The sequence below is a fragment of the Rhodococcus sp. UFZ-B548 genome, from assembly GCF_903819475.1.
Classification (GTDB): domain Bacteria; phylum Actinomycetota; class Actinomycetes; order Mycobacteriales; family Mycobacteriaceae; genus Rhodococcus_F; species Rhodococcus_F erythropolis.
Window position 1 is genome coordinate 401,198 of record NZ_CAIJDS010000001.1, and the last position, 115,343, is coordinate 516,540.

Here is a 115,343-nt window from a genome sequence, read left to right on the forward strand (position 1 = left end):
CCACACCGCCCGCACCGTCATGGTCACAGCCCGTCCCGACCGACTCCGCACCCCCGCGGCCTGCGACCAGAAGTTTCGCTGATCTCCCGCGTCGAACGCCCGGTAACAGTACCGATCGGACCGAGACGTTCGCCCCGATCACACCACAATCCACTCCTACGGCAACAGCGCCTTCGGGATTGCCACGTCGCACTCCGGGCACAAGTGGAGTACCGGCAGTCAGCACCTCGACTCCGACCACTGCTGCACCCGCCACCTCGGTGTCGTCCTTCGCTCCTCTGCCCGATCCCGAAGGCACAAGCACATCGACGTCCCTTCCCGTTCGTACTCCGTCGCCGGAATTCACCTCGCCGGCACAGGGTCCCGAGATCCCGGTGGGTCCACAACCGTCGACAACCCCGCCGCCGCGGCACCGGCTCTCAGCCCCGACGCCGACAAATACTGCGGCATTCTTCTCCTCACGCACCCGTGACGGGCTCTCTGCTCGCGCATCGGCGAGGGCTGACGGCGCGGGCGACGGCAACTCGAACGGCGCACCCTCTGCTCCGACCACGATGCCGATTTTCGCCCGGATGGTGTCGGAGTGGCTCGTGGATCCGACGGCGGAGACTTCAGCGGCTTCCACCGGCAGTTCGTGGACCACCGACGCGGATCAAGGCTGGCTGGCCGCTCGGACCTCGTTCGAGATGCCGGTCACCAAGATCGCCGATTCCGGTCTGCCCATTCGAGATCGCGGAGCCCGCCTGGTTCCCGGTGCCGTCGGCGGAGGCGGTACGACACAGCGCCATGCATCCAATCCGGCGGACGTCCAACGTGGTTGGAGCAGTTACCAATCCGGAGTACAACGAGGGCGTCGGCGCGCCGCCGACCATCAGCCCGATGGCGGACAGTCTTTCGAATCGTCCACGATGTTGCACAACGATGAAGGAGAACAGTGAACACTGTCGGAGCCCAAGAGACTCCCCGCGCACTCGACTGGCTGGTTTCGGCTTTTGCCCGAGACGTGCCGGGTGTGAGTCACGCGATCATCGTCTCAGCCGACGGGTTGTTGACCGCCTCGAGCACACACCTTCCGCTCGATCGGGCGGATCAATTGGCCGCTGTCACTTCCGGACTCGCCAGCCTGTCCGCGGGGGCGTCACGCCTCTTCGACGGTGGGGCCGTCATGCAGTCCGTCGTCGAGATGGAGAACGGCTACCTGCTTCTCATGGGCGTCGGTAGCGGCGCTTACCTTGCCGCCCTCGCTGTCGCCGGATGCGACATCGGCCAGATCGGTTACGAAATGGCGACTCTCGTCGATCGCGTCGGGACCACGATGGACATTGCCCCGCGAACGTCGCAGGGTATTTGAGTTCGATGCCTCACCATCAATCCGAGTACGACGACGCCGAACCCAGCTTGGTCCGGCCGTACGCGCTCACCGAAGGTCGGACCCTGCCGTCCATCGACCTCCCGCTCGAAGCGATCATCGCGACGATCGAGGACGTGGTCTCGAACAATCTTGCACCGCAGGATATTCGTGCATCGATCGTCGCACTCTGCGAGCAGCGGATCTCGATTGCCGAGATCGCTGCCCACCTCGGTGTTCCGATCGGAGTCGTGCGGGTACTGGTTGCCGACCTCGTAGTAGCCGGATCACTGGAAATACATGCCACTCTGCGAAGCGACGCATCTCGAGTCGAGCGACGCGAACTGATCGAAAGGACCCTCAGTGGACTTCGGGCACTCTGACTCATCGTCTCGCGTGAAATCGACAAAAATCGTGATCGCCGGGGGTTTCGGTGTTGGCAAGACAACGCTTGTGGGGACCGTCTCCGAAATCGTCCCCCTTCGCACGGAGGCAATGGTCACCGACGCCAGCGACGGTATCGACAATCTCGGTTCCACTCCCGACAAGAGCACCACGACGGTCGCGATGGACTTCGGGCGCATCACTCTCGCCGACGACCTGGTCCTCTATCTGTTCGGAACCCCGGGACAGCGCCGCTTCTGGTTCATGTGGGACGACTTGATCACCGGTGCGATCGGTGCGGTCATTCTGGTCGACACGCGCCGTCTGGAAGACAGCTTCGCTGCAGTCGACTTCTTCGAGGCGCGAGGGCTCCCGTTCATTGTGGCGGTCAACCGTTTCGACGGCGCACCAATCCATTCGGCGAGCGATCTCCGGCAGGCATTGGCGCTACCCAACCGCGTTCCCATGATCGAGATCGACGCCCGAAACCGCGAATCGGCCAAACGCGCGCTGATCGCCGTCACCGAGTACTCCCTCGAACGACTTGCAGCTGAAGCAGTCGTCTAGATGAATCACCAGATGCGAATCGTCGCCGAAAGGAACTGGCATGTCGGATGAAATGCACCATTTCTCGATGGGAATCTGGCTGCTCGGGCTCGCCTACGTCGTGTCCGTGGTCGGGTCGGTAGTCGGCCTGGCGTGCACCAGGCATTCAGCGTCGGCGACGACAACCGCCACACGCATGCGATGGCTCGCCATGGCTGCCCTGTCGATCGGTGGTGTCGCCATCTGGCTGATGCACTTCATCGCCATGCTCGGCTTCGCAGTCCCCGGCAGTCCCATTCGATACAACCTCGGATGGACCGTGATCTCCGCGATCATCTCAGTAGGTGCTGTTTTTGTCGGTCTGCTGATCATCGGGACCGAATTCCGCTGGACGCGGCTTCTGATCGGCGGCGTGGTGACCGGTCTCGCCGTGAACATCATGCATTACACCGGCATGCGCGCCTTGCGCTTTCAGGGTGAGATCCACTACGACCTGCTCTTCGTTGCATTGTCGGTTCTCATCGCAGTCGTCGCCGGAACCGCTGCACTGTGGTTCACCATGGTGCTCGAGTCCACGATTCTGCGTTTTGTCGCCGGAATCATCATGGGCATCGCCGTCGTCGGTATGCACTACACCGGAATGGCCGCAGTCGAGGTTGTTCACGACGCGGCAGCCCCGGCGCCGCAGGGACTCGAAGTGTTCTCATTCCTCTTCCCTGTCTTCGTTCTCGGCCTGCTGGCGTTGGCAGTTCCGATTGTCGCCGTGCTCACAGCGCCCAACCGTGCGACAGCACGGATGGAATCCGCCGCCGACGACCTGGCGTTCGAAGCACGAGAGTTCGCGACCTCGAACTGAGAGGAGTACGGGGCGAGTCGATGTGAATCGACGACGCCCCGTACATTGCGGGGATGGTGGATGCCGGACACAACCCCCCGCCGTCGGCCGACGCGGCACTGGTCGTGATCGGTGGTTTGCCGGCCACCGGCAAATCGACGATCGCGCGGGTGCTTGCTCAGCATCACAAGATCCCCTACGTGCGGATCGATACCATCGAACAGTCGCTGATCCGCAGCGGTATCGCTGATGTATCCGGGACCGCCGGATACATCACCGGGTACGCGCTCGCCGCCGAACAATTGCGACTGGGACTCTCGGTCGTGGTCGAATGCGTCAACCCAGTCGAGGCGACACGAAACGCCTGGTCCGCTACCGCACAACATAATTCGGCGCGCTTGCTCAGTGTCGAAGTCATCTGTTCGGATCCCGACGAGCATCGCAGACGCGCAGAACGGCGAGTCGTCGACATCCCGGATCTTGTACTACCTACGTGGCAGGAAATCCTGGATCGAGACTACGAGCCGTGGACCACGGAACGGCCCGTGCTCGACACCGCAATCATGAACTCCGAGAGCGCAGTACGACGAATAACTGCCAGAATGTTCACCGAATGAGAGCTGCTCACAGGGTGAGAACGAAGAATGCACTGTTCGGATCTTCGCGGTAGTTTCCGAACGGTGGAGACGGGACGAACCCGAATCTCGCATACAGTCGGCGTGCCGGATCGAAGAAGTCCTGTGTGCCGGTCTCCAATTCGAGTTGCCGGTAACCGCGTTGTCTCGACTCGTCCACGACGTGTTGAAGAAGTCGCGTACCCACGCCACGCCCTCGAGCTACCGATGAGGTTCGCATCGACTTGATCTCGCCACCGGTCGACGACCGTTCCTTGAGTGCAACACAACCGAGTAGCTCGTCACCTTCGCTCCACAGCGTCCACATGGTCACGGAGCTATCCGTCAGCCCGGTGATGTCCAGCGCGTGAACGCTGTCCGCGGGCGAGGTCGCATGCATGTCGGCGAGATGTTCGGTCAGTAGAGCACGGACCACATCCCGACTCAGGTCGTCAATTTCGATTCGCACGGATCCTCACTGTCCTCTTCGCTTCCGGCAGCATCGAATGAAAGTATGACTGGCCATCACTTCGGCGAAGGCTTGGCCCGTACGTGGATGCGTTCTCCTTGGGGGCCGAACAGACTCAGTACCTCGACCGGGCCGCCGCCGTCACTACCGAACCAATGCGGGTTTCGGGTGTCGAATTCAGCAGCTTCACCCGTACCCATCACGATGTCGTGATCGGCCAACACCAACCGCAACCTCCCCGACAAGACGTACAGCCATTCGTAGCCGTCGTGCACTTGCGGGTCGGGGTCCGTCTGGCTTGCCGGGATGGTCATCTTGAATGCCTGCAGCCCACCGGGTTGCCGAGTCAGCGGCAATACCGTTCGCCCACTGACGCTTCGAGGCGCACTCTGGATACGTGGATCGGCGACCTGTGGTGCCGCAACCAGTTGGTCCAACGGCACTTGGTGGGCAAGCGCGATCGGAAGCAGCAACTCCAGACTGGGTCGACGCTCCCCCGCTTCGAGCCTCGACAGGGTGCTCTTCGAAATACCGGTGGACTCGGACAGCGCTGTGAGCGTGACGTTCCTCTGTGTACGAATGCGTTTGAGGCGCGCGCCGATCTGCGAGATGGCGGCATCGATGTGCGGACCGTTGACATTCATGGTGCCGAGTCTGACGACGATTCCCAGAAATGGCAACATTAGTTGCTGACGAACCTCCTCCGCGAGCAATCTGTGCTCATGCGAACACACACTGAAACAGAGATCCTCGACGCCGTGATCGTCGGCGGTGGCGCCGCCGGACTCAGTGCAGCCCTGGTGTTGGGTCGTGCTCGGCGCTCGGTCGCCGTCATCGATTCCGGCAAACCGCGCAACACACCGGCAGCACACATGCACGGCTTCCTCTCGCGAGACGGCATGGCGCCAGGTGAGTTGCTCGCCGTCGGACGCAGCGAATTACAGACGTACGGAGTCGAATTCAAACGCGATGACGTAGTCGACATCTCCTGGCGCGGTATCGAACCCGGCTTTGTCGTCGAACTGTCGGGAGGCACGACGCTCGAAACTCGTACTGTGCTGGTTGCCACCGGCCTACTGGATTCACTCCCGAAAAAACCAGGCATCCAGGAGCTTTGGGGGCAAAGCGTGCTCCATTGCCCGTACTGCCATGCGTACGAGATCAGCGACCAACCGATCGGCGTTCTCGGCGGCGACGCTCGCGAGATGTCACTTCACCAGGCGTTTCTACTCCGACAGTGGTCGTCGGATGTGACGTTCTTCCCCGACAAGATCTCGCTCACCCCCGACGAACGCGCGCGACTGGCTGCCCGAGGAGTGACGGTTGCCGACGGATCGGTATCTGGATTGGTCTGCGAGAAAAGCAAACTGAAAGCCGTCGAACTCGACAACGGCCAACTGGTTGCGCGCTCAGCACTGTTCGTTGCGCCGCGTTTCGTTCCGAACGACGCACATCTGACGCGACTCGGCTGCAAAGCCAGCCCCACGGGATTCGTGGCTGTCGATCATTCCGGCGCCACCAGTGTTCCCGGTATCTGGGGCGCCGGCAACGTCGTCGACCCTCGCGCACAGGTAATCAATGCTGCGGCTGCAGGTTCAACCGCGGCGATCGCAATCAACGGATACCTGGTAGAGCAGGACGTCGAATCGGCTCTTCGCTCGACCGACCCTGAAGGTGGTTTCTCGGCGGCCATGGAGCAGGGCGTCTGCGAGATGAACGGCGGCAGCGCCCTTCACGGCATCTGACCGAAGCGTCTAGGTCGCGGGGCCGCCGTGCAACTTCTCGTAGGCGGCCTTCTCGGCGTCGTGGCGCGAGATCTTCTTCGGGTTCTCGAGGTCGGAAGGCAAACCGTGACGCTCGAGGCGACGCGACCTGTTCTGAGCCATGTAGGAGACCGAATAGAACAGCGCCAGAAGCACTCCGAGCAGCACCATCGACGCCCGCAGGGCCCACGGCCCGGGGAAGAGCATGAAGGCCGCGAAGACGGGAATGAACGGCACCATGCTGCGGATCAGGTGACGTGGCACAGCCCAGTCACCGATCAGGTCGTTTCGCACCCAGTCCTGCATCGAATCGGGCAACTTGCGCCCCACTGAATAACCCAACCACTGAAGGGGATTCGGGCTCGTGCGTTGCTTTTTGGAAGTCACGGAAGTCACCTGTTCGGTACGCATCGGTCTTGACGCAGTCGTCACGTTTCTTTCAGATGTGGTCATCACATTTCTCTCATTGGTCCAAAGCGCCGGCGCGGAGCGCGGCCTCGTTGACCCGCGTCAGAACGTTGTGGAGTTCTTCGAGTTCGGCGAGGCTGACGCCGAGCTTCGCGACAACCGCCGGCGGTATCTTCTCCGCCTCGTCACGCAGTGCCACACCGGCTTCGGTGAGGTCGACGTCGAGTTGACGTTCGTCGGCGCGGCTACGGGTTCGCGTGATCAACCCGGACGCCTCGAGTCGCTTGAGGAGCGGCGAGAGTGTCGGCGAATCGAGCTGCAATGCCTGCCCGATTTCCTTGACCGCCATCGGCGACTTCCCCCACAGGGCAAGCATCACCAGATACTGGGGATGTGTGAGGCCCATCGGCTCGAGCAGTGGCCGGTAGACGGACAGGACTGCCCGGTTCGCGACCGCAAGTGCAAAACACACCTGCCGGTCGAGAGCCAGCGGATCGTCCATCTGCGTCTGCGGAGCCTTCGTCGTCATGAATCCGATGTTACCAGATTGATTAGTGCAGTAACTATTATCGCACTAATCAATCTGGCGACGATCGTCACTCTTCTCCAACGTCGACGTGGGTTGCCCGGTGAGGCCCACGTGCGCTTCCGCCCTCATTCGCTCCACCATGTGCGGGTAGTGCAGCTCGAACGCCGGACGCTCGCTACGGATGCGCGGCAACTCGGTGAAGTTGTGACGCGGCGGTGGGCAGGTGGTCGCCCACTCCAGCGAGTTTCCGTAACCCCACGGATCGTCGACGGTGACCACCTCGCCGTAGCGGTAACTCTTGAAAACGTTCCAGATGAACGGCAGTGTCGACGCGCCGAGCACGAAGGCGAAGATCGTGGACACCGAGTTCAGCACCGTGAATCCGTCCGAGGGCAGGTAGTCGGCGTAACGACGGGGCATACCTTCGCCACCGAGCCAGTGCTGGACGAGGAAAGTGCCGTGGAAGCCGACGAACGTGGTCCAGAAGTGCCACTTGCCGAGGCGCTCGTCCATCATGCGACCGGTCATCTTCGGGAACCAGAAGTAGATACCGGCGTACGTGGCGAACACGACCGTACCGAAGACCACGTAGTGGAAGTGGGCGACAACAAAATACGTGTCGGTGACGTGGAAGTCGATCGGCGGACTCGCGAGAATAACGCCCGACAGACCACCGAAGAGGAAGGTGATCAGGAAGCCGACCGAGAACAGCATCGGCGATTCGAAGGTCAACTGCCCCTTCCACATCGTGCCGATCCAGTTGAAGATCTTAACACCTGTCGGCACGGCGATCAGGAACGTCATGAACGAGAAGTAGGGCAGGAGAACAGCACCCGTCGCATACATGTGGTGAGCCCACACCGCGATGGACAGAGCTGAGATCGCCAGTGTCGCGTAAACCAAACCGGTGTATCCGAAGATCGGCTTACGGCTGAAGACCGGGAAGATCTCCGAGACGATGCCGAAGAACGGCAGCGCGATGATATACACCTCGGGGTGCCCGAAGAACCAGAACAGGTGCTGCCACAACAGAACTCCACCTGACGCTGGGTCGAAGATGTGTCCACCGAGATGGCGGTCGACGAACAGTCCCATGAATGCGGCGGTCAGTAGCGGGAACGCCATCAAGATCAGGATGCTGGTGATGAAGATATTCCAGGTGAAGATCGACATCCGGAACATCGTCATGCCTGGTGCGCGCAAACAGATCACCGTGGTGATCATGTTGACCGCACCGAGAATAGTGCCGAGACCGCCTACTGTCAGTCCGAAGACCCACAGGTCGGCTCCGACGCCGGGGCTGTGCACCGCACCCGACAGCGGGGTGTACGCAGTCCAACCGAAGTCGGCAGCGCCGCCCGGCGTGAGGAATCCGCCGAGTACGATCAAACCACCAAAAGTGAAGAGCCAGAAGCCGAATGCGTTCAAGCGCGGGAAGGCCACGTCCGGGGCACCGATTTGCAGCGGAAGTATGTAGTTCGCGAAGCCGAAAACGACGGGCGTCGCGTACAGCAGCAACATGATCGTGCCGTGCATGGTGAACAACTGGTTGAACTGCTCGTTCGAGAGGAACTGCATCCCGGGGACAGCCAGTTCCGCACGCATGAACAGGGCCATCAGGCCGCCGATCAAGAAGAACACGAAAGCCGTGATCATGTACATGATCCCGATCTTCTTGTGATCGGTGGTCTTGATCATGTCGAACATCCACGACCCCTTGGGATCACGACGCTTCGGGTACGGCCGCTCCGGAATCGGCTCCAGCTCTCCGGTCCGCTCGTCCGGCACCGTTGTTGTCATGCTCGCGCGTCCTCTTTCGTGCTCGATACCACCCTCAAGAACTTTCCGCACGACCATATCGCATGTTAATAGTTAATGCACAAACTAAGTTTGGTCGACGTGGACATCAATCGAAAACCGAACGTACGCAACCTTTTGCAGATTTCGGTGAGATAAAGTCAGGCGGCGGAATAGGTCGAGGGTCCGCCGCGTTGAACAAACCCGTGACTCTTCCCGACACATCGACAGCACCCGAGGCCCCCGCGTTGCGCGGCCTCTTCGAGCCTTTCGAGGTCAAATCACTCTCGTTGCGCAACCGTTTTGCGATGGCCCCGATGACTCGCGCCTTCTCTCCTGACGGAATCCCCGGCGCCGACGTGGCCGAGTACTACCGTCGTCGCGCAGCGGGCGGGGTCGGCCTGATCATCACGGAAGGCACCTATATCCCGGACCCGGCAGCCGGCCCGCACACCCGCGTACCGCGCATCTACGGTGATTCGAGCCTGGGCGGCTGGAAGTCGGTAGTCGACGCCGTGCACGCCGAGGGTGGATCGATCATTCCTCAGCTGTGGCACCTCGGAGTCGAGCGCGGCGAAAACTCGCGTCTGAACCCCGAGGTCGAAACCGTCAGCCCCTCCGGCCTGGCGCTGGACGGCACCCGTCTGGGACGAGAATTCACCACCTCGGATCTCGACACCTTGAAGCAGTCGTGGGTCGACGCCGCACTCAACGCGAAGAACACCGGTTTCGACGGTCTCGAGTTGCACGGAGCGCACGGTTACCTGCTCGACGAATTCCTGTGGGCCGGAACCAATGTCCGCACCGATGAATACGGCGGATCACTGGAAGCCCGCACCCGCTTCCCAGCCGAGGTCGTCGCCGCAATCCGAGAGGCTGTCGGAAACGAGTTCGCGATCGTCTACCGATTCTCACAGTGGAAGTCCGGCCACTACGACGCTCGTATCGCCCAGAGCCCTGCTGAACTCGGCCGCATCCTCACTCCCCTGGTCGACGCCGGCGTCGACGTTCTGCATCCGTCGACGAGGCGCCACTGGGAACCGGCGTTCACTGAACTCGACGGTGAAGACGGCAAGCTCGGCCTCGCCGGCTGGACGAAGAAGCTGACCGGGTTGCCGACCATCACCGTCGGCTCGGTCGGACTCGACTCCGTGTTCACGACGGCATTCACCGGCGACGCCGCATCGGCTGTCACGGGGCTGGAGCGTCTCGAAGCTCAGTACGATAGGGGCGAATTCGACATGGTTGCCATCGGACGCGCGCTGCTCGCCGATCCCGAGTGGGTCGAGAAACTCCGCACCGGACGCGCGGACGAGCACATCGCATTCACTGCAGAACATCGCACGCACCTGAACTGACCTCGCACGACAGAACGGCACTCCCGCGATTGCGGGAGTGCCGTTCGTGGGTCTACCGGAAGTTCTAGCTGCCGAGCGTGACCGGGTCGGGGCCGATGCGGCCGGCCGGGTCGTCGAGAGCACCGATCGCGTTGATCTGTTCCGGCGTCAGTTCGAATCCGAAGACATCGAAGTTTGCGGCGATACGTTCGGGGGTCACCGACTTCGGAATCACCACGTTTCCGATCTGCAGGTGCCAGCGAATGATCACCTGAGCCGCGGTGACGCCATGAGCGTCGGCGATAGCGGTGATGACGGGGTCACCGAGAACAGTTCCCTGGCCGAGCGGGCTCCACGCTTCCGTCGCGATTCCCTTGCCGGTGTGGAAGGCGCGCAGTTCGGCTTGGTTGAACTTGGGGTGAAGCTCGATCTGGTTGAGGACCGGCACCTCACCGGTTTCACCGATGACACGCTCGAGGTTCTCGATGGTGAAGTTGGAGACGCCGATGGATCGAACCCGTCCGTCCGCCTTGAGCTTCTGGAATGCCTTGAAGGTCTCGACGTACAAGTCCTTGGACGGAACCGGCCAGTGGATCAGGTACAGATCGAGGTAGTCGAGACCCAACTTGTCGAGGCTGGCGTCGAAGGCGGCAAGCGTCGAGTCGTAGCCCTGATCGTCGTTCCACAGTTTTGTCGTGATGTACAGGTCTTCGCGGGCGATGCCGGATTCGGCGATCGCGCGGCCGACGCCCACCTCGTTGCCGTAGATCTTGGCGGTGTCGATACTGCGGTAACCGGTCTTCAGAGCGGTGGAGACGGCTTCCTGCGTCTCGTCGTCCGGAACCTGGAACACACCGAATCCCAGTGCGGGGATCGTCTTACCGTCGTTCAGAACAATGGTCGGTACAGAGGTCACATCGTTGGTCTCGGTCATATGTGGATCCAACGCGCGGGCGCCAGGAGGCATTCCCCACCGAACCTCCTCTTCGCACCCTTGTCGCACCCGAAATGCCGGTCTACCTTGGAATACAAGTAATCGAATCGCCTCGAGAAAAGAGAGAGCGATGAATCTCGGATATCGCCTCGCCTACAAGGTCGGCGTCACTCCATGGGAGCACACCGGTCACGGCTTCGCCGCTCAACTGTCCGGCCTTCTGGATGCGATTCCCCTCCCGGAAGGTGGCCGCGCACTCGATATCGGTTGCGGCACCGGACGCCATTCCATCGAGCTGGCGCAACGCGGGTGGCACGTCACCGGCGTCGACGCCGAACAGGAACCGCTGGACAAAGCGCGCATTCACGCGCGTGAAGCACACGTCGACGTCCGGTTCCTCCACGAGGACGCGGCAGACCTGCACATTGCTGTCGACGGCGGGCACATGCTGGTGCTCGACATCGGCTGTTTTCACGGGCTCACCGATCATCAACGACGGGACTACGGGAGGTCGGTCAACGCGATCACCGCACCGGGAGCGTCCATGGTGATGTTCGCATTCGGGCCAGGTCACCGTTGGCCGATGCCACATGGCGTCTCCGAGGAGGACGTCATGCGAGTATTCGACGGTTGGTCGATGGCCTCGAGTACGGCCGCCGACGTGAGTGAATCGCCACTTCCGGTCCGTGCGGCACATCCGTGCTGGTACCACCTGGTCCGTGACTGACTGCTGTGCGCCTTTATTAACCGCCCGCGGTTAATAAAGGCGCACAGCACCGATTAACACAGGCGCACAGCGCCGGGGATACTTCTCAGGTGACTGCAACACTGCGCATCAGCGGCCTCTCTGCCTCCCGGGGAGAACGCACTCTGTTCTCCGACCTCGATCTCACCGTCGCGCCCGGCGACGTCATCGGCCTCGTCGGCGCGAACGGCGCCGGCAAGTCGACGCTTCTCACTGCACTGGCGGGAATCGGAACTGCCGACGTCGAAGGTTCGATCATCCTCAGCCCGCCAGACGCTGCGGTGGGCTATCTCGCGCAGGAACCCGACCGCATCGAGGGCGAGACCGTCCTCGAGTTCCTCGGCCGACGCACCGGCGTCGCGCACGCCGAGGCGGTCATGAACGCCGCGGCCGAAACCCTGGCTGAAGCGGAGGAGGATCTGTACTCTCCGGCTCTCGAACGCTGGCTGGCTCTCGGCGGCGCCGATCTGTTCGAGCGCGCTGAGAAGGTGGTCGAAGAACTCGGGCTCGGAGTTCCGCTCGAAGCTCACATGACGGCACTGTCCGGCGGTCAGGCCGCACGCGCCGGGCTCGCGTCGCTGTTGCTCTCGCGCTACGACATTCTCCTGTTGGACGAACCCACCAACGATCTCGACCTGCGGGGTCTCGAGCAGTTGGAGCGATTTGTCGCCGAGACCCGAGCGGCGCTGGTTGTCGTGAGCCACGATCGCGAGTTCCTCTCGCGCACCGTCACGGGGATCGTGGAACTCGATCTGGCACAACAGGACATCGCCGTTTACGACGGCGGCTACGAGTCTTACCTCGCCGAACGCGAGATCGCCCGCCAGCACGCACGCGAGGCGTTCGAGGAATACGCAGGCACCCGCTCCGATCTCGAAGATCGCGCACAGATGCAGCGCAACTGGATGGAACACGGCGTCCGCAATGCGCGTCGTAAGGCCAAGGACAACGACAAGATCGGACGCGGATTGCGGACCGAGTCGACGGAGAAGCAAGCCGCGAAGGCACGCCAGACCCAACGTCGCATCGAGCGACTCGAAGTGGTCGAGGAACCGCGCAAGGAGTGGGAACTTCGCATGGAGATCGCAGCAGCTCCGCGGTCCGGATCCGTTGTCGCAACCACGAATGGTGCCAAGGTAACTCGCGGTCAGTTCACGTTCGGTCCGGTCACGACACAGATCGACTGGGGCGATCGAATCCTCGTCACGGGCGCGAACGGAGCCGGCAAGACCACCCTCCTGAACGTCCTGCTCGCCAAACTCGTCCCGGACGAGGGCATCGCGTCGCTGGGCTCCGGTGTCGCGATCGGTGAGATCGATCAGGCGCGTGGATTGTTCGAAGGTGATCAACCAGTCGTGGAGGCCTTCGGCGCTCAGGTTCCGGACTGGCCCGATGCCGATGTCCGTACTCTGCTCGCCAAGTTCGGCCTGCGCGGACACCACGTACTCCGATCTGCCGCTTCATTGTCCCCCGGCGAAAGAACAAGGGCTGCACTTGCTTTGCTCCAAGCTCGCGGCGTGAACCTACTGGTACTGGACGAGCCGACGAACCATCTCGACCTTCCGGCGATCGAACAGCTCGAGCAGGCGATGGAATCCTTCGAAGGGACCCTCCTCCTGGTCACTCACGATCGACGCATGCTGCAGTCCACCCGAAGTACGCGCCGGTGGCGAATGGAGAACGGACAGCTCTTCGAGGAGTAGCCAACCGACTCTGCTTGCGCAGACAACCCGCGTGTGCAACTATTTATCAGGCGCACGCAATAGTTGCATGCGCGGCATAGGTGGGCACGGGCGACACGATCGCCCGTCGAACCGCCACACCCAGTCTTGAAAGGCGCTCTTCAATGTTGTCGATCCCCGACCGCACACTGACTCACGGAACCACCGGCGAACCGATCACCATCCCGCAACTCGGGTACGGCGTTTTCCAGGTACCGGACGCACAGACCGAAGAGGTCACTGCCACCGCTCTCGAGATCGGCTACCGCCACATCGACACGGCCGCAATCTACGGAAACGAAGCCGGTGTCGGCCGCGCCATCGCTAGTTCGGGTGTTCCGAGGTCAGAGCTGTTTGTCACCACCAAGTTGTGGAATGACGATCAGGGCCACGACAGAGCGCTCGCCGCGTTCGACACGAGCCTCGACAAGCTCGGCCTCGACTTCGTCGACCTGTATCTGATCCACTGGCCGGCACCGGCAAAGGGCCTGTTCGTGGAGACGTGGGCCGCTTTCGAGGAGATCCTCGCCTCCGGCCGCGCCCGTGCGATCGGCGTGTCCAACTTCCTGCCCGAGCACCTCGAACTGCTGGCCGAGCACAGCTCGATCACCCCGGCCGTCAACCAGATCGAATTGCACCCCAGACTGCAACAGCACGCGTCACGGGAATACGCGCGAAGTCGCGGCATCGAAATCGAGGCATGGAGCCCACTGGGACAGGGAACTATCCTCGACGACCCGACCATCGGGAAAATCGCTGCAGCACACGGAAAGAGCCCAGCGCAGATCATTCTGCGCTGGCATCTCGAACAGGGACACACCGTTTTGTCGAAGTCGGTGACACCTGCCCGCATGCGCGACAACGCCGCAATCTTCGACTTCGCACTCGATACCGACGAGTCAGCTGCCATCGCAGCGCTGAACACCGACAGCCGTGTCGGACCCGATCCAGTCGAATTGAACTGAATCGAAACGGCTTCAGGAATTTTCGTGGGGAGTCAACGTCAGCAGCACAGAATCGACGGACTGCTCGGCCAGGAGCGCGTCCAGCGGTAAGTGACGGAACAACGCTCGGTAATAGATCGGCGACGCCAGCGCGTCCAGGACGAAGTCCAGGTCGAAGTCGCTCCGAATGTCGCCGCGTAGCCGCGCCGATTCCAGCACTGCCGCAGTGGAATCGCGTCGTGGCTGAAAGAATGCCGACTGGAAATCCCGCGCCAATTCCGGGTCCGCCGCCAGATCCGCGACCAACGCGGGCAGGATCCGCCCAACTACCGTTTCGCTCAGTCCCACAACCAATGTCGTGATGCCGGCGACCAGGTCTGCCCTGAGATCGCCGGTGTCCGGCGTTGGATCAGTGCCGATGTGCGCCACGACGACGTCGACCACCAGATGCCGCTTCGACGGCCATCTCCGGTAGATGGCGGGTCGGTGCACGCCGGCTCTCGTCGCCACCGAACCGATCGACAGCTCCGCATAACCGTTCTCCCCCAACAACTCCAGGGTTGCCGCCAGTACGGCGTCGTCGATCCGCTCGTCGCGGGCGCGCACCATCTACAGCACCGGTCGCGGCATGAGCACCAGACGCCAGCCGTCGGGATCTTCGAAAGTCATCCCCGCATTCTCCTCCCAATACGGATTCTCGGCGCCAACGGGTTCGTGCCCTGCTTCACCCAACCGCTGAACTACCTCGTACATCGCCGACTCGCCGGCGAAGTAGAGCACCAACAGGTTGTCCTGCGTCGGCGCCGGGCACGGGCTTCCGTCTTCGTGGGTCGTGAATTCGAGGTGGTAGTTCGAATCCGGCAGCCCCAGCATGATTCCGTCGTACCCGGCATGACCGGAGAACCGGTAGAGCTCGGGCAATCCCAGACAGTCGCGATAGAACGCAATCACGTCGTCGAGCCTGTCGGTGGGTCGCGCTATGCGCACTTGCACTACTGCGAGTTCGTTCGGCCAAGTTGCCATTCTTAAACAGTACAGTACGTACCGTAATCTTTCGAGAAGATGGCCGCCAGCCTCCCGACGGCAGCTCGCTGCAACTACAAGCGATCATTCTCCGGAAACGCCGCTTTGGGCATGAACTTCGGCCTGGCGAACAGCACAGAGAGATTGGTGGGCTGCGACTCCACCGGGCGATCGGACCGATACAGCAAGGCCTGCTGCGGGGTACTCACCCATTCGCTGGCGAAAATCTCACCGATACGGCCCACCGGCACGTGCGATCCATCCTCGAGTCGAACGGTGACGTCTGCCCCGGCGTCCGACTGGCCGTACACGACCCACCACGATTCACCCTCAACGTCCCCTGGAGTGTGCTGACCGATACCGATGACGGCACCTTTTTCCATCGCATCGCGCCAGACCACTTCACGCCCTTGCGGTCCCACGCTGTAACTACCGTCCTCGCGCACCTGCACGACGAGACAGGACTTCTCGAGCACCAACTTTTCGACCACCATGCGACGCCCCTTCTGTTGCCCGAACCCTATCCGCCGACACCACCCAGAAACGGCATCTTCGCGGTTCATGTTGACAAACTGTTGGGTTTTTACAACACTTTGATGCATGAGCCCAGTCCGACGGGGAGACGCGCTCCCCATCTTCAATCGCATCGGAGTGCTTCGCGCCGAGCGGAAGATGAGTCGGGCCCAGCTTGCACAACTCGTCGACGTCAACCCGCAGACGGTGGGGGCGCTCGAACGCGGCGATCACTACCCCAGCCTGGATCTCGCGTTCAGGATCTGCTGGGTGTTCGACCTTCCGGTCGAAGCGGTGTTCTCCCGGACGGAGTTCGGGCCGCTGTCGACGGAGGTCTACCGGAATGCACCGTCGACGGAGGTCTACCGATCTGACCGCACTACCGAGGGGAGTGAAAAGCCCAGTGCCTGAATCAAATCTGATCGACCGCTACCAGGCCCACCGCACTCGGCGGTTCCTGCAGAACGAGGAGACGTTCCGACATTGGCTCCCGAATTGGCGAACCCGTCGACGTCGGCGGATGCTCGTCATCGCCCTCGGAGTCCTGTTCGCCACGATGGTTGCCATCGGCATAGCGTGCCTGTTCAACCCACTGTTCGCGGTGGCATGGCCGGTCCTCACCCTGTTGTTCCTACCGACGTGGTCTTCACTTCAAATCGTGTCGGGCAGGCAAGGGGATGCGCCGCGGCATGCTCTGGACGAATGGGAGATCCAGCAACGCAACGACGCCCGTTCCGTCGGGTTGAGCGTGACTCAATCGTTGGTCTTCATTGTCGCCATTTTCCTCATTTTCACCTCGTCGGTGCAGTGGAATGTAGAGAGACTGCCTTACTCGGGAGGTTTATTGGCACTGACTGCAATGCTGATCGGCGCGTGCACGCCCGCGATGATTCTCTCGTGGACCAATCCAGACCCGGATCCGATTGATTCCGAAGAGTTCGACCTCTGACCCGTATTTCCGAAGCGCACCACTCGACCGATGGGAAGGACCCATGTCAGCCACCCTCACGATCGACGGCATCTCGAAACGCTACGGCGACGTCGTTGCACTCGACAACCTGAGTTTCGAAGTGCGACCAGGCGAGATCTTCGGATTCGTCGGCAGCAACGGCGCCGGCAAGACGACCACGATGCGCATTGCGCTGGGTGTGCTCGGAGCAGATTCGGGGGAAGTTCGCCTCGGCGGCAAACCCGTCGACCTCGACGTGCGTCGCACTATCGGATACATGCCGGAGGAACGCGGCCTCTACCCCAAGATGAAGGTGGGCGCGCAACTTTCCTATCTGGCCGAGCTACATGGGCTCTCGAAAGCCGACGCGCACGCGGCGACAGAGCGATGGACCGAACGTCTGGGTATCGCCGAACGCGTCAAGGACACCGTCGACTCCCTGTCCCTCGGTAATCAGCAACGTGTGCAGCTCGCGGCCGCGCTGGTTCACGATCCAGCGGTACTCGTTCTGGACGAACCGTTTTCGGGCCTTGACCCCGTAGCGGTCGATGTCATGAGTGACGTGTTGGTCGAGAAGGCTCGCACCGGTGTTCCCGTAATCTTCTCCAGCCACCAGCTGGATCTGGTGGAGCGCCTGTGCGATCGCGTGAGCATCATCAGCCGCGGCAGCATGCGAGAGATCGGAACCGTCGACGAACTACGAGGCAAGGGCGACGGCCGAATCGAAGTCTTCGCCCCTGACGCGCCGGTCGGCTGGGCACACCATCTGATCGGTGTCACCACACTGAGCCACCTCGACGGTCGAACGCTCCTGAGCGTCGACGGAACCGCCGACGATCAGCAGATCCTGCATGCAGCGTTGAAAACCGGACCGGTGCACGAGTTCACGCTACGACGTCCGTCACTGACCGATCTGTTCCGAGAGGTAGTAGCCGCATGAGCAACCAGTTGAGCGGAGGTCGAGCCATCGGGTTGGTCGCCCGACGCGAATTCATGACGCAGATCTCGAAGAAGAGTTTTGTGATCAGCAACGTCATCATCCTGGTCGCGATCGTCGGCGGCATCATCGCCTTCTCACTCTTCTCCGGCGGCGACGAGGACAAGTCGAAGATCGGCTTGGTCGGCAACCAATCACTCAGTGCCACGATGGTGTCCATCGGCGACACCCTCGGAAATCCGGTGACGGTGACGGAGGTTTCCGACGACGGAACCGCGCGTAACCAGGTCAAGGACGGCGACCTCGACGTGGCCGTGATCGCTGGATCGGGCGGCGGCGTCACTGTCGTGACCAAGAAGGAAGTGCCCACGAATCTGCGCGCCGTCATCGAGAGTTCCGTTGCACAACAGGCACAATCGAATGCGCTCTCCGCCGCGGGGATCGATCCGGCTCAGCTCGCCGAAGCCACGTCCACCGCAGTGGTCACCATCGATGCCATCGATCCCCCGGATCCCGAACAGGGCCAACGCATAGCGATGTCGATCGCTGCTGTGGTGCTCCTGTACATGCAGATCCTGCTGTTCGGAACGTACGTGGCGATGGGCGTCGTCGAGGAGAAGTCCAGTCGCGTGGTCGAGCTGCTGCTCTCCACTCTTCGTCCGCTGCAGTTGTTGTGGGGCAAGGTTCTCGGAATCGGTGCTGTCGGCCTGATGCAGATGGCTGCCTATGCCGTCGCGGGCGTCGCCACCGGACTGGCGACGGGCGTCCTGACCGTGACGGGCACCGCAATCGGCGTTCTGTTCGGCACTCTCGGGTGGTTCATTCTCGGCTTCCTCTTCTTCGCCGTGCTGTACGCCGCCGCCGGGTCCATGGTCTCGCGGCAGGAGGACGTCAACGCCACCGCGATGCCTCTCGCGCTGCTCGTCATGGCGATGGTCAGCGTGGCTTTCGTTTCGGTGAGCAATCCAGAAGGAACCCTGAGCAACGTGTTGAGTTGGATTCCGCCGTTCTCGGCAATCCTCATGCCCCTGCGCATTTCCGCCGGCGTTGCTTCTCCGTTCCAGATCGTGGGAACGATTCTGCTGATGCTGGTCGTGACTGCTGCGCTGTCGATGATCGCGGCAAAGATCTACCAGCGCTCCATCCTTCGTATCGGCAAAGTCGTGTCATGGAAAGAGGCGTTCGGACGCTGATTCTCCGGCGCACAACTGGCGCCACGCGATCCCGGCGGCACCCCGTCCAGGTAGGTTCATCCTGGACGGGGTGCTGCTTACTTGGAGGACGTTGTGCGAATCTCGGCCGAAGAACTACTCACTGCGGTACTCGATCCCGAGAGCTTCGTCTCTTGGGACTCCCCGCCCGTCGACGTCGGACCTGGCCCGAAATACGCAGAAGACCTGGCGAAGGCCCGCGAAAAGAGCGGAGTGGACGAGTCCGTCGTCACCGGTGTCGGTACGGTTCGGGGCCGTCGGGTCGCGGTAATTGCCTGTGAATTCAGCTTTCTCGCCGGTTCCATCGGAGTCGCCGCGGCCGAGCGGATCGTGACCGCCGTCGAACGTGCTACGGCAGAACAACTCCCGCTGCTCGCCTCGCCCACCTCTGGCGGAACGCGGATGCAGGAGGGCACCGTCGCCTTCGTTCAGATGGTGAAGATCGCTGCGGCAGTGGCTGTTCACAAAGCGGCACACCTGCCCTACCTGGTATACCTGCGCAATCCCACCACCGGCGGGGTCTTTGCCTCGTGGGGATCCCTCGGCCACATCACCGTCGCGGAACCCGGTGCTCTGGTGGGATTCCTCGGACCCCGTGTCTACGAATCGCTGTACGGCGAAAAGTTTCCCGACGGTATCCAGACGTCCGAAAACTTGTATCGCAACGGCGTTATCGACGGCGTCGTACCCGTCGACCGCCTCCGTCTGCTGGTCAATCGAGCGTTGTGCGTGCTCACCGATCCCCCGGCCCCGGCGGCCACGGACCCGATTCCCTCACCCGAGATTCCCGATGTTCCCGCCTGGCAGTCGGTGATGCTCTCGCGCCGGGCCGATCGACCCGGCATCCGGCAGTTGCTCCGCCATGCCGCAACTGAACAGGTACCGCTCAGCGGCACCGGGCAGGGTGAAACCGACAAGACGATCTTGCTCTCGCTCGCCCGCTTCCGAGGCTTTCCGTGCATCCTGCTCGGCCAGGACCGCAGTGGCCAATCCGCGCTCACCACGATGGGACCGGCCGCGCTCAGGGAAGCGCGACGGGGCATGAAACTTGCCGAAGAACTACAACTCCCGCTTGTCCTCGTGATCGACACTTTGGGCGCCTCGCTGTCCAAAGAAGCTGAAGAACGTGGACTGGCCCCTGAGATCGCCCGTTGCATCGCCGACCTCGTGACGCTGAAGACCCCGACAGTGTCGGTGTTGCTCGGTCAGGGAACAGGCGGCGGGGCGCTCGCGCTGCTGCCCGCCGATCGGGTACTCGCGGCACAGAACGGGTGGCTCGCTCCCCTGCCGCCGGAAGGCGCAAGCGCGATCGTCCATCGCGACATCAGTCACGCACCGGAGATGGCGGCAGCGCAGGGCATTCGTTCGTTGGATCTGCTTCGAGACGGCGTAATCGACGCGATCATTCCCGAAACGCCTGACGCGGCCGACGAACCCGTGGAATTCTCCAAGAGGGTAGGGGCTGCGATAGCGCACGAACTCTTCATGCTTGCCGAAGAGTCGGACACCGATCGCCAGTCCTCCCGTATCGCGCGCTATCGAAACCTGGGAGTTCCGCAATGACGACGAAGGACCGGAACGCGCTGACGCTGCCGCACAGTTACGACCGCGCGGCACTCGCTCGTTTCGAATTGTTCCTGTTCGCCGGCGTCGCGACCGTGCTGATCACCCGCGCTTATCTGGCGGCAACGGGCTATCCCCAGATCGGGGGCGGCGCCCTCCACATCGCACACGTTCTCTGGGGCGGATTGCTGATGGCCGTCGCCATCGTCGCGACCGCCATCACCGATGGCTCTCGCACGCGTGACCTGGCCACGCTCGTCGGCGGAATCGGATTCGGTCTCTTCATCGACGAGGTCGGAAAATTCGTCACCGCCGACGTTGATTACTTCTACCAACCTGCCATCGCGATCATGTACGTCGTCTTCGTTCTCTTCTATCTTGCCGCGCGCGAGGTGGTGATTCGGCGCGGAATGAATGATCGTCATCGGCTCGCCATCGGGGCGCGAGCGCTCTCGGACCTCGCTCTCGGTCAGCTCGACGAGATCCAGTACAACCACGCCCTCCGCGTACTCGACGGCGTCGAAGACCGCAGCCTCACCGACCTCGTCGATTCGATCAAAGCCGGCCTGCATTCACAGACTCCGCCGACCGGCGGTATCGAATCGAAGATCACTCGTGGCCGCAACGCGTTCTTCCACCGTGCTGAGGAACTGCTCCGGCACCGTGTCGTCCGCCGACTGGTACTGACCCTGTTCGTACTGCAGGCTCTTCTGGCGATTTTCCAGGTGATCTACGCGTTGGTTTCCGAGAACGTCGTCGAAGCCGACGACGTCTCCGATCTGGTGGTCCAGATCTCCACCGTCGCAACCGGAGTTCTTGTGGTTCTGGGAGTGTGGTTCCTCTTCCGCGGTCCGTACCTGCGAGCCCTGAGACTCCTGCGTGCATCCCTCATCGTGAGCCTTCTGGTGACGCAGGTTTATCTGTTCACGCAGGACCAGTTCGGCGCGCTTTTCGGTTTCGCAGTGTCACTGTTCATGCTCGCGACTCTTCGCATCGCGATTCGAAGCGAAGAGGCCGCCGCGGCTCTACCGCAGTAATTCTCTACCGCAGTGAGATCGCAGGCCGACTCGGTAGATCGCGGATCCCGCGGAGCGGGCTGAAGAGCAGGACCAATCCACACGGCGCGATCAGGCAGGCCATGATCCACATCGTCCCGCGCGGTCCCACCGCGTCGCCGAGGTAGCCTGCCGTCAGCGCACCGAGCGGAATGCTGCTGTGCAGCAGGAACATACTCGTTGCCACTACTCGTCCGAGGCGGTCCGGCGGACAGTAACTTTGACGGAAACTGCCGAGCACCACGTTGCACGACACGACACCCGCAACCATCACCATGCCGCCGATGCAGAACCAGAACAGGCCGGCACCGTACGTCGTCAGAGGCGCCAACAGGATGAACGGTCCCGTCACCAACTGACAGATGAGAACGCTTCGGGCAGTGCCGAATCTGCGGCCGAGCGGGCGCGCGATCATCGATCCGACAATTCCGCCCACCCCGGCAATCGCCAAGAGAAGCCCGAGTCCGAACTCCCCCACACCAACCGTCTTTTCCAAGAACACGATCTGAATCGTGGTGTACCCGGTGAGACCGAAATTGAGCAGAGTGCCGTAGACGACGATCGACCGCAGATACGGATCACCGGCAACGAATCGCAGTCCGAGCGCAATCTGCCGTCGCAACGGTTCTCGCTGATTCTGTCCGCGATGGACGGTCTCCTGCACACGAATCAGCCAGATGCATACGAAGCAGAAGGCGAACGTGAACGCGTCGACAACCAGACCGGCCGCGAGCCCGACAGTTGCAACCACCAGCCCACCGACGCTTGGGCCGATCACCCGAGTTGCGGCCTCGGCGCCCTGAATCTTCGAGTTCCCTTCGACAAGATCCGCTTCGGCGAGCACCGTGGGGAGATACGAGTGATAGGCCGCCTGGAAGAAGACCGTGGCTGTACCGGTGAGCAGCGCGACCAGGAGCAGGTGGCCGTATGTCATCGCCTCCAGGAAGCCGGCGATCGCGAGGCTCGCGAAGAGCAGCGCGCACGCAGCGTTCGCGATCATCATGATCGGACGCCGTGGCAGCCGGTCGATCCAGGCACCGGCAGGTAGTCCGACGATCAACCACGGCAACCACACTGCCGATGCCAGCACACCGATCTGGAAGCTACTCGCGTCCAGTTCGCGAAGCGCGACCAGCGGCAGTACGACGGTCGTGACACCGTTTCCGATACCGCTGACTGCGTCGCCGGTCCACAGCAGTCGGAAGTCACGCAGAGCGAGGACTCCCCAGAAGCCTGCGCGTTGCGCTGCACCTGTCACATCGATCCCCCTTTCCGTCCCTGGCTTATCCCACCCCTACGCGCCACTGGCCGACGGGACGGGCCCGCCCGGCGCAAAGGGACGGTACCCGCACCGCTACTGAGGCGCACCGCACTGACGGTGACCTAAGGTGTTTCAGGTCACCGGTAAGCGAAGTTCACGAGAGGACACACGTCGATGAGCTCTTCCGAGCAGGCGTCCCACACCACGTATGCCGACGCATATCGCGAGAGCATGGATCAGCCGGAGAAGTTCTGGCTCGACGCTGCGCGGGCCGTCGACTGGGATGTCGCCCCCACGAAGGCTCTCGACGATTCTGCCGCGCCGATCTATCGCTGGTTCCCGGATGCTTCGCTCAACACCAGCTTCAATGCCCTCGATCGGCACGTCCGCGACGGCCGCGGCGATCAGACCGCGTTGATCTTCGACTCCGCGATGGTCCCAGCCAAGACGACCTACACCTACGCCGAATTGCTCGAGCAGGTCTCACTCTTCGCCGGCGTCTTGAAAGATCAGGGTGTGGTGGCGGGCGACCGCGTGATCATCTACATGCCGATGATCCCCGAGGCCGCGATCGCGATGCTCGCGTGTGCACGTATCGGCGCGGTGCATTCGGTGGTGTTCGGCGGCTTTGCGGCCAAGGAACTCGCAACCCGTATCGACGACGCCGGTCCAGTGGTGCTCGTGACGGCGTCCGGCGGCCTCGAACCCGGACGAACAATCGAGTACCTGCCGATGGTCGAGAAGGCTCTGCAACTGTCCGCCACGCCCGCGCACACCGTGATCGTGAAGAATCGCGAGCAGATTCCCGGCGCAGCTGCCGACTACAAGTCAAGTGCCGCAGCCTGGTTCGACTGGGACGAGCTGATCGCCGATGCAACTCCTGCCGACCCGGTGTCGGTCGCCGCGACGGATCCGCTCTACATTCTCTACACCTCGGGAACGACCGGTAAGCCCAAGGGCGTCGTCCGGGACAACGGTGGCCATGCCGTTGCCCTGACGTGGACGATGAAGAATCTCTACGACATCAGCCCCGGCCAGGTCTGGTGGACCGCCTCAGACGTCGGTTGGGTGGTCGGCCACTCCTACATCGTCTACGGGCCATTGCTCGCCGGAGCTACGACGGTCATGTACGAAGGCAAGCCCGTCGGGACCCCCGATGCAGGTGCATTCTGGCGCATCATTTCCGAATACAAAGTGTCGGCACTCTTCACCGCTCCGACAGCGATCCGCGCGGTCCGCAAGGCCGACCCGGATGCAAAAGAGCTTGCCAAGTACGACATCTCGTCGCTCGACACACTGTTCGCGGCCGGCGAGCGCTTGGATCCCGACACCTACGAGTGGGCTACTCGGATTCTCGATCGCCCGGTGGTCGATCACTGGTGGCAGACCGAAACCGGTTGGGCCATCTGCGCGAACCTGCGCGGCCTCGAACCGATGGAGATCAAAGCAGGCTCACCCACCGTCGCCTGCCCCGGATACCGCGTCGAAATCGTCGACGGCAAGGGCGAACTCGTGGGTCCGGGCACCGAGGGCAACATCGTGATCGGCCTGCCGCTTCCTCCCGGAACACTCGCCGGACTGTGGCGTGACGAGGACCGGTACGTGAAGTCCTACCTGTCGACTTTCGAAGGCTATTACCTCACCGGCGACTCCGGATACATCGACGAGGACAACTACGTCTTCGTGCTCGGACGAAGTGACGACGTGATCAACGTTGCCGGACATCGCCTTTCGACCGGAAGCATGGAGGCCGTCGTCGCCGGCCACCCGGCTGTCGCCGAATGCGCGGTCATCGGCATTCACGACGAACTCAAGGGGCAACGCCCCAGCGGCTACGTCGTGCTCAAGTCCGGCGTCGACATCGATCCCGAAACACTCCGACAGGAACTGGTCGCCCGGGTGCGAGACCAGATCGGTGCCGTCGCCACGTTCCGGGACGTCACCGTCGTCGCTGCACTACCCAAGACTCGTTCCGGCAAGATCCTCCGCAAGACCATGCGGCAGATTGCCGACAACGAGGAGTACACGGTCCCGTCGACCATCGAGGACGCGAGCGTACTGGACGAGTTGTCCAAACTCCTTCGCGGATAAGGATTCAGAGAATTCCCCTGCCTGGCTCGCACCGAACGTAGCAGTATGAACACGTTCCAGTTTTCAACGATTCAGACGGGCAGGGGAAGTTCGATGGGCAATTTGGACGGTCAGGTCGCATTCATCACCGGAGCGGCGCGCGGTCAAGGGCGCGCACATGCCGTCAAGCTCGCGTCCGAGGGCGCGGACATCATCGCGGTGGATCTGTGCGCGCCGGTCGCAACGGCGGGGTACGACATGGCCACCGAAGCCGACCTCGACCAGACCGTCGCCCTGGTCGAAGCTCAGGGCCGGCGCATCGTCGCATCCGTCGCGGACACTCGCGACCTCGATGCCCTGAAATCAGCGGTCGACGCCGGAGTCGAGAAGCTCGGCCGACTGGACATCGTGATCGCCAACGCGGGAATCGCGGCGTCGGCGAAATTGTCCTGGGACCTGAGCGCCGAAGAGTTCCGCGAGCTGATGGACATCAACGTCACCGGCGTTTGGTTGACGACCAAGGTGTCGATTCCGCACATCATGAACGGCAATCGAGGTGGATCCATCGTGTTGATCAGCTCGATGGCCGGGCTTCGAGGCGTGCCGGGTATCGCACACTATTCCGCGTCGAAGCACGCCGTTCGGGGGCTGGCGAAGTCTCTGGCCAACGAACTCGGCTGGGCGGACATTCGGGTCAACTCTGTACACCCGGGCAATGTGCGAACGACGATGATCGACAACGAACCGATGGTTCGTGCGTTCCGTCCAGACTTGGAGAATCCTGTCCTCGCCGATACCGCTCCGATCATGTCGAAGCTGAATCTGCTTCCCCACCCATGGGTCGACCCCGAAGTGATTGCGGATGCGGTGTTCTATCTGGTGGGGCCGGCCGGGCGCGGGATCACCGGCATCGCGTTGCCGATCGATCTCGGCACCTCGGAAAAATTCGCCGGCGGCTGAAGGCCCGAACTGATGCAGAATTGCCTCTGCCGGATGGGTCTCGAGCACCATCCGGCAGAGGCAATTCCGGCTTGATCAAGCCTTCGTAGCAACAGAACAAGTAGTCGACAACCTCATAGGCGCTCCTCGTCTGGCGTGGGAAAAACCGTTGTGGGATGCGCAACAAACCCAAGACCCAGCGTAGAAGCATTTGGCCGCAAACGCGCGTCATTCGGCACTATTTTTTTGGATTCGGGCATACTGGACAACGCTCCCACCACGTATTATGGACCCGAGTTCACACTTACAGGGGGTAGGCACAGTGACGGTCAAATACGCCGTAATGGACCCGATTCACGGAAAAGTCGAGATCTCGTTCGATGTCGACACGGGGGTCGTCGACGTCCGAAACGGCAACTCACACGCTCTGTTGACGCGTCGAGTCGATGCCCCGCGCCGCGAAGGCACACCCATCGGAACGCGCGCCGCCGCCGACTTGTTCTTCACTGTCGGTGGCGACGAAGTCGAACTCACTGTCGGCAAAGGGTTTCTGTCCCGTCGCTCGTACTCTGTCTCGGCACTCGTCGACGGCGTGAGTTTGAACTTCGCCCCAGTCGACGACGCGAACAGTGCATTCACCCGCGACGGATTGCGGATCGGGCACTTCTCCAAGAACGAGGAATTCGATCCCAGACAGACCGACGCAGTCTGGTCGAGCACGCCGAGCACCGACGAACTTGTCATCGGATACGCCCTGGCCGAAGCCTTCGATTGTGGAGCACTCAACGGGGCTTTTGCGTTGATCGAATCACTGGTGCTCGGCGGCGGATAGAGACCACTCAGAGCAGGTGGATTACCAGCAGAACAACGGCAATAGCTGGGAAAAGCATCTGCACGACGGCTGCGCGGGCTTTGTCGGGAGACGAGAGAATCAGCACCAGTCCCGCGGCAACCATCGATCCTGTGCCTGCCAGGACGAGGGCAATTCCGACCGACGCGGAGCCGGTCGCCGCAATCACGATGCCGACCGCCGACACGATCGCCAGGAAAAGGTTGTAAAAGCCCTGGTTGAAGGCGAGCGGCTGCGTGGTGATCGCCTCTTCCTCGGACTTCACGCCGAACGTGGCGCGGGTCTTCGGGGCCGTCCAGAGAATCGATTCGAGGACAAAAATGTACACGTGCACTGCTGCGGCCAGTCCCGCGAAGATGTAGCCGGCGACGTTCATCGGTGAGCTCCTGTTGCTTCGAGTGAATTCTGTATCGTTCGGTCCAATATATACTGGACCGAACGATACAGAAAGAGCGAGGCTTTGATGGGCAGATCACAAGAATTCGACACAACAGCCGTGGTCGCTGCCGCGTTGGACGTTTTCTGGGCACGCGGATACGAAGGCGCCTCGCTCGGCGACCTCGAATCCGCGACGGGGCTGAGTCGGTCAAGTCTCTACAACTCGTTCACCAACAAGCGCGGATTGTTCGACGCCGCCGTGCAGATGTACCTCGAACATGTCATCCGGCCACGTCTGCGCGGCCTCACGACAAATCCCGGGACAGACGCCGTCGACGACTACCTTTACTCGCTTGAGCACGCGATCGGCACCATGACCGCCGACTCGCCTCGGCGCGGTTGCCTACTTCTCAATACGGCTGCCGGACTCGGCGCGCACGACGATGCGGTGGCAGCCGTGATCCGCGCCTATCGGCAAGAACTTGCCGTTGCAATTCGCAGCGGGCTACAAGCCACATTTCCGACCGAGACAGACGCCACGCTCTCAGACCGCACTCGAATCCTTCTCTCCTGCACAGTAAGTGCACTGGTCCTCGCGCGAGTTGACACCGAAGAGGCGATCGCAACTCTGGAATCTGCGCGCCGCCTGAACGAAGAGTGGCAGAGCCGGAACACGTAGGCTGTAACCGCACTGTCCGAGTGGGCATTCCGCGAAGTAGGGTTTCATCGCTTGGAACTCGCACACTCGATCCACAACCCACGATCGTGCCGAGTCGCCACCAAAGCAGGCTTCAGCGAAGAAGGTGTTCGACGAGGCTCCGCCAGGCACGCCGACGGCTGGCACGACATGCACGTCCACGCCCGGCTACGCAGCGATCAGCCTTCGGCACCGACCCGCGCCGCGAGCGCAAGTGTCTGATCCACTAATTCCGCAACTCGCTGCGGCGCGACCGGTTCGAGGTCGAACAGAATTCGGTAGATGATCGGTGCCACCACGTGGTCCACTACCGAATCACCATCCACGTCAGCAGCTTCCGGCCAACGAGCTAGTATCACGTCGATCTGTGTCCGACAGAAAAAGGCGCACTTGAACTTCTTCGTACCGTCCGGTGCGTGCGTCTGGTCGTCGCTCATCAGCACATCTCGCAGCGATGCGCGACCGACGGGTGCAGACATCTCCTCCAGATAGTCCTGCGCCCAGATCGTCAGATCCCCTCGGAGCGAACCCGTTTCACGCGGGTCGGCGTCCGGTCGCAATCTCTCGATCGAGACATCGGCAAAGACTTCGTTGATGTCGCCCCACCGCCGATAGATGGTCGACGGGGTCACACCCGCATCGGTCGCGATCATCGGCACCGTGATCTCTGCCCGATCACGCTGTTCCAACAACTTGCGCGCCGACGCATGCACTGCCTGTTGGATGCGCGCACTGCGGCCACCGGGGCGCGGACCTGCGGACGGACTCATAAATCAATACTAACGCAAAGATGTTGCATTAGGCTACGGCCAGGCGTAGCGTCCCAAACGCAAAGTATTTGCGTTTGAAGTCTTCACCACCCGCACGGGAAGCGCTACGACAATGACAACGACCATTTCACCGCCGACCGAGAGCACTTCACGCCCACGCTTGGGGCGAGGCGCCGCTTTCACACTCATCGCCGTCATCATCGCTACGTTCCTGGGCGCCTCCGCGACCCCGACACCGTTGTACGAGCACTATCAACAGTTGTGGGGATTCTCCTCGCTCGCGTCGACGCTCGTGTTCGGCATCTACGCTCTCGCATTGCTCGCCACGCTCTTGACCGCCGGATCCCTGTCCGATCACATCGGCAGGCGACCGGTCCTGCTCGGAGCGCTCGCCTTGGAGGCGGTCTCGCTCGCCCTGTTCGCCTCGGCCGACGGTTTGACCATTCTGCTGATTGCCCGGGTCGTGCAAGGTGTTGCCACCGGCGCTGCAATCAGCGCTTTGGGTTCGGCGTTGATCGACCTCGAACGCACTCCGGGCCGCGGATCGATCATCAACAGCGTCGCTCCGACAGTGGGGCTTGCCGTCGGAGCCGTGGGTTCGAGTCTCATCAGCGAGCACCTGCCCAGGCCAACCAGCACTGTCTACCTGGTCCTTCTCGTACTCGTCGTCATCGAGATCCTCGGGGTTTGGGCCGCTCCCGAGACTTCGGGCGGACGCCCCGGAGCCTGGCAGTCGCTACGCCCCACCCTTGCTGTTCCTCGCGAGGCCCGAACCATGATTGCGCTCACCGCACCGTGCCTGATCGCGGTCTGGGCGCTGGGCGGTTTCTACCTCTCACTCGGACCGGCGCTGGCGCGCAACGCACTTGACGTTCACAGCTCGCTCATCGGTGCCATCATGGTCGCAACACTGACGGGATTCGGAGCCGCAGCGGTGCTCACCTTCCGCAAACTCGGCGGCCGAACCGTGATGCTGATCGGAACAACCGCCTTGGTGCTCGGGGTGGCCGTCACACTCATCGGTGCTGAAACATCCTCTGCAGTATTGATTCTGGTTGGTACGGCTGTTGCCGGGATCGGCTTCGGAGCAGGATTCCAGGGAACCATCCTCACTGTCATGCCGCTGGCCGAGAACCACGAACGCGCGGGGTTGTTGTCCACCGTCTACGTCATCGCATATCTGGCCAACAGCCTTCCGGCATTGCTGGCCGGCTACCTGGTCGGCAAGGTGGGGTTGGTGGATACGACGCGTGGCTACGGCGCACTCGTCATGGTTCTCGCGGCCGCCGCACTGATCGGACTGCTGGTCACCAGCGAGCGAAAGGTCGAAGCTGTCTCCGTGTCGGAGTAGGTGTCCCCCGATCGGTGGACACACCGTTCCTCCTGCACAGGGTCCCGGAAGTGGACATACGACATCGATCCACTCCGACATAGTTGTCTTCGAGAGAGCCAACCGAACGCTCACCCGGACAAAGGACACCGACGATGACGAACCCACGCTACGTAGTTGCCGCAATCACAGCTCTGGCCGCCGGCGCCGTCACTTTGGGATTGAGCGGAATCGCCAGTGCCGGAACTCTTCCCACGACCGGCAACACCATCACGATGACGATCAGCAACGACACCGAACAGACAATTCATCTCGAAGGCGCCGACAACCCCTACGGACAGTGGATGCAGAGCCCACGCCAGTCGCTCGCGCCCCACGAGACCGAGATCGTCACGGCATACAACCAGGACCCGCGCGGCCTGACGGTCGACGTCGCCTATTCCACTCCCGGCGGCGGACAAGCCGTCTTCATGGCCAACGACTATCCGCAGTTCGACACCGACGGAACTCGCACCACCGACCCTGATCACTACTTCATCTCGAGCTACATCGACGGCTACTACCCGAACCTGAGCGTCGGGTACCACCTCAGTGCGGTGTGACTGCAGCAGTCGTCATAAGTAATCCATCTGCCTCTCAGACGCACTCGTTCTTGGACATTCGTCCGGCGCGCGGGAAGTGTTGAACACGGCCCCGCACGACCAGGCACACGCCCCGCTGCCGGTGGCCCGAACATCAACGGGAGAGGGAAAACCACAGTGCGACTACCCAACCAGTTTCTGATCTACGTCAGCGATGCCGCCTCCGCAGCAGCGTTCTACGGCGAATTGTTCGACGCGAAGCCTGAGGTCCTCAGCCCTCGGTACATGACCTTCGACCTCGGCGGCGGCGTGGTCCTTGCACTGTGGAGCGGCAAGTCCCGCGAACTCGATCCCGCGACTCCGCGCAATTTCGAAGTCGGCATATTGGTCGACGGCAGGAGCAATGAAATTCGGGCGATCTACGACGAGTGGGTGGCCAAGGGAATTGAGGTCGTCGAAGAGCCAAACGAAGATGTCTTCGGCCTGACATTCGTCATTTCAGATCTGGACGGAAACCGCCTCCGCGTAGCGCCCGCAGATCACTGAGCACTCAGCCCTTGATCTCGCCGTACCGGCGCAAGGCTTCCTCACGCTCATGCGCGTGATCGACGATCGGGTCCGGGTAGTCGACCGGGCGCATCGCCTTCAACGAGTGGACGGCCTTCCCGGGAACATCGCGGAGTTCGAGAACCCACCGACGGACGTATGTGCCGTCGGGATCGAACTTCTCCCCCTGCGTGATGGGGTTGAAGACGCGGAAGAAGGGCGAAGCATCTGTGCCCGACCCTGCAGTCCACTGCCACCCGTGCTGATTGGAGGCCAAGTCACCGTCCACCAGATGCGACATGAAGAACCGTGCGCCACGCCACCACGGAATGTGTAGGTCCTTCACCAGAAAAGACGCGACGATCATTCGCACCCGATTATGCATCCAGTTCTCGGCCGCGAGTTGCCGCATGCCGGCATCCACGATCGGGAAGCCGGTCTTGCCCTCACACCAGGCCGTGAAGGCGGCGTCTGCGTCCACTCCACCGTCGTGACGTAAACGGTCGAACTTGTCGTCGTAGTTTTTCCGCGCGCTGTCGGGGCGTTGAAACAGGATGTCTGCGTAGAAGTCTCGCCACGCCAACTGGCGACGGTAAGCCTGAGCGCCGTCGCCCAGTCGCTTGGAGAGATCTGCCAACATCGTTCGCGGATGGATCGTGCCGTACTTGAGCGGAATCGACATCCGGCTCGTGGTGTCGAGGTCAGGCCGATTTCGTTCGTCGTCGTACCGGTCAAGATCGTTCTCACAGTATTCTTTCCACTGTTCGAGGGCGCCGACCTCACCGACGAAATCGCTGACGGAGGCGGATGGCGCGGGGATACTCACCCGGCGCGGGCCACCCTCCTTGTCGCTCGGATCGAACCAACGGACCGTCTGCGCATCGGTCGACGCGGGGCCCCGCCAACCGTGTTCCATCCACTGACGGAAGTACGGCGTGAACACCTTGTACGGATCACCGTCCGCCTTGGTGACGCGTCCGGGCGCCACGGCATACGGAGATCCGGTGGCGATCAACTCCACCTGCTCCGCCACGGCCGCGTCGCGCCGTCGGCCGTAGGGTCCGTAGTCGGCACTGATGTGAACTTCTTCGGCGCCAACGGATTCCGCTACACGGGGCACCACGTCCGCCGGATCACCTCGAACCACCATCAGATTTCCGTCGAGTTGATGATCGAGCGCCGTCAAGTTGGCGAACAGTTGATCCTGACGAGGTGAGCCTGCCGGTCCGAGCAGGTTCTCGTCGAGAACGAACAAACCCAACGTCCGCCCGCCGGCATCCGACGCTGCACTCAGGGTGGGAAGGTCACCTACCCTCAGATCACGTCGAAACCAGACCACAGAGTTACTCACCCAGTCGAGCCTACCGATCAGATCCCAGAACGCATCCCACCGCACGAGCTGCAAGTTGCGCAGCTCGTTCTGCTGTCGGTTCGGAAGCGAGCCCGAGCAGTCGCTGCCGGTGCTCCTCCCCGAGCAGCAACGTGTACAACTGATCCGCGCACAGCGCAGCCTTCTGGCCGTGCTGATCGATCAATATCTTCTCCAGAAAGGCAATCGACTTGGCCGGGCCGGATTCGTAGAACGCGGCGGCCAGTTCCGGGAACTGCACGGCCTCGCCGATCATCATGCGGTGCAGCGCAATCGAGTTGTCGCTGTGCAGGGCGACGACGATGTCCACTGCAGCGGCGAGCAGGTCCGACTGGTCGCCACCGGCGTTCTCGACATACGCGTGCTGACGCGAAACAGCAGCAGCGAAGACCGCGGATTTGTCGCCGAAATAGCTGTACACGGTGCGCTTGGCGACGCCGGCCGCCGTGGCAATGGCGTCGATGGTCGTTCGAGCGAACCCGACTTCTCGAAACGAGTCGACCGCAACGTCGAGAATCTCGTTGCGTCGATCAGCTCGCTCCGCGTCGCTGGTTCTCCCACGTCTTCGCGGTTGCTCCATCAAGTCCCCTACTACCGTGCCACTCAATTAATGCTACGTTGACGTTTCATTATTTCGAACACTACAGGAGCACTGCATGACCGGACAACGACTCGTCCACGTCGCCATCGCCGACGACTGGGAAGCGTGCAAGCGTTTCGGTGAGTACGAGGTCTCGACGCGCGGAATCAGTTACGACGAGGCGGGATTCATTCGCGCAACCACCCCGAACGCGCTCGCTTCGGTGCTCGATCTGGTGTTCGGCGACCTCACGTTGCCACTGATCGTCGCCGTCATCGACCAGGACGCTCTGACCTCCGCAGGCATCGACGTCGAATGGGAGGCGGGAAAGCCCCGAATCCTCCGGCCTCTACCGATGGACGAGGACACCGTGGTCGTCGAACTGGTCGTGGAACGCGTTGACGGGGCCTGGCCGATTCCCGACCTGACCCCGTACGCAAGCCCCGCCGGCTAGACCAGCGCAGCCTCGGGTTCGACCACGGGGGTCGACGCCTTCTTCCGGCCGGCGGCGACGCACAGCGCGATCCCGACGGCAATCCAGCACACCAGCACCAGAAGTGGCGTGGCGGCGCCATGGCCGTCGAAGAACGCCATCGAACGGACGGATGCTCCTGCGGCGCCAGGTGGGAGCAGCTGCCCCAATGCACCCCAGCCTGCGGGCAACCACGCGGCAGTTGTCGCCATCCCCGAGAGTGGGTTTCCGATGAACATCATCGTGACGGCACCCAACGCGAATCCCTTCATCCCGAGCAGGGATTCGAGTCCCAGAATGGGCAGCGAGATGGCCGACATGCCCATGGTGAGTGCGAGCGCGGTGAGCAGGTAGTTTCCGTCAAGACTGTTGGTGCCGAACTGCAGAATGGCAGTCAGTGCAAAACCCGCGACAACCGCGACGCCGGCAGCGCCCAAGACTCGCTTGACAATGCTCCGCGGAAACAGTTGCACGAGAACAACAGCAGGCATGATTCCGCCGAACACCAAGGGCAAGGCCAATGCCGTGAGCCCAGCACCGGTCGGGTCGTCCGCAGTCAGCGGCACAACGTCTTCGACAGGCACCTTCGCCCCCGAGGCCTCCGAGAGGCCGTTGGCCACCCCGGTCAGGGTCTGGGCGATCGGGGTTCCGCCTGCAGTCGCGATCAACACGTGAGGACCGTTGGCATCAACGGCGATTCCGCCGACCACGTCGCGATTCCGAATCGCGTCACGCAGGGCGTCGGCGTCAGCGAATTCTCGAGTATCGAAGGCGCCTTGCTTACTCGCCTCGAGCGAGGTGCTGATCTGTTCGGTTGCCGCAGCTGGACCGGTGATGCCCAACTTCAGTTCGTGCGGGCCACTGTTGACCGAGGGCAGTACGAAGGCAAGCAGCATCAGCCCGATCACGGCGGACAAGCCCAACACCACAGCCACCAACTTCTTGCGGTCCCGTGCTTCAACTTCGGCGTTCATAACTACCTTCCCTAAGTGGAAGTTTTTCCTCCACTATTTGTGGAAGATATTCCTCCGGTTATGATGAACTGTCAATACCGGAGGTGAATGTGCGAGCCGATGCACGTGAACGCAGAAACGCAATAGTCGACGCCGCACGAGCGGTGTTCACCGAGCGCGGGCACGACGCGCCCCTCGACGCAGTCGCAGAACTCGCGAAAGTGGGCATCGCCACGCTGTATCGGAACTTTCCGACGCGCGAGGACCTCGTGACCGCCGTCGCCGTCGCAACACTGACCGATGTTCGCGAGGCTGCCGACATCGCACTCACGGCAATGTCCACCGATCCCACAAACGCGTGGCACACGCTGGTGGACCGCCTCGTGGAACTGCGCCTGGGTGCGCTCATTCCTGCACTGGTGGAACGCAGTTTCACCGAGCTGGCGCCCGAAGTTCTGGCGGTGCGTGAGGTGACGAAATCGAAGATGACCGCGACGATCGGCGCCGCTCAGAGCGCCGGACTGGTTCGCGCCGATCTGCAACCGCTCGAATTCGTCATGGCTCTGGCCAAACTGACGCGCCCGCAAATCGAATTGTCCGACGAGGCCATGCCGAACCTGGTCCCGCGGTTGGTCGCGGTGTTCATGGCCGGTTTGCGTCCGGACGGTACCGACTTGCCGGTCTGATCGGCGAAACCCGACGTACCAGGCAAGGCACAATGGGGCTGTGACCGAGATACCGAAAATCCTCGTAGTCGACGACGACGCAGACGTCCTGACCTCACTCGAACGCGGATTGCGGCTCTCGGGATTCACCGTACTGACGGCAGTGGACGGCGCCGACGCGCTCCGAGTGATCTCCGACAAGCGACCGGACGCGGTAGTCCTCGACATCAACATGCCGGTGCTCGACGGCACCGGTGTGGTGACGGCGCTTCGTGCCGCCGGCAACGAAATCCCGATCTGCGTGCTCAGCGCACGCAATTCTGTCGACGATCGCATCGCCGGGCTCGAATCCGGCGCAGACGACTACATGGTCAAACCGTTTGTCCTCGCCGAACTGGTTGCCCGGATCCGCGCAATGCTCCGTCGCAGCAACACTCCGGCCGGTGATCACTCCGAGGGAACGAACACCCTGCGGGTCGGCAACCTCGACATCGACCTCTCCGGCCGGCGGGTTCGCGTCGACGGCAAGGAAGTACCGCTCACCAAACGCGAATTCGAGCTACTCGAAGTGCTCGCTCACAATTCCGGCATCGTGCTTACTCGCGAACGTCTCCTCGAACTCGTATGGGGCTACGACTTCGTCGCCGACACCAACGTCGTGGACGTCTTCATCGGCTACCTGCGTCGAAAGTTCGAATCCGGCGGTTCACCTCGTCTGCTGCATACCGTTCGCGGCGTCGGGTTCGTGCTTCGGGAGAACCCGTGAAGCGTCGCCGCTTCTCACTACGAACTCGCGTTGCCGCGGCCGCGGCACTGGGGGCGACGTTCATCGTCATCGCACTCGGCGTGGTCGTTGCACTGGCTATCGCACGAAACAATCTGGCGCAGTTGGACCGTCGCTTGGAGACGGCATCGACGGTCATCGTGGCCAATGCGGCAACAGCGGGACCTTTTCTCGGCGCGTTCGGTGACGGCGGAGCGTTCTCCGTGACCATCCGCTCCGATACCGACGGAACCGTCAAATCCAGTACCCCGACGCGACTGCCCGAATTACCGGTCGGCTCGGCGACCGTCGACGTGGACGGTACGAAGTACCGGGCTTACACCGCCGAGGCCGACGGAATCAATGCCCTGGTCTCGCTGGCGGTTCCCTATGCCGAGGCGCGGGACATCACGGTCGACCAACAGCGTCAGGTTGCGTTCTTCGGCGTCGGAGCCGTAGCGGCCGCAGCCGCGTTGGGATGGTTGTTCGGTGGCCCGGCGGTGCGCCCACTCGTGGAATTGACCCGCCGGATCGCCAGGCGAGATCCCGATCTCGCCACCGAGGTTTCCGGCATCCGTGAAGCGGACGAGCTTGCCGCAGCAGCAGAATCGATGCTCAGCGACGTCGCCCGGGCACAGGCCGCGACCAACTCGGCCCTTGCTGCCGCTCGGGACTTTGCTTCCGCCTCGGCTCACGAACTCCGAACTCCGTTGACGGCGATGCGAACCGACATCGAAGTGTTGTCCATTCACGATCTCGACCACGAGCAGCGACGTGAGATCCTCACAGATCTGGCCCGCGCACAGGGCCGCGTCGAATCGACTCTCCGCGACCTGGAGCGACTGGCGAAGGGCGAGTTGTCGACGGCTGAGGACTTCAAGGACACCGATTTGACCGAGGTATGCGACATCGCTGCCGACGATGCACGACGCCACCACCCGAGCGTCGATGTCAGTGTCGTCACGGTGGATTCCCCACTCCCCTATTGCATCCGGGCCCTTCCCGGCGGAATCCGGTTGATCCTCGACAACGCGATCACCAATGCAGTCCGCCACGGCGGCGCGAGCACGGTGCGCATCACCCTCGCGCGCCCGGTCGATTCACCGGACACCGTCACGATCACGATCGATGACAACGGTTGCGGAATACCGGCCGAGGAACGCTCGAGCGTCTTCGAACGCTTCACTCGCGGATCGACGGCAGGCAAGACGGGTTCCGGTTTGGGCCTGGCACTGGTGGCGCAGCAGGCGGCCCTGCACGGCGGACGCACGACCTTTCACGACAGTCCGCTCGGCGGGGCTCGCCTGCTGGTCGAACTCAGGGATCAGCCCGGACCCGAATAGCGCCTTCAGGTCTCGATCAACTCGCCGATCCCTGACGCTGTCACTTCGATGACCCGAGCCGAGCCGATGTCGAAGAACAGTCCGGCGATACGCAGGCGACCATCCACACGGGCCTGACCCACCAGAGGATGCCGTTCGAGAGTCTGCAATTGGACTGCAACATTGACCATTCCGAGCTGATCGACCTCCGAGAAACCTGCCTCGGCTGCAGCACGCGCGACCGGATGGCCACTCGTGTACGCCTGCAGACTCGTCTCCGCATGCCGCAGCCATTCCCCGACAACTCCCGATTCCGACGAACTGTTCGTCAGGAGTGCTTGCATCGCTCCGCAGCCCGAATGTCCGCACACGATCACCGAACTGACACCCAACTCGTCGATCCCGAAGGCCAGTGCCGCTTCCACCGACGTATCGCGGCCGCCGGCAGGAACCAAGTTTCCGACGTTGCGCACAGTGAACAGGTCACCTGGGCCACTGCTCGTGATGATGTTCGGCACCACTCGCGAATCTGCGCAGGTAAGGAAAAGAGAGTCGGGATTCTGGCCGTCGCGCAACTGATCCATGTGCGGCCGTATCGCTTCGGCGCGATGGCGATGATAGTTGGACACCCCGTCGAGAATGGGTCGCAAGGCTGGCGGGCTGCTCAGATTCCTTCCCGAAGCCTGTGGTTGCCAACTACCCCACGGAGCGAGCAATCCGCGCAGGTCGGTGACTGCGGCGCCGCGCTTCGGCGGACCGGTGGTCGCGCTCTCCATACTCACCGAGCCGACTTCGTCGATGATCACCGAACCACCTGCCAACTCGTACTGCCTCGCCCACTCTTCGATGACGTCGAAGACGGCATGGTCGAGGAAGTCGACGGACAACTCGACGGTGACGTCGGACCGCGGCGGGATGCCGGCGAGTACCGAGGTGAGCTTGGGCAGCACCAGGAAGGTGCACGACCCTTCGACCAGCACCCGCCACTTCCCGGAATCCTTGTCACCCAACTCTTCTGCCGTGACCGATGCGCGGATGACCCGCCACACCAGGAGAGCGATCGCCAACGCCAATCCGATCAGCACGCCCTCGAGCAGGTTCAAGAACACGACGCCGACCACTGTGATGCCGTACACCCACAGATCACCGGTCCGTCGCGCCAACCGAATGTGCGCCAGCTTGACCAGTTGAATGCCGATGACGATCAACAGTCCGGCAAGCGCAGACTTCGGAATCTGCTGCACCAACCCGGCGAGCGCAGCCGAGAACAGCAGAATCCACAGGCCGTGCATGATCGACGACGCACGGGACTTCGCCCCGGCTTCGACATTGGTGGCGCTGCGTACGATCACACCCGTGACGGGCAGGCCGCCGATGGCCCCGGACACCATGTTCGCAGTACCTTGGCCGAGCATCTCGCGATCGAAGTTCGAGCGCGGGCCGGAGTGCATCTTGTCCACGGCCACAGCCGAGAGCAGACTCTCGGCGCTGGCGATCAGGGCGATGGTCAGGATGCCGGTTGCGACGCCGAGCCACTGGCCGTCGGGCAGAGCGGGAAGTCCGATCGAGTCCAACAAAGATCCGTCGAGAGCAATACGTTCGACGTCGATCGGCAGCAGGAGCGAAGCGAGAGTTGCCAATACGATGCCGACCAATGCCGCAGGCACCTTCCGGACGCCCGCGGGGAGATAGCGCCACCCGAGAAGAGTGGCGATGACAACGAGTCCGATCATCAAGTCCTCGACGTGCAGGGCACCGATCTGTGCGGGCAACTGCCGTAGATTGTCCAGCGCCGAACTGGCCGAGCTTCCGCCTAGCAACACGTGAACCTGTTGTAGCGCAATGGTGATGCCGATACCGGCGAGCATCGCATGCACCACCACCGGCGCAATAGCCAGTGCCGCACGGGCAATTCGGCTGAGCCCGAACACGATCTGCAGAATTCCGGCGCCGACGGTGATCAGGCAGGTGACTTTCCACCCGAACTTGCCGATCAGTTCGGCGACCACCACGGTCAGACCGGCTGCGGGACCACTGACTTGCAGTGGTGAACCTCCCACCGCGCCGGCCACTACTCCGCCGACGATGGCGGCGATCAGACCTGCCATGATCGGCGCCCCGGAGGCGATAGCAATTCCCAAGGACAAGGGAAGCGCCACCAGGAAGACGACCAGCGACGCCGGCACGTCGTATCTGATCAGTTGCTCGAGATAACGCCGGCTTCCACCACCCGGCGGAGACGAATCCCCCACGACGGCTTCGTCTGCGGATGATTGTGCGTGCACTACGGACTGCGTCGACATAGATCTCCTCGCCGGACCCCGGATCCGGCTGCTGGGCAACATGTTCGAAGCGAATCGGCGATCGGTATCGCCGATCGACTGTGACCATGGTAACCGCGATTCCTTACCGTTCCCTTAGATGCGAACCCAGACGTGGTCGACGTCACCGCCGCCCGGCACTGTGACTCGAACCTGAACGTCGGTCCAGAAGAGCAATCGAATTGCTTTAACCCGCAAGCATTTTCGCACGGGCCGCCCGAGTGTTCAGCACACCTGAATGCCGTCGGCGATAATGGTCGGGAGTAAATGCTCAACCACAACGATGTGAAGGCAGGCACCATGTCCGATCAGTACGTCGCCGCGCAGGACCGCTACGAAGCCATGCCCTACCGCCGAACCGGTCGGAGCGGTCTCAAACTCCCGGCGATCTCGCTCGGGCTCTGGCACAACTTCGGCGACGACGTACCGATCGAGAACCAGCGCGCAGTCCTGCGGCGGGCATTCGATCTAGGAATCACGCACTTCGATCTGGCCAACAACTACGGGCCGCCGTACGGAAGCGCCGAGACGAACTTCGGCAGGATCCTGCGTGAGGATTTCTCTTCGTACCGCGAGGAATTGGTCATCTCGTCGAAGGCCGGGTGGGACATGTGGCCCGGTCCTTACGGGTTCGGCGGTTCCCGCAAGTACTTGCTGTCATCCCTCGACCAGTCGCTCGGCCGACTCGGAGTCGATTACGTCGACATCTTCTACAGCCATCGCCCCGACGGCGAGACTCCGATCGACGAGACCGCAGGCGCGCTGATCAGTGCCGTCCAGCAGGGCAAGGCGCTGTACGCGGGTATCAGTTCGTATTCGCCGGAGCGCACCCGTGAAATCGCCGCACTGCTCGCCGCTGCGGGGGTCCCCTTGTTGATCCACCAGCCGAGCTATTCGATGCTGAATCGGTGGATCGAACAGGACCTGCTTTCGGCTGTCGACGATCTCGGAGTGGGCGTCATCGCGTTCTCGCCGCTCGCGCAAGGCATGCTCACCGACCGGTATCTGAACGGCGTCCCCGAGAATTCTCGCGCCGCCCAAGGTAAGTCACTCGATCCGTCGTGGTTGACCGACGACGCTCTCACCCACATCCGCGCGCTCAACGACATCGCGGCAGACCGCGGCCAGTCGCTGGCTCAGCTGGCACTGAGCTGGGCACTCCACGATTCGCGGGTCACCTCGGTATTGATCGGTGCATCCAGCGTCGCCCAACTCGAAGCCAACGTCGGCGCGCTCGACAATCTCGAATTCAGCACAGCCGAACTGGCCTCCATAGATCAGCACGCCAAGGACAGCGGCATCAATCTGTGGGCAGAGGCCAGTTCGATCTGAGCGATCACACGCGCTAGAGCTGAGGCAACTCCACGTTCACGTGCTCGCCCTCTTCGAATACGGCCGAAGCAGGCCCGACGATCAAGGGATCCGGAGTACCGACTGCCCGGTGATCCTTGTTGGGATAGTCGAAGCTGGCGAGCACGTGACGCATCGCTTCGAGGCGGGCGCGCTTCTTGTCGTTGCTCTTGATCACCGTCCAGGGCGCATCCCCGGTATCGGTGTAGAAGAACATCGCTTCCTTGGCCTGCGTGTAGTCGTCCCACTTGTCGAGCGAAGCCAGATCAGTCGGTGAGAGCTTCCACTGACGCACCGGGTCTGTTCGACGGGCCGCGAATCGCGCCAACTGCTCTTCCCGGCTGACCGAGAACCACAGCTTGTGCAGATGGATCCCGGAGTTGACGAGCATCCGCTCGAAGTCCGGGGTCTCTCTCATGAACTCGAGGTACTGAGTCGGCGTGCAGTAACCCATCACTCGTTCGACACCGGCGCGGTTGTACCAGGACCGGTCCATCATCACGATCTCGCCGCCGCTGGGTAGGTGTGCGACATACCGCTGGAAATACCACTGCGTTCGCTCGATGTCTGTGGGCTTCTCGAGCGCGACGACCCGGGCACCACGAGGATTGAGATGCTCGGTGAACCTCTTGATCGACCCACCCTTACCGGCAGCATCGCGACCTTCGAAGATGATGAGCACTTTCTGCCCGGTTTCCTTGACCCACAGCTGCAGCTTGAGCAACTCGATCTGCAGACGCCGCTTCTTCCGCTCGTACTCGCGGCGCGACATCTTCTTCTCGTACGGATAGCCCTGCTTCCAGGCATCCGCGAACTCTGAGGGCTCGAGTCCGCCGAGCTTGTGCTTGAGACTCGAGAGCTCGTCGATCTCGGCCGCATAGTCCTCGGTGACGGAAATTCTGGTCGACGGGGTCGGCAGGTCAGGAACCCGACCGTCCACACCGCTGGCGTCGGGGCTCATGAATACGCACTCCCTGTCGTCGAAATGAACGAACGTCCGGAAAGTGAATTTTACGCGCCGAAGCCCTCCGCCGCGGGGCCGAAGCGAATGTTGCTTGGCATCGAGGAGGTAACGACAGGTCCGGCTTCCCAGGCGCAGAACCCCCACGCGGTACCTTGATCGAGGTAACTGAGACGGTCGGTAACCCCCGAGAGAAGAGAGTTCTGGCGAGATGCGAGTAGACGGACGGGAGATCCCGGTAACGGGAAGCCTCCTGCCACCACTGCACCGCCGTACGAGCGACATCATGCGGGTCGCGATCGCTGCCGTGCTGCTCGGCGGCGTCATCGCGGGCTCTCTGATCACCCGAAGTCAGTGGGACGCCCTCGAAACGTCGGTGTCCAACATCGTCGGAGTGCTGTCGCCGAGCCTGTCCGACACTGTGTACCTCCTCTACGGCATCGCAATCCTGGCGCTACCGTTTGCCATTCTGATCGGGCTCATCGTGGGGCGCCGATGGAAGTTGCTGGCCGGATACGCCGCTGCCGGCCTGTGCGCCGGACTCGCGCTGTCGTTCACCGGCACAGGACTCGCCGCACCCAAGTGGCACCTCGACGTCCCCGACCGACTCGACGCCACGTTCCTGTCCCAATTTCTCGACGATCCGCGGTGGATTGCGATGCTCGCGGCGGTGCTCACCGTCTCGGGTCCGTGGCTACCGAAAAAGTGGCGACGAGCCTGGTGGACGCTGCTTCTGCTGTTTGCGCCCATTCACCTGATCGTCAGCTCGATCGTTCCCGCCCGATCGATGCTGGGTCTCGCCGTCGGCTATCTGATCGGCGCGGTGATCGTTCTTGCCGTCGGCACACCTGCCCTCGAAGTGCCGTTGGACTCTGCAGTACGCGTGCTCGCGCGGCGTGGTTACCGCGTCACCGCTTTCCGCGTCGTGAGTCCCTCGGGAATCGGCCCGCTGGTCATGTCCGCCGACATCGACAAGGCTCCGGACGACGAACCGTTCGACGAACTGATTGTCGAGTTGTACGGACAGAACCAGCGAAGCAGCGGAGCAATTCGACAGACGTTCCGCTGGATCTCGTTCCGGAACCGTGAAACTCCTCCCCCTTACGGATCGCTTCGGCGCGCCGTCGAACATCGCGCGCTGATGGGTATCGCGTTCGCCGACATCGGTCTGGCCAGTTCCAAAGCCGTCGCCATCTCGGTGCTCGATCGCGGATGGGAGATGTACGCCCGCCCGAGCCCCCGCGGTATCCCACTTGCCGTCGCCGTCGAAAACCAGGCGGACGAGGAAGAATCCTCCAAACTGATCGACGCGTTGTGGCAAACACTGCACACCATTCACGTACATCAGATGGCGCACGGTGACCTGCGCGCTTCCGAGATTCGCGTCGAGGGCGGAACGATCCTCTTCGGCGGCTACGCGTACTCCGAATTCGGCGCCACCGAAGTTCAGATGCAGTCCGACAACGCCCAACTTCTTTTTGCCACCGCATCACTGTTCGGCGTCGACGCAGCGGTGGACGCCGCGATTCGTGCGCAAGGCGCAGACACGATTCTCGCTGCCTCCGGCCGATTGACCACCTCGGCGTTGCCCAACCGAATTCGGCGGACCGCCGAGGATTCCGCAAAATTGATGACCGAGATCCGAGACGAGGTCGGCGCGAAGAACGGGATCGAAAAGGTCGCTCCCGCACAGGTCACCCGATTCAGTCGCAATCAACTGATCCAGCTCGTTCTGCTCATCGGACTGGTCTACGTCGCCTATCCCTTCATCAGCCAGGTACCCGCATTCATCACGGAGTTGAAGACAGCCAACTGGTGGTGGGCACTGCTCGGCCTCGGCGTCTCCGCACTGACGTACGTCGGCGCGGCAGCGGCCCTGTGGGCCTGTGCGTCGTCGATGGTCAGTTACCGCAACCTCCTGATCATGCAGGTGGCCAACACCTTTGCCGCGACGACTACTCCGGCCGGAGTCGGCGGGCTCGCCCTGAGTGTGCGGTTCCTGCAGAAGGGCGGGCTCGGTACCGTCCGTGCAACGGCCGCAGTCGCGCTTCAACAGACGGTTCAGGTGGTCACCCACGTCGGCTTGCTGATCTTCTTCTCGATCGTCGCCGGACGCGATACGAACCTCTCGCACTTCATCCCGGGATCCACTGTTCTGTATCTGGCGGGTGGCGTCGCGCTCGGAGTTCTCGGTGCATTCATGTTCATTCCGAAACTTCGTGGGTGGCTGCGCGACGATCTGCGTCCTCAGATCACCGAGGTGTTGGGTGAACTGAGCCAACTTGCACGAAACCCGACCCGATTCCTCATCATCGTGGGCGGCAGCGCTGCAACAACTCTCGGTGCCGCCCTGGCTCTGTGGGCAAGCGTCGAGGCATTCGGCGGCGGAACCACGTTCATCACCGTCACCATCGTGACGATGATCGGTGGAACCCTCGCCTCGGCAGCTCCGACACCGGGTGGCGTCGGAGCCGTCGAGGCCGCCCTCATCGGTGGCCTGTCCGCGTTCGGATTGCCGGCAAGCATCGCAGTGCCGTCGGTTCTGCTCTACCGAGTCCTGACCTGCTGGCTCCCGGTGTTCTGCGGCTGGCCGACGCTGCGATGGCTGCAGAAGAACGACATGGTCTGAGCGTTCCCGCTACTGCCGGCGAACGATGTGGGCCTGCAACGCTTCACCGTCGTCGTCGACCCAGCCCTTGCTTTGGGCGTAGTCGACCATCGCCGCCACTCCGTCGACGTCAGTGGCGCTCTCGCGAACACGGGCTACCGAGATGAATGCACTACCACCGCTGACGTATCCGTAATTCCGAAGGCGCAAGAGCTCGTCCAGTTCGGAATCGGCGATGTCGCCGGTCACCTCGACGTGAAAGGCCTTCAGGTTGTCCACTTCGCGGACGCTGACGCGGCCGTTGTCCACCAGTACATACATGGCAATCCTTTCCTGGATCACTCACGACGGTGAGTGCGTACCGAATACACGCCGGTGATAGGTCAGTGGATTCGCCTCGCAGTGCCAGGCGTCGTCCACCGATCCTGTCACGATCTTGTGATCACCACCGTCCACGACGGCGTCCACGGTGCACACGATCCAGATGGGAGCGTCCGGCAGTCTCGGTGAGCACACGTGCGCCATGGCTTCTCGAAAACACAACGCCCTGTTGCCCTGTGGATCGTTCACGACGTTAGCCCTTGTCTGCCAACTCTTGTGCGTACTTCTTCGTCATGTGGTCGACGGCGTCGAGTTGCGCCTTCGCATGCCCCTCCCTGACGCCGCGCGCGTGAGCGCGGACAGCATAAGCACAACTTCAAAAAAACGGACAACTTCGCTGCCTACCAGCACTGTTGATGCCGATAACCGATACTGAGCTTTATGTCGGAACTCGGAAATGAACCAGACTCGAAGCAGAAGGCGGTGCTCGAGCGACACGCGTCATGGATCGAATTGTTCTTCGACCTGGTCGTAGTTGCCGGTATCGGTCAGCTGGCTCACCTGCTCCACGGTTCGCCGTCGTGGTCGGATGTCGCGCTCTACGCCTTGCTCTATCTCGCGTTCTGGACCGCGTGGGCGACGTTCACGATGTACGGCAACATTGCCGGTGACCGTGTCCGAATCCCGAGCATGCTGATCGCCATGTTCGGACTGGCCGTCATGATGGCGGCCGTGGCCGGCATCCACGACAACCATGCGCTGGCCTTCGCTGTCGCCTACGTGGCCGTACGCCTGCTGGCGAGTCGGGTGTGGCACAACGGCCAGATAGTAGTGGACTGGCCGATCGCCCAGATGTCTCTCGGTGTGATCCCGTGGATCGTCTCGTTCTGGTTCGAGGGCGAAACTCGGTTCTGGCTCTGGACCGCCGGTGTGACCATCGATCTGCTGATCATGTTCGTCGTCTCCGGCAGCGCGATCATGGAAGACGCGCAGGAAAAGCTCGACCGAATCATCAAGGTTCGCGGGTTCAAGGACGACCGGATGCCCGAACTCGAAGCCCTGCACTCCGATCGGGCTCATCTTGCCGAGCGACTGGGCCTGTACGTCATCATCGTGCTGGGTGAGGGTGTGATCCTCGTGATCTCTGCAGCCTCGAAGCTCACCTGGGACTCCACGGTGGTCAGCCTCGCCGTCGGATCGTTTGTCCTGCTCTCGGGCATGTGGGCACTCTCGCTTCTCTACGGCCACGCCGGTGTTCCGCACCTGCAGCCCGAGAAGTTTCCCGCTCGCATCGACATGGCACTGCACTGTTTCACCACCGGCGCTATCGCGGTTCTGGTCGCGGGCCTCGGAGCTGCCACCGAACACGGCGCGGAACACACACCCGCGAACCTGCGGTGGTTGTTGTGCGGAAGCATCGCAGTCTATTTCGGAATCAGCACCGTGGCGGGGCTGTTTGCGCGATCGGACCGACGGTGGCTGCTCGGCTGGGCGCTCCCCTGCACCGCCATCCCTATCGTCATGGGCATTGTCGGCACGCACATGAGCGCCACGTGGATCATCTGGGTGCTGGTGGCCACCGTGACCTGGCAGAACGGCTACGAGTACGCGCAGGTGCGGCGTTCGCGCCGCTCTGCTGTGCGCCTTTATTAACCCCCCGCGGTTAATAAAGGCGCACAGCAGGGACGGTTTTTACCCTCACCGCCGGGTCGAAGCGATAGGGCTGAGCCAACAGGATTCCAGCCAATCGCTTACGCAACCTCGACATCTCGGCCCGGACGGTCACCGTCTTGCGCGGATCGCCGAACAACTCTGAGGCGAGCTGCGAGGCCGTGAGACCCTCGGGCGCCTGTGTCAGAGCCAGGAGGATCTGCGAATGACGCGGGCTGAGGTCGATACTCCAACCTCCCAAGTCCGAGGAGTACCGCAGTTCCATCGCATTCGGATCTCGCAGGTCCAATTCGACTTCGGCACAAACATTTCCAGACGCCGGGTTCACCTGAGGACGGATGAGCCAGCCGCCCGGCAGTGGCTCGCACATACACAATCCGAGTGACGGGAGCCAATGCTCGCCGCTGGTCATCACTTTCGGCAGTGCGATGCGGTAGATCGGCGCCATCGAGTCCACCGCAGCAACCCAGCCACTACGGTCCACAACCATTGTCGGCTGACTCGCGCGAGCCAGCGTCGACGCCGAGATCATCCGAAGCCGATCCAATCCGATTCGATGCTTCTCCCGCAGTGCGGATTCCGCCAGCCTGGCCACGCTGTCCACCAAAGCGAGAGTCGACGGGTGGACAGTGCCTGCGGCGCCGGCGACGTTGACGACGGCGAGCGCCCGGCGACTACGCGGATCCCGAACCGTCGCCCCGGAGCAAGTCCACGGATGCTGCGAGCGCGAGTAGTGCTCGGCCGAGAACACCTGCACTGCCGAACCTGATGCCAACGAAGTACCGATCCCATTGGTACCGACAGCTTCCTCGGTCCACGACGCACCCTCGATCATCCCGAGGCGTTCGGCCCGATCCAGCATTCGACCGGGCCCGTGGCGCCAGAGGATGCGACCCTGTCGGTCCGCCACCACTATCAAATTCGCGTCGTCCGGGCCGACGAGCGGTGCCAGACCGCGTACCGCCTCGTCGAAGATCTCAGTCATTCCGGTCGCACCCCGACTCTCTTCGATCTCCGAGGCACGAGTGGTCTTCGTGATCGAACACCGCTCCGGATCGAGACCGAGGGCGCGCAGACGCGACCACGAATCGGCGATCACGGAGCGCGGGCGCGCGGGCGGTTTGCGCCCGGACATCGTTGCTTCGTACACGGATTCGAGAACACGTGCGTACTGCGCCGGGTCTTCACCACTACCCAGGGCCGGTTCGAGTCGATTCGTTGCGCCGATCACACTCCAGTCCTATGTGATGGGGTCATCGAAAGCGAGCGTTGCACCCGGTTGCAGAGTTGTCCGCGTGCGTGAACGTAGGACGGCGTTCACGCACGCGGACTGTGCTCATGCGTTGAGGGGTCTCCCCAGCGCCGAGAGCACAGACTCGTGCATTGCCTCCGAGAGCGTCGGATGAGCAAACACGACCTCGGCGAGATCATCGCCGGTGGCTTCGAGGGATCGGGCGATACCGAAACCCTGGATCTGCTCGGTCACATCCGGACCGACCATGTGCGCGCCGAGCAGTTCCCCGGTATCGGCGTCGAAGATCGTCTTGACGAAGCCTTCGGCCTCGCCGATCGCCAATGCCTTGCCGTTCGCCTGCAGGTCGAAGTGTCCGACCCGCAGCGTGCGACCAGTACCGGCGCACTGCTTCTCCGTCAGACCCAGACTCGCCACCTGCGGGCGGGCATACGTGCATCCCGGAACGTAGTCGCGATCGAGCGGATGAACATCGGGCACGCCTGCCAGCTTTTCGACGCACAGGACAGCTTCGTGACTTGCCTTGTGCGCCAGACATGGAGCGCCCGCGACGTCACCGATTGCGTAGATCCCGAAGGCACTGGTACGGCACCACTGGTCGGTGACGATCGCACCGCGCTCGATCTCGATGCCCAGAGCCTCCAACCCCAGATCCTCGACGTTGCCGGTTATCCCGGCCGCCACCAACACCCGGTCCACGGTCAACGCCTGGACACCGTCGCTCGTCTGCACGTTCACTTCGACGGCGTCGGCGCCGACGGTCACCGCCGACACCGAGGCTCCGGTGTGAATCGTGATGCCACGCTTCTCGAACTGCTTGCGAACGAACGCCGAAATCTCTTCGTCCTCGACCGGCATGATGTGTGGTGCCATCTCGACGATGGTCACCTCGGTGCCGAGATCGCGGTACAGGCTGGCGAATTCGACTCCGATCGCGCCGGACCCGATCACGAGCAGCGACTTCGGTAGTTCCTTCGGGACGAGTGCGTCGAAGTAGGTCCACACCCGATCACCGTCGGGGGCAACCCCGGGAATCGAACGCGGCCGGGCGCCGGTTGCAATGATCACGTGGTCGGCTCGATACGTCTGACCTTCCACGGACACGACGCCCTTGTCCACCAACTTCGCGGTGCCTGAGATGACGTCTACGCCGTTCTTCTTCATCAGGTAGGCAACACCGCCGGACAATTTCTCCGAAACCCCTCGGCTGAACGACACCAACTTCGAGATGTCGAACTGGACAGACGCCGAACTGAATCCGTATTTGTCGAGTTCACTCAAGGTATGCGCGACGTCCGCGCCGTGAAGCATCGCTTTGGTGGGGATACAACCCCAGTTGAGGCAGATCCCGCCGAGGCGATCACGTTCTACCAGCGCAACGTTCAACCCCAACTGGGCGGCCCGGATCGCCGCCACGTAACCACCGGGGCCACCACCGATGACAAGAACGTCGTACTTCTTCGACGTATTGCTTTCCACCACAGCCCCTTACACCAGCATCAGCGCGGGAGAAGCGACAAAGCGCTGGAGCTCCCGAAGGAAGGTCGCGCCCAAGGCTCCGTCGATCACCCGGTGATCGCACGAGAGGGTCACGGTCATCACGGTCCGGACGGAAACACTGTCGCCGACCACCACGGCCCGCTTCTCCCCCGCACCTACGGCGAGGATCGCTCCCTGGGGCGGGTTGATGATCGCGTCGAATGCCTTGATCCCGAACATGCCGAGGTTGGACACCGTGAACGTTCCGCCTTGGAATTCTTCGGGACGGAGTTTGCCGGTCTTCGCCTTGGTGGCCAACGAGAGCACCTCACCGGAGATGTCCGCCAACGACTTTGTGTTCGCGCCACGCACGATGGGCGTGATCAGCCCGGTCGGAAGTGCAACTGCCACCGAGACATCCGCCGACGCGAATCGAAGAACCGATTCGTTCGCGGCATCGAATTGGACGTTCACGTCCGGCACCTTCATCAGCGCAGCCGCGCAGGCCTTCACGATGAAGTCGTTGACCGACAGCTTGACAGCCGGGACAGTCGAATTGATCTCCTTGCGCAGAGCGAGGAGCGCATCGAGCTCGAGATCCGCCGTGAGCCGGAAATGGGGAGCCTGCTGCTTGGACGCCTGCAACCTGCCCGCGATTGCCGATCGCATGGGCGTGAACGGAATTGTGTCGTACTCGGGTTCGACGGCAATGGTTCCCGTCTGAGCCGCCGCTTCTGGCAGGAGCTGCGCGGAACGAGCGGCGTCGTGCACGTCGGCGACGCAGACGCGTCCCCGCGAGCCTGTCGGACGACAGTCGTGCAGGTTGACGCCCAGCGATCGGGCAGTTCTGCGTGCGACCGGGGTGGCAGGCACGGCACTGTCGTCGGCGGTTGATCGCAGCGGGAGGCCGGATCTCGTGGCCGGCGCTGCTGTCGCAACAGTGCCACCGGCGTCACGAATCGCGTCGTCGATGTCTCGGACACTGATCCGTCCGAGTGGGCCGGTACCCACTACGGCGGCGAGATCGATTCCGAGCGCTTCGGCACGTCGGAGTGCTCGAGGACTCGCAAACACGTCGCTCTGCGTCGTGCCCTGCAGAACACTCGGTACGACGGTGGAACCGGTTGGTGCAGGTTTCGCTGCAACAACCACCTTCGCAGCGGGTGTAGCCGTAGGTGTCGCGGGAGCCTCCGGTTCGGCAGCTGGTGACGGTGCCGGCTCTTCCGCCGGCGCGGTTGCGCCGCGAGCGGCGAGGAACTGCTCGATCTCCGCATCCGTCGTGGACGCATCGGCGGACACACCGATCACGGCACCGACGGGCAGAGTCTGCCCCGGTATGCCGACGATCTTGCGGAGAACACCGTCGAACGGCGCCTCCAGCTCGTTGGTGATCTTGCTGGTCTCGATCTCACAGATCAACTGGCCCTTGGTGAACGAGTCACCTTCCTCGATGAGCCACGCGTTGACCAACCCCTCCTCCATGGAGAGCCCCCATTTGGGGATGTCGATAGCTTTGATGTCAGCCATGATCAGGCTCTCACCAGCTTGCGAACCGACTCTTCGATGCGCGCCGCGTCAGGCAGCCAGGCAGTTTCGAGGGTCGGTGAGAACGGAACCGGAGTATGTGGCGGCGTGATCAGTTCGATCGGCGCTTTCAGGTAGTTGAATCCCTTGGTGGCGATCAGCGCGGCCACGTCGTGCCCGAAACCGCAGCGGGCGGCGGATTCGTCGACGATCACGACGCGTCCGGTCGATGCGACGGATTCGAGGATGCCGTCCTCGTCCAATGGTGAGACGGTACGAGGATCGACGACCTCGACCGAAATACCCTCGGCGGCCAGCTTGTCCGCTACGTCATTGGCGCGGTTCACCATTGCGGACAAAGCGATGATCGTGACGTCGTCGCCCTGCCTGGTGTAGTTGGCGACGCCGAACGGAATCGCGTACGGCTCGTCCGGCACCTCGCCCTTGAGGTCGTAGAGCACCTTGTGCTCGCAGAACACAACAGGATCGTCGTCCCGAATAGCCTGGATGAGAAGGCCTTTGGCGTCGTAGGCGTTGGACGGAGCGACCACTTTCAGGCCAGGCACCGCAGCAAACACGTTGTACGGAGACTGAGAGTGCTGCGCAGCGGCGGAGAAGCCGGCGCCGATCATTCCTCGCACCACCAGCGGAGTTCTGGCTTTGCCACCGAACATGTAGCGGAACTTGGCAGCCTGGTTGTAGAGCGCGTCGTAGGAGACTCCGAAGAAGTCCATGAACATCAGCTCGGCGACCGGCCTCAGCCCGGTCAGTGCGGCTCCGGCAGCCATTCCGATGATCGCGGATTCGGTGATCGGGGTATCGATTACACGCTCCGATCCGAACTCCGTCCACAATCCCTTGGTGACACCCAGGACACCGCCGAATGCCTCGATCTTCTTCGTCTCCAGATCGGGATTGGTACCGGCATGCCCACCGCGTACGTCCTCACCGATCAGGACGACGCTCGGATCTCGTTGCATTTCTTGAGCGATGGCCTCTTTGACGGCCTCGCGGTAGGTCTTCTTCGACACGTTTGTGGCTTCCACGCTTGTCATCTCGGGCTCCTCAGTACGACACGTAGACATCGGTCAGCAGATTTTCGACTGGTGGGTACGCTGCGGCGCGCGCCTTCGCTACCGCCTCGTCCACCAGCACTCGCGACTGCTCGTCCACCGCGTCCAGATCAGCGGTGCTGACCTTCTTCGCATCCACACTGCTACGGAAATTCTTGAGCGGATCCTTGGTTTCCCGTAGTTGCGCAACCTGTTCCGCCGTGCGATACAGCTGCGCGTCACCCTCGAAGTGGCCGTGCCAACGGAATGCGGCCGCCTCGATCGTGGTGGGGCCACCGCCGGTCCTGGCTCGCTCGGATGCTTCCGCCATTGCGTCGTAGACCGCGAAGAAGTCGGTGCCGTCCACCTTGACGGCAGGCATTCCGAAGGATGCAGCGCGGGCGGCGATGTCGGGTGCGCCCACCGCGTAGTCGGTTCCTGTTGCTTCACCGAATCCGTTGTTCTCGATCACGAAGACGATCGGAAGATCCAGCACCACAGCCATGTTCATCGCCTCGAAGACGGTTCCCTGGTTGGATCCACCGTCTCCCGTGAACGACGCTGCGATGACGCCGTTTCGAAGTGTCTTGCCACTCAGTGCAGCGCCGATCGCCAACGACGGTGCTCCGCCGACAATCGCATTGGCACCCAGCATTCCCACGGACAGGTCGGCGATGTGCATCGACCCACCCTTACCGCGGCACAAGCCGTCGTCCTTGCCGAAGATCTCGGCCATCATGCCGTTCAGATCGCAGCCCTTGGCGATGCAGTGCCCGTGACCGCGGTGAGTGGATCCGATGTAGTCGGCGTCGCTCAGGTTCTCGCACACTCCCACCGCGATGGCTTCCTGGCCCGAGTAGAGGTGAATGAAGCCGGGGATGTCACCGGTTGCATTCTCTTCGTGCAATCGATCCTCGAACGCGCGGATGCGCGACATCTTCTCGTACGCCTTCAGCAATGCATCCCGGTCCAGCCCTGAATGAGGCTTGGCCCCGGTCTTTTTCGATCCTGACGTTGCCGGCTTCTGCGCCGTCCGTTGAACCACCGTCACACTCCTCGTTCTCGATCACTCGTCGCCATGCAGTGTCGTGTAGGTCACGGGCGAAGAGAAAGAGTTGCGTGAGGTTGCCGGGAGTTGCGAAGGGTTGCAGCTGTTGACTTTCGAGCGTTGACTCAGGCGCCGCTGAGGCTGCCGCGTCTGATCTTGGACAGCGCGCGGTGTTGTACGAGTTCGACGGCGCTCGTTGTTGTTCTCAGTGACAGCGCCGTCTCGCGCACGTCAAAACCGACAACGATGCGAGCTACCAAGACATTGCGTTCGACGGCCGACAGATCGCCGAACGGCAGAGTGAGTCGACTGGATGCGGGTAGCGAATCGATTTCGCGACTGATCGCGTCGTACAGATGCGCGAGGAACGCTTCTCCGGCGCGTCGTCGTCGCTGGATATCGGCCAGGACGGAACCGCAAATGCCGACGGCAATACGGTCAGCGTCGACCGGTCGCAATTCGGCACGACAGCGCCGCGTCACCAGAGGCACGATGCGTTGAAGGAGTTCCGCAATCGCGTCACGATCCCCTCGGGACGCATCGTCGGCAACACCGTCGATCGAACGTCCACCTGCCCTGCTTGTCATTCCGATCTCCCCCTGGTTCCACCCTTGGTCGAATTCCCGACTACTGCTCAGGTTTCGAGCTCGCTAGGGGCGTATCGGCTCGGGGCAGATCCCGGTTTGTTCCCCGATGATGTTGATCTCGGCGTTGGAACGAGGGTCAGCGCCGTAGTTGATCTGGTCAGTGCACTTCTCGGGGGGTTCGACGGCACCGGATGGGAGCGGGGCCGGGCATGAACCCATCTGCTCTCCGATGCTGTTGATCTCTGCATTCGAACGAGGATCGCCCGCATAGTTGATCTGATCGGTGCACTTGGTCGACCCGGTAGCCGGACCAGGGGCCGCAGGGGCAACTGTGCTGGCGGAGACCGGCGTCCAGGCCGGTGCTGCTCCACCCGCCGGGACTCCCGGGGTGGATTCGTCCGCGCTGCCGGCCGAATTCGAATTTTCGACTGTCTCCGACGTAGGTGCCACCGTGGTCAGCGGGGGTGTGGTCGCGGACGCCGCGACCACTGACGTAGCCGTCGAACCGTTTTCAGGTGCAGTGGTGTCTTCACTCGAACACGCGGTCATGGCGCACGCGCTTCCGATCGTCAGTACGGCAAGCAACACTCGCAGGCGCCGAGACTTGTTGGTCAGCAAAACATCAGGCATGTGGTCTCACGCTCCTCGATACAGAAATTCGGGTCCGTTCACCTCAAATGGCGAACATCGACGTGACTCACTCTAAAAGCCTGATTCCATCGGTTTCGTAACAGAATTCCGGCGGTCGCGTACCAACTCTCAACGGTCCCGACATTCATACGATTACGTAACGGTGGGTGGCGAAACGCCGATATCGAGATCACGTGTGATCCTATGAAAAGTGCGCATGCCGATGAGACAGTTCGCACCGGCCGGGGAGGGGAAAGTGTTGTATCGGAATGAGATCTGCGAGGGCCGAACAGGCCGCACTCGCAGGCTGTTCGGTACGGCACTCGCGACAGCGGCCGTCGGAGCGTCCGTGATCACCGGATGCGGGTCCACTCAGGGTGTTGTGATCGAAGGCGATGTCGCTTCCACCGGATTGTCCGTCACACAGCCCGCCGACCTGGCCAGACGGGTTGCCGAGAATTCGAGGTTGGGCCGTGCGCTTCTCGACGACCCAGGGGTGTCGGAGGGCGTGAAGACAGAACTCCGATCGTGCCCGGACTGGTATCCGATCTCTGTCGGATCCATCCTTCTCGATCCAGGCGCACCTCGTATCGTGCCGGAGACCGAACTGGTCGTCATGAATGTGTATCCGTGCCAACCGGCCCACCAACCCGGGACCGGAGTATCGATTTCGGTCAACCTCGCCGGCTACGTCTACCGCAGCGGCAAGGCCGGTTCGAGTGAAGACAATCCCGAACTGGGTGAGCGCCTGTTCTCCGTCGAAGAGCGCGGAAAATTCATCGTCAGCGGTCAGCGCGCCGCGAGTTTGTCTGTCCTGGAAACGGATCCGCGGCCACCGGAGTTCGAATGTTGCCCGCGTCCGCCGCTGCGAACCGAGTTCCACTGGGATGGAACGGAGTTCATCCGTGATTGATCGCCGTCGCCGCGCGATGCTCGCCGGTCTTTGCCTGCCGGTCGCGTTTGCTCTCGCCTCCTGTTCCACCGAGCCTGAATCAGAACCCACTCCGAATATCGCAGCATCACTCGACCCCTCGGATCTCTCACAGGGCTTGAGCATCGATCCTGTTGCCCTCCTCAGAGCAGACCCGGAAGTGTCCGATGCGGTCAAGGACAGTCTCCGACTGTGCGGGGATGCGAACTTCCCCTTCGAAATCCGGTACTCCCACGTGACGGACGCCGTTTGGCAAGATGCCGTCGTCAATGTCTTCACCTGCGAGTCTGTCGGCATCTGGGGACGACCGGCCCCACCGGTCAGCTTCATGGTCGCCGGATTCGTCTACCAGATCGACGAATCGGGCGCTCACAAAGTCTTCGGAGTGCAAGACCCAGGACGCTACGTCGTCGGCTCAACCGGAGGATTGTCGGTCATGGTCGACCTGTGCAAAGACCCCGGCATTCCGGAGTTCTGTCAATCGTCGACTGCATACAAGTGGACCGGTGAAGGGTTTGAGAGTGTTCCGTTCCCATGAAAGCGAAGGCCGATGACCGATCCGTTGATTTTGCTGGTCGAAGACGACGCTGTCATCCGCGAAGCAACGCAATTGAATCTCGAACGCAACGGGTTTCGGGTGATCACCGCATCGGGTGGGTTGACCGGAATGGATTTGGCGGTCGACGCCAAGCCGGATATCGCCGTCCTCGACGTGATGCTTCCCGACCTGAACGGAATCAGCCTGTGCCGACGCATTCGTGAGGAACTGTCGGTGCCGGTCATCATGCTGTCCGCGCGCGACGACCCGGTCGACATCGTTCTCGGATTGGAAGCCGGTGCCGACGACTACGTCACCAAGCCCTTCGACAGCGGTGTCCTGGTGGCCCGTATCCGAAGTGTGCTCCGGCGGGTCGAATCCCATTCCGGTACGGAGAAAGACATCGTGACTCTCGGCGATCTGGAGATCGATCGCGAGTTGGTGACCGTCACGCGTTCGGGCGCCGAAGTGGCACTCACCCCCACTGAAATGAAGCTGCTCCTGATCATGGTGAGTGTGCCGCGCAAAGTCTGGTCTCGCTCCGAACTGCTCTCAGACGTCTGGGATTACGACTGGGGCGGCGATACGCGCATCGTCGACGTTCACATTCAGCGATTGCGCACGAAGATCGGCTCCGAACAGATCCGAACCGTCCGGGGGTTCGGCTACACGATGGACAACCATCGGTGAGATCGCGGGATCTCGCCGCCAAGCTCCCGTCCACCGGGAGGCGGTTGTCGTTTCAGTGGAAGATCGCGGCGGCCATCACGTTCGTGATTGCCGTCGCCTCGATCACGCTCAGTACCGTGATGCATCAAACCTTTTCACACAACCAAGAGGATGCAGCGCGGGCGGCAGCTGATCGCAATCTCCAACTGGTGCTGCAGGACGAAACGGGCAGCATGCGTGCGCTGTTCCGCGCCACCACAGATGGTCTCGACGTTCCGGAAGAGTTGCGTCAGGCCGTGGCGGGCGGCAAACGTGCCACCTACCTTGTCAACAGCGGGGACCAGCCATTTGTCTGGGCTGCTGCCGACGTCAACACTCAGGTGGTGGCGATTCGCGTCCCGTACACCGCGCAGCGGGAATCGATCGCCAGCGTCGATCGGACACTTCGCAACGCCACCATCGCAGTGATCGCAGCGGGTGCCGTCCTGGGTGTGCTGCTTGGACTCGCGATGTCGTATCGATTGCGCTCGGCCGCCCGTGCGGCTCGCAAAGTGTCCACCGGAGCGAACATCCGCGTCCGCTCGGTCACCTGGTCGCTTTTCGACGACGAGATCACCGAGCTGGCGGATGCGGTCGACGCAATGTCGGATGCGCTGCGGGGACAATTGGACGCCGAGAAGCGCGTGACAGCCAACATCGCGCATGATCTCAGAACACCCATCTCCGGACTGGTCGGCGCCGCAGAGCTTCTGCCGCCAGGTAGGCCTACCGAATTGGTGCGCGACGGCGTCCATAAACTCAGAAGGCTTGCCGAGGACGTCATCGAAGTGGCCCGCCTCGACACCACGTCCGAGCAGGCTGACATCCAATCGGTGGAACTGGCACCGGTGGTTCACCACGCGATTTCCACCACCGGGGTGGAGTGCGAAGTGAGAGTTCACGGGACCCCTGTGTCGCACACCGACGCACGTCGGCTCGAGCGGATCATCGCCAACCTGATCTTGAATGCTCGAAATCACGGAAAGCCGCCGATCAATGTCGACGTCGACCACTCCCGCATCACGGTGCGGGATCGGGGCAGCGGCTTCACTGAAGAGTGGCTTCGTCAGGGGCCGAAGAGATTTCAGACCGATTGCGTCGAACGCGGCCCGAACTCGGGCCTGGGCCTCGGCTTGACGATCGTAGTCGGGCAAGCGGCGGTCATCGGCGCTCGTATCAACTTCTCGAACCATCCGAACGGCGGCGCTGTGGTGACGATCGACCTCCCCGAATGCCCGCCAGACGAGTTCGCTTGACACCGAGCCAGTTCGGCCGATCGGCCGGGACGCAGTGCCCCGGCCGATCAGTGGTGTCTCAGGTTCAAACCTGTCCGACAGCGACTCCGGTGCGAACGTCCGGTGCACCAAGGCGCGCCGCATCAGCGGTCAGGTCATCGGGCTGCTCCTGCGATTCCCGCTCGGCTGCAACACGCAACCGGTAGTGTTCGATCTCCTCGGCAATGTGCTCGGGAGTCCAACCCAGCACCGGCGCAACCAGTTCGGCTACTTCCGCGGCTGCCGCGTCGCCGCGGTCGGTCACCTCGATGGAGATGCGGGTACGACGGGTGAGGATGTCGTCGAGATGCTGCGCACCCTCGTGACTCGCGGCGTAGTGAATCTCCGCCTTGAGGTACTCAGGGGCGGAGTCCAACGGCTGCCCCAGTTCAGGCCTCGCCTCGATGAGTTCGAACAACTCGTCAGCCAAAGTGCCGTACCGCCCGAGTAGGTGCTCGATGGTCGAAACGTGGAGCCCGGTGCGCTCAGCGGTGAGATGCCGATTGTTGTGTGCGGCAAAATAACCGTCGGCACCCACCAGCTGGATACGCTCGGTGCAGGACTTCGGCACCTTCTGTTCGAGTCCGTGTACCGCGGAATCGACTGCGTCCTTGGCCATCACGCGGTAGGTCGTGTACTTGCCACCGGCGACCACCGTCAACCCTCGAACCGGACTCGACACCGCGTGCTCACGCGAGAGAGTGCTGGTCGAGTCCGATTCGCCGAACAACAACGGACGCAGTCCCGCGTACACACCGACAACGTCCTCGTGCGTCAACTCGTCCTGGAGCAGCTTGTTGACATGTCCGAGGATGTAGTCGATATCGCTTCGGCTCGCTGCCGGATGCGCGAGGTCGAGGTTCCAGTCGGTGTCCGTCGTACCGATGATCCAGTGGCTTCCCCACGGGATCACGAACAGCAGACTCTTCTCGGTCCGCGTGATGATTCCCGTAGAGGAGTTGATGCGGTTTCGCGGGACGACCAGGTGCACACCTTTCGAAGCGCGAACCTGGAATTGCCCTCGCCCACCGACCATTTCCTGGATCTCGTCGGTCCAGACCCCGGCGGCGTTGATGACCTGACGAGCACGGATCTCGAACGCGCGACCCGTTTCCAGATCCACTGCCTTCACTCCGACAACGCGGTCCTCCTCACGGAGAAAACCGATTACGCGGGTGCTGTTCACGCACAGTGCGCCGTATTCGGCTGCTGTGCGCGCCAGCATCATCGTGTGGCGGGCGTCATCTACCTGGCCCTCGTAGAACTTGACCGAACCCCTGATAGCAGAGCGCTTTCCGGAAGGGAACGACTCGAGAGTCTTCTTCTTTCCCACATGCTTGTGGTGTGAGGGAACCCCGCGGCCTGCGCCCATCACGTCGTAGACGCCGATGCCCAGACCGACGTACGGCCGGTCGATCAACTTCTCGAGCGGGTAGATGAACGGCACCGGTTTCGCGAGATGCGGGCACAGCGAGTTCAGAACGAGCGACCGCTCACGCAGTGCCTCGAACACGAGCGCAAAATTGAACTGCTCCAGGTAACGCAGTCCGCCGTGGAACAACTTGCTGGACCTGCTCGAGGTTCCGGACGCGAAGTCACGAGCCTCCACCAAGCCCACCTTCAGACCACGAGTTGCGGCATCGAGCGCGCTACCCGCGCCGACCACGCCACCGCCGATGACCAGGACGTCGAGTTCGGTTTCTTCCAACTTCTTCAGCGACTCCGCCCGCGAGGACGGACTCAATGCTTGTGCTGTGCTCATGAAAAGGGTTCCTTCACTTGAAAATAGGTAGAAATTCGGGCGCCGCTATCAGTCTGCGTCGACCCAGTCGAGTGTCCGAGTGACGGCTTTCTGCCAGCCTGCGTACAGCCGCTCACGCTCGGCCGAATCCATCGACGGCGTCCAGCTCTTGTCCTTCGCCCAGTTGCTGCGAATGTCGTCCTCGCTCTCCCAGTACCCGACCGCGAGACCAGCGGCGTACGCAGCGCCCAATGCCGTGGTCTCCGCAACGACAGGGCGGATCACCTCGACGTCGAGCAGATCGGCCTGGAATTGCATGAGGAGTTCGTTCGCGACCATTCCGCCGTCGACCTTGAGTACCTTCAAGTCGACGCCCGAGTCGAGGTTCATCGCCTCGATCACCTCACGGCTCTGGTACGCAGTCGCTTCGAGTACCGCCCGGGCAAGGTGCCCCTTGTTCACGAACCGGGTCAGACCGACGATGGCACCGCGGGCATCCGCGCGCCAGTGCGGTGCGAACAGACCCGAGAACGCAGGCACGAAGTACGCGCCACCGTTGTCGTCCACAGAGCGCGCATTGACCTCGATGTCGGCCGCGTTGTCGATCATGCCGAGGTTGTCCCGAAGCCACTGGACCAGCGAACCGGTCACGGCGATCGATCCTTCCAGCGCGTAAACCGTTGGCTGCTCACCGATCTTGTAGCAGACCGTAGTCAACAAACCGTTCTTGCTCATCACCTTTTCGGTGCCGGTGTTGAGGAGCACGAAGTTGCCGGTTCCGTAGGTGTTCTTCGCTTCTCCGGGTGAGAGGCAGGCCTGACCGAAAGTCGCTGCTTGCTGATCGCCGAGGATTCCGGCGATCGGCACGCCGGACAACGTTCCGCGTTCGCGCACGAATCCGAAAGTTTCGGACGAGCTGCGAATCTCGGGGAGCATCGATTCGGGGATGCCCATGTCGGCGCAGATCGCCGAATCCCAAGCGAGAGTGTCGAGATCCATCAACAGGGTGCGCGACGCATTGGTGGGGTCGGTTGCGTGCACTCCGCCGTCGACGCCGCCGGTCATGTTCCACAGCACCCAGGTGTCCATCGTGCCGAAGCACAACTCTCCTGCTTCGGCCTTCTCACGCGCCCCCTCGACGTTGTCGAGAATCCACTTGACCTTGGGACCCGAGAAGTACGTGGCCAAAGGCAATCCGGTGACTTCGGTGTACTTCTTCGGCCCGTCCTCGCCGGCGAGTGCAGTACAGATTCGATCGGTGCGTGTGTCCTGCCAGACGATTGCGTTGTAGACGGGTTTTCCGGTGGCGCGTTCCCACACCACCGCTGTCTCACGCTGATTGGTGATGCCGACGGACGCGATATCGGCCGCGGTCAGGTCTGCGTTTGCCAAAGCGCCCGCGGTGACGTTGCGGACGTTGTCCCAAATTTCGATCGGATCGTGTTCGACCCAGCCTGCCTGCGGAAAGATCTGTGTGTGCTCGTGCTGTTCGACAGCGACTACGTGCCCACTGTGATCGAAGATCATGCAACGTGTGGAGGTGGTTCCCTGGTCTATCGCGGCTACGAACTGCGTCATCGTGCTACCCCTTTGGTATCGAAAGAAAGTACGAGAGATTGACTGTCAGAGATAATGTTTCGCGGTCACGCCGGTATCGACGCCAGCTCTTCGGTCGCTTCCTCCGCCGACTCGTCGTCAGGCAGGAATCTTCCAACCAGCTTGTCGTAGAGGAACACTCCGATCGGAGCGCCGATCAGGGGTCCCACGATGGGCACCCAGAAATACAAGCTCCCGTACTGATCTCGCCAGGCGCTGCCGTAGCCGGTGATGAAGGACGCCAGTCGTGGCCCGAAGTCGCGCGCCGGGTTGATGGCGTACCCCGCGTTGGTCGCCCAGGCGAATCCGATTCCCACCACGATCAATCCGACGACAAACGGCGCGAGATTCGCGAGCGGCGGAGTTCCACGAGAATCGGTGACTGCAACGATGAGGAACAACAGGATGGCGGTGCCGATGATCTGATCGATCAGAGCCGAGCCGAGACTGACCGGAAGCGTTCCGTTTCCGGGCATCGTCGAGAAGATCGTCTGGGTGGCGGTTGTGTGTCCGGGATCGATCGCATTGAGCATGTCGTTGTAATTCCACCGGACTATCAACGCGGCGACAAAGGCTCCAGCGGTCTGCGCCAGGGTGTACGGCAGCACCTTGCGCCAGGAGAATCCCCGGAAGATCGCGAAGGCGAAGGTCACTGCGGGGTTCAGATGAGCACCCGTCACCCGGCCTGCGACATAGATGCCGAACATGACGCCGAGTCCCCAGGCCCACGCAATACTGTCGTGTCCGCCGAGACCCCCACCGCTCCCGCCGGACACAACCTGCGCCACAACTCCGACGCCGAACAAGATCAAGATCATCGTTCCGGCGAACTCGGCTGCCAACTCGCCTGGAAGCCCCAATCGCTTGGCTTTCTCCATCCCCACCCTCAGTTCGTTGTGATGCATGTCATAGTTTGGATTGCTGCACCCGTAGCGTAAAGCCCATTGCACATTCACGCATAGCTCGTGCACATATGTGCAAATGCGTCATTTGCGCACCGTAACGCGGGTAACAGACACACTTCTGGGACTTTGCGTGATCGAGCGGCTCAACCTGGTTCTACTCGGATAAGATTCGGTTCAGTGCTCTTGCACGTACGTGCAGACAGGACGAACCCATGGAAACTCCCACTTCCGACTCCGCTACCTCCGATCCGGCGGACCCTCGCATCGCCGACGCCGTTCAGGCCGCACGCCTCTATTACTTCCAGGACCAGACCATGGCTGCCATCGGCCGCGACATGGGGGTGTCCCGATCCACCGTCTCCCGATTGATCACCTACGCGCGCACCTCAGGCCTCGTCGAGATCAAGATCAGCACCCCGCACGGCCAGGCTCCTCGCATCGAACGCGAGTTCTCGGAACGGTACGGAGTGCGTGCCCACGTGGTGACGGTGCCGGAACTGGTGGGCGATCTCGAGCGACTCGAGAAGGTCGCAACCTTTGCCGGACGCCTGCTCGCGTCGTTCTTCGACAGCGATATGGTGATGGGGATCGCCTGGGGAACCACTCTCAGTGAAGTCAGCAAGCACCTTGCCCCCAAACGCACGTACAACTCGTACGTCGTGCAACTCAACGGCGCAGCGAACACTCGCACCACCGGAATCTCGTACGCCAGCGACATCATCCGAACCATCGCCGACGCCTACGGCGCTCTCCCCCAAGGATTTCCGGTCCCCGCATTCTTCGACTACCCGGAGACCCGGGAGCAGTTGTGGCGCGAACGAAGTATCAAACGCGTACTGGACATGCAAAAGCGAATGGACCTGGCAGTCTTCAGCATCGGCGTACCGGGCGGCAACGTCCCGAGTCACGTCTACACCGCCGGATACCTCGAACCCGATGAAGCAGAAGCACTTCGACGCGACGGAGTAGTCGGCGACATCGCAACCGTGTTCTTCCGGTCAGACGGGAGCTACCGCGGAATCGAACTCAACGAGCGCGCGAGCGGCCCACGACTGGACCTTTTCGAGAAGGTCGCCAGGCGCGTGTGCATCGTCGCCGGAACAGCAAAACTGCCCGCGCTGGAGGGCGCACTACGGGGCGGGCTGATCACCGACCTGATCATCGACGACGTCAGTGCCACCGCGCTGGTGTCCTGACCGCTGCACCAGCTTCTCGATTCCGTCGAGCAGTAAGCCAAGCGAGAAACTGAAATCGAAGGCATCGTCGCCGGCGGCCTCACCCTCCGGGCTGCCGTCCTCGAAGCCACCCTCCTCGATTGCGGCACTCAGGTGGGGGAATTCCTCCCGATTGATGACACGGGCAATGAGAGCACCGTATGCGACGTCGTCATCTGCCGACTGCGCTGAACGAGTAGCCAGGTCAGCCGAGAATCGGGCGCGGCCGATGACGAACAACGACACGTTGGTCACCACCTGAAACTTCGACGCGGCACTCAGGTCGACACCGTCGAGGGCGCTCAGACCCGCGTCGAGCCACGCCATGTTGTTGGGCCCGGTCGGTGGAGCCGTGATGGGCAGCTTGAGCCACCACGGTCGACTCAGCATCGTGGCGTACTCCTGATTCGCCCACGCCTCGAGCTTGACGCGCCAGGTCACGCCGTCGGGAATCACCGGCGGTGGCCCGATCACCCGATCCGAAATCAGTTCGATCAGTTCGTCTTTGCTTGCCACGTAGCGGTAGAGCGACATGGTCGTGAACCCGAGCGCTTTGGCCACGCGGCCCATCGACAGAGCCGTGACACCTTCCGCGTCGGCCAACTCGATCGCGGTGTCGAGAATTTGCTCGAGACTGAGCCCCTTCCTGGGACCCCGCGTTCCCGGCTGGTCCAGTCCCCAGGCCAGTTCAACTGCTCTCGGTAGCGCTCCGCGATCCATAAGCTCCCACTCTTCACTCTTGCCATCATCCTAGAACTGTGTACGCTATAAACACGAGTTTATGACATACACAGTTCTTACTTGGAGGTCTCGATGTCAGGAACGATCCCCGCAATCTCGGTCCGCGGACTCCGTAAGCGCTACGGCGATCAACAGGTACTGGGTGGACTCGACCTGTCGGTCCCGGCCGGATCGGTGTACGCACTCCTCGGCGCGAACGGCGCCGGAAAGACCACGGCCGTAAGAATTCTCACCACCCTCATCCCCTTCGACGGAGGCGAGGTCACGGTCGCGGGGCATTCACTGCCCGGAGATCCACAGAACGTTCGGCGGCGCATCAGCGTGACCGGGCAGTACGCGGCCGTCGACACCTTGCTGACCGGATTCGAGAACCTGATCCTACTGGGCGAACTGAATCACCTGGGCCGGAAGAACTCCCGTCGCCGTGCCGAGGAATTGCTCGACCAGTTCGATTTGACGGACTTCGGCGACAAACGCGCCGGCGACTACTCGGGCGGCATGCTCAGACGACTCGACATCGCAATGAGCCTCGTCGCCCGACCGGACGTCGTCTTTCTCGACGAACCCACCACCGGCCTGGACCCGCGGAGCCGCCACGAAATGTGGTCGATCGTTCGAGGACTTACAGCGTCAGGCGTCACCATCTTCCTCACCACCCAATACCTCGACGAGGCAGACGAATTGGCCGATACAGTCGGCGTGCTGAGCGGCGGTCGCCTCGTCGCCGAGGGAACACCGGACGAACTCAAACGCCTTGTTCCCGGCGGCCATGTCGCTCTGCAATTCGAGAACCTGGCTCAACTCGAACTCGCCGCGGCATCACTGCCGCAGGCGCATTCGAATGCCGAGACCTTGACTCTGCACATCCCTTCCGACGGGGCGGTTCCTTCGATCAAAGCCATCCTCGACTCGATCGACGATCCGTCGATCACCGTCGAGAAGTTCTCCGTTCACACTCCGGATCTGGACGACGTGTTCTTCGCGCTCACCGGATCAGGTCAACCCGAGATTGCGAGCGTTCGATGACCTCCACCATTGCAATCGATTCCGCGGTGATGCTCCGCCGGAATCTCAAACACGTTCTGCGCAGTCCGGATTCGATGATCACCGCGATAGCCCTTCCGGTCATGCTCATGCTGCTGTTCGTCTACGTCTTCGGCGGCGCCATCAACACCGGTAGCGAGTACATCGACTACGTCGTACCAGGAATCATCCTTCTGTGCGCCGGTTTCGGTGCCTCGACCACCGCGGTCAGCGTCTCGAGCGACATGAAGGACGGGGTCATCGACCGTTTCCGGACCCTGGCGATCTCTCCGTCGTCGGTCCTGACCGGTCATGTACTGGCCAGCGTCGTCCGCAACGTCCTTACTACGGCGATCGTGGTCGTCGTTGCGCTGATCATGGGGTTTCGCCCGACCAGCGATCCGTTGCGCTGGCTCGGCGTCGCCGCTGTGATCGTCGCCTTCGTCTTTGCCATGTCGTACCTCTCGACAGCTTTGGGGCTCTTGGCCAAGAACCCGGAGGCTGCAAGCGGATTCACCTTCGCCATCATGTTCCTGCCCTACGTCAGCACTGCTTTCGTACCGGCTGAGACAATGCCGTCATGGCTGCAGGGATTTGCCCGGCACCAACCGGTAACCCCGATCATCGAGACGGTGCGCGGACTCCTGATGGGCACGCCGATCGGGAACAGCGCGGCCATCGCCCTCGCGTGGTGCCTGGGCATCGCCGCCGCGGGATTCGTGTGGTCGAACTGGCTCTACCGACGAAAGACCGCGAGCTGACCACACAAGAAAGCCCCACACCTGACGGTGCGGGGCTGCTTGTGCTGTGCGCCTTTATTAACCGCGGGGGGTTAATAAAGGCGCACAGTGAATTACTTGGCTTCCAGCAGATCGATCACGAAGACCAAGGTCTTGCCGGAAAGCTGGTGCCCTGCACCGGCGGGGCCGTATGCCAGCTCCGGCGGAATGGTGAGCTGGCGACGTCCGCCGACCTTCATGCCCGGGATGCCGTCCTGCCAACCCTTGATCAGGCCACGAAGCGGGAACTGAATGGACTCGCCACGGCTCCAGGAAGAGTCGAACTCTTCACCGGACTCGAACTCGACACCGACGTAGTGAACGTCGACGGTGCCACCGGGAACGGCTTCGGCGCCTTCTCCGACAACCAGATCCTTGATGACCAGATCGGTCGGCGCGGGGCCTTCCTGGAACTCGATTACGGGCTTGCTACTCATGGGTCCTCCTCGTTGAGGCGAATATAGGGGCAGAAAGCTAGCGGGTTGTAATATCGCTAGGTCCGCGTCAGCGGGACGTGATGTCGCTAGGTCACGCGTCAGCGGGACGTGATGTCTCTGTAGTCACGCTCGGTGTAGCCGGTGTAGATCTGGCGCGGGCGGCCGATCTTCGTAGCCGGATCCTCGTGCATTTCACGCCAGTGCGCAATCCAGCCGGGCAGACGGCCCATGGCGAACAGCACCGTGAACATGCGCGGCGGGAAGCTCATCGCGCGGTAGATGAGGCCGGTGTAGAAGTCGACGTTCGGGTAGAGCTTGCGCTCGATGAAGTAGTCGTCCGTGAGGGCGGCCTCTTCGAGTTGCATTGCGATGTTGAGCAGTTCGTCGTCGCCGCCGAGCTTGGCGAGGATGGTGTGCGCGGTTTCGCGGACCAGCGCAGCGCGCGGATCGTAGTTGCGGTAGACGCGGTGCCCGAAGCCCATGAGCTTCACGCCGTCTTCCTTGTTCTTGACCTTGCGGACGAACTCGGCTGCGGTGCTGCCGCTGGCCTTGATCTCGTCGAGCATCTCGAGCACTGCCTGGTTCGCGCCGCCGTGCAGCGGGCCCCACAGTGCGTTGATGCCGGCAGAGACGGAGGTGAACAGGTTGGCGTCCGACGAGCCGACCATGCGCACGGTCGACGTGGAGCAGTTCTGCTCGTGGTCTGCGTGCAGGATCAGCAGCATGTCGAGCGCCTTGGCGACCTCGGGATCACCCTGGTACGGCTCGGCCGGGAAGCCGAACGTCATACGCATGAAGTTCTCGACCAGGTTCAACGAGTTGTCCGGGTACAGGAACGGCTGTCCGACGGACTTCTTGTACGCGTACGCAGCGATGGTCGGCAGCTTCGCAAGAAGACGGATGGTGGACAGTTCCACCTGCTCCGGATCCTCGGGATCGAGCGAATCCTGGTAGTACGCCGACAGTGCGTTCACTGCGGAAGAGAGAACCGGCATCGGGTGAGCGTTGCGCGGGAATCCGTCGAAGAACCGCTTGAGGTCCTCGTGGAGCAGGGTGTGTCGACGAATGCGGTCCGTGAAGGACTCGAGCTGGGCGTCGGTCGGCAGTTCGCCGTAGATCAGCAGGTAGCTGACCTCGATGAACGTCGACTTACCTGCCAACTGCTCGATGGGATATCCGCGGTAACGCAGGATTCCCTTCTCACCGTCGATGTAGGTGATTGCAGAACTGGTGGATGCAGTGTTCACAAAACCGGGGTCAAGGGTGGTGTACCCCGTTGTGGCCAGCAGCTTTCCCAGCTCGATGCCGTCATTGCCCTCTGTTGCCCTGGCAATGGACATCGTGTACTCACCACCGGGGTAAGTAAGCGTGGGCTTTGTGTCATTGTCAGCGGGCACGAAGGATCCCTCTCAAGCTCGAACCAACGAGTAACTACATGCGATCAACTAGAAACTAGTCGCACGGGAGAGATCGTGCCGAAGGAGGGTCGCTCCACGGCTATTTTTCGGGTACTCACGAACCCGACATACCCACCGAAACTGAAACACGTTCCAGGCTGGGTTTTCCCACTCGCGTGACCGGTACTCCAGTCTACGGAATCGCGCATTTACCCACACTGATCTGCAAATCTCGGCAGCAATCCGAGAATGGGACCAATGTCGGACCGTCCGGAGCACTGACACGAGGTACCGAAAACCGATTGTTATCGGCCGATGCCTACTCGGCGTTACACGATCCCACGGTATGAGAGCCGGATCACAGAGCCTTGATGCCCCAGCTACCCGTCCACGTCTGCCCCGGGTGAAGCACCAGGAGGTCGATGCCCGAATTGAAGGCGTCAGGCGGGCAGGTCATCGGTTCCAAAGCCAATGCGCGGCCGCGATCGGGATACCCCTTGTCGTTGGCGGGATCTGCGATGAAGGCCTGAATCCACGGGAACTCGCGGTTGGTCCACAGGGCAGTGCCCGTTCCATCCGGAGCCAGCAGCTCGTGTTGCGTCCGACCACTGCCGTCGACGACGTCCAATGCGCTGTACGGCGTGTCCAACTGAACCCCGTCGAGCAGTCTCGGTGTCCGGAAGTCGTAATCCGTACCGGCGACTGCCTGCGAATACGCGTTCGGCAGCATCCTCGCCGGATCGATCGGCAACCGCGTGCCTGCGGCCAGATGCAGCGCACATTCGTCGAGCGGAAAGTCGCCGGCGCGAATGAAAGTGTGCATTCCGAGCCCGAACGGAGACGAGGTCGCACCCTTGTTCGTGGCCGTATGCGTGACGGTCAACCCGTCGGCACCGACCTCATAGGCGATCGTCAGCTGCAACGGATACGGCCAACCCTTGTGCAGTCCGACGTCCACCGACAGTTCGACGCGCTCGTAGGTGTGGTCCACGAGGCTCCAATTGCGACGACGGACGAACCCGTGGCTCGCGTTCCCCAGCGCAGGTTCGGTGATCTCGAGTTGATGCTCGATGCCGTCGAACATGAAGTGCCCGTCGCGAATTCGGTTGGGCCACGGCGCGAGAACCAATCCGGCCGACAGCGGTGGCTTCGATCCGAGCGCCCAGGTCTCGGTCAGCGCGCGCTGACCGTTCGGACCTTCGTGGTCGAGAAGCCGCAACCCGGCACCGGCCGCGGCGATCTCGGCTCGATAGCCGCCACCACGGATCTCGAACCCTCCCCTACCCGTGCTGTGCGGCGCAGTCATACGTACCAGTTTCCACCACGAGCGACCGGTTAACCAGGACGTCAGACGGCGCGTCCCACCTTGTAGCGAACGAACGCCGGAAATGCGAGGGCAGAAAGGACAACACCGACAATCACCAGGAAGCCGCCGCCCGCTGCCGCGACACCGGTCCCGAACAGGAAGGCCGCACCGCCGTGCAGGACGTCACCGATGCGCGGACCACCTGCCACGACCACGATGAATACGCCCTGCAGTCGTCCGCGCATGTCGTCGGTTGCCACTTGCTGAAGCATCGTGCTGCGGAATGCGGCCGAGACCATGTCGACGGCGCCGCCGAATGCCAGGAATGCAACCGCCACCCAGAGCAGAATCACACTGGAACCGGGACTCGCGAAGTACACCGCTACGCCGAAGCCGACCATGGACAGCCCCCACAGCGCGATGCAGACCAGCACGGCCCGCCCCTGGTACTGAACCCGTGGCAACCAACCCGAGAACACTCCGCCCAGAACGGCTCCCACCGACATCGCTGCGAACAGCAGTCCGAGCGCAAAACCGCCGCTGGCGGGGTCACCGAAGGATTCGTGTGCGATTTCCGGGAACAGCGCTCGCGACATCCCGAACACCATCGCGATGATGTCCACCACGAACGACGCGAGCAGAACCTTCTGCGTCGCGAGATACGTGAAACCGCCGAGGACCTCGCTCAGCCCGGCCCGCCGAGACGTGCCGGTCGGCGGAATCGCCGGGAGCTTCCATACTGCCCACAACGTGGCGATCAGAAAGATCGAGTCGAGCAGGTACAGCAGTTGCAGACCGGCCGACGGTATGAGGACACCCGCCAGTAGCGGGCCGGCTATTGCACCGAACTGCACGACAGTCATGTTCAGCGAGTTCGCGGCAGGTAACTGCCTGCCCGGAATCAACCGAGGGATGATCGCCGCTCGCGTCGGTTGGTTCACCGCGAAGAACGCCTGTTGAACCGAGAACAATCCGAGCACCAACCACACGTTGTTCACGTTCAGAGCAGCCTGGATCCAGAACAGCACCGACGTGACACCGAGTCCGATCGAGGTGATCATCAACAGCAGTCGTCGATCCATGACGTCGGCCAGTGCGCCGCCCCACAGACCGAAAACGACCAGCGGGACCAGACCGAAGATTCCCGTCAGACCGACGTAGGCCGAGCTTCGGGTGATCTCGTACACCTGTTGCGGTACGGCGACCACACTGAGCTGAGCGCCGATGACGGTGACGATGCCGGCCGTCCACAGCCGTCGATAGTCGCGATTCTCGAGCGGAGTCGTGTCCGCGAGTAACCGGCTCACGGCTGGAGACGGACGGCGGACCACTGTCCGTCGACCAGGCTCGTGCGAACTCGATTGTGCATGCGGTTGGCGCGTCCTTGCCAGAACTCGACGGACTCGGGCCGAATCAGAATCCCGCCCCAGTTCGGTGGCACCGGAATTTCACCGTCCACGCCGAATCGGGCGGCGACCTCACGCAGTTGCTCGTCGAGATCGGCACGCGAGTCGATCGGACGAGACTGCGACGACGCCCACGCGCCGAGCTGCGATCCACGAGGCCTGGTTCGCCAATACTCCTGCGTCAGTTGAGCACTCACGCGCTCGGTGGTGCCGCGGACGATCACCTGCCTGGCAAGGGTCAGCCACGTGAAGTTGGCCGACGCGTACGGGTGCGCGTCGAGGTGACGAGCCTTGTCGGATCCGTAGTTGGTGAAGAAGAGGACACCGTCTTCGCTGAGCCCTTTGCAGAGCACGGTCCGCGACGCCGGACGGCCACCGTCGTCCACCGTCGACAGAGTCATGGCGTTGGGCTCCGGCGCGTCAGCTTCGACGGCGTCCACAAGCCATTGACGCATGAGGGGCAGCCAACCGGTCTCGACGACCGAGGTATCCAATTCCGCACTCATGCGGTCCTCGACGGACTCCGATTCGCTGCCTGCTTGCGGATAGCCCACACGCATGGCCGCGAGTTCGTTGTCCACCGCCTGCGGGTCCTGACGTTCATTCGACACAGCCGAGAACGCTACTCCCGGGTACTCACTGGCCAACGGCTACGCGGCACGCGCTAAAGTTTGCCGTGGCTAGACCCGACCCGGACCGCGAGCCGCACCAGCGACAGCAACCGAATCGGGACGAGACGATTGCGCAGTACAAAACACGGTGCGTGCTCATCCCTGCGAGCACCGAGGCGCAGTCACTGAAGCTGAGGCAGTGCGACTGTAGACCTGGCGCACTCGAACGAGGAGAGTCCACGAGAATGGCAGCGAGCGCAGCAATACCGGACGATTTTGTGAGCGGACTCGAAGGCGTCGTCGCCTTCACCAGCGATATCGCAGAACCCGACAAGGACGGCGGCGCACTGCGCTACCGCGGAGTCGACATCGAAGACCTGGTCGGCCAGAGGGTCACCTTCGGCAACGTATGGGCCCTTCTCGTCGACGGCCGCTTCGGCCCCGGCCTCCCGCCGGCCGAGCCCTTCCCCCTCCCCATTCACACCGGCGACGTCCGTGTCGACGTCCAGGCCGGACTGGCGATGCTGGCTCCAATCTGGGGATACCAGCCGCTCCTCGACATCGATGACGAGACCGCCCGCGACCAGCTCGCCCGCGCATCCGTCATGGCACTGTCGTACGTCGCGCAGTCCGCTCGCGGCATCTACCAGCCTGCAGTCCCACAGAGCCGCATCGACGAGGCCAAGACGGTCACCGAGCGCTTCATGGTTCGCTGGAAGGGTGAGCCCGATCCGGCACACGTCGAGGCAATCGACGCGTACTGGGTCTCGGCAGCCGAGCACGGCATGAACGCCTCCACCTTCACGGCCCGCGTCATCGCCTCCACCGGCGCCGACGTCGCTGCCTCGCTTTCCGGCGCCATCGGCGCGATGTCCGGCCCGCTGCACGGCGGCGCACCGGCCCGCGTTCTTCCGATGATCGAAGAGACCGAGAAGACCGGCGACGCCCGCGCACTGGTCAAGGGAATCCTCGACCGCAAGGAAAAGCTCATGGGCTTCGGACACCGCGTCTACCGCGCCGAAGATCCCCGTGCTCGCGTGCTCCGCGCTACCGCGAAGCGCCTCAACGCTCCCCGCTACGAAGCTGCCGCAGCTCTCGAGCAGGCTGCACTGGCAGAACTGCGTGAGCGTCGTCCCGATCGCGCGATCGAGACCAACGTCGAGTTCTGGGCCGCCGTCATCCTCGACTTCGCCGAGGTTCCCGCGCACATGATGCCTGCCATGTTCACCTGTGGCCGCACCGCCGGCTGGTGTGCACACATCCTCGAGCAGAAGCGTCTCGGTAAGCTGGTACGCCCGGCCGCCATCTACACCGGCCCGGCGCCCCGTACTCCGGAGTCGGTCGAGGGCTGGGACCAGATCAGCCACGCGTAGTACCCCGCTCGAATTCGCCAATCACGGTAGTACAGAACACAAGTGAAGGAACAGAAAGAAGCGATGACCTCCACACCGATCATCCCCGCCGACCTCAAGCCCGCCGACGGACGCTTCGGCTGCGGTCCTTCCAAGGTTCGCCCCGAGCAGCTGCAGTCCCTGGTCGAGGTGGGCGCTTCGGTGTTCGGCACCAGCCATCGCCAGAAGCCGGTCAAGAACGTTGTGGCCAGCATTCGTTCCGGCCTCGCCGATCTGTTCTCACTGCCCGAGGGCTACGAGGTCGTCCTCGGCAACGGCGGAACCACTGCGTTCTGGGATGCGGCCGCATTCGGCCTCATCCGCGAGAAGTCGCTGCACCTGACCAACGGCGAATTCAGCTCCAAGTTCGCTTCGGTCGCCAAGGCCAACCCGTTCATCGGTGACCCGATCGTCGTTTCCGCCGATCCGGGCAGCGCACCGGTGCCGGTCTCCGACCCGTCCGTCGATCTCATCGGCTGGGCGCACAACGAGACCTCCACCGGTGTGTCGATCCCCGTCTCGCGCCCCGCGGGTTCGGAGAACGCACTGATCGCCATCGACGCCACCTCGGGCGCCGGTGGACTTCCGGTCAACGTCGCCGATTCCGACGTCTACTACTTCGCTCCGCAGAAGTGCTTCGCCGCAGACGGCGGACTGTGGATCGCGCTGATGAGCCCGGCCGCCCTCGAGCGCGTCGCGGAGATCAAGGATTCGGGCCGCTGGACGCCTGACTTCCTCTCACTGCCCATCGCCGTGGACAACAGCTCCAAGGATCAGACGTACAACACCCCGGCCCTGGCCACCCTCCTGCTCTTCGCCAACCAGATCGAGTGGATGAACAGCAACGGCGGCCTCGACTGGACCACCGCTCGCACCGCGGATTCGTCCTCGCGCCTGTACAACTGGGCCGAGGCCAGCGAGTTCGCAACGCCGTTCGTCGCTGATCCGGCACACCGCTCGCAGGTTGTCGGCACCATCGACTTCAACGACGACGTCGACGCTGCCGAGGTGGCAAAGATCCTGCGCGCCAACGGAATCGTCGATACCGAGCCGTACCGCAAGCTCGGCCGCAACCAGCTGCGCGTCGGCATGTTCCCGGCCATCGACCCCGATGACGTCACCGCTCTCACCAAGAGCATCGACTGGGTCGTTTCTCAGCTCGGCTGATTTTCATAATGCTTCACCGCTCGGCCCCCGACATGATGTCGGGGGCCGAGCGTCGTTTGCGCCAGGCCTTGTGAGCTACCACACCGGTGGTCGGATCCGAGGTCATCTCGCCCTGCGTGTCCTGCCGAGTCCATGGTCACGAATGAATTACAGTTGAGCGCGGCGCAAAGTCGCGAGCCGGCGCGATAAGGAGGTCAATGTGCGAGAGCTTCGAGTGATCGGACTTGAACCCGATGGATCGCATGTGGTGTGCGCAGATGCTGAAACCGGCCAGAAATTCCGGCTTCCCGCCGATGACAAACTTCGTGCAGCTTCCCGCGGAGACGTGGCTCGACTCGGCCAGATTGAGATCGAAATGGAAAGCCAACTCCGTCCCCGCGAAATTCAGGCGCGCATTCGTTCCGGTGCTTCCGTAGAGCAGGTCGCCGAAGAAGCGAAGATCCCCATCAGCAAGGTCGAGCGCTTTGCGTACCCCGTTCTGCTCGAGCGTTCCCGCGCCGCGGAAATGGCGCAGGGCGGACACCCGGTGCGCGACAACGGTCCGACAGTTCCCACCCTCTCCGAAATCGTGACCCACGCATTCCGCGCCCGCGGCCACAGCATCGACGAGGCCACCTGGGATGCCTGGCGCGACGAGGACAATCAGTGGGTCGCGCAGTTGCAGTGGCAGGCCGGCCGCACCACCAACGCCGCACACTGGCGCTACCAGCCCGACGCGCACGGCGGAACGATCGTCGCACTCGACGACGCGGCATTCGACTTGATCGATCCCGACTTCGGTCGCCCGCTCCGCGGCCTGGTACCGGTGGTTTCGAACGAGCCGCAGCAGCTTGAACTGTCCCGATTCGACGTCGAACCGGTGGCGGAGATCGAGCCGGAGCCCGCAGCAGTTTCCGAGCGGACAGCAGTTTCCGAGCGGACAGCAGCTTCCGAGCGGACAGCAGCTTCCGAGCGAACGGTGGTGGCGGAACGAATCGTGACGCCCGAGCCGATTGCTGTCGAGCCGGAGACAGTCGTCGCCGAAGAGGTTCCCGAGCCTGCACCGGACGTGACCCCGAAAACCGCTCCGCAGCAGACGCAGACCAAGGACAAGCGCGGACGGCCTGCTCTTCCCTCGTGGGACGACGTACTCCTCGGGGTCCGCAGCAGCGGTCGCTGACCCGAAGGAAAGTATTCTTCTTTCGAGCGAGGCTGAGGAGAGAGGGCTGCCGGTGGCTGCACGGGTATCGACGATCTGGTTTCTGGGCGGCGCAGACGCTCGCACCGAATTGAGCAAGTACCCACAGCCGGATCAGACCGAGGCGCTGAAAATCGCCATGTCGCTGTACCCGGACAAGGAGTTCGAGTCTCTCGGTCCTCAGCCGCTGTCGATGGCCGCGACGGTGAGCCCCGGCTACGTCTTCGTCGGCGCGTACGGCCGAGTGAGCGTCGTCTGCAGCTCCGAACTCAGCACATTTGTCCCCTCGAAACTGCCTGAGTCCTGGCACCTTTCGGCCGAGGGCGGCTCGACGCTGTTGATCAGCTCCGTCCCCGAAACCGCGCAGGGTTCGTTTGCACTGTGGGAGGACGGCGAGCTACGACGCTCGTTCAGTGCCATCCCGATCGACATCGTCGAAAATCTGGGGATCCCGCAGACGTGGGAACTGGAATTCTGGGCCGGCAACCATCCCCTGCGTTACCCGCCCGGGATCCTGCCCGATCCGCAGTCACTTCCGTTCCACCCGCAACAGTTCGCGGAGTCCGCCAACCTCGAGTGGCTGGGATTCCGATACACCGGCGCGCCGCGAGAACACGAACTCGATACAACGCAGATTCTCCTGTGGGGCTTCAAGATTCACCGCCCCGGCGAGGCACCCAAACCTGCGCCCCCAGCTCCCGTACCGGTACCCGAGCAGGCGCCGACAGAGATACCCATGCCCGAAAACATGCCGCCGATCCACGACGCACCCGCGGCCAAGCCGCGCGGTCGCCTCGCCCGGTACTTCGGGTTCAAGTAGCGCGAACAAGCATCACACAGTCACGCGGCTATCGCTGCGATCCACCCGAGCGGAACGCCGACTACCGCGCCGTAGACCACCCATCGCCACACGGGGACGGCTCGCCAGCGCCACACGGTCGGCGCAAGTCCACCTACCGCAATGATATTGACGACAACCGCCAGGAGCACGTTCACGTTGCCGAGCGCGATGCAGAACGCCGCGACGGCGCTGGTCGAGAGCATCGCGGCGAATACCGACACCGCGATTCCGGTGAACCAGGGCGTGCGGTCCAGAGTCACCGGCCGGTCCTGACACGTTCGTAGAAGGCCATCGCCGCTGCGGTTGCGACATTGAGCGAGTCGGTGCCGGGAGCCATCGGTATCTTGGCACGAATGTCGGTGGCCCGCATCGCATGTTCGGTCAGACCTGGCCCCTCGGCGCCCAGCAGTAGTGCCACCTTCTCCCCGGTCATCGCTTCGGCCAAAGTGACCGCTTCCGGATTCGGAGTCAAGGATATGAGCTGAAAACCGTTGCCACGCAGCTCATCCAAGTCATGTGGCCACTTTGCCACATGCGCGAAGGGCACTCGCAGCACGTGCCCCATCGACACACGGACCGACCGCCGGTAGAGCGGGTCAGCACAACCCTTCCCGAACAGAACGGCGTCGACGCCGAGCCCTGCAGCGTTGCGGAACATCGAGCCGAGGTTCTCGTGATCGTTGACGCCTTCGAGGACCACGACGGTCTTTGCGTCCTTCAGCACGTCCGAGACCGCGAGTGGTGCCGGGCGCGCTGCTGCAGCGAGGACGCCACGGTTCAGGTGGAATCCGACGACCTCGGCCATCACTTCGGCGCTCGTACGGTAGAACGGCACGTCCACACCGTCGAGATCGTCAGCGAGCTCCAGGAGCCGTCGTTCAACGCCGAGAAGACTGATCGGCTCGAACCGCGACGTCAGCAGCCGCTGAGTGACGAATACTCCTTCGGCGATGACCAGTCCCTTGCCCTCCGGCAGGTCGGGGCGCCGATCCGAGGAGTTGAGATCGCGAAAGTCATCCAACCGGGGGTCGGCGGGATCTGAGATGTCGATGACGTGAACCACGGGTCTATCGTGCCGTACGCACCGCGGGCCCCCGTCACTACTCCCGACCTAGCGCAGCAGCGTAGCGAAATGCGCGTCGAGCACCTGGCTGATCACCTGCGGATTGGTTCGCTCGGGATTGTCGACGCCGTGCGACGCGAGCCCGTCGGCGAGCGCATGCAACCTCATCGCCTCGATGTCGACCGAGGCGTCCGGCTGCAGGAATCCTGCATCATGTACGGCCTCGACAAATGTTCGATAGTGCTCGAACAGCGTCCGGTCCGTCTCGTCACGCACTGCCGTCAACGTCGAATCGGTCTGGGCGGCAGCAGCAAACGCCTCCCAGACCTGCATTTCTTCACGCCGATCTTCGTCGAGGGGAACGAACTGATCGGTGAACTGGCGGATCGCGCGGCGGATGTCGGGATCGAAGTCGATGCCGGCGATTCTCTTCTCCACTCGGACGGTCACGAGCGTCATCGCGAACAGCAAGAGTTCGGACTGCGTCGCGAAGAAGTGCCTTAGCGACCCCGTCGACATCTTCGCCTCGTCCGCGACGGCCCGGACGCTCGCGCTCGCCACACCATCACGACGGATCACACGCCAGACAGCCTCGGCGATCTCTTCCCGTCGCTCATCGGGGCTGCTTCGTTTCACCACTTCACAAAGCTAACACAGTTGTGCTAGTTTTCGATCACTAACACAGTCGTACTAGAAATGAGCTGATGTCATGATCGTCCATCTGATCATCGCGTGCGAAATCATGTTCTGGGTGTTCATCGCCGCCGGTCTCGCCGCCCGCTATCTGCTGCGCCGCAAGACGCTGGGTGCCGCACTGCTCATCTGCGCACCCCTGGTCGACGTCGTCCTGCTCGTCGCCACAGCCCTCGATCTTCGGGACGGCGGCGAGGCGAACTTCACCCACGGGCTGGCTGCGGCCTACATCGGCTTCTCCGTTGCGTTCGGGCACAGTCTCATCTCCTGGGCCGACGCCAGGTTCGCCTACCGATTCGCCGGCGGCCCGGCTCCCGTCGCGCCACCCAAGTACGGGAGTGCGCGAGCACTGCGCGAATGGCGCGAGTTCGGCAAAGCCGCGATCGCCTGGGCCATCGCGTGCGGACTTCTCGGCGCGGCCATCTTCCTCGTCGACGACCCCGCACGTACGGGTGCCCTCGACGGATGGATCAGCAAGCTGACAGTGGTGCTGGGAATCTGGGGAGCAATCGCCCTGAGCTACACGGTGTTTCCCAAGCGCGAGAAGGTCACGGCGCGCGGCTAGCCTCGACTGCCTGTTCGGTCGCGTCGCACACGATCACCGGACGCAGGACGAACACCGGCAACCTTCCACCGTCTTCCGGCCTCGCAAGACGAAGTTTCAGCCCTTCGCTACGTAGCAGGTACACCCCGGCCACTGTGCCTGAGACGAGCGAGATCACTCCGCCCACGATCAGGGGCGCACGGGGATCCACGGAGTCGGCGAGCCAACCAAGCAGCGGGCTTCCCAGCGGTGTGCCACCGAGGAAGCTGAGCATGTAGATGCCCATCACCCGCCCGCGCATCTCGGAGGGGACCGACATCTGCAGGATGTTCATCGCGGACGTCGTGAACGTCAACGTCAGTGCGCCCGTGGGAATCAACATCAGCGCCACCAACGCGTAGGTAGGCATCAATCCCACCGCGACCTCGAACACGCCGAAAGCCACGGCGGCACCGAGGAACGTCCGCAACCGCGGCGCTTCCTTGCGCCTTGCGGCATACGCAGCGCCTGCAAGGGTTCCCACGGCAAGCGTCGTGGACAGCAGTCCGTAACCGTCGGCTTCGAGACCGAACGTGTTGCGCGCCATCACCGCCAGGCTGATCGCGAAGTTCAGGCCGAACGTCGAGACCATGAAGACGGACACCATGATCACCCGAAGGTCCTTGCGACCCCACACATATCGGAACCCGTCGCGCACCTGCCCCTTGGTACGCGGCGCCGGTTCGGACGGGATCAGCTCCTTCTTGTTCATCAGGTACAGCGCGATGAGGACCCCACCGAACGTCGCGACGTTGAGCAGGAACACCCATCCAGTTCCGATCAGGTTGATCAAAACACCCGAGATGGCCGGACCGACGATGCGGGCCGTGTTGAACGTCATCGAGTTGAGCGCGATGGCATTGGACAGGTGTTCCTTGCCCACCATCTCGATAGTGAACGACTGACGCACCGGTGCGTCGAGCGCCGAGACACAGCCGAGGGCAAAGGCGATCAGGAAGACGTGCCACAACGCAACGAGCCCACCGACGTCCAACAGACCCAACACCAGTGCGCATACCGCACTCGCCCACTGCGTGAAGATCAGGATCCGACGCTTGTCGTACCGATCGGCCAGCACCCCACCCCACACCGACAGAAACAGCGTCGGACCGAACTGCAAGGCCATGACGATGCCCACCGCCAACGCGTTGCCGTCCGAGAGCGTCAGTACCAGCCAGTCCTGGGCAATACGTTGCATCCACGTGCCGACCAGAGAAACAATCTGTCCGGAAGCCCAAAGGCGGTAGTTGCGGTTGTGGAGCGCGGCAAACATGCCGGAATCGGGGTCTCGGGGCACTCCACCATCTTGCCCCTCGAGTAATTCGTTTGGGCAACGACCTCTATGTAGCGGAGCTACGCGACCGCATAACTCGCGGAACTACTCCGTCTTGTTGACCATCTCCGTGATGATCCCGACGGCACCGCGCAGCGTCGCGAGTTCTTCGCCACCCAGCCCGGCCAGCTGCTCGTTCATCCACGCCTCACGCGCATGGGTCTCGTCCGCGAGCAACGCCTGCCCAGCGTCGGAGAGATTCACGATGATCTGACGACCGTCCGTGGGATGCGGCGAGCGCTCGACCAGACCGAGCTCGGCGAGAGAAGCAACAACGCGCGTCATCGACGGCGGCTGAACTTTCTCACGTGCTGCGAGTACGCCAGGGGTCATCGGGCCGTACTGATCCAGGCTCGCCAAAGCGGACAGTTGCGTCAGCGATACCTGAGCGTCGACTCTGCGGCCGCGCAGATGCCTGGTGAGACGCACTACAGCCAGGGAAAGATCGCTGGCCAGCGCACGAGTTTCGGTGGTCACGCGTCAGACAATACGTCAAGAGCTGGCCGGTAGCTCACGTAATCGAATACCGGTCAACCCTGATTTCACGTAAGGGCGTCGGTAATGGGTCCGACAGTGAAGTAGGCCACAAAAAGTGCCGCCACGATCCAGAGCAACGGGTGGATCTTCTTGATACCACCGCTGGCAGCGTGCAGGACCACCCATGAAATGAAGCCGACACCGATGCCGTTGGCGATCGAGTAGGTGAACGGCATGACGATCATGGTCAGGAACGCCGGGAGTGCCACCGAGAACTTGGTGAAATCGATGTCTCGGACCTGTCCGATCATCAGCGCACCGACGACGACAAGGGCAGGCGCAGCTGCCTCGATCGGCACGACGGAGTAGAGCGGCGTCAGGAACATCGCGACGAGGAAGAGCAGTCCGGTCACGACATTTGCCAGGCCCGTGCGGGCGCCTTCGGCGATACCCGACGCGGATTCCACGAACACGGTGTTCGACGACGCCGAAGCGCCACCGCCGACGATGGCACCGGCGCCTTCGACGACAAGCGCGCGACCGACGTTGGGGAGGTTTCCATCCTTGTCGGTCAGGCCGGCTTCCTTACCGAGACCCGTCATCGTGCCCATGGCGTCGAAGAAATTCGCGAGTACGAGGGTGAAGACAAGCAGGCTGGCGGCCAGAACACCGATGCGGGTGAACGCGCCGAAGATGCTGACGTCGCCGACCAGGCTCAGATCAGGCATACCACCGAGCATCTCCGGGATCGCGGGGATGCTGAGGTTCCAGCCCTTGGGGTTGGTTCCGAGCGAGGGTCCGACGTCGGCAACTGCCTCGATGATCGCAGCGAGGATCGTCGTGACGACGATGCCGATCAGCAGTCCACCACGAACCTTGCGCACGACCAGAACACCCATGAGCAGGACACCGAAGATGAACACCACGGTCGGCCACGAAGCGATCGAGCCGTTGATTCCGAGTCCGACGGGAACCGTCGTACCGGCGGCATCGGGGATGCGGCGGACGAATCCGGCGTCGACCAGTCCGATGAAGGCGATGAACATGCCGATACCGGCCGCGATTGCGGACTTCAATGCCGAGGGAATCGCGTTGAACACCGCAGTTCGGAAACCGGTGAGTGCCAACAGAACGATGATCACACCGTCGATGACCACCAGGCCCATCGCCTCGGGCCAGGTGACCTGAGGTGCGATGGTGACGGCGAGCAGGCTGTTGATGCCGAGACCCGCGGCGATGGCAAACGGATAGTTGGCAACGAGACCGAAGACGATGCTCATCAGGCCGGCAACCAGAGCGGTGACCGCAGCCACCTGGTTGACCGGAAGGATGTTGCCGAGAACGTCGGTCTTCGCTGCAGCGTCGTCAGCCGAGAAACTGCCGAGGATCAGGGGGTTGAGGACCACGATGTAGGCCATCGCCACGAAGGTGACGACACCGCCGCGAACCTCGGTCGAGATCGTCGACCCTCGTTCGCTGATCTTGAAATAGGTGTCGAGGATCTTGCCGGGTGCCGCCATGTTTGTTCTTTCCCCATCGCTGTAGGTCGCCGTGTGCCGGCGCACATGAAGCCGGTCGCACTAGGGAGAGTAGGCCACCGGGGTACGGGTAGCGTTAATTTTGTGACGGAGACTCGCAACACAACAGGCGTGATCGGCAAATTGTCCGCACCCGCGCCGGCACTGATCGTCGGCACCGCATTGTGGGTGGTCGCCACGATCGTGGTCGCGGTGAGCGGCGATCGTTGGTCGGATGCACTCCCGATCTGTTACGCGGGTATCGGAGTCGGCTTCCTCGGCCTCGCTCTGTTCTCCATTCAACGACGCGCAGCTGTGCGCGGTGACAAGAGCGCACAACAGGGCGCCGGTCTGGTCGACTGAGCAGGTCGATTCACCCTTTCAGTATGGTAAGCCTACCCTGCACTCTAGTGTCGGTCTTAGCTTGTCAATGCTGAAAGGAACCACGTAACCGTGAAGATCTCCCACCGAAATCGTTGGAAAAGCCGAGGACGTTGGACGAGACTGACATCCGTTGCTCTGGTCGCCCTGGTCGGCACAGCACTCGTCTCCTGCAGTTCGGACGACGACGCAGCAAGTAGTTCGTCGAGTTCCGGTGGCGGCGCCTTCCCCGTCACGATCGATCACGCTTTCGGCAGCACCACGATCGATTCCGAACCACAACGGATCGTCACCGTCGGTTACAACGACGAGCAGGCTCTGCTGGCCTTGGGCATCAAGCCCGTCGGAATGGTCAATCAGTACCCGGGCGAGCCGGACGTCAACCGCACGTGGCCGTGGGTCACCGGCCCTTGGGGCGGAACCGAACCGACCGTCGTCGGCAGCAATCCCGAAACCACGATCAGCGTCGAAAAGATCGCTGCGCTCGAGCCCGACTTGATCCTCGCGCTCTACTCGAGCATCGACAAAGACCTGTACAGCACACTTTCCGCGATCGCCCCGACCGTCGCGAAGGATCCGGCCTACGGCGACTACGCAACTCCGTGGCAGATCACGACGAAGACCGCAGCGAAGGCAGTGGGTCGCGAGACCGACGGCGCGAAGTTGGTCGCCGATATCGACAAGCAGTTCTCCGACGCCAGAAGCGCTCACCCGGAATTTGCAGACCAGACCGCGGTGATCATCAGCGTCGACACGACCCCGGAGTTCTACGCCTTCTCCTCCGAGGACGCCCGCGGACGGGTCCTCGGCAGTCTCGGATTCAAACCTGCTCCCGCGGTCGAGGCATTGATGAACGGTGAGTTCTACGCGCCCATCTCCACCGAGCGACTAGATCTCCTCGACGTGGACCGTCTCGTTGTCATCGGCAATCCCGATGCCGCCCAGGCGGTCCGAAACAATCCGGGCTTCCAGCAACTCGACGTGGTCAAGAACGATCGCGTCGTCTACGTCAACGACGATCAGGCCCCGCAGGTCGGTGCGGCCCTGACCGCGAGTTCAGCACTGAGCTTGCCGTGGGCGACAAGCCAACTACTCGCCGAACTCAGGAAGTAACCAGCGCCCGGCGCTTCCTGATCTGCGCAGTTCCCCAGATCCACACTCCGGCCCACACCATCCCGAACGCCCACCCTGCCAGCACATCGGTCATCCAATGGGCAGCCAGGTAGACGCGGGAGAATCCGACAGCGATCGTGTACAGGCCGAGGCTCGCGAGCATTGCCATCTTCGCGAGCCTCGGCAAAGCAAGCCGAAGAATCACTGCGGCAACCGAAGTCGCGAGTATCGCGCTCATCATCGCGTGGCCCGACGGGAACGAATACGAATCGATTTCGATCAAACGCTCCGGCAGGGGTGGACGGGTTCGCGTGAAGATGCGCTTCAATCCGCTCATCACGAGCAGACCGGTCAACATCGATCCGGCGATCAGCAGAGCTTCCGTTCGGAGCCCCCGAACCAGAAGCACGATCGTGAGCAGCGTCGCGATCAGCCACGACGCGAGGGTTCCGCCGCTGTCGGTGATGACGTCGACCACGTCCACGAGCCACGCCGTCCGCTGGCTCACTGCACTGTCGAGTACCCACTGATCAAAAGACATCTGCCCTCACATCCCTTGCGGCAGAGTCCACGTGCGCATCACGTGATGAACGCCGTCCGAGTCCACCCACCACGGCACGGTCACTGTCGCCTCCACCGCTCCCGTCAGTTCCACCGACAGTTCGTGATGGATCACTACCTCGCCGCCGGGAACCTCACGGCCGAGGGCTGCGAAGCCGAGAACTGCCTGTGGTTCGTTCGCCCACGTCGTCACAACGCCGGTGCTGCTCACTCGTCCGTGAACGGATGTGGACGCCGTAGCGACGTCGAGCAGATCTGCCAGTGCGTCAGCTGTCTCGAAACTGCCGAGCACCACTCGTTGTGCAGGCAGTGCCGCTCCCAGCCACGGTCGGTCGAGAACAAGGGCGTCGCCGGGATCGACCAGATCGCCGGAAAGGCCTCGCACGAACGGCGGCAGGTGCAGTTCCTCCAGGTCGAGAACCCGTCGCTGCGCTGCCTCACCCAGCAGTCGGTGCGTCCGCGCGACGACGGCGGAGGCCGGCATCCGTAGTGGGTCGGCAAGCCGATCGAGCAGCAGCTGAGCCAGTTCCGGATCGTCGACGGTATCGGATGCCAGTAATCCGGCGAAGAATCCGGCGTCGGGGTGTTCGGCAGCATCGAGTAATCCCTCGAAGGTGCGATCGCCTGGAGCGCGCAGCAAGCCAAGCACCTCACCGCCGAGTTCGGCATTCGAACGCAACCACCACGCCGTGTATCCACGACGGTCGGTGAGCAGCGCCCGCGTCGCCGGCGACTCGACCAGCAGCGACAGCGCCTGCGGCCAGCGGTCTTCGTCCACGAGATCGAGATCGCGCACGGCTTCGATGTATTCGGGGTCCTCGTCGAGGGTGTCCCACCATGCGTCTTCGGCGTCGAGATCGTGATCGGGGCCGGACGGCAATTCCTCACGGACCACCGTGAAACCCCACCCGACACCGACTACCCGTAGCGCCTGCTCCCCCACCCGCTGAACAAAATCAGCGTCGACGATGCCGAAGGGAGAATCCTCGACCAGGACGCTTGCAAGGGGGGCTCCCGGAAGCAGAAGTTGGTCGGCGGACCGCAATTCGCCCTCCGAATCAGGAAGCAGCACTTCACCGATCCACGACGGCAGCGCCCCTGGCGCCACGTGGGCCGCCAATCCGAGCACCACTTGCGCCAACTCCGTCGCTACCGAATCATCCTGATCCGCAGCATCTTCGATCAAGGCTCGCAGTGCCGGATCGGACAGCAGGTCGGTGGCACTCGCGGTCTGTGCTCCCAATCGAGACAGCAACGGGTGCGCCGCGACAGGATGAACCAACCTCGTCCACTGCACAGACGGTGCGTCTTCGCCCAATTCGACGCCGACGACGACGGTCCGCGGTCCGGTCACCGTTCGTCCATCGGAGAGCGGAACCGGCAGTGTTCCAAGCTCTTCCACCGCAAGAGTGTCGATCACCAAGGGCTCGAGAGCCGAATAGAGTCGATTCCACCACTTCGGTTCACGTTCCAAGCCGCTGAGCAGTTCCGCGATACGCGCGAGCCCGATGCGGTGCGTCGACACCGCCGCGAGCGCTCGCTCGTGCTTGGGGCCGGAGAGCTCGGGGACGACCAGGCCGCCGATGATGTCGGTGAGCAACTCGGCAAGATCGTCACTGAGCCCGGGCACCACGGATGCTCGCTGCGGCGCGCGGTCGGGTTCACCGACCACCGGAAGCCACTCGTTTTCCTGCAGCTCCTTCAGAAGTGCTTCGCGCAGAAGCGAATCGGTTTCGCTGCGGGCAAAGGCAGGAATCGGGACGAGTGCCGTTCGCTGCCGAGGAGGTAGTGCAGCAAGGAACTTCGCGTACCCCTCGGCAAGCGGAGCGATCGGTGCAGCGGGCATGAGGCGTCGCCGATCGGGTTGCATTGCAATGTCGGCAATGATGATCGCCGGGATCGACAGTTCCTCGTCGGATCGGGTCGGCGCCCGCAGCACGTCGTCTGCGACCGGCTCGACGACCCCGTCGCGGACCGGCACCAACCACCGTGCATTCGGCGCCGAGTACTGCCACCACGTGCGATCTCCGATGACCACCTCGACGAGACCGGAATCCAGCACTCGTTCCGATCGCCGAAAAGTCTTCTCACCCAAACGAATTGATCCGAGAGCCGGGAGTTCGAGCAGCAGATCGACTGCCTCACGTGTCATCTGCGAAAGCAGCGCCGCGGCATCGACGTCCGGCCGAAGCGTCAGCACCACTTCCGAATCGGCACCGTCGCTCGGCAATTCGCCAGACGGCCACACCAAACGAAGTACGGGGACACCGGTTTCCGGCACGGGGAGTTCGCGAGACTCGATCTCGCGCAGAGTTTGCGAGGCAGAGAATCGAATCGATCCCGTCGACGAGCGCAGTTCCACCTCGTCACCGACCGAGAGAACTGCCGAGAATCCGACTCCGAACCGTCCCGTCACGCCTTCGTCGGCGTCGACCTTGTTCGACGCACGCAGCGCCGTGAGTGCGTGAACGCCGGATTCGTCCAGCGGACGGCCGGTGTTCGCGACGGTCAGCGTCCGACCGTCCACGTCCACCCACAAAGAGCCCTCGACGCCCTCGCGTGCAGCTGCATCGGCAGCGTTCTGCGCCAGTTCGGTGAGCAGACGGTCGCGGTACCCGGCCTTCGCGAGGTCGGATTCCGCAGCCGCGTCTTCACGCAATCGCGTCGGAGATTCCGACCACGCGCGCAGCGTCGCCTCGCGGAGTGCGTCCGTGCCGAACGGATCTTCTACTCGGTGGATACCGAATCCTCAACTGCAACAACGCTCGACGGGCGAGCGGGCACCGCAATCAGCTCGACTGCTCCGTCGTCGAACGCGTCGAACTGCGGCGAGCCCGCACCGAGCGGCAAGCTGGTGTCCGAATGCGCGCCACAGCCGTAGGACACGCTGACCACCCGGCCGTCTGCGGAGAGTTCGTTGCCGCACACGCCGAACGCTGCGTGCAGCGAACCTGCGAGTGGAAGGAAGAATCCACACAGCCCACACGTCGACGGGGCAGCCTTGGCCATCTCCGACTCCGGGCCGAAGTCACCGTCGAACCAACGCTGCGCGGCATCGAGTCGGCCCTCGAGGCTCATGACTTGTTTGCGGCCGAGCCCGATTTCGAGAGCTACCTCGTCGACTTCCGGGTCACCGGTGGCGACGTAGCCGGGAACGAGCCGAGGATCCTCGGCCGGCGGGGCGAGTAGGTCACCGACGGAGAGATCGCCGGGACGAATCCGCTGATCCCATGGCAGCCATTCCGGCGCAACCAACGCGTCGGGACCCGGCAGCAGCGCCAACTCACTGACAGTTGCGCGGGTGTCCTCCGGTCCGGCAGCGACGACAACCCCCCACTGCCAACCGCGGTATCCGGGAATGTCTGCTGCAAATCGATGGGTGGCGGCAAATTCGTCCTCCGACGTCACGCCGAGGTATGCCCCCACACCGCCTTCATGCAGGTCGACGACTGCCGTTCGGGCAAGCTCGACCGCATCGGCCAGTACTGGGCGCGGCACTGCACGCTCTGGAGAAGTAGCAACACTCACTCCTCCAGTTTGCCGCACCACCGCAAGTCCGCAACGCACTGGGCTGCCATGCTGGGCAGATGAGTAGGTCACACGCCAATTCCGTGCGCACTTTTGCAGTGGTCGCCGTGATCGCGTCGGCCCTGGCGGGGTGCTCCGATTCCCCCGGTGCTCCCGACAACCTCACGTCCGAAACCGGCTCCGTCGAGATCGTTCGAGTGTCCGCGCACGATCCCGACGCGTTCACGCAGGGCCTCGAGATCGACGGAAACCGGTTGTACGAAAGCACCGGACGCGTCGGGCAGTCCTGGGTGCGCTCGAGCGAGATCTCCGACGAGCAGTCCCCCGCTTCGGGACCGGAAGTTGCGCGTGCAGATCTCGACCCGCCGTTGTTCGGTGAGGGCATCACGGTCGCCGGAGACACACTGTGGCAACTCACCTGGAAAGACGGCGTCGCCATCGCCCGTGACAAGGACACCTTGACCGAACGTGGGCGGTTCCCACTCGACACCGAGGGATGGGGAATCTGTTCGCTCGGGGATCGGCTGGTCTCCAGCGACGGTTCGGCCACGTTGACCTTTCGCGATCCCGAAACCTTTGCGCCGATCTCGACAGTCGACGTCACCAGATCTTCGGAGTCCGTCGGCAAGCTGAACGAATTGGAATGCGCCGAAGACGGCTCCGTCTACGCCAATGTCTGGACCACCGACACCGTCGTCCGAATCGACCCGTCGGACGGCGCCGTCACGAACGTGTACGACGCATCGGCTCTACGCGAAGAGCTCGTCACGGATGGATCGACCAGCACCGTCGACGTTCTCAACGGCATCGCGCAGATTCCCGGTACCGATCGATTCCTGCTCACCGGCAAGTATTGGCCGCAGATGTTCGAAGTCCGTTTTGTTAACTGAGTCCGACATGACACAGGACTCGCAGGGGTGTGCGTGGTAGCCGCGCCGACACTAGGACAGAATTGAGTGGTGACCGGACCGCGCGAACCCTACGACCCCGAAACTCGGCGAATCCACGACGAGCCGGAGGGGCAACGGGTGCACCCCGGTTACGACAATTACCCACCCGCGGCCCGCCCGGACAACCCGCCTTCGGCTCGCCCCGCTGCGCGTCGCACGCCTTTGCCGCCGCTGCACCCGATCCCCGAATCACGGGGAGACTCGGATTCTGCGTCCGGTTCAAAGGCACCGGGTGCGGACGCCCCCAAGGCTCCCCCGATGCCCCGCAAACTCACCGTCACCCGCGTCGCAGCGATGCGCAGCCGCGAACTGACGAACAAGGGCATCGCGACCTTCCAGCGCGCAGCGAAGGCCGACGGCGCGGACAAGTCCGGTCTGACCGCTCTCACCTACGCGGTGATGACGAACAACGCCACCGACGCCGCGATCTCCGTCGCTCTGGCCAACACGCTGTTCTTCTCGGCGGCGACGGGTGAGGACAAGACCAAGGTCGCGCTCTATCTCCTGATCACGATCGCACCGTTCGCGGTCATCGCACCGCTCATCGGTCCGATGCTCGACCGGTTGCAGCGCGGCCGCCGCATCGCACTCGCGTCGTCGTTCGGAATCCGGACGCTCCTCGCAGTGATCCTGGTCTTCAACTTCGACAGTTGGATCCTCTATCCGGCCGCGCTCGGCATGATGGTGCTCAGTAAATCGTTCTCGGTACTCAAGAGTGCGGTGACACCACGCGTCCTACCACCGGAAATAGACCTGGTGCGCGTCAATTCGCGTCTGACGGTCTTCGGGTTGATCGGCGGAACGATCGGCGCCGGCGCCGTCGCGGGTGCGCTCGCGCTCGCTTTCGGTTCCACCGGAGCCTTATGGTTCGCCGTCGCCGTCACCGTCTTCGGCGCATATCTGAGCATGCGAATCCCGTCGTGGGTCGAAGTCACCGAGGGTGAGGTTCCCGCGACCATCACCTACCACCCGGACGAGGCGCACCACGCCGGCAGCGCCCCACCACAGCCGAACGCGAAACCGGCCAAGGTCCGACAGCCTCTCGGACGCGCCGTGATCATCGGACTCTGGGGCAACGGCACCATTCGCGTGCTCACCGGCTTCCTGACGCTCTACATCGCGTTCGTCGCCAAATCACGCACCGATCACGAGCCGCTCCAGCAAGCCATGATGCTCGGCCTGGTCGGCGCAGCGGCCGGTCTGGGAAACTTCGCCGGAAATGCCACGGGTGCGCGCCTCAAGCTCGGCCGGCCCGCACTGATCGTGCTCCGGTGCACTGCGTCGGTCTGGATCATCGCGGTGATCGCAGCGCTGACGGACAACCTGATGACCGCTGCGCTGGCCACACTCGTAGCCTCCGCAGCCAGCGCACTCGCCAAGGTCTCACTCGACGCGTCACTCCAGCACGACCTGCCCGAGGAATCGATCGCGTCCGGATTCGGCAGATCCGAGACGGTTCTGCAGTTGAGCTGGGTACTCGGCGGCGCATTGGGGGTTCTGCTTCCGACCGAATACTGGATCGGGTTCACTGTTGTATCGGTGTTCCTGACGATCGGGCTTCTGCAGACCTTCCTGAGCTACCGAGGAAGCAGCCTCCTGCCCGGCCTCGGCGGGAAGCGACCCGATCTGGCCGAACAAGAAGTGACCGAAGTGATTTACACCGGTAAATCCAACCGAGGACAAGGAAGTACTCCGCAGTGATGATGCGCTCGAGAACAAAGAAGATCGTGGCAGCGATCAGTGTCCTGATGGTGGTGGCACTAGTTGCTTACGTCTCCGTTCTTTTCGTGATCATCAAGAACATCAACGACGACCCCGAAAAGCTGCCGGTCATCACTGCATACGCACACGGCAAGACGATCGAGACGAACCCTGCCGGGTTCTGCACCATCGATCTGTCCCAGTGCGCCCAGGTGGGCGACATCTATGCCCTCGACGTTCCCGCGGGCTACCCGCTGCAGCTGTCGTTGTCGACGGACGTCTCCGATGCGCAGTGGGCCATGCTGGCGGTCTACGAGGATGCCGACGGCAACCAGACCGGCGAACCCCGAGTCTTCGAGCCCGGCGAGGCCCTGGCAGTGACGGTCGAATCTTCGAGCGATCCCGTCAAGCAACTCGTCGGCGTCGAAATCCACCTCGCCGTCGGTGAGGGAAGCGAACAGGGACTACTGATCTGGTCGATCAAGACCGCCTGATCCCCGGAAGAACGAAAATGCCCTGCACACCGATTGGTGTGCAGGGCATTTTGTTTCGAAGCCGTGTACGGCAGCTCGAATCGAGCGATCAGGTATCGAGCTCGCGAGCGACGGCTCGGACGACCTCGGAGATCCGCTGAGCGGTCTTGCGGTCCGGGTACTTGCCGTTGCGCAGATCCGGCTGGACCTTCGCCTCGAGCAACGTGATCATGTCCTCGACCATGCCGTGCAGCTGGTCAGGGGTGTGCTTACGCTCGACGGGCTCACGACGCGTCGCCGTAGCGCCCCGCAACGACGGCGCCGGCTCCAGCACCTTCAGGCTCAGCGCCTGCGGACCGCGGCGGCCCGCAGCCATGCCGAACTCGACGCGCTGGCCGGCCTTCAAGCCTTCGACGCCCTCGGGGAGAGCGGAAGCACGGACGTAGACGTCCTCGCCCTCTTCCTGCGACAGAAAGCCGAAACCCTTTTCGACGTCGTACCACTTCACCTTGCCGGTCGGCACCGCGTTCACCTGCTCATCACTCGACTGGGGCATCTGCCCCAATGTGCTCGGGAGGCTCTCGGAAGAGCCTCATGGCCTTGCTCGCATCGCTTCCGGTGGAAGAATGCAAAAGAACGCGCCCCACACTTGCTTCAGCGGGGCGCGCAGTCTGTTAACAGTCTACCTGTGACGAACCCGGGTCGGCACCCAGGTTTACAGGCACTATCCTCGTAGGTGTGGACCCTCAACCGAACCCGCGCACTTCCGGCACCGGAAACGGTCTGTTCCGTACGGCGATGGCACTGTTCATCGTCGGATTCCTGGCGATCGTGGCCATCTTCGCAGTCCACATCTTCAGCGACACCCCGCCCGGCCTGGCGTTGTACCTGGTGGCACTCGCGTGCCCGATCGGCTTCCTTCTGGCCATCGTCTACACGCTCAGATCCGGTCGACGCGTGCGCTGATCACCCCCGCCTCCAACCGAAAGGTCACTGACCATGAGAATCCTCCTGAACGTGATCTGGCTGGTGTTCGGCGGCTTCTGGCTGGCGTTGGGTTACTTCGCCGCAGGCATCATCTGCTGCATCCTCATCATCACGATTCCCTTCGGAATCGCGGCATTCCGCATCGGCATCTACGCACTGTGGCCGTTCGGTAAGACCGTCGTCGACAAGCCGACCGCTGGCGTCGGTTCGATGATCGGCAATGTCATCTGGGTGATCATCGCCGGTATCTGGTTGGCGATCGGACACATCGTCACCGCCGTCGCGATGGCGATCACGATCATCGGAATTCCGCTCGCGGTCGCGAACCTGAAGATGATTCCGATCTCGCTGATGCCGCTCGGCAAGGAGATCGTCGACGTGGACCGCGTCAATTACGCATAGCCGTGGACCGCGTCAATTACGCATAGCCGTGGACCGCGTCAATTACGCGTAAGCGGGCCCGGAGACAGAAGAACCCGACCACAGCAGGTGCTGTGGTCGGGTTCTCTCGTATCAGGTCGGATCAGCGGCCGAGGCTACCGAGTCCGGGGAGGTTACCGAGCGAACCGGTACCCGTTCCCGGGTTGCCCGGATCAACGGGGCCGACCGGACCCTCGGAGACCACGATGGTCACACTCGAAGCGCGCGAAAGCACGCTCTTCGCAGTGATCTCGACGGTGACGCTGCCGACGGCCGTGGGGGTTCCCGAGATGGTGCCGTCCTGTGCGAGGGTCAGTCCGCCGGGCAGAGCACCGTTGGTGAGTGCAAAGGTTGCTCGGGTATCAGCGGCAGTGAGCTTCTGCGAATACGCCTTACCGACCTGAGCGGCAGGCAGTTCGACGGTCGCGGGTAGCGGGTACGCAGCAACGACGGTCACCTTGCCCCCGTTGGTCGTCGACGCGATGGCGCCGGTCGAGGTGTCGAGCGCGAGGTTTTTGACCTTCTCCAGTGCCGGAACCTTGGTATCGGTCAGAGCGGTGGCGGCGCGGGTCGTCAGATCGACCGACCACAGGTGTCCGTTCATGACGTCCGCGACATATGCAATGCCTGCAGCAGCGTCGACGACCACGCCGTTGGGAATCGCGGTCGGAGACAGCGTGGTCTTCGACAGAACCGCGCCGACCGGGGTGATCGCCCACAGGTTGGTTGCCCGGGTGTCGGTCATGTAGATGTTGCCGGTGTTCGTGTCGACATCGACGTCGACCGGGTAGAGGTTGTCGGCACGCACGATCGACTTGAGTGCTCCGCCCTTGCGTACGTCCGCCTGCCACAGCGTGCGGCCGTAATTCTCGTCGAAGAAGTTGGTGTCCGCGATGTAGAGGAAGCCGCGGACACTGTCGAAGGCGAGCTTGGTCGGCGTTGCCGACTTGTCGACCAGAATGCTCGACACGGCGTCGGCGGCGTTGGGGTCGACGACTCGGATGTTGCCGGACTTGTAGTCCGAGAAGTACGCGCGGTGCGTTGTGGGGTCGACGACGACATCGTTGATCTGCGGCCGCGAGCCGTCGGGGTTCTTCTCGCTCAGCGTGACCGTCTTTTCGACCTTGCCGGTCTTCGTGTCGACAATCGAGATCGCGCCGCCGTAGGAGGAGGACACGTATGCGCGTCCGAGGTCCGAGTCCACGGCAAGTGCCGACGGGTAACCGACGACACCGTCGATGGTGCCGACGGGCTTGCCGGTGTTCGTGTCGACGACGGACAACGAGCTGGTCGGTCCGCCGTACTGCGTGATGTATCCGCGGTGGGTTGCCGAGTCGACGACGATGTCGCCGGGCTGGGTTGCGGAATAGCTTCCGACAACACCGTGTGTCGGATCCTCGGGTGAGGCGTGTGCAGCGGGAGCAGTGACGGCCAGGCCGACAGCAGCAGCGGCGACGGCGAGTGACGCGGTGACCGCACGCCGACGGTATTGCAGTTTCATGAGGGGTGCCCTACTTCTTTGGAAGACTCTGCGAACCCTGCCCATTCGGGGCAAGTCAGGCCAACCTAACCTAAGTTTTAATCTCGATGTTGAGACACAGGACACATCTTCGACCTGGATCGGCACACCTCTCACTCGGCCGGAATTCCATTTCCACATAACGTGTGACCTTGCTCACATTACGGATGGATAACGGAACGGACACAACCGGACATTCACTCAGGCACCCCCACCTACCTGGGAAGAGTCTCCTGCGCTTTGTGTGACGCGTTGTACGTCCTTCGCCACGCCGCGTTATCAAATGGTGACACGAGAGACTCGAGCCGTTACCGTCGTTTTCGGCCGGGAAACTCGGCCACCTCCGGCCCGCCGCGCCAAGCCTTGTCCCGCGGGTACCGGACTTCCGACAGAGCATTCCAGGGACGAGGACGGGGGACCCAAAGTCCTCTGTGAGAACAGAAAAGTTCTCCAGTGGACACCGGTTCGATCGCAAGACCGAATCTTGGGGTGAAGCCAGACCCTTTCCAGCCAGGAAAGGCGAGGCCGGGCGACCTCTCAGCCCGAACCCGACAGCTGACCTCGCAGGCGCGTGTGGAGAGGATTTCGACCATCATGAGCGGACGCCATCGCAAGCCCACCACCACCGGTCGCACTGTCGCCAAGGTCGCCGTCACCGGCGCCATCATGGGCGTAGCAGGAATTGCAGCCACCGGAACCGCAAGCGCTGCCCCCGACTCCGACTGGGATCGTCTCGCCCAGTGTGAGGCCGGCGGAAACTGGGCCATCAACACCGGCAACGGTTACCAGGGCGGACTGCAGTTCTCCCCCAGCACGTGGAACGCACACGGCGGCGGACAGTACGCAGCCACCGCAAACCAGGCCACTCGCGAGCAGCAGATCGTTGTTGCCGAGCGTGTTCTCGCAAACCAGGGTTGGGGCGCATGGCCGTCCTGCTCCTCCAGCCTCGGACTGAGCAGCGGCGCCACCGAGCGTTCCGCTCCGGCCACCACGGCTCCTCAGGCAGCTCCGGCTCCGGCACAGCAGGTCGCTCAGACCGTTGCACACCCGGTCGCTGACGCCATCGATCAGGCAATCGCGTTCGCCAAGGCCAACGGCATCCCGGTCGACCCGCAGATCCTCGCAGTCGCCGACACCGCGAAGACGTTCCTCAAGTAACACCGGTAAGACTGTCCGCTCGGACGCTCGAACATCAAGAAGGCCCGCACCGAATCGGTGCGGGCCTTCTTCGTGTCGAGTTGTTATCGGTTGATGACGGTGTGCGGGTGTACGTAAGGAAGTGACTCCACCGGAACCGGAAAGGTGGTGTCCTCGCCGAAGGGTGAAAGTCCACCTGCGCGGGTCGATGACAATTCGGTCACTGCGTGATCTCCGTCTGCAGTTTCCGGCCATCCTGGATCTACATAGTGTTGCTTCGAATTGTTGGCCACGAAGTCATTTTGACAGGACGCCGTTACGCCGTACAGACCAGGTCTCTAATCTGATACCTGATGACCGAAACACGTGGCACCCCGGCGGGCAGTTCCGCAGCCGAAAGTCTGACCGATTGGCTCTCGGCGCGCAGTGACGCCGAGTTGACGGAGTTGCTGCGTCTGCGCCCCGATCTGGCCGTACCGCCGCCGAGCACGATGGTGGTTCTCAGTGGTCGGGCGCAGCAACGCGCGTCGGTCAGCCGAGCGGCGGACGAACTCGACACCCTGGATTTCGGTCTTCTCGAATTGTTGGCACTGGCCGGCGCCGAGGAAACTCCGATGACGCGGGCGGAGCTCAACAGTGCAATCGCCGAACGCGCCCTGACCGGCAAGGGCAAGGTCACCAAGAAGGCCGTCGACAAGTCACTGTCGAAGATGCGTGAGTCCGCCCTCGTCTGGGGTGTCGATCCCATCAGCGTCGTCCCGGCAGTCATCGGGATGATTCCGTGGCGTGTGGGGCGAGCCCTCGAACCTGCCGAGGCGATGACCGAGACCGAGATCTCGGCAGCCCTCGACGCTCTGGACACCCGTGAGCGGGATCTCCTCGAGACTCTCGCCAACTCCAGCCCGATCGGTCGCACCCGCGACGCCGCCCCCGGAACACCGCCTGAGCGCCCGGTTCAGCGACTGCTGGCGGCCGGCCTGCTGCGGTGGCTCGACGAGCAGACCGTCGAGCTTCCGGCGACGGTTCGTCAGGTCATCCGCGGCGAGCCGGTTTTCGATCCGACGACGCTGACCGCACCCGTCATCGGGGGCGACAAACTCAAACCCGCGGACGTGAACGCCGCAGCGGCCGGCGAGGCACTCGAGTTGGTACGCCAATGCGAGAGCGTGATCGCTGTTCTGGGCGCAGCACCGGCCCCAGCACTGCGAGCCGGTGGACTCGGTGTTCGAGAACTACGACGAGTGGCCAAGACGGCCGATCTCGACGAAGCGCGAGTGAGCCTGCTCGTCGAATTGCTCTCGGCAGCCGGACTCATCGCCAGTGGAACGCCCGATCCGGCGCCGGTCTCGGACAACGCGGACGAATACTGGACGCCCACACTCGCCGTCGACGGCTGGCTCAACGCGTCCACAGCGCGTCGGTGGGAGGTGCTGGCGTCCGCCTGGGTCGACGTACCGCGAGTTCCGTGGATGATCGGGCTGAGGGATTCCACCGACAAGCCCATCGCGGCGCTGTCCGAGGAAGGCCGGGCCCCGGCGGCTCCGCGCGATCGCCAGGCCATTCTGGGGCTGCTCTCCGAACTCGACAGTGGCCAGACTGCATCGGCCGTCGAGGTAAGTCGACTACTGGCGTGGCGACGCCCGCGATGGAGCGGGCGCCTACGGACGTTCGCAATCGAGCGGACTCTGGACGAGGCCGCCGCGCTCGGGCTGGTGGCCCGCGGCGCGTTGTCGTCACCTGGACGAGCTTTGCTGCACGGCGGGGACGCCGAAGCCGAAATGCAGTCCGCCCTACCCGAGCCCATCGACTACATCCTGGTCCAGGCAGATCTGACTCTGGTTGCGCCCGGCCCGCTCGTACCGGACCTGCTCGAGCAGGTGAGCCTGGTCGCGGACATCGAGTCGGCAGGATCGGCGTCCATGTACCGCATCAGCGAGGACAGCGTGCGTCGTGCGCTCGACGCCGGTCTGACGGCCACCGAACTGCATGCGATGTTCGCCTCGAAATCGAAGACGCCTGTTCCCCAATCACTTTCGTATCTGATCGACGATGTCGCCCGTCGACACGGGCGACTGCGTGCCGGAGTGGCGGCGTCGTTCATTCGATGTGAGGACGCGTCACTGCTGGCGGAGGTCCTCGCTTCGGCGGTGGCGGAGCCCCTGGCATTGCGCGCCTTGGCTCCCACAGTCGCGATTTCGCAGGCCCCACTGCGCGAGGTCCTGGCCGAGCTGCGCGCAGCCGGATTCGCGCCGGCAGGTGAGGACTCCTCGGGCACGTTGGTCGATCTCCGCCCACGCGGGGCGCGTGTACCGAACCGTCGCAGCCGACCGGCGTCGCGAATGCCCGCAAGCCCGTCGGCGGATCAATTGGCGTCGTTGGTACGCACGATGCGAGCAGGTGACCGCGCTTCCGCCCCGGGCCGTGGTGGTGTCCGGACGGACGGTTCGAGGGAGAACAATGCCGCCACCATCGCGTTACTGGCCACAGCGGCCCGGGACAATTCGAGCGTCAACATCGGCTATGTCGACGCTCAGGGGGTAGCGACTCATCGCATCGTCGACCCCGTCAGCGTGGGCGGCGGACAGCTGGACGCCTTCGACCCGGCAAGTGGTGCCGTACGCCGTTTCACGTTGCACCGCATTACTTCCGTCAGCCCCGTCGACTCCGGAAAAAAGTAGCAGAAAAGAAGCAACTGGCTTTTTTCTGTAAATGAAGTATGGTCGAGGTCAGTTTGTGATTGCCACTTCGAAAAATGAGGAGCGACAATGGCTGACAAGGCGCCGGGAAAGAACATGAAGAAACCCGCTCAGTCGATCAAGGAACGCCGCGCAGAAAAGCGGGCGAAAACTACGGAGTCTTCCGAGTTCATTCGTAAGCGGAAGCGGAGCTGACAGCACAGTCCAGAGGAAGACGAGCTGACTGCGAAGCTGACCAATGCCTGCCTCCACCGACACCCTCGTGCACCTGCACGAAACATTCAACCTGTTCAAGTCACGTAGTCGAGGAACTGATGCACGCTCGCGCGGCTACGCAGCGGGCATGACCCTGGCATCACTGTGTGTCCTCGACGAACACGCTCGGCAATCCGGAATACTTCTTTCGGATTTACCGCAGAAAGAGAATCAACCATCGTGAAAAGAACAATCCACACCCTGGACCGTATTCAGACGAGACTCGAATCGGAGCTTGATTCCACTCCGGGTGATTCCGAAAAGAATATCGGTTATAGATCCGGAATTTCCGAAGCTATTACTCATGTAATGGAAATGCGGAAGTCAGTGGTCGCGCAGAAATAGGAGGCGCATCAGTTAGGCGCTAATCCCAATAACTGTCGCACTCCACCCACCAGAAAGACGACCTGGTCCTCGTAGAAGTCGGCAAGTCGCTCCGGCGCGAGCGGCTTGCTGCTTCCGCTCCAATCGTCCGCCCGGCTCAACGCCTGGAGGAAGCCCATCAAGGCAACCGCCCAGCGAGTCTCGAGCCTTTCGGGATCGGTAGCAGGAAAGCTACGACGGACCTGGTCGAGAAGATGATCGCGAAGGTGCAGCTCGGTCGCCTCGAGGGCTGGATGGCCCGGTCGTGACATCTGCGGCTGCGAAATCTGCGTGACGATTCTGATCCATCGCATTCCCCGCGTGCGATGGCGAAGAAGCAGTGTCTTGTATGGCGCCGTGACGGCCCGCACCAACGCTTCGACCGTCGGCGGCTCCTTGTCGGCGGCTAGGGCGTCCACGTTCGCGCTGATCTGATCTCGCACCGACGTTCCCATGTCCAACAGCACCGCGGCGACCAGATCCTCCTTGGTGCCGAAATGGTAGTGGACGGACGACGGTCCGAGACCGGCCGCCGCGTTGACCGCGCGCAGCGAAACTGCATCCAATCCCTCTGTCGCGAAAAGCCGTTCAGCAGTTTTGAGCAAACGCAGACGTGTCACGTCGCCTTGACGGTTCTGCCGGGAGTCGGTCATACGAACGAGCTTCGCACGGGCTCGCCGAACTTCTCCGAAGCGCTGACCGCGGAGTCAGAGTGATTCACGGTGTGCTCGCACCCTGTTGTCGCGATCGACCCAGCCGTGGGCGCGTGCGTAGTCCACCATCGCGGAGAACTTCTGCCTCCACTGCGCGTTTCCGACCTGGGCCGCGACGGCTTGTTCCAGGTGAGCAATGTCGAGCCAGACATGATCGTCCTCGAGTTCCCCCCACGGTTCCAATGCCCGACTCAAAGTCTCGGATTGATCGTCGCCGCCTACGACGACCGAGAGACTGGTGAAGTCGTCGACCCCGTTCAGTTCGACGGTCGAGGAGGTGGGGGTGATTGTGACGTCCAGTTGCATGACCTCTTTCAACGCTCCTTCTCAAAATACCTGGTTCAGTTGATCGACTTGGAACAACCTTAGACGACATGATTACGCCAGATAGCGTTGAGCTACAAGTGATTACCAACCTCCCACTGTGCGGGAGATTCAACTTATTGGATCAGTTGATCCATGTTAGACATCTCCATCAGAGCGAGTGATCCAAATCACTCCCCTGTCGACAGGAGATGTCATCGTGTGGTCCGCATCGTCCATCCGCTTCGGAGCCTTCCTCGCCCCGTACCATCCGCTCGACGCCGATCCCGCCCTGCAACTCAGACGCGACATCGACCTCATGACACACCTGGACCACCTCGGATTCGAAGAAGCGTGGATGGGTGAGCATCATTCGACCGGCGCCGAGATCGTGCCTGCACCGGACATGTTCATCGCGGCCGCCGCAGAGCGAACCGAGCGCATCCAGTTCGGCACAGGCGTGACGTCCCTGCCCTATCACCACCCGCTGATCACGGCCGACCGCATCACTCAGCTCGATCTGCAGACGCGCGGACGGCTCATCTTCGGCACCGGCCCCGGCAAGATTCCCCTCGATGCACACATGATGGGCATCAACCCGTCGGACCAGCGTCGCCGCCAGGGCGAAGCGCTCGAGGCCATTCTCGCGTTGCTTCGCGGCGAGGTCGTCAACATGGAAACCGACTGGTTCACGTTGCGTGACGCACGCGCACAGCTGCCCACATACCGTGCGGACGGCATCGAGACCGTGACAGCGTCGACGATTTCCCCCAACGGTTCGGTGCTCGCCGGCAAGAACGGGCTCTCCCTGCTCTCACTCGCGGCGAGTTCACCCAGCGGATTCGACGCACTGGATCGCAACTGGGATGTGTACGAGAAGGTCTCGGCCGAGCACGGCCACCACGCCGACCGGGCGACGTGGCGTGTGGTCAATCCGATGTTCATCGCCGAGACCCGAGCCGAGGCCGAGCGCGCCGTGAGCCGGCGGATCGGATCGATGGCCTCCTACGTGAATCGACAGACCGGCCAGAACCCGGCCTGGGCAGATACACCTGCCGGAATCATCGACCAGTGGCGTAACGACACGCTCGGCGAGTTCGGTCAGGCGATCATCGGTACGCCCGAAGATGCGATCGCTCAGATCGAGCGTCTGATCGAGAAGACAGGAGGGTTCGGCACGTTCCTGATCCTTCACGTGGACATGGCGAGCTGGGAGGACACCAAACGCAGCTACGAATTGTTCGCCTCCGAGGTGGTCCCGCACTTCCGGAAGCGGAATGTCGGACGTCAGGCGAGCATGCAGTTCGCCGAGGACAACCGCGAATACCTGATCGGCGGGCTGGTCGGAGCGATCACCAAAGCCCATACCGACTACTACGGCCAACCGGCCGAGACGGGAGCTGTGCGCGCATGAGGGCTGTCCGATTCCAACAGGGAGAATTCGCCGTCGCCGAGATGGCCGACGCGCCGCCGTTGGCACCCCATCAGATCCGCATCGACGTCGTCGCCTGCGGAATCTGCGGCAGCGACCTGAGCATGTCGAAGGACCCGTGCCGATTCGTCGAGGTCGCACACAACGGTGGCTACCCGCTCGCCACCTTCGATCCAGACGCACCCGTGGTGCTGGGCCACGAATACGCGGGTATCGTCGCCGAGACCGGTTCGGCAGTAGACGATTTCATGATCGGTGATCGGGTGGCCGGCATCGGCTTGGCCACCGACACGGCTACCGGGATCCCGACGATCATCGGTTACTCGAACGAATACCACGGTGCGTTCGGCGATCACATCGTTGTCGACGCATTCTGGGTCCGCAAGGTTCCCGACCATCTGTCACTCGAGCACGCCACACTGGCCGAACCTCTACACGTCGGCGAGATGCATCTCCAGCAGTCCGGCCTCACCTCGGCCGATTCAGCGCTCGTCGTCGGTTGCGGGACGATCGGACTGGGTGCCATCGTCGCGGCGAAAGCGAGAGGGGCACAGATCGTCATCGCGTCCGAACCCTCCCCCAAACGCCGCGAGCTCGCCAAGAAGATGGGCGCGGACATCGTCGTCGACCCCTTCACACAGGATCCGATCGAACTGTGGAATCAGATGGTCGCCGAAGGCAACCCGCTCGTGGGCCAGGCCGCGAACGGCATCCTGATCGCCTACGAATGCAGCGGCCGGGCGGGGGTCATCGGCGAACTGATGCGCACCCTGCCGTTCAACTCGCGGATTCAGGTCCTGGCTGCGCCGTTCGGCGACGAGACCATCGTTCCCGTCATCGGGCAGTTCCGAAGGATCTCGATCAACTTCGGTCATGGCCCCTACGAGAACGCGTACGACATCACCCTTGCTCGGTTGGCCGCCGGCGAGATCGACGCCGAAGCGATCATTACCGGCCGTGTCGGGCTCGACGGAGTTTCGGACGCTTTTGCGGCTCTTCGCGCACCCGACGAGCACGTGAAGATCCTCGTCCTGCCCGCTGCAGGTCGTCCGGAATAGCGGTTGGTCCTGCTCTGTTGACGTAGGGGTGCCCGAACTCGGGCACCTCTACTTCTGGCTGTGCGAGCGTCGCCTGTTGGCGTATGCGCTCCGATACCAGGACAATGGCAGGGTTGGCGTCAGCCGACAACGCGGTGCAACGCTCTGTGGCTGCTGCGTTTGTTTCACTAGGAGGCTTCCGTGACCGACGGACCGTTGATCGTCCAATCCGACAAGACGCTGCTGTTGGAGGTCGACCACGAGCGCGCCGGCGATGCCAGGCAGGCAATCGCCCCCTTCGCGGAACTCGAACGCGCCCCCGAGCACGTCCACACGTATCGCATCACTCCCCTGGCCTTGTGGAATGCCCGCGCCGCCGGACACGACGCCGAGCAGGTTGTCGACGCTCTGGTTTCGTTCTCACGATTCGCAGTTCCGCAACCGCTGCTGGTCGACATCGTCGACACGATGGCCAGGTACGGACGCTTGCAGCTGGTCAAGAGCCCGGTGCACGGCCTCATCCTGGTCAGCCTCGACCGGGCAGTCCTCACCGAGGTGATGCGACACAAGAAGATCTCACCGATGCTCGGTGAGAAGGTCGACGACGACACCGTGATTGTCCACCCGAGCGAACGCGGCCGCCTCAAGCAGATGTTGCTCAAGGTGGGCTGGCCGGCCGAGGACCTCGCCGGCTATGTGGACGGCGAAGCGCACCCGATCGATCTCGCTTTCGAAGAGGGCCACTGGGAACTGCGCGACTACCAGCAGATGGCAGCGGATTCGTTCTGGGCCGGCGGCTCGGGCGTCGTCGTGCTGCCATGTGGCGCCGGCAAGACGATGGTGGGCGCAGCAGCCATGGCAAAGGCCAAAGCCACCACACTCATCCTCGTCACCAATACCGTCGCCGGTCGTCAGTGGAAGCGTGAGCTCATCGCCCGCACGTCGTTGACCGAGGAAGAAATCGGCGAATACTCCGGCGAGCGCAAGGAGATTCGGCCGGTCACGATCGCGACCTACCAGGTGATCACGCGTCGTACGAAGGGCGAGTACAAGCACCTCGAACTGTTCGACTCCCGGGACTGGGGACTGGTGATCTACGACGAGGTCCACTTGCTGCCCGCGCCCGTCTTCCGGATGACGGCAGACCTGCAGTCGCGCCGCCGTCTCGGCCTGACCGCAACGCTGGTTCGTGAGGACGGCCGCGAAGGCGACGTCTTCTCGCTCATCGGCCCCAAGCGCTACGACGCTCCGTGGAAGGACATCGAAGCGCAGGGCTGGATCGCGCCGGCTGACTGCGTCGAGGTGCGAGTGACGATGACGGACGCCGAGCGCATGTCCTATGCCGTCGCCGAACCGGAGGAGCGCTACAAACTGTGCTCGACGGCGCACACCAAAATTGCTGTCGTGAAGTCGATTCTGGCGAAGCACCCGGATTCACCGACCTTGGTGATCGGTGCGTATCTCGATCAGCTCGACGAACTCGGCGAAGCCCTGAACGCCCCGGTGATCAAGGGATCCACCAAGAACAAGGAACGTGAGATCCTGTTCGATCAGTTCCGCAACGGTGAGATCCAGACGCTGGTGGTGAGTAAGGTCGCGAACTTCTCGATCGACCTTCCGGAGGCGTCTGTCGCCGTGCAGGTTTCGGGAACCTTCGGATCGAGGCAGGAAGAAGCTCAGCGACTCGGGCGACTGTTGCGCCCCAAGCACGACGGCGGTCAGGCCCACTTCTATTCGGTGGTTTCCCGCGACACTCTCGATGCGGAATATGCGGCACATCGTCAGCGATTCCTCGCCGAACAGGGCTACGCCTACCGGATCACCGACGCCGATGACCTGCTCGGACCTGCAATCGGCTGAGCATTTCTGCAACACGTTGCAGAATCAAATGGACATACGTCCAGTTATCTGTAGAGTGTCCCCTGTCACAGTCGTGTCCATCGGCCGGGGGTCACCAGCACCATGCGCTCAGTTCCACGTCTACGGGGTCGGCTCGCCGGAACCATCTCGCTGCTGACTGCCGCCGTCGTCGTCGCCACGACCGGCGTCAGCGCCGCGGCACCGAGTCCTGCTCCTACCGCGCAGAACTCGGTGTACGCACTTGCGAACGGTTGCTTCGCGCTGCGCACCGAGTCTGGTGATTTCGTCCGTCGTGACGGGTCGGCGTACCTCACCGACGTAACGAAAGCCTCAGACGCCGAACCGTTCCGACTACATGCGGCCCAGTTGGGTCGTTTCATGCTGTACGGCCCGGACGGGTCGATGCTCTCGCACGACGGCGCGGACTCGGTACTCGCCACTTCCGAAGCAACTCCCTCCACCGACTGGACCGCGATGTCCACCGGTGAATCGTTCGTTCTGACCGCGACCTCGAACGGCCGCCAACTGATCTCGCGCGACTTGACGCTCACGATGTCCGATCCCGGTGACGTCCCCGAATCTGCGTTCACACTCGTCTCGCGCGGTGGCTGCGCCGATTTCCCCGAAGCGGAGGTGGGCGCAAACGGCGTTCCAGGAGAAATCGGACCGAACGGTGAAGTCACCGGATTCATCGACACACACGTGCACATGAATGCTTCCGAGTTCATGGGCGGAAACCTGCACTGCGGCCGACCTTTCGATCCTCAGGGCGTCACCGCAGCGCTCGTCGACTGCCCGGACCATCAACCCGACGGGATACCGGCGCTCCTCGAAAACGTTCTGTCGTACGGCAATCCCTTCGAAACTCACGACACCACCGGCTGGCCGAGTTTCGCCGACTGGCCGGCGCACGATTCACTGACACACGAGCAGACGTACTACAAGTGGGTCGAGCGGGCCTGGCGTGGCGGTCTGCGAATCTTCACCAACCTCTTTGTCGCCAACCGTATCCTGTGCGAGCTGTATCCGAGTAAACGAAATCCCTGTGACGAGATGGAGACCGTCCGGATCCAGGCGCAGCAGACGCGCGAACTCCAGGACTACATCGACGCCCAGTACGGCGGTCCCGGCCGGGGTTGGTTCCGCATCGTGAGCTCCCCTGAACAGGCCAGGCAGGTGGCCGCCGACGGAAAGCTGGCCGTCACCCTCGGGGTGGAGGTGTCCGAACCCTTCGGTTGCTCTGTGCGCAACGGTATTCCGCAGTGCACCGAGGACGACATCGACCGCGGCCTGGACGAGTTGTACGACCTCGGTGTTCGGCAGATGATCGTCACGCACAAGTTCGACAACGCCCTCGGCGGTGCCCGTTTCGACGGCGGCGTCACCGGAGTGGCCGTCAATATCGGCAACTACCTGGGCACCGGGGAGTTCTGGCAGTCGGAACCATGCACCGGCGTTGCCGAGGACAATGTGCTGCCCACCAAGGTCGACGGCGCACAGAATCTTCTCGCGGTACTCCCACCCGGAGTGACGCTTCCGGTGTACCCCTCTGGTCCGCAATGCAATTCGCACGGCCTGACCGACCTCGGCGCATACACGATCCGAGGTTTGATGGACCGAGGGATGATCGTGGACATCGATCACATGAGCGTCAAGACCGCCGAAGCAGCCCTCGACATTCTCGAAGCAGCGAACTATTCCGGTGTTGTTTCCAGTCACAGCTGGAGCGACCCGAGCCTCTACAAGCGGATCTACGCGCTCGGCGGATTTGTCGCCCTGTACGCCGGGCAACTGGACGCATCGGACGACAAGCCCGAGGAGCGTGGGTTCATCGACCAGTGGCGCGACGCACGGGCAATGCGAAGCGAGAACTACTACTTCGGTTTCGGCTACGGCGCAGACACCAACGGCTTCGGGCCGCAGGCCGCACCGCGCGGTGACGCCGCCGAAAATCCGCTCCAATATCCGTACACCGCCTTCGACGGCACCGTCATGGACCAGCAGCGCGCCGGCACCAGGGTTTTCGACGTGAACACCGACGGCGTTGCCCAGTACGGGATGATTCCCGACTGGATCGCGGACATGCGTATTGCTGCGGGCGCCGACGGCGACACGATCATCGAGGACATGAGCCGTGGCGCCGAGGCTTACCTGCAGATGTGGGAGCGCGCGCGAAACTAGCTACGCTGGTGGACGGCTCCCGGGAGATCGGGGGCCGGTCCTAGATCGTCCGGCACCACCCGAAGGATTTTTTCGTGGCTGACTTCCAGTTCACCGTCGACAAGGCCCACGCCAAGTCGGTCAACGACACACTGGCCGACGTACGCCGCCTGCAGATTTCTGCGGTGATCTTCGCGATCGTCCTCGCCGCGGTCGGAGCCTGGCTGATCAGCATGGGTGAGGTGTGGTCCATCATCATCGGCGCGGTCCTCGCCATCGGTGCGGCCAGTTCACTGTGGGTCGCCTTGTGGGCACCTCGCAAGGTGGGAAGCGTCGAATCTCTGTATGCGGACAACCCACTGGTTCCCGCGATCGTCACCGAGGTTCACCCTCGAGCGGCGACCCTGACGGCACTGATCGACATCGCGAAGCCGGCGGCCGGAGCACCGAAGTACGCGCTCGTCAGCCGCAATGTTCGACTCAATCCGAAGTGGCGAGTCGGCGACCGCATTCCGTCGGTGGCACTGCGTTCGGATCGTTCCACCCGCAGCAAGGCTGACACGTGGCAGATGGTCAGCCCCATGCCGATCGAGTGGGGAACCAAGGACTCGGCAGTGCTGGCACGCGCGATCGCAGCTGTCAGTGCGAGCGAGTGGAACTTCCTGCAGAGCCGGATCCCCGACTCCGAAGAAGTTCGCACCCACCCCGATCGCCGGGTTCTGATCAACCCGGCCGATCTTCCTGACTCGCTGCGCTAGCCCAAACGGTTACGCGAGCGCGGGCAGCACTTCCTTCTCGAACATCTCGATTCCCGACGTGTCGTACGCGGCCTCGGGGAAGTAGAAGATTGCGTACTCGAGTCCCTGCGCCTTGAGCGCCGACAGGTTCTCGATTATCTGCTCGGGTGTACCGACGGCAGGCATTCCGCGGAACGCATCGAGCGACGCATCGGCGGCAGCTTCGCCGACCAACGGCGTCAGTCTGTCCTTCAGTGTCTCCAACCGCTGAGCCACCTCGGATTCCGTCGCGCCGATGGCCACGTTGTAGTTGGCCGAACGGACGATGGCGTCGAAATCGGTACCGACGGTGTCGCAGTGCTTCTTCAGGATCTCGGACTTGTGCGCGAAGCCGGCCGGGGTGCCGTCGAAGTTTGTGTACTGCGCGTACTTGGCCGCGATCTTGAGTGTGACCTTCTCGCCGCCACCGGCAACCCAGATGGGAATTCCGCCCTCTTGCAACGGAAGTGGACGGCACAGCGCTCCGTCGACCTGGTAGTACTTGCCGTCGAGCGTCGAGCTGCCGGTCGACCACGCCTGCTGCATGATCTGGATTCCTTCGTCGAGGCGGCCCAGACGCTCACCGGCAGAGGGGAAACCGTAGCCGTACGCGCGCCACTCCTGCTCGTACCAACCGCCGCCGATGCCCATCTCGACGCGTCCACCCGTGATCAGGTCGGTGGTCGCGGCGACCTTGGCAAGGTACGCCGGGTTTCGGTAGCTCATGGCGGTACACATCTGGCCGAGTCGGATACGCGAGGTCGACGCACCGAGTGCGGCCATCAACGTCCACGCCTCGTGAGTCGCTTCTTCCGTCGGCTGGGGAACGGTGTGGAAGTGGTCGTAGACCCACACCGACTCCCACGGCCCTGCCTCCGCGCGCAGCGTGAAGTCTCGCATCACCTCCCACTGCTTCGCGGGGTCGATGCCGACCAGGTCCAGACGCCAGCCTTGAGGTACGAACAGTCCGAATCGCATGTAGCGAGCCTACCTACAGTTTCCCGGCGCGCGACCGGGGTGACACCCGCGGAGAATAGACCGGAATGAAGCGGAACATCATCGCCGCGCCGGCGAACGAAGTCGCGCCCAGTGCGGCAAATGCCCACCCGAGCGGGAACACCGCGGCGAGAAGACCGATCGCGAGCGGCCCACCGAACATGCCCGTGTCGTGCGTCAATCGCCATGCAGCGAGGAACTCGGCGCGCTCTTCGGGTGGGGCGATATCAGCACCGAGAGTCATGATCACGCCGTTGCCCAGTCCGTTGCCGATCCCCATCACGACAGCGACCACGGTCAATCCCACTGCACCCGTCGAAAACGGCAACATCAGGTACGACACACCGATCACCGTCAGCGAAGGCACCGCGACCAACCTACGGCCGTATCGGTCCATGATGTGTCCGGCCGGATACGAGCACAGCAGGTCCACGGCCGCACCGATACCGAAGATCACACTCACCTGGGCTGCATCCAACCCGAGGTGCAATGCCCACAATGGAAGAACGGCCTCACGCGAAGCGCGGGCGGCGCCCATCAGAAGGGAGCCTGTCCCGAGCGTCGACAGAGCGGCACGATGACGGCGAAGGATCTCCGGGAGGGTGACGTGCCCGTGATCGCTGTTGCCCGCCTGCACCTTTCGTGGCGGGTCGGGAACGCGGGCCATCAGCGCCCCGGCGAGCACGACGCCCACCAACTGGACGAGGAATCCTCCGCGCGCTCCCACCAGGAGAATCACGCCGGCACCGATGAGCGGTCCCAGGAAGAAACCCAACCGCCACATCGCGGCGAACGACGACATTGCTCGGGCCCGAAGACCGAGTGGCACGGTCTCGGCGAGGTAGCTCTGCCGCGCAAGGCCCCACACCGCATTCGCCAGTCCGGTCAACAGTGCGCCGATACCGAGCATCCACGGAGTCTGCGCAAGCAGACAGATCACCACTCCTGTTGCACCCAAGGAACTTCCGCCGATGATCGATCTACGCTCACCGAAACGCGACACTATCCGGCCGGCAGGGAGGTCACCGAGTACGGCACCCAAGCCACCGAGCGCAACGATCAGGCCGGCGACGGCGACCGATGCGCCCAGGTCGCGCGCAGTGACGGCCATGATGGGGGCAGCCGCACCCTGACCGATCCCGAAGATAGCCGCCGGCACGAAAACCGTTGTGACCAGTGGCTTGAGTCCGGCAATCGCCGGCTGTTCCTTGGGCAGTGTTTCCGTCACGCGCTCACTTCTGCCGCGCCAGCGGCCCGCGAGAACCGGTTCGCCGGACGATCGAGGCCGTAGTGGCCCCGCAGGGTCGATTCGGTGTACTCGGTTCGGAAGAGCCCACGCGCCTGCAGAATCGGCACGACCCGGTCGACGAACACCTCGAGCCCTCCGGGCAGATAGGGCGGCATGATGTTGAAGCCGTCCGCGGCGCCCTTGTCGAACCATTCGGTCAACTCGTCCGCGACCTGCTCCGGTGTCCCGGCGAACGTCCGATGTCCTCGGCCACCACCGAGTTTGACGATCAATTCACGGACGGTGAGGTTTTCGCTCTCTGCAAGGCCTTTGACGAGTTGGTATCGACTCTTGTTCCCTTGGATGCGATCGATGTCCGGCAACGGTGGCAGCGGGGCATCCAGAGAATGCTCGGTGAGATCGACACCCACCATGTTCGAGAGTTGGCGCAGCGAATACTCCGGAGAGATGAGGTCCGTGAACGACTGCTCCAGAGCCTTCGCTTCTTCTTTCGTATCCGCGATGAAGGGCACGATGCCCGGCAGCACCTTGATCTCGTCGGGACTACGCCCGTACTTGATCAGCCGCGCTTTGAGGTCGGTGTAGAAATCCTGCCCCTGCTCGAGTGTTCGTTGAGCGGTGAACACGGCTTCGGCATACCTCGCCGCGAAATCCTTACCGCTCTCGGAGGAACCGGCCTGTACAAGCAGCGGACGTCCCTGTGGAGACCTCGGCGAATTGAGCGGGCCAGCCACCGTGAATCGTTGACCGTCATGGTCGATGCGATGGACACGATCAGGATCGGCGAAGATTCCGGTCTCTTCGTCCAGGACAACTGCCCCCTCTTCCCAGCTGTCCCAGAGTCCGAGCGTCACGTCGAGAAACTCCTCGGCGCGCTCGTAACGACCGCTGTGCGTCGGTACCGCATCGAGGCCGAAGTTCGCGGCCTCGTCGGCGCCGGCCGACGTCACGATGTTCCACCCGCCTCGTCCGCCACTGATGTGATCGAGGGAAGCGAACTTCCTTGCAAGAGTGTACGGATCGCTGTAACTGGTCGACGCGGTTGCAATCAACCCCACCTTCTCGGTGGCCGCAGCGATCGCCGACAGCAAGGTGACGGGTTCGAAGATCGCCTGAGTGTTGTATTTGACCCGCGGACCGACTGCAAGACCGTCGGCGAAGAACACCGAGTCCAGCTTGCCACGCTCGGCGATTCTCCCCAGTTCCTGGAAGTGCTTGACGTCCAGAAGGTTGGCCGCATTTGTGCGTGGGTGACGCCACGCCGCCTCATGATGGCCGACGCCCATCAGGAAGGCGTTCAGATGAAATTGTCGTTCGGACATGAGTTCGCAGAATCTTTCCGTGAAAGTGTGGTCAGGTGGTGACGCGCCAGCGCGAGAGCCGACGTTCGATCAGGACCAGAATCGCGTTGATTGTCAGACCCAACAACGAGATCGCGACGATGCCCGCATACATGTTCGGGATCTGGAAGTTGAGTTGGGAAGCGGTGATCAGATACCCGAGACCGGCTTTGGCCCCGACCATTTCGGCGGCGATCAGCACGAGAATCGACGACGCGGCGGCCATGCGGATACCCGTGAAGATCGTGGGAACTGCGGCGGGCAGAACCACCTTCTGGAACAGCCGAATCGAGGAGAACCCCAGCGAGGCAGCGGACTTGATCAGCAGGGGGTCCACTGTTCGCACACCGGAGATCGTGTTGAGCAGAATCGGGAAGGTGCAGGCGTAGATCACCAGGGCGATCTTCGATTCCTCACCGATTCCGAGAATCAGCACGAAGACGGGAAGCAGAGCCAAGGCTGCTGTGTTGCGGAACAATTCGAGAATCGGGTTGAGGAAGTCGGAGACCGGGCGGTACCAGGCGATCGCGATTCCCAACGGAATCGCGATCGCGATGGCCACGAAGAATCCGGTCAGCGCACGCGTCAGACTGGCCGAAACATGCTCTTGCAATTGTCCGTTCTCGGCGAGAGTGAAGAATGCGGACACAACTTCGGTGAAGGGCGGCAGGAAGACCTTGTCCACCAGCCCGAGCCGAGGTGCCGCTTCCCAGATCCCGAGGAAGATCGCGATCGCAATCGACGGCTTGGCAATCCGCCAGGCGGTGGAACCAATGTAGCGCGCCGCCTTGCCGCCGGCCTGGCTCCGCTGCGCAATGTCAGGTGTTTTGTCGGCCAACGGTTTCGGGGTGGCGACCACCTCCGGCGTCGCCAATGCGCTAGACATGTGCAACCTCCTTGGCAGGATCGAGTTCGCCGGCCCGAGCGCGCTCGACTTCACCGTGCAGCAGCGTCCAGATCCGGTGCCTGAACACTCGGAACTCCTCACCTGATCGCACGTCGTCGCCGGACCGGTCGATGTCGATGTCGACGATCGTCTTGACGCGCCCCGGCCGCGAAGTCAGTACTGCAACACGTTGCCCGAGGTAGATGGCCTCGTCGATTCCGTGGGTGATGAACAGGATGGTCTTGCCGGTGGCCTTCCAGATGCGCAGAAGCTCGTCCTGCAGCGACTCTCGCGTCTGTGCGTCCAGCGCAGCAAATGGTTCGTCCATCAGCAACACTTCGGGATCGAACGCCAAGCTGCGGGCGATCGCGACTCGCTGCTTCATTCCACCGGACAACTCGTGCGGATAGCGATCCGCGAAACCTTGCAGACCGACCAGTTCGAGGTAATGCTCGGCGAGTTCGCGTCGCTCGCTCTTCTTCACGCCCTTCGCTTCGAGTCCGAACTCGATATTGTGACGTGCAGTTCGCCATGGAAGTAGCGCGTATTGCTGGAAGACGATTCCCCGATCCAAGCCTGGGCCCGTGATCTGCTTGCCGTCCAGAAGGATTCGACCGGAAGTGGGCGAACTGAGTCCTCCGAGGAGGTCCAGCAGAGTCGACTTGCCGCAACCACTCGGCCCGACGAGGACCAGGAACTCCCCCGGCGCCACGTCGATGTTGATGTCCTCGACCGCGGTGAAAACTTCGTCGGTCCCACGAATGTCGAACTGTTTGGTGACGTGCTCGAGCCGTAGTTTCGGTTCTGTGCTCATTTTGCTGCCTCCAGTGCCTGTCCGTCAGCGCCGCTGTCGGGTGAATACGTTCCGTTGGCGTACGGGTTGAATTCGTTGGTGTAGATGTCCGACGGCTTCAACTTTCCTTCTTCGAGTTCACCGTTACGGGTGAGCCAGTCGATCCACGTGCTGATCTCGGTATCGGTGATCGTTCCGCCGGGACCGGCGACTCCTGGGCTCTTCCAGTAGCTGATGAGCTTGGTGTCCTCGTTGCGTCCGCGGCTGTTGATGATCGACGTCAGCTTCGCGATCACTTCTTCTCGTGGGTGCGTCTGGGTCCAGCGAATGGCCCGCGCTGTTCCCTGTACGAAATCGGCGACCGCCTCCTTGTTCTGCGCGATGTAGTCGTCACGGAACACCAACGTGCCGTAGGTGAACGAGCCGAACAGCGATTCGTCGGTGAACAGCTCGCGAAGACCACCGCGTTCGAGCGCTGAGTCACGGAAGACCGAGCCGAGGGTGGCGACATCGATCTGTCCCTGCCGCAGCGCCTGTTCCGTGTTGACCGGCGGAACGACGATCAATTCAACCTGCTTGATCTCGTCAGGCGTAAGTCCCTGCCGCGCAAGCCATTCACGGACGACGAACTCGTGGTGCGCACCGAGGGTGTTCATCCCGACCTTCTTGCCGATCAAGTCCTTCGCCGACTTGATCGGACTGTCGTCGAGTACGTAGTACCCGTTGAAGCTCTCCTTGTCGGAGCCGTAGTACCCGATGACCGAGGTGATCGGCGAACCCGCGGAAGCCAACTTCACCACCGCACCGTTGAACGCTCCGCCGAACTCGGTTTGACCAGTCGCTGCGTTCTGAATGCTCTGAGGGCCGCTGGTCGTATCGCCGATCCAGTTGAGCTCCACGTCGTTGAAGTAACCGAGGTCAGCGGCCAGTTCGGGGTAGATGACCTGTCCGGTGCTGCCCTCGTACCGCAGGACGGTCTTGCCGTCGGCGGTCTTGACGACTTCGTCGGAGGAGCCCGAGCAGGCAACGGCAAGGCTGGACAGAGTGACAAAGGCGACGGCCGCGGCTACCGAGCGCGCGAAACGAGGGCGAATCATGAAGTTGCTTCCTGTAGAAGATGATTGGTTCAGTTCTCGGCTACACCTGTCCGGAGCGCCGTGTGCGGCGCTCGGCACAGGCAGGTGTGGGGAATGTCAGTTCAACGACAACAGTTGAGCGACATGAGCGGGAAAGACCGAAACACGTGAGACTCCAATGAATGTGAAGACAGAATCGAGCCGTTAGCAGTGCCGAAACCATACGTCGGCACCCACTACCTGGGTCAACGGTTACATTCATGCCGGATTTAATGTGTGAGGTCCGTATCATGAGGGCATGCTTTCGCCGACGACTGCGCAGGACTTCGAGCAACACCGTGGCCACCTGACGTCGGTGGCCTACCGTCTCACCGGAAGTTTCAGCGACGCTCAGGATGCGGTGCAGGAGGCATGGATACGCTTGCAAGTCGCACAATCGAGACAAGGAAGCGACCTCGAGATCCGGGAGCTGCGCGGATGGCTCACCACTGTTGTCGGTCGGATCTGCCTCGATCATCTCAAATCGGCCGCAGTCAGAAGAGAAAGCTATGTCGGACAGTGGCTTCCGGAGCCGATCGTCACGCCCGTCGACGCCACCGCGGGCACACCCTCAGCGACACCCGATCCGCTGGAGTACGTCGTGAGGCAGGAACAGAATCGTTTTGCTGCCCTCGTCGTCCTGGACACCCTTACTCCCGCTCAACGCGTTGCTTTCGTCCTGCATGACGGCTTCGACGTGCCCTTCGCCGAGGTTGCGCGCATCCTCGACATCGAAGTAGCCACTGCCCGTCAGTTGGCCTCGCGGGCCCGTAAAGCCGCAGCGTCGGCGCCGGTCCCGGTCAGTATCGAGGAGCATGCTGCCGCCGTCGAGCGATTGGTGACGGCTATCGCGAGTGGAGATCTGAACGCCGTGATCGATGCACTCGATCCCAATGCCGTCCTGATCGGTGACGCAGGCGGAACGACCCGCACGGCTGTCAACATTGTGCGCGGCAGCGATCGTGTGGCGCGGTTCTACCTGGGATTGGCCCGCAAGTACGGACCGGCAGCGGTGTTCTCGATGTCACCGGTTCTCGTCAACGGACGGCTCGGCGGTGTATTCGCCGGCTCACCAGGGGATGACCAGTACCCGCAGTTCGCCGCTCGCGTTGCCGGCTTCACTGTCCGCGACGGAGTTGTGTGCGCAGCCTACGATATTGCGAATCCAGCCAAGTTCAGCGCTGTGCCGATGCTCGATCACACCGAACCCGAACGCAAGTAACGAGACTCCCATTCCTCGAGGTGTGATCTGGACACCTGCGTTCCGAACCACAGTCGGTGCAGTACATCCGATCCCAGATGATGCAATTCGGTGTGCGTCCTCCACTGCTGCGACGCCCACTCTGGTTCGTTGTGGGCGGCGTCGATCCCGGCCATCGCGCTACCTCGCAGTTCGAAGTCCAGGTCCCGTCGAAGCTCCGAAAGCTCCGACCAATTCGCCTGTGGTGCATAGTGCCTCGCGCGAATTTCGGTCAGCAGCTTGAACAGGACGCTACTCGCCCGTTCGTCGACCCAGATCAGAGTGCGTCGATGCGCACCGCGCCCCACCGTCCACAGGACCACCAACGCCACGACGACGCCGATTGCCGTCTCGAGCATGCGGCTGAGGATCAGATGTTGGACGGTCCCGTGCGCACCACCGGCCGCGCCGAGGAGAATCGCGAGGGCGGTGATGAAAATGACGGCTATCCCGTAATTCCGCACCAGGAACAGCTCGATCCCGGCCATCAGGACGGCAAGTACCGCCACCAACCACAGACCGGTCGGACTCCAGGCGTAGATGGCACCCAACAGAATCAACCCGAGGACGGTTCCGCCGATGCGGTGAATTCCGCGATAGGTGCCCAGTATTCGATCCGGTCCTTGATGAAGGACCATCGCCGCGGCGATCACCGCCCAGTCCGGGCGATCGATGCCGAGCAGGACGGTGAGGGTTCCCGCGGCCATGCAGGCAATGGACAGCCGAAGTGCCGTGACCGACGCTCGGCTGGACGGATTGCAGGCGCGGAGGAACCGATATCGGATCGTCGGATCGGGCAGAGGCGGGTGAGCCCCGACCTCGTCGACGTCGAACGCGGGGTCCGCCATGAGCTCCGGATCGTGGTCGTCGGAGATCGCTCTGGCCATCGAGATCTGCGCTCGTTCGAGTTCACGGGTCAACGGGTGGCCTTTCCCGACGATTGCGCCGCGGTAAAGGCACTGCCACGCGTCGTGCAGCCGAAGTGCTGCAGCGTGGCGTTTGTCTCGCGTGAGTTCGGGTGGGGCGTACGCCGCCTGAGCGTCCGTGTACTCCGCAACGGCCGATACGGCTGCCTGTACAGCGCTGCGTTCGACAGCTCTCGGTGCCCACACGATTCCCGTCATCGAGACGACCACCGCGCTGATCCCACCGATTGCCGTCCACATCGCGACCTCGACCGGCGGCTGGCCGGGAGTGGCGATCACGGAGCTGATCTCGGTGGTGAGCAACAGAAAGAACGCGCCCGGTGGACCCAATCGAAGCGCGTCGACGGTGAAGGCGCAGGTCGACACCACGACGGCCATGATCAGCACGACAAAGACGAGCAGCACCGTCGGCGCTCCCTCGGCGATGGCTCGGTGGACGGGCTCACCCACTGATGCCCCGATGAAGGACAGGATCGTCAGCGCCGTCGCGGCGATACCGACTGCCTTCCACCTGCTCCGGTACGGACGACCCTCACCGTAGATCGATGCAAATGCACCGAGGCCGACCAGGAGCGACGCAGACCCGAATCCGAGCAGTGTGGCGATGGCCGCCGGAATCGCCAGGGCGAGGGCGACGCGAACCGCTCCGGGGTACCTGTTTCCCACCGGCGGCAATCCGAACAGGACGCTGCGCGCCGGCCGCGGAGCCGGGAGGTTGGACTCGTGACCCGCTGATGTTTCTTCGGGGTCCACTGCCCATCCTTCGCGCCGGCCTGTTCGTGTCTGTGTCCTCCCATTCTTGCGGGCGGCCGACGTGGAATTCGAGGCGGGTCCGGAGGTCGATTCGACCACCCCGTTATTGACACTCTGTCAACAGTGTGGATGATAGGTGGAGTCGGATCCGCTCGCGGGTCGCACTTCATCGATCGGGAGAATCACGATGACGCAAGGATCTACCGCAACCCGAACCACCGAACGCCGGTCCCCGTGGATGGACGACGAATTGGAGGCCGTGGCCGACCTGGCAAGGAACTTCTTCGCCAAACACGTCACACCGCATCAGAAACGCTTCGCGTCCCAGGGTTTTCCCGACAAATCCGCATATCGGGAACTCGGGACGCTCGGGCTCGCCGGCATGTCGATCCCCACCGAGTACGGCGGCGGAGGAGGAACGTTTGCGCACGACGCCGTGCTGTTCCACGAGCAGGTCATGGCGGGTGATCATTCACTCCAACTCGGCGTGCACTCGGGAATCGTGCCGCACTACCTCAATGCCTACGCCGATCACGAGCACAAACTGCGCTGGCTACCGAAGCTGGTGAGTGGCGAGTGGGTGGGCGCAATCGCCATGACCGAGCCCGGCACCGGATCCGACTTGCAGAACATCACCACCCGCGCCGTCCGCGACGGTGACGACTACCTGATCAGCGGCGCAAAGACATTCATCTCCAACGGTCGCAATTGTGATCTGGTGATCATTGCCGCCAAGACCGATCCCGGCCTCGGAGCGCGTGGAGTGTCGCTCATCGTGGCCGAGGTCGATGACAACACACCGGGTTTCGAGCGCGGGCGAATACTCGAGAAGGTCGGACAGAAGGGCCAGGACACC

117 protein-coding genes and 1 riboswitch (2 of these 118 running past the window's edge) are annotated in these 115,343 nt (G+C 62.7%); of the genes, 61 read left to right on the top strand and 56 right to left on the bottom strand.

Going from position 1 to position 115,343, the window contains the following annotated elements:
• The 6 genes in view from H7C86_RS01910 to H7C86_RS01935 are tightly spaced (at most 53 nt apart) and all read left to right on the top strand, a layout consistent with a single transcriptional unit that may run on beyond the window.
• Positions 1-938, top strand: the end of a protein-coding gene (locus H7C86_RS01910; RefSeq protein WP_259349021.1) for an ATP-binding protein. It extends 1,909 nt beyond the left edge of the window; the window shows 938 of its 2,847 coding nt (coding positions 1,910-2,847); the start codon falls outside the window, past its left edge; it ends in the stop codon at positions 936-938.
• A complete protein-coding gene (locus H7C86_RS01915; protein ID WP_003940329.1) occupies positions 935-1,351 on the top strand; it encodes a roadblock/LC7 domain-containing protein in 417 nt (138 codons plus the stop codon). The genes H7C86_RS01910 and H7C86_RS01915 overlap by 4 nt, the downstream gene beginning before the upstream one ends.
• Positions 1,352-1,356: 5 nt before the next feature.
• A complete protein-coding gene (locus tag H7C86_RS01920; RefSeq protein WP_019744850.1) occupies positions 1,357-1,731 on the top strand; it encodes a DUF742 domain-containing protein in 375 nt (124 codons plus the stop codon).
• Positions 1,712-2,299, top strand: coding sequence for an ATP/GTP-binding protein (locus H7C86_RS01925; protein ID WP_003940118.1), 588 nt, complete (start codon positions 1,712-1,714; stop codon positions 2,297-2,299). Before H7C86_RS01920 ends, H7C86_RS01925 begins: the two co-directional genes overlap by 20 nt.
• A 40-nt stretch (positions 2,300-2,339) precedes the next feature.
• A complete protein-coding gene (locus tag H7C86_RS01930; RefSeq protein WP_019744851.1) occupies positions 2,340-3,134 on the top strand; it encodes an MHYT domain-containing protein in 795 nt (264 codons plus the stop codon).
• A 53-nt stretch (positions 3,135-3,187) separates the two neighbouring features.
• Entirely contained in the window at positions 3,188-3,730 is a 543-nt protein-coding gene (locus tag H7C86_RS01935) for an AAA family ATPase (protein ID WP_182261006.1), read from the top strand.
• A 7-nt stretch (positions 3,731-3,737) separates the two neighbouring features.
• Here the strand turns inward: H7C86_RS01935 and H7C86_RS01940 are convergent, their stop codons facing one another.
• A complete protein-coding gene (locus tag H7C86_RS01940; protein WP_060938180.1) occupies positions 3,738-4,196 on the bottom strand; it encodes a GNAT family N-acetyltransferase in 459 nt (152 codons plus the stop codon).
• Between the two features lie 56 nt (positions 4,197-4,252).
• Entirely contained in the window at positions 4,253-4,879 is a 627-nt protein-coding gene (locus H7C86_RS01945; protein ID WP_019744854.1) for a helix-turn-helix domain-containing protein, read from the bottom strand.
• 33 nt (positions 4,880-4,912) lie between these two features.
• On the opposite strand from H7C86_RS01945, the gene H7C86_RS01950 reads away from it, so the two are divergent.
• A complete protein-coding gene (locus H7C86_RS01950; protein ID WP_182261007.1) occupies positions 4,913-5,941 on the top strand; it encodes an NAD(P)/FAD-dependent oxidoreductase in 1,029 nt (342 codons plus the stop codon).
• Positions 5,942-5,950: 9 nt separating this feature from the next.
• On the opposite strand, the gene H7C86_RS01955 is transcribed toward H7C86_RS01950, so the two are convergent.
• From H7C86_RS01955 to ctaD, 3 genes are read right to left on the bottom strand one after another with little or no spacing between them, the layout of a single operon-like run.
• A complete protein-coding gene (locus H7C86_RS01955) occupies positions 5,951-6,370 on the bottom strand; it encodes a DUF5313 family protein (protein ID WP_042451127.1) in 420 nt (139 codons plus the stop codon).
• Between the two features lie 52 nt (positions 6,371-6,422).
• Complete coding sequence (locus H7C86_RS01960; protein WP_019744857.1) at positions 6,423-6,896, bottom strand: MarR family winged helix-turn-helix transcriptional regulator; 474 nt, start codon at positions 6,894-6,896, stop codon at positions 6,423-6,425.
• A gap of 45 nt (positions 6,897-6,941) precedes the next feature.
• A complete protein-coding gene (gene ctaD, locus H7C86_RS01965; RefSeq protein WP_046379038.1) occupies positions 6,942-8,696 on the bottom strand; it encodes a cytochrome c oxidase subunit I in 1,755 nt (584 codons plus the stop codon).
• Between the two features lie 203 nt (positions 8,697-8,899).
• Between ctaD and H7C86_RS01970 the strand changes: the two genes are divergently transcribed.
• Complete coding sequence (locus H7C86_RS01970; RefSeq protein WP_113683265.1) at positions 8,900-10,051, top strand: NADH:flavin oxidoreductase; 1,152 nt, start codon at positions 8,900-8,902, stop codon at positions 10,049-10,051.
• 64 nt (positions 10,052-10,115) lie between these two features.
• Here the strand turns inward: H7C86_RS01970 and H7C86_RS01975 are convergent, their stop codons facing one another.
• Positions 10,116-10,964: an aldo/keto reductase gene (locus H7C86_RS01975; protein ID WP_019744860.1), complete on the bottom strand. Its 849-nt coding sequence runs from the start codon at positions 10,962-10,964 to the stop codon at positions 10,116-10,118.
• Positions 10,965-11,094: 130 nt separating this feature from the next.
• Here H7C86_RS01975 and H7C86_RS01980 point away from each other — a divergent pair, with 130 nt between their 5' ends.
• The 3 genes from H7C86_RS01980 to H7C86_RS01990 all read left to right on the top strand — a co-directional run bounded on the left by H7C86_RS01980 (position 11,095) and on the right by H7C86_RS01990 (position 14,395).
• Positions 11,095-11,691 (top strand): class I SAM-dependent methyltransferase, encoded by a 597-nt coding sequence (locus tag H7C86_RS01980; RefSeq protein WP_182261008.1) that lies wholly within the window; start codon positions 11,095-11,097, stop codon positions 11,689-11,691.
• An 89-nt stretch (positions 11,692-11,780) separates the two neighbouring features.
• Positions 11,781-13,412: an ABC-F family ATP-binding cassette domain-containing protein gene (locus H7C86_RS01985; protein WP_182261009.1), complete on the top strand. Its 1,632-nt coding sequence runs from the start codon at positions 11,781-11,783 to the stop codon at positions 13,410-13,412.
• A 143-nt stretch (positions 13,413-13,555) separates the two neighbouring features.
• Entirely contained in the window at positions 13,556-14,395 is an 840-nt protein-coding gene (locus H7C86_RS01990; RefSeq protein ID WP_020908738.1) for an aldo/keto reductase, read from the top strand.
• A 12-nt stretch (positions 14,396-14,407) separates the two neighbouring features.
• Here H7C86_RS01990 and H7C86_RS01995 read toward each other — a convergent pair whose 3' ends face one another.
• The 3 genes from H7C86_RS01995 to H7C86_RS02005 form a co-directional block, all read right to left on the bottom strand.
• Positions 14,408-14,983, bottom strand: a complete 576-nt coding sequence (locus H7C86_RS01995) for a TetR/AcrR family transcriptional regulator (protein WP_007733408.1) — start codon at positions 14,981-14,983, stop codon at positions 14,408-14,410.
• A complete protein-coding gene (locus H7C86_RS02000; protein ID WP_080909125.1) occupies positions 14,984-15,397 on the bottom strand; it encodes a VOC family protein in 414 nt (137 codons plus the stop codon). It lies immediately after the preceding gene.
• A gap of 74 nt (positions 15,398-15,471) precedes the next feature.
• Positions 15,472-15,891, bottom strand: coding sequence for a hypothetical protein (locus H7C86_RS02005; RefSeq protein ID WP_029255992.1), 420 nt, complete (start codon positions 15,889-15,891; stop codon positions 15,472-15,474).
• 106 nt (positions 15,892-15,997) lie between these two features.
• On the opposite strand from H7C86_RS02005, the gene H7C86_RS02010 reads away from it, so the two are divergent.
• The 6 genes from H7C86_RS02010 (at position 15,998) to H7C86_RS02035 (ending at position 21,607) form a co-directional block, all read left to right on the top strand.
• Positions 15,998-16,321, top strand: coding sequence for a helix-turn-helix transcriptional regulator (locus H7C86_RS02010; RefSeq protein ID WP_003940147.1), 324 nt, complete (start codon positions 15,998-16,000; stop codon positions 16,319-16,321).
• Positions 16,314-16,859 (top strand): hypothetical protein, encoded by a 546-nt coding sequence (locus tag H7C86_RS02015; RefSeq protein ID WP_020970450.1) that lies wholly within the window; start codon positions 16,314-16,316, stop codon positions 16,857-16,859. The genes H7C86_RS02010 and H7C86_RS02015 overlap by 8 nt, the downstream gene beginning before the upstream one ends.
• Before the next feature lie 43 nt (positions 16,860-16,902).
• Entirely contained in the window at positions 16,903-17,799 is an 897-nt protein-coding gene (locus H7C86_RS02020; RefSeq protein WP_182261010.1) for an ABC transporter ATP-binding protein, read from the top strand.
• Entirely contained in the window at positions 17,796-18,989 is a 1,194-nt protein-coding gene (locus H7C86_RS02025) for an ABC transporter permease (RefSeq protein WP_019744870.1), read from the top strand. Before H7C86_RS02020 ends, H7C86_RS02025 begins: the two co-directional genes overlap by 4 nt.
• A 93-nt stretch (positions 18,990-19,082) precedes the next feature.
• Positions 19,083-20,570, top strand: coding sequence for a carboxyl transferase domain-containing protein (locus H7C86_RS02030; protein ID WP_019744871.1), 1,488 nt, complete (start codon positions 19,083-19,085; stop codon positions 20,568-20,570).
• Positions 20,567-21,607 carry a hypothetical protein gene (locus tag H7C86_RS02035; protein WP_182261011.1) on the top strand — a complete coding sequence of 347 codons (1,041 nt, stop codon included), beginning with the start codon at positions 20,567-20,569 and terminating at the stop codon, positions 21,605-21,607. The genes H7C86_RS02030 and H7C86_RS02035 overlap by 4 nt, the downstream gene beginning before the upstream one ends.
• A gap of 4 nt (positions 21,608-21,611) precedes the next feature.
• Here H7C86_RS02035 and H7C86_RS02040 read toward each other — a convergent pair whose 3' ends face one another.
• Positions 21,612-22,883: an MFS transporter gene (locus tag H7C86_RS02040; RefSeq protein WP_021332237.1), complete on the bottom strand. Its 1,272-nt coding sequence runs from the start codon at positions 22,881-22,883 to the stop codon at positions 21,612-21,614.
• A gap of 177 nt (positions 22,884-23,060) precedes the next feature.
• Between H7C86_RS02040 and H7C86_RS02045 the strand changes: the two genes are divergently transcribed.
• From H7C86_RS02045 to H7C86_RS02055, 3 genes are all read left to right on the top strand, one after another.
• On the top strand, positions 23,061-24,977 hold the full coding sequence (locus tag H7C86_RS02045; protein ID WP_019744874.1) for a propionyl-CoA synthetase: 1,917 nt from the start codon (positions 23,061-23,063) through the stop codon (positions 24,975-24,977).
• Positions 24,978-25,070: 93 nt separating this feature from the next.
• The gene (locus tag H7C86_RS02050) at positions 25,071-25,916 is read left to right on the top strand and encodes a mycofactocin-coupled SDR family oxidoreductase (protein ID WP_020908748.1); all 846 of its coding nucleotides are present in this window, start codon (positions 25,071-25,073) and stop codon (positions 25,914-25,916) included.
• Between the two features lie 301 nt (positions 25,917-26,217).
• The gene (locus H7C86_RS02055; protein WP_259349023.1) at positions 26,218-26,727 is read left to right on the top strand and encodes a hypothetical protein; all 510 of its coding nucleotides are present in this window, start codon (positions 26,218-26,220) and stop codon (positions 26,725-26,727) included.
• Between the two features lie 7 nt (positions 26,728-26,734).
• On the opposite strand, the gene H7C86_RS02060 is transcribed toward H7C86_RS02055, so the two are convergent.
• Complete coding sequence (locus H7C86_RS02060) at positions 26,735-27,121, bottom strand: DUF1304 domain-containing protein (RefSeq protein ID WP_003939752.1); 387 nt, start codon at positions 27,119-27,121, stop codon at positions 26,735-26,737.
• An 87-nt stretch (positions 27,122-27,208) separates the two neighbouring features.
• Here H7C86_RS02060 and H7C86_RS02065 point away from each other — a divergent pair, with 87 nt between their 5' ends.
• Together H7C86_RS02065 and H7C86_RS37850 are read left to right on the top strand one after the other, a co-directional pair.
• Complete coding sequence (locus H7C86_RS02065; protein ID WP_070795829.1) at positions 27,209-27,802, top strand: TetR/AcrR family transcriptional regulator; 594 nt, start codon at positions 27,209-27,211, stop codon at positions 27,800-27,802.
• Between the two features lie 12 nt (positions 27,803-27,814).
• A complete protein-coding gene (locus H7C86_RS37850; protein WP_290283637.1) occupies positions 27,815-28,042 on the top strand; it encodes a GNAT family N-acetyltransferase in 228 nt (75 codons plus the stop codon).
• On the opposite strand, the gene H7C86_RS02070 is transcribed toward H7C86_RS37850, so the two are convergent.
• Complete coding sequence (locus tag H7C86_RS02070; RefSeq protein WP_020970457.1) at positions 28,000-28,590, bottom strand: TetR/AcrR family transcriptional regulator; 591 nt, start codon at positions 28,588-28,590, stop codon at positions 28,000-28,002. The genes H7C86_RS37850 and H7C86_RS02070 overlap by 43 nt on opposite strands.
• Before the next feature lie 112 nt (positions 28,591-28,702).
• Here H7C86_RS02070 and H7C86_RS02075 point away from each other — a divergent pair, with 112 nt between their 5' ends.
• From H7C86_RS02075 to H7C86_RS02085, 3 genes are all read left to right on the top strand, one after another.
• Entirely contained in the window at positions 28,703-29,941 is a 1,239-nt protein-coding gene (locus H7C86_RS02075; protein WP_141488543.1) for an MFS transporter, read from the top strand.
• A gap of 134 nt (positions 29,942-30,075) precedes the next feature.
• Entirely contained in the window at positions 30,076-30,522 is a 447-nt protein-coding gene (locus H7C86_RS02080; protein ID WP_182261012.1) for a hypothetical protein, read from the top strand.
• 156 nt (positions 30,523-30,678) lie between these two features.
• Positions 30,679-31,047 (top strand): VOC family protein, encoded by a 369-nt coding sequence (locus tag H7C86_RS02085; RefSeq protein WP_182261013.1) that lies wholly within the window; start codon positions 30,679-30,681, stop codon positions 31,045-31,047.
• Between the two features lie 4 nt (positions 31,048-31,051).
• Here the strand turns inward: H7C86_RS02085 and H7C86_RS02090 are convergent, their stop codons facing one another.
• A complete protein-coding gene (locus H7C86_RS02090) occupies positions 31,052-32,398 on the bottom strand; it encodes a deoxyribodipyrimidine photo-lyase (protein WP_182261014.1) in 1,347 nt (448 codons plus the stop codon).
• Positions 32,399-32,408: 10 nt separating this feature from the next.
• Positions 32,409-32,996 carry a TetR/AcrR family transcriptional regulator gene (locus H7C86_RS02095; protein ID WP_020908757.1) on the bottom strand — a complete coding sequence of 196 codons (588 nt, stop codon included), beginning with the start codon at positions 32,994-32,996 and terminating at the stop codon, positions 32,409-32,411.
• Between the two features lie 76 nt (positions 32,997-33,072).
• Between H7C86_RS02095 and H7C86_RS02100 the strand changes: the two genes are divergently transcribed.
• Positions 33,073-33,450, top strand: coding sequence for a DUF952 domain-containing protein (locus H7C86_RS02100; RefSeq protein ID WP_020908758.1), 378 nt, complete (start codon positions 33,073-33,075; stop codon positions 33,448-33,450).
• Here H7C86_RS02100 and H7C86_RS02105 read toward each other — a convergent pair.
• Positions 33,447-34,442: a hypothetical protein gene (locus tag H7C86_RS02105; protein WP_020908759.1), complete on the bottom strand. Its 996-nt coding sequence runs from the start codon at positions 34,440-34,442 to the stop codon at positions 33,447-33,449. The genes H7C86_RS02100 and H7C86_RS02105 overlap by 4 nt on opposite strands.
• Before the next feature lie 89 nt (positions 34,443-34,531).
• Here H7C86_RS02105 and H7C86_RS02110 point away from each other — a divergent pair, with 89 nt between their 5' ends.
• From H7C86_RS02110 to H7C86_RS02120, 3 genes are read left to right on the top strand one after another with little or no spacing between them, the layout of a single operon-like run.
• Positions 34,532-35,107, top strand: coding sequence for a TetR/AcrR family transcriptional regulator (locus H7C86_RS02110; RefSeq protein ID WP_020970464.1), 576 nt, complete (start codon positions 34,532-34,534; stop codon positions 35,105-35,107).
• A 40-nt stretch (positions 35,108-35,147) separates the two neighbouring features.
• Positions 35,148-35,852, top strand: a complete 705-nt coding sequence (locus tag H7C86_RS02115) for a response regulator transcription factor (protein WP_003939853.1) — start codon at positions 35,148-35,150, stop codon at positions 35,850-35,852.
• Positions 35,849-37,192 (top strand): sensor histidine kinase KdpD, encoded by a 1,344-nt coding sequence (locus H7C86_RS02120; protein WP_020908761.1) that lies wholly within the window; start codon positions 35,849-35,851, stop codon positions 37,190-37,192. Before H7C86_RS02115 ends, H7C86_RS02120 begins: the two co-directional genes overlap by 4 nt.
• A 5-nt stretch (positions 37,193-37,197) precedes the next feature.
• Here the strand turns inward: H7C86_RS02120 and H7C86_RS02125 are convergent, their stop codons facing one another.
• Complete coding sequence (locus H7C86_RS02125) at positions 37,198-39,474, bottom strand: bifunctional SulP family inorganic anion transporter/carbonic anhydrase (protein WP_182261015.1); 2,277 nt, start codon at positions 39,472-39,474, stop codon at positions 37,198-37,200.
• A 318-nt stretch (positions 39,475-39,792) separates the two neighbouring features.
• On the opposite strand from H7C86_RS02125, the gene mgrA reads away from it, so the two are divergent.
• On the top strand, positions 39,793-40,824 hold the full coding sequence (mgrA, locus tag H7C86_RS02130) for an L-glyceraldehyde 3-phosphate reductase (RefSeq protein ID WP_182261060.1): 1,032 nt from the start codon (positions 39,793-39,795) through the stop codon (positions 40,822-40,824).
• 13 nt (positions 40,825-40,837) lie between these two features.
• Here mgrA and ppk2 read toward each other — a convergent pair whose 3' ends face one another.
• Entirely contained in the window at positions 40,838-41,803 is a 966-nt protein-coding gene (ppk2, locus tag H7C86_RS02135) for a polyphosphate kinase 2 (RefSeq protein ID WP_047889565.1), read from the bottom strand.
• A 211-nt stretch (positions 41,804-42,014) separates the two neighbouring features.
• Here ppk2 and H7C86_RS02140 point away from each other — a divergent pair, with 211 nt between their 5' ends.
• A complete protein-coding gene (locus H7C86_RS02140; protein ID WP_019744892.1) occupies positions 42,015-44,432 on the top strand; it encodes a lysylphosphatidylglycerol synthase transmembrane domain-containing protein in 2,418 nt (805 codons plus the stop codon).
• A gap of 9 nt (positions 44,433-44,441) precedes the next feature.
• On the opposite strand, the gene H7C86_RS02145 is transcribed toward H7C86_RS02140, so the two are convergent.
• Entirely contained in the window at positions 44,442-44,732 is a 291-nt protein-coding gene (locus H7C86_RS02145; RefSeq protein WP_031333759.1) for a hypothetical protein, read from the bottom strand.
• A gap of 21 nt (positions 44,733-44,753) precedes the next feature.
• Entirely contained in the window at positions 44,754-44,981 is a 228-nt protein-coding gene (locus tag H7C86_RS02150; RefSeq protein WP_223257974.1) for a flavin reductase family protein, read from the bottom strand.
• Positions 44,982-45,173: 192 nt separating this feature from the next.
• Here H7C86_RS02150 and H7C86_RS02155 point away from each other — a divergent pair, with 192 nt between their 5' ends.
• Positions 45,174-46,385, top strand: coding sequence for a low temperature requirement protein A (locus tag H7C86_RS02155; protein WP_019744895.1), 1,212 nt, complete (start codon positions 45,174-45,176; stop codon positions 46,383-46,385).
• 10 nt (positions 46,386-46,395) lie between these two features.
• Here the strand turns inward: H7C86_RS02155 and H7C86_RS02160 are convergent, their stop codons facing one another.
• The 7 genes from H7C86_RS02160 to H7C86_RS02190 all read right to left on the bottom strand — a co-directional run bounded on the left by H7C86_RS02160 (position 46,396) and on the right by H7C86_RS02190 (position 53,975).
• A complete protein-coding gene (locus tag H7C86_RS02160) occupies positions 46,396-47,634 on the bottom strand; it encodes a helix-turn-helix domain-containing protein (RefSeq protein WP_182261016.1) in 1,239 nt (412 codons plus the stop codon).
• 105 nt (positions 47,635-47,739) lie between these two features.
• Positions 47,740-49,137, bottom strand: a complete 1,398-nt coding sequence (gene lpdA, locus H7C86_RS02165; RefSeq protein WP_182261017.1) for a dihydrolipoyl dehydrogenase — start codon at positions 49,135-49,137, stop codon at positions 47,740-47,742.
• A 6-nt stretch (positions 49,138-49,143) separates the two neighbouring features.
• On the bottom strand, positions 49,144-50,661 hold the full coding sequence (locus H7C86_RS02170) for a 2-oxo acid dehydrogenase subunit E2 (protein ID WP_070385567.1): 1,518 nt from the start codon (positions 50,659-50,661) through the stop codon (positions 49,144-49,146).
• A 2-nt stretch (positions 50,662-50,663) separates the two neighbouring features.
• Positions 50,664-51,713 carry an alpha-ketoacid dehydrogenase subunit beta gene (locus H7C86_RS02175; protein ID WP_019744899.1) on the bottom strand — a complete coding sequence of 350 codons (1,050 nt, stop codon included), beginning with the start codon at positions 51,711-51,713 and terminating at the stop codon, positions 50,664-50,666.
• Between the two features lie 10 nt (positions 51,714-51,723).
• A complete protein-coding gene (locus tag H7C86_RS02180) occupies positions 51,724-52,647 on the bottom strand; it encodes a thiamine pyrophosphate-dependent dehydrogenase E1 component subunit alpha (protein ID WP_044479496.1) in 924 nt (307 codons plus the stop codon).
• 236 nt (positions 52,648-52,883) lie between these two features.
• Positions 52,884-53,345: an RNA polymerase sigma factor SigD gene (locus H7C86_RS02185; RefSeq protein WP_020970474.1), complete on the bottom strand. Its 462-nt coding sequence runs from the start codon at positions 53,343-53,345 to the stop codon at positions 52,884-52,886.
• A gap of 63 nt (positions 53,346-53,408) precedes the next feature.
• Positions 53,409-53,975, bottom strand: coding sequence for a hypothetical protein (locus tag H7C86_RS02190; protein ID WP_141488535.1), 567 nt, complete (start codon positions 53,973-53,975; stop codon positions 53,409-53,411).
• A gap of 256 nt (positions 53,976-54,231) precedes the next feature.
• On the opposite strand from H7C86_RS02190, the gene H7C86_RS02195 reads away from it, so the two are divergent.
• The 4 genes from H7C86_RS02195 to H7C86_RS02210 are packed head-to-tail and all read left to right on the top strand — an operon-like array spanning position 54,232 to position 57,408.
• Positions 54,232-54,888, top strand: coding sequence for a hypothetical protein (locus tag H7C86_RS02195; protein ID WP_020970476.1), 657 nt, complete (start codon positions 54,232-54,234; stop codon positions 54,886-54,888).
• A complete protein-coding gene (locus H7C86_RS02200) occupies positions 54,881-55,444 on the top strand; it encodes a hypothetical protein (RefSeq protein ID WP_020970477.1) in 564 nt (187 codons plus the stop codon). The genes H7C86_RS02195 and H7C86_RS02200 overlap by 8 nt, the downstream gene beginning before the upstream one ends.
• A 12-nt stretch (positions 55,445-55,456) precedes the next feature.
• Positions 55,457-56,134, top strand: coding sequence for a response regulator transcription factor (locus H7C86_RS02205; RefSeq protein ID WP_020908777.1), 678 nt, complete (start codon positions 55,457-55,459; stop codon positions 56,132-56,134).
• Positions 56,131-57,408 (top strand): HAMP domain-containing sensor histidine kinase, encoded by a 1,278-nt coding sequence (locus H7C86_RS02210; RefSeq protein ID WP_019744906.1) that lies wholly within the window; start codon positions 56,131-56,133, stop codon positions 57,406-57,408. The genes H7C86_RS02205 and H7C86_RS02210 overlap by 4 nt, the downstream gene beginning before the upstream one ends.
• 64 nt (positions 57,409-57,472) lie before the next feature.
• Here H7C86_RS02210 and H7C86_RS02215 read toward each other — a convergent pair whose 3' ends face one another.
• From H7C86_RS02215 to H7C86_RS02225, 3 genes are all read right to left on the bottom strand, one after another.
• Complete coding sequence (locus H7C86_RS02215) at positions 57,473-59,188, bottom strand: glycerol-3-phosphate dehydrogenase/oxidase (RefSeq protein ID WP_092763041.1); 1,716 nt, start codon at positions 59,186-59,188, stop codon at positions 57,473-57,475.
• Between the two features lie 48 nt (positions 59,189-59,236).
• Positions 59,237-60,745: a glycerol kinase GlpK gene (gene glpK, locus H7C86_RS02220; RefSeq protein ID WP_020908780.1), complete on the bottom strand. Its 1,509-nt coding sequence runs from the start codon at positions 60,743-60,745 to the stop codon at positions 59,237-59,239.
• 65 nt (positions 60,746-60,810) lie between these two features.
• A complete protein-coding gene (locus H7C86_RS02225; protein WP_020908781.1) occupies positions 60,811-61,641 on the bottom strand; it encodes an MIP/aquaporin family protein in 831 nt (276 codons plus the stop codon).
• Between the two features lie 239 nt (positions 61,642-61,880).
• Between H7C86_RS02225 and H7C86_RS02230 the strand changes: the two genes are divergently transcribed.
• Positions 61,881-62,864, top strand: a complete 984-nt coding sequence (locus H7C86_RS02230) for a sugar-binding transcriptional regulator (RefSeq protein WP_007733475.1) — start codon at positions 61,881-61,883, stop codon at positions 62,862-62,864.
• Here H7C86_RS02230 and H7C86_RS02235 read toward each other — a convergent pair.
• Positions 62,799-63,602, bottom strand: a complete 804-nt coding sequence (locus H7C86_RS02235; RefSeq protein ID WP_182261018.1) for a TetR/AcrR family transcriptional regulator — start codon at positions 63,600-63,602, stop codon at positions 62,799-62,801. The genes H7C86_RS02230 and H7C86_RS02235 overlap by 66 nt on opposite strands.
• Before the next feature lie 93 nt (positions 63,603-63,695).
• Here H7C86_RS02235 and H7C86_RS02240 point away from each other — a divergent pair, with 93 nt between their 5' ends.
• Together H7C86_RS02240 and H7C86_RS02245 are read left to right on the top strand one after the other, a co-directional pair.
• Positions 63,696-64,649 (top strand): ATP-binding cassette domain-containing protein, encoded by a 954-nt coding sequence (locus tag H7C86_RS02240; protein WP_020970481.1) that lies wholly within the window; start codon positions 63,696-63,698, stop codon positions 64,647-64,649.
• Positions 64,646-65,407, top strand: coding sequence for an ABC transporter permease (locus H7C86_RS02245; protein ID WP_133727946.1), 762 nt, complete (start codon positions 64,646-64,648; stop codon positions 65,405-65,407). Before H7C86_RS02240 ends, H7C86_RS02245 begins: the two co-directional genes overlap by 4 nt.
• A gap of 92 nt (positions 65,408-65,499) precedes the next feature.
• On the opposite strand, the gene H7C86_RS02250 is transcribed toward H7C86_RS02245, so the two are convergent.
• The 5 genes from H7C86_RS02250 to pdxH all read right to left on the bottom strand — a co-directional run bounded on the left by H7C86_RS02250 (position 65,500) and on the right by pdxH (position 70,582).
• A complete protein-coding gene (locus H7C86_RS02250) occupies positions 65,500-65,862 on the bottom strand; it encodes an FKBP-type peptidyl-prolyl cis-trans isomerase (RefSeq protein ID WP_019744913.1) in 363 nt (120 codons plus the stop codon).
• 98 nt (positions 65,863-65,960) lie between these two features.
• Positions 65,961-67,259 (bottom strand): citrate synthase, encoded by a 1,299-nt coding sequence (locus H7C86_RS02255; RefSeq protein WP_182261019.1) that lies wholly within the window; start codon positions 67,257-67,259, stop codon positions 65,961-65,963.
• 358 nt (positions 67,260-67,617) lie between these two features.
• Positions 67,618-68,565 (bottom strand): aldose 1-epimerase family protein, encoded by a 948-nt coding sequence (locus tag H7C86_RS02260; RefSeq protein ID WP_020908787.1) that lies wholly within the window; start codon positions 68,563-68,565, stop codon positions 67,618-67,620.
• 41 nt (positions 68,566-68,606) lie between these two features.
• Positions 68,607-69,872, bottom strand: coding sequence for an MFS transporter (locus tag H7C86_RS02265; protein WP_182261020.1), 1,266 nt, complete (start codon positions 69,870-69,872; stop codon positions 68,607-68,609).
• Positions 69,869-70,582, bottom strand: coding sequence for a pyridoxamine 5'-phosphate oxidase (gene pdxH, locus H7C86_RS02270; RefSeq protein WP_007733483.1), 714 nt, complete (start codon positions 70,580-70,582; stop codon positions 69,869-69,871). The genes H7C86_RS02265 and pdxH overlap by 4 nt, the downstream gene beginning before the upstream one ends.
• A 245-nt stretch (positions 70,583-70,827) precedes the next feature.
• Here pdxH and H7C86_RS02275 point away from each other — a divergent pair, with 245 nt between their 5' ends.
• The 4 genes from H7C86_RS02275 to H7C86_RS02290 all read left to right on the top strand — a co-directional run bounded on the left by H7C86_RS02275 (position 70,828) and on the right by H7C86_RS02290 (position 75,137).
• Positions 70,828-71,955 (top strand): citrate synthase 2, encoded by a 1,128-nt coding sequence (locus tag H7C86_RS02275; protein ID WP_003940025.1) that lies wholly within the window; start codon positions 70,828-70,830, stop codon positions 71,953-71,955.
• 63 nt (positions 71,956-72,018) lie between these two features.
• A complete protein-coding gene (gene serC / locus H7C86_RS02280; RefSeq protein WP_007733484.1) occupies positions 72,019-73,140 on the top strand; it encodes a phosphoserine transaminase in 1,122 nt (373 codons plus the stop codon).
• A gap of 199 nt (positions 73,141-73,339) precedes the next feature.
• A complete protein-coding gene (gene sepH, locus H7C86_RS02285; protein ID WP_182261021.1) occupies positions 73,340-74,299 on the top strand; it encodes a septation protein SepH in 960 nt (319 codons plus the stop codon).
• 52 nt (positions 74,300-74,351) lie between these two features.
• A complete protein-coding gene (locus H7C86_RS02290) occupies positions 74,352-75,137 on the top strand; it encodes a DUF6928 family protein (protein ID WP_182261022.1) in 786 nt (261 codons plus the stop codon).
• A 20-nt stretch (positions 75,138-75,157) separates the two neighbouring features.
• Here the strand turns inward: H7C86_RS02290 and H7C86_RS02295 are convergent, their stop codons facing one another.
• The 3 genes from H7C86_RS02295 to H7C86_RS02305 are packed head-to-tail and all read right to left on the bottom strand — an operon-like array spanning position 75,158 to position 76,860.
• Positions 75,158-75,418 (bottom strand): DUF2537 domain-containing protein, encoded by a 261-nt coding sequence (locus H7C86_RS02295; protein ID WP_020908790.1) that lies wholly within the window; start codon positions 75,416-75,418, stop codon positions 75,158-75,160.
• A complete protein-coding gene (locus tag H7C86_RS02300) occupies positions 75,415-76,221 on the bottom strand; it encodes an RNA methyltransferase (protein ID WP_003939731.1) in 807 nt (268 codons plus the stop codon). The genes H7C86_RS02295 and H7C86_RS02300 overlap by 4 nt, the downstream gene beginning before the upstream one ends.
• Positions 76,222-76,269: 48 nt before the next feature.
• Positions 76,270-76,860, bottom strand: a complete 591-nt coding sequence (locus H7C86_RS02305; protein WP_029256019.1) for a TetR/AcrR family transcriptional regulator — start codon at positions 76,858-76,860, stop codon at positions 76,270-76,272.
• Positions 76,861-76,930: 70 nt separating this feature from the next.
• Between H7C86_RS02305 and H7C86_RS02310 the strand changes: the two genes are divergently transcribed.
• A complete protein-coding gene (locus H7C86_RS02310; RefSeq protein WP_020908793.1) occupies positions 76,931-77,479 on the top strand; it encodes a hypothetical protein in 549 nt (182 codons plus the stop codon).
• On the opposite strand, the gene H7C86_RS02315 is transcribed toward H7C86_RS02310, so the two are convergent.
• The 3 genes from H7C86_RS02315 to H7C86_RS02325 form a co-directional block, all read right to left on the bottom strand.
• On the bottom strand, positions 77,463-78,770 hold the full coding sequence (locus H7C86_RS02315) for an MFS transporter (protein ID WP_007733487.1): 1,308 nt from the start codon (positions 78,768-78,770) through the stop codon (positions 77,463-77,465). The genes H7C86_RS02310 and H7C86_RS02315 overlap by 17 nt on opposite strands.
• A 105-nt stretch (positions 78,771-78,875) precedes the next feature.
• The gene (locus tag H7C86_RS02320; protein ID WP_019744926.1) at positions 78,876-79,307 is read right to left on the bottom strand and encodes a MarR family winged helix-turn-helix transcriptional regulator; all 432 of its coding nucleotides are present in this window, start codon (positions 79,305-79,307) and stop codon (positions 78,876-78,878) included.
• Positions 79,308-79,372: 65 nt separating this feature from the next.
• Complete coding sequence (locus H7C86_RS02325) at positions 79,373-80,827, bottom strand: NCS2 family permease (protein WP_020970489.1); 1,455 nt, start codon at positions 80,825-80,827, stop codon at positions 79,373-79,375.
• A gap of 102 nt (positions 80,828-80,929) precedes the next feature.
• On the opposite strand from H7C86_RS02325, the gene H7C86_RS02330 reads away from it, so the two are divergent.
• Positions 80,930-81,187: a DUF2530 domain-containing protein gene (locus H7C86_RS02330; protein WP_182261023.1), complete on the top strand. Its 258-nt coding sequence runs from the start codon at positions 80,930-80,932 to the stop codon at positions 81,185-81,187.
• Between the two features lie 90 nt (positions 81,188-81,277).
• Complete coding sequence (locus H7C86_RS02335) at positions 81,278-82,318, top strand: iron-siderophore ABC transporter substrate-binding protein (protein ID WP_182261024.1); 1,041 nt, start codon at positions 81,278-81,280, stop codon at positions 82,316-82,318.
• On the opposite strand, the gene H7C86_RS02340 is transcribed toward H7C86_RS02335, so the two are convergent.
• From H7C86_RS02340 to H7C86_RS02350, 3 genes are all read right to left on the bottom strand, one after another.
• A complete protein-coding gene (locus H7C86_RS02340) occupies positions 82,308-82,859 on the bottom strand; it encodes a phosphatase PAP2 family protein (RefSeq protein ID WP_020908797.1) in 552 nt (183 codons plus the stop codon). The genes H7C86_RS02335 and H7C86_RS02340 overlap by 11 nt on opposite strands.
• Positions 82,860-82,865: 6 nt before the next feature.
• Positions 82,866-85,538 carry a sacsin N-terminal ATP-binding-like domain-containing protein gene (locus H7C86_RS02345; protein ID WP_019744931.1) on the bottom strand — a complete coding sequence of 891 codons (2,673 nt, stop codon included), beginning with the start codon at positions 85,536-85,538 and terminating at the stop codon, positions 82,866-82,868.
• Between the two features lie 68 nt (positions 85,539-85,606).
• On the bottom strand, positions 85,607-86,428 hold the full coding sequence (locus H7C86_RS02350; protein WP_182261061.1) for a DUF3027 domain-containing protein: 822 nt from the start codon (positions 86,426-86,428) through the stop codon (positions 85,607-85,609).
• A gap of 38 nt (positions 86,429-86,466) precedes the next feature.
• Here H7C86_RS02350 and H7C86_RS02355 point away from each other — a divergent pair, with 38 nt between their 5' ends.
• The 3 genes from H7C86_RS02355 (at position 86,467) to H7C86_RS02365 (ending at position 89,552) form a co-directional block, all read left to right on the top strand.
• Positions 86,467-87,297 (top strand): glutaminyl-peptide cyclotransferase, encoded by an 831-nt coding sequence (locus tag H7C86_RS02355; protein WP_238076548.1) that lies wholly within the window; start codon positions 86,467-86,469, stop codon positions 87,295-87,297.
• 69 nt (positions 87,298-87,366) lie between these two features.
• Positions 87,367-89,058: an MFS transporter gene (locus tag H7C86_RS02360; protein WP_372461224.1), complete on the top strand. Its 1,692-nt coding sequence runs from the start codon at positions 87,367-87,369 to the stop codon at positions 89,056-89,058.
• A gap of 26 nt (positions 89,059-89,084) precedes the next feature.
• Positions 89,085-89,552: a DUF2771 domain-containing protein gene (locus H7C86_RS02365; protein WP_254664902.1), complete on the top strand. Its 468-nt coding sequence runs from the start codon at positions 89,085-89,087 to the stop codon at positions 89,550-89,552.
• Positions 89,553-89,640: 88 nt separating this feature from the next.
• On the opposite strand, the gene H7C86_RS02370 is transcribed toward H7C86_RS02365, so the two are convergent.
• Entirely contained in the window at positions 89,641-90,054 is a 414-nt protein-coding gene (locus H7C86_RS02370; RefSeq protein WP_007733502.1) for a cold-shock protein, read from the bottom strand.
• A 215-nt stretch (positions 90,055-90,269) separates the two neighbouring features.
• On the opposite strand from H7C86_RS02370, the gene H7C86_RS02375 reads away from it, so the two are divergent.
• On the top strand, positions 90,270-90,497 hold the full coding sequence (locus tag H7C86_RS02375) for a hypothetical protein (RefSeq protein ID WP_003940194.1): 228 nt from the start codon (positions 90,270-90,272) through the stop codon (positions 90,495-90,497).
• Positions 90,498-90,530: 33 nt separating this feature from the next.
• The gene (locus H7C86_RS02380; protein ID WP_003939919.1) at positions 90,531-90,920 is read left to right on the top strand and encodes a YccF domain-containing protein; all 390 of its coding nucleotides are present in this window, start codon (positions 90,531-90,533) and stop codon (positions 90,918-90,920) included.
• Between the two features lie 121 nt (positions 90,921-91,041).
• On the opposite strand, the gene H7C86_RS02385 is transcribed toward H7C86_RS02380, so the two are convergent.
• Positions 91,042-92,439, bottom strand: a complete 1,398-nt coding sequence (locus tag H7C86_RS02385; protein ID WP_182261026.1) for a YncE family protein — start codon at positions 92,437-92,439, stop codon at positions 91,042-91,044.
• Between the two features lie 383 nt (positions 92,440-92,822).
• Positions 92,823-93,043, top strand: a riboswitch (cyclic di-AMP (ydaO/yuaA leader).
• Positions 93,044-93,051: 8 nt separating this feature from the next.
• Between H7C86_RS02385 and H7C86_RS02390 the strand changes: the two genes are divergently transcribed.
• Positions 93,052-93,615, top strand: a complete 564-nt coding sequence (locus H7C86_RS02390; RefSeq protein ID WP_019744938.1) for a transglycosylase family protein — start codon at positions 93,052-93,054, stop codon at positions 93,613-93,615.
• A gap of 83 nt (positions 93,616-93,698) precedes the next feature.
• On the opposite strand, the gene H7C86_RS02395 is transcribed toward H7C86_RS02390, so the two are convergent.
• Entirely contained in the window at positions 93,699-93,887 is a 189-nt protein-coding gene (locus H7C86_RS02395; RefSeq protein WP_019744939.1) for a hypothetical protein, read from the bottom strand.
• Positions 93,888-93,947: 60 nt separating this feature from the next.
• Here H7C86_RS02395 and H7C86_RS02400 point away from each other — a divergent pair, with 60 nt between their 5' ends.
• Positions 93,948-96,272 carry a helicase-associated domain-containing protein gene (locus tag H7C86_RS02400; protein ID WP_020908802.1) on the top strand — a complete coding sequence of 775 codons (2,325 nt, stop codon included), beginning with the start codon at positions 93,948-93,950 and terminating at the stop codon, positions 96,270-96,272.
• An 87-nt stretch (positions 96,273-96,359) separates the two neighbouring features.
• Positions 96,360-96,485 carry a hypothetical protein gene (locus H7C86_RS37130; RefSeq protein ID WP_019744941.1) on the top strand — a complete coding sequence of 42 codons (126 nt, stop codon included), beginning with the start codon at positions 96,360-96,362 and terminating at the stop codon, positions 96,483-96,485.
• A gap of 413 nt (positions 96,486-96,898) precedes the next feature.
• Here the strand turns inward: H7C86_RS37130 and H7C86_RS02405 are convergent, their stop codons facing one another.
• Entirely contained in the window at positions 96,899-97,561 is a 663-nt protein-coding gene (locus tag H7C86_RS02405; protein WP_019744943.1) for a TetR/AcrR family transcriptional regulator, read from the bottom strand.
• A 54-nt stretch (positions 97,562-97,615) separates the two neighbouring features.
• Positions 97,616-97,927, bottom strand: coding sequence for a hypothetical protein (locus tag H7C86_RS02410; RefSeq protein ID WP_020970497.1), 312 nt, complete (start codon positions 97,925-97,927; stop codon positions 97,616-97,618).
• A 217-nt stretch (positions 97,928-98,144) separates the two neighbouring features.
• On the opposite strand from H7C86_RS02410, the gene H7C86_RS02415 reads away from it, so the two are divergent.
• The 5 genes from H7C86_RS02415 (at position 98,145) to H7C86_RS02435 (ending at position 105,171) form a co-directional block, all read left to right on the top strand.
• Positions 98,145-99,338, top strand: a complete 1,194-nt coding sequence (locus H7C86_RS02415) for an LLM class flavin-dependent oxidoreductase (RefSeq protein WP_020908805.1) — start codon at positions 98,145-98,147, stop codon at positions 99,336-99,338.
• Complete coding sequence (locus H7C86_RS02420; protein ID WP_020970498.1) at positions 99,335-100,414, top strand: alcohol dehydrogenase catalytic domain-containing protein; 1,080 nt, start codon at positions 99,335-99,337, stop codon at positions 100,412-100,414. Before H7C86_RS02415 ends, H7C86_RS02420 begins: the two co-directional genes overlap by 4 nt.
• Before the next feature lie 180 nt (positions 100,415-100,594).
• Positions 100,595-102,253, top strand: a complete 1,659-nt coding sequence (locus H7C86_RS02425) for a DNA repair helicase XPB (protein WP_019744947.1) — start codon at positions 100,595-100,597, stop codon at positions 102,251-102,253.
• A 102-nt stretch (positions 102,254-102,355) separates the two neighbouring features.
• Entirely contained in the window at positions 102,356-104,434 is a 2,079-nt protein-coding gene (locus H7C86_RS02430) for a peptidase (RefSeq protein WP_182261027.1), read from the top strand.
• Between the two features lie 74 nt (positions 104,435-104,508).
• The gene (locus H7C86_RS02435) at positions 104,509-105,171 is read left to right on the top strand and encodes a DUF3239 domain-containing protein (protein ID WP_020970500.1); all 663 of its coding nucleotides are present in this window, start codon (positions 104,509-104,511) and stop codon (positions 105,169-105,171) included.
• Positions 105,172-105,180: 9 nt separating this feature from the next.
• Here H7C86_RS02435 and H7C86_RS02440 read toward each other — a convergent pair whose 3' ends face one another.
• Genes H7C86_RS02440 through H7C86_RS02465 form a run of 6 tightly spaced genes read right to left on the bottom strand, consistent with a single transcriptional unit; the run spans position 105,181 to position 111,550 of the window.
• A complete protein-coding gene (locus tag H7C86_RS02440; RefSeq protein ID WP_020908810.1) occupies positions 105,181-106,167 on the bottom strand; it encodes an LLM class F420-dependent oxidoreductase in 987 nt (328 codons plus the stop codon).
• 13 nt (positions 106,168-106,180) lie between these two features.
• Complete coding sequence (locus H7C86_RS02445) at positions 106,181-107,413, bottom strand: MFS transporter (RefSeq protein ID WP_020908811.1); 1,233 nt, start codon at positions 107,411-107,413, stop codon at positions 106,181-106,183.
• Positions 107,410-108,756: an LLM class flavin-dependent oxidoreductase gene (locus H7C86_RS02450; protein ID WP_182261028.1), complete on the bottom strand. Its 1,347-nt coding sequence runs from the start codon at positions 108,754-108,756 to the stop codon at positions 107,410-107,412. Before H7C86_RS02450 ends, H7C86_RS02445 begins: the two co-directional genes overlap by 4 nt.
• Before the next feature lie 31 nt (positions 108,757-108,787).
• Positions 108,788-109,660 (bottom strand): ABC transporter permease, encoded by an 873-nt coding sequence (locus tag H7C86_RS02455; protein WP_030535349.1) that lies wholly within the window; start codon positions 109,658-109,660, stop codon positions 108,788-108,790.
• Complete coding sequence (locus H7C86_RS02460; protein WP_003940477.1) at positions 109,653-110,474, bottom strand: ABC transporter ATP-binding protein; 822 nt, start codon at positions 110,472-110,474, stop codon at positions 109,653-109,655. Before H7C86_RS02460 ends, H7C86_RS02455 begins: the two co-directional genes overlap by 8 nt.
• Complete coding sequence (locus H7C86_RS02465; RefSeq protein WP_019744955.1) at positions 110,471-111,550, bottom strand: ABC transporter substrate-binding protein; 1,080 nt, start codon at positions 111,548-111,550, stop codon at positions 110,471-110,473. Before H7C86_RS02465 ends, H7C86_RS02460 begins: the two co-directional genes overlap by 4 nt.
• A gap of 277 nt (positions 111,551-111,827) precedes the next feature.
• Here H7C86_RS02465 and H7C86_RS02470 point away from each other — a divergent pair, with 277 nt between their 5' ends.
• Positions 111,828-112,790, top strand: a complete 963-nt coding sequence (locus H7C86_RS02470) for a sigma-70 family RNA polymerase sigma factor (RefSeq protein ID WP_182261029.1) — start codon at positions 111,828-111,830, stop codon at positions 112,788-112,790.
• On the opposite strand, the gene H7C86_RS02475 is transcribed toward H7C86_RS02470, so the two are convergent.
• The gene (locus H7C86_RS02475) at positions 112,766-114,487 is read right to left on the bottom strand and encodes an FUSC family protein (RefSeq protein WP_182261030.1); all 1,722 of its coding nucleotides are present in this window, start codon (positions 114,485-114,487) and stop codon (positions 112,766-112,768) included. The genes H7C86_RS02470 and H7C86_RS02475 overlap by 25 nt on opposite strands.
• 187 nt (positions 114,488-114,674) lie before the next feature.
• Between H7C86_RS02475 and H7C86_RS02480 the strand changes: the two genes are divergently transcribed.
• A protein-coding gene (locus H7C86_RS02480; RefSeq protein WP_020908816.1) for an acyl-CoA dehydrogenase family protein crosses the window boundary here: on the top strand, positions 114,675-115,343 show its 5' portion. 510 nt of this gene lie beyond the right edge of the window; only the first 669 of its 1,179 coding nucleotides appear in the window; it begins with the start codon at positions 114,675-114,677; the stop codon falls past the right edge of the window.

Bases quoted from the DNA above. Each gene is read 5' to 3' on its own strand.
- mgrA (WP_182261060.1), top strand. From the start codon at position 39,793: ATGTCCGATCAGTACGTCGCCGCGCAGGACCGCTACGAAGCCATGCCC.
- H7C86_RS02170 (WP_070385567.1), bottom strand. From the start codon at position 50,661: ATGGCTGACATCAAAGCTATCGACATCCCCAAATGGGGGCTCTCCATG.
- H7C86_RS02275 (WP_003940025.1), top strand. From the start codon at position 70,828: ATGGCAGCGAGCGCAGCAATACCGGACGATTTTGTGAGCGGACTCGAA.
- H7C86_RS02315 (WP_007733487.1), bottom strand. From the start codon at position 78,770: ATGTTTGCCGCGCTCCACAACCGCAACTACCGCCTTTGGGCTTCCGGA.
- H7C86_RS02045 (WP_019744874.1), top strand. From the start codon at position 23,061: ATGAGCTCTTCCGAGCAGGCGTCCCACACCACGTATGCCGACGCATAT.
- H7C86_RS01990 (WP_020908738.1), top strand. From the start codon at position 13,556: ATGTTGTCGATCCCCGACCGCACACTGACTCACGGAACCACCGGCGAA.
- H7C86_RS02385 (WP_182261026.1), bottom strand. From the start codon at position 92,439: ATGAAACTGCAATACCGTCGGCGTGCGGTCACCGCGTCACTCGCCGTC.
- H7C86_RS02355 (WP_238076548.1), top strand. From the start codon at position 86,467: ATGAGTAGGTCACACGCCAATTCCGTGCGCACTTTTGCAGTGGTCGCC.
- serC (WP_007733484.1), top strand. From the start codon at position 72,019: ATGACCTCCACACCGATCATCCCCGCCGACCTCAAGCCCGCCGACGGA.
- H7C86_RS02310 (WP_020908793.1), top strand. From the start codon at position 76,931: ATGATCGTCCATCTGATCATCGCGTGCGAAATCATGTTCTGGGTGTTC.
- H7C86_RS01995 (WP_007733408.1), bottom strand. From the start codon at position 14,983: ATGGTGCGCGCCCGCGACGAGCGGATCGACGACGCCGTACTGGCGGCA.
- H7C86_RS02450 (WP_182261028.1), bottom strand. From the start codon at position 108,756: ATGTCCGAACGACAATTTCATCTGAACGCCTTCCTGATGGGCGTCGGC.
- H7C86_RS37130 (WP_019744941.1), top strand. From the start codon at position 96,360: ATGGCTGACAAGGCGCCGGGAAAGAACATGAAGAAACCCGCTCAGTCG.
- H7C86_RS02405 (WP_019744943.1), bottom strand. From the start codon at position 97,561: ATGACCGACTCCCGGCAGAACCGTCAAGGCGACGTGACACGTCTGCGT.
- H7C86_RS02340 (WP_020908797.1), bottom strand. From the start codon at position 82,859: ATGTCTTTTGATCAGTGGGTACTCGACAGTGCAGTGAGCCAGCGGACG.
- H7C86_RS02125 (WP_182261015.1), bottom strand. From the start codon at position 39,474: ATGTCGACGCAGTCCGTAGTGCACGCACAATCATCCGCAGACGAAGCC.
- H7C86_RS02380 (WP_003939919.1), top strand. From the start codon at position 90,531: ATGAGAATCCTCCTGAACGTGATCTGGCTGGTGTTCGGCGGCTTCTGG.
- H7C86_RS02460 (WP_003940477.1), bottom strand. From the start codon at position 110,474: ATGAGCACAGAACCGAAACTACGGCTCGAGCACGTCACCAAACAGTTC.
- H7C86_RS01960 (WP_019744857.1), bottom strand. From the start codon at position 6,896: ATGACGACGAAGGCTCCGCAGACGCAGATGGACGATCCGCTGGCTCTC.
- H7C86_RS02065 (WP_070795829.1), top strand. From the start codon at position 27,209: ATGGGCAGATCACAAGAATTCGACACAACAGCCGTGGTCGCTGCCGCG.
- H7C86_RS02175 (WP_019744899.1), bottom strand. From the start codon at position 51,713: ATGACAAGCGTGGAAGCCACAAACGTGTCGAAGAAGACCTACCGCGAG.
- H7C86_RS02035 (WP_182261011.1), top strand. From the start codon at position 20,567: ATGACGACGAAGGACCGGAACGCGCTGACGCTGCCGCACAGTTACGAC.
- H7C86_RS02000 (WP_080909125.1), bottom strand. From the start codon at position 15,397: ATGGCAACTTGGCCGAACGAACTCGCAGTAGTGCAAGTGCGCATAGCG.
- H7C86_RS02440 (WP_020908810.1), bottom strand. From the start codon at position 106,167: ATGCGATTCGGACTGTTCGTACCTCAAGGCTGGCGTCTGGACCTGGTC.
- H7C86_RS02400 (WP_020908802.1), top strand. From the start codon at position 93,948: ATGACCGAAACACGTGGCACCCCGGCGGGCAGTTCCGCAGCCGAAAGT.
- H7C86_RS02190 (WP_141488535.1), bottom strand. From the start codon at position 53,975: ATGCCTGATGTTTTGCTGACCAACAAGTCTCGGCGCCTGCGAGTGTTG.
- H7C86_RS02025 (WP_019744870.1), top strand. From the start codon at position 17,796: ATGAGCAACCAGTTGAGCGGAGGTCGAGCCATCGGGTTGGTCGCCCGA.
- H7C86_RS02010 (WP_003940147.1), top strand. From the start codon at position 15,998: ATGAGCCCAGTCCGACGGGGAGACGCGCTCCCCATCTTCAATCGCATC.
- ctaD (WP_046379038.1), bottom strand. From the start codon at position 8,696: ATGACAACAACGGTGCCGGACGAGCGGACCGGAGAGCTGGAGCCGATT.
- H7C86_RS02260 (WP_020908787.1), bottom strand. From the start codon at position 68,565: ATGACTGCGCCGCACAGCACGGGTAGGGGAGGGTTCGAGATCCGTGGT.
- glpK (WP_020908780.1), bottom strand. From the start codon at position 60,745: ATGACGCAGTTCGTAGCCGCGATAGACCAGGGAACCACCTCCACACGT.
- H7C86_RS02185 (WP_020970474.1), bottom strand. From the start codon at position 53,345: ATGACAAGCAGGGCAGGTGGACGTTCGATCGACGGTGTTGCCGACGAT.
- H7C86_RS02325 (WP_020970489.1), bottom strand. From the start codon at position 80,827: ATGGCGGCACCCGGCAAGATCCTCGACACCTATTTCAAGATCAGCGAA.
- H7C86_RS01935 (WP_182261006.1), top strand. From the start codon at position 3,188: ATGGTGGATGCCGGACACAACCCCCCGCCGTCGGCCGACGCGGCACTG.
- H7C86_RS02245 (WP_133727946.1), top strand. From the start codon at position 64,646: ATGACCTCCACCATTGCAATCGATTCCGCGGTGATGCTCCGCCGGAAT.
- H7C86_RS02095 (WP_020908757.1), bottom strand. From the start codon at position 32,996: ATGGAGCAACCGCGAAGACGTGGGAGAACCAGCGACGCGGAGCGAGCT.
- H7C86_RS01945 (WP_019744854.1), bottom strand. From the start codon at position 4,879: ATGTTGCCATTTCTGGGAATCGTCGTCAGACTCGGCACCATGAATGTC.
- H7C86_RS02465 (WP_019744955.1), bottom strand. From the start codon at position 111,550: ATGATTCGCCCTCGTTTCGCGCGCTCGGTAGCCGCGGCCGTCGCCTTT.
- H7C86_RS02430 (WP_182261027.1), top strand. From the start codon at position 102,356: ATGCGCTCAGTTCCACGTCTACGGGGTCGGCTCGCCGGAACCATCTCG.
- H7C86_RS02250 (WP_019744913.1), bottom strand. From the start codon at position 65,862: ATGAGTAGCAAGCCCGTAATCGAGTTCCAGGAAGGCCCCGCGCCGACC.
- H7C86_RS02470 (WP_182261029.1), top strand. From the start codon at position 111,828: ATGCTTTCGCCGACGACTGCGCAGGACTTCGAGCAACACCGTGGCCAC.
- ppk2 (WP_047889565.1), bottom strand. From the start codon at position 41,803: ATGAGCCCCGACGCCAGCGGTGTGGACGGTCGGGTTCCTGACCTGCCG.
- H7C86_RS02420 (WP_020970498.1), top strand. From the start codon at position 99,335: ATGAGGGCTGTCCGATTCCAACAGGGAGAATTCGCCGTCGCCGAGATG.
- H7C86_RS02205 (WP_020908777.1), top strand. From the start codon at position 55,457: ATGACCGATCCGTTGATTTTGCTGGTCGAAGACGACGCTGTCATCCGC.
- H7C86_RS02080 (WP_182261012.1), top strand. From the start codon at position 30,076: ATGACGAACCCACGCTACGTAGTTGCCGCAATCACAGCTCTGGCCGCC.
- H7C86_RS02225 (WP_020908781.1), bottom strand. From the start codon at position 61,641: ATGGAGAAAGCCAAGCGATTGGGGCTTCCAGGCGAGTTGGCAGCCGAG.
- H7C86_RS02455 (WP_030535349.1), bottom strand. From the start codon at position 109,660: ATGTCTAGCGCATTGGCGACGCCGGAGGTGGTCGCCACCCCGAAACCG.
- H7C86_RS02230 (WP_007733475.1), top strand. From the start codon at position 61,881: ATGGAAACTCCCACTTCCGACTCCGCTACCTCCGATCCGGCGGACCCT.
- H7C86_RS02075 (WP_141488543.1), top strand. From the start codon at position 28,703: ATGACAACGACCATTTCACCGCCGACCGAGAGCACTTCACGCCCACGC.
- H7C86_RS01920 (WP_019744850.1), top strand. From the start codon at position 1,357: ATGCCTCACCATCAATCCGAGTACGACGACGCCGAACCCAGCTTGGTC.
- H7C86_RS02070 (WP_020970457.1), bottom strand. From the start codon at position 28,590: ATGAGTCCGTCCGCAGGTCCGCGCCCCGGTGGCCGCAGTGCGCGCATC.
- H7C86_RS02100 (WP_020908758.1), top strand. From the start codon at position 33,073: ATGACCGGACAACGACTCGTCCACGTCGCCATCGCCGACGACTGGGAA.
- H7C86_RS02235 (WP_182261018.1), bottom strand. From the start codon at position 63,602: ATGGATCGCGGAGCGCTACCGAGAGCAGTTGAACTGGCCTGGGGACTG.
- H7C86_RS02005 (WP_029255992.1), bottom strand. From the start codon at position 15,891: ATGGTGGTCGAAAAGTTGGTGCTCGAGAAGTCCTGTCTCGTCGTGCAG.
- H7C86_RS02020 (WP_182261010.1), top strand. From the start codon at position 16,903: ATGTCAGCCACCCTCACGATCGACGGCATCTCGAAACGCTACGGCGAC.
- H7C86_RS02060 (WP_003939752.1), bottom strand. From the start codon at position 27,121: ATGAACGTCGCCGGCTACATCTTCGCGGGACTGGCCGCAGCAGTGCAC.
- H7C86_RS02105 (WP_020908759.1), bottom strand. From the start codon at position 34,442: ATGAACGCCGAAGTTGAAGCACGGGACCGCAAGAAGTTGGTGGCTGTG.
- H7C86_RS02140 (WP_019744892.1), top strand. From the start codon at position 42,015: ATGCGAGTAGACGGACGGGAGATCCCGGTAACGGGAAGCCTCCTGCCA.
- H7C86_RS01975 (WP_019744860.1), bottom strand. From the start codon at position 10,964: ATGACCGAGACCAACGATGTGACCTCTGTACCGACCATTGTTCTGAAC.
- H7C86_RS02390 (WP_019744938.1), top strand. From the start codon at position 93,052: ATGAGCGGACGCCATCGCAAGCCCACCACCACCGGTCGCACTGTCGCC.
- H7C86_RS01955 (WP_042451127.1), bottom strand. From the start codon at position 6,370: ATGCGTACCGAACAGGTGACTTCCGTGACTTCCAAAAAGCAACGCACG.
- H7C86_RS02215 (WP_092763041.1), bottom strand. From the start codon at position 59,188: ATGAGCACAGCACAAGCATTGAGTCCGTCCTCGCGGGCGGAGTCGCTG.
- H7C86_RS02180 (WP_044479496.1), bottom strand. From the start codon at position 52,647: ATGTCGCGCATCCGCGCGTTCGAGGATCGATTGCACGAAGAGAATGCA.
- H7C86_RS02155 (WP_019744895.1), top strand. From the start codon at position 45,174: ATGTCGGAACTCGGAAATGAACCAGACTCGAAGCAGAAGGCGGTGCTC.
- H7C86_RS02145 (WP_031333759.1), bottom strand. From the start codon at position 44,732: ATGTATGTACTGGTGGACAACGGCCGCGTCAGCGTCCGCGAAGTGGAC.
- H7C86_RS02410 (WP_020970497.1), bottom strand. From the start codon at position 97,927: ATGCAACTGGACGTCACAATCACCCCCACCTCCTCGACCGTCGAACTG.
- H7C86_RS01980 (WP_182261008.1), top strand. From the start codon at position 11,095: ATGAATCTCGGATATCGCCTCGCCTACAAGGTCGGCGTCACTCCATGG.
- H7C86_RS02050 (WP_020908748.1), top strand. From the start codon at position 25,071: ATGGGCAATTTGGACGGTCAGGTCGCATTCATCACCGGAGCGGCGCGC.
- H7C86_RS02240 (WP_020970481.1), top strand. From the start codon at position 63,696: ATGTCAGGAACGATCCCCGCAATCTCGGTCCGCGGACTCCGTAAGCGC.
- H7C86_RS01930 (WP_019744851.1), top strand. From the start codon at position 2,340: ATGTCGGATGAAATGCACCATTTCTCGATGGGAATCTGGCTGCTCGGG.